Consider the following 115343-nt stretch of genomic DNA (forward strand, 5'->3'; position numbering starts at 1 on the left):
GGACGTCTTCAAGGAGCGGCGCGGGAGCCAGAGCGACGACCACTTCTTCCAGGAGATCCTCGTCAACAGTGAGAACCTCACTCACCTGTTCGTGCGGATGACCGAGCAGCAGGACGTCGTCGCGGTGGTCGTCTGCCGCAAGTCCGTCAACGTGGGGATGCTGTTCGCGCAGGTGCGGAGGGTGGTGCGGGAGTACCGGCTGTGAACGCGAACGGTCCCTCCCCGAGTCGACCGGGGAGGGACCGTGTGCTTCAAGACGCCGTGCTCACTCCGTGCGCAGCCCGTCCGGCCGCAGCAGCCGCATCAGCGGCGGCAGGCTCAGCAGCGTCACCAGCAGGACGACCCCCGCGCCGCAGCCGGTCATCGCCAGCACGCTCGTCCAGTCCACGGCCACCGACGTGGCCGTCATCTTCAGCAGCACGGCGCCCAGCGTGAGCCCCACCGCCAGGGCCAGCAGCAGGCCCAGCGCGATCGGGATCGCCGTCTGCCACAGCACCGACAGGCCCAGGGTGCGCCGCCGGGTGCCGAAGGCGACCAGGGACGACAGCAGCTTGCGCCGCTCACGCAACTGCTCCAACTGCGAGACCAGCAGGCTCGCCCCGATGAGCGCCAGCACGGCGGCGGCGCCGACGAGCAGACCCGTGCGGACCGAGGTGAACTTCGTGTCCTCGCGGGTGGACGACCAGTTCATCGGGCTGGCCAGCGGATCCACCTGGTACGCCGTGTTGCGGACGTACTCGAACGCGTCGGGCACGGACTGGTCGATCGAGAGGTAGAGCTGACCGCCGACCATCTTCTCGGCGGCCTTGGGCAGCGCGCTCGGCGTCATCAGGAAGCCGGCGCGCTCCCACTCGGTCAGGCCCGTGGTCGCCTGGACCGTGCGGACGCCCGCGGGGACGGTCCAGACGACGTCCTTGGCGTTGTCCTGGGGGGACGGCTCGACGTACAGCTTCTTGCCGGGCTTGTTCATCTCCGGCCCGTCGCCGTAGTCAGCGGAGCGGTTGAGCACGAACATGTCGCCGTCCTTGCACGAGGGCAGTTTCGCCACCTCGCGCAGGGCCGGGCAGTCGCCCACCGTCAGATCGGCGGTCTTGTCCGGGCCGTTCTCGGTGTTCCAGGAGGCGTCGCCCAGGTAGCCCTCCCACAGGGCCGTGACCTTGCGGACGGCCTTGGTGTCGGCGAACTTCTGCGCGGTCACGGCCGGCACGGCGCCCTCCGGCACGCCGACCTGCATCTGCGCCCGGTCGAGGTCCTTGCCGGTGGCCTTGGTGTAGTCGCCGTCCACGCCCGCGAACAGCATCTGCAGCGCGATCGCCCCGGCCACCGCCACCGCGATGCCGTTGACCATCCGGGCCGCCGTACCGCTGCTCAACTGCAGCCGTCGTACGGCCAGTTGCCAGGCGACACCGCCCGAGCCGAGCCGGGCGACGACCGTCTCCACGAGCCAGGGCAGCAGCGCGGTGATCCCGACGAGGAGCAGCAGGACGCCGCCGGTCACCAGGTACGAGTTGAAGTCCCCGTTCTCGCGGCCCTGCCCGATCATCGGGTAGAGCATCGCGAGACCGGCCACCGGCATCAGCAGCCGCCACCACAGCCGTCGGCGCGAGGGCTTCGCCGTGCGCACCACGCCGAGCGGCTCGATCACCACACCGCGCAGCGCGAACAGGGTGACCAGGACCGCGGCCGCCGGCACCGTCAGCACGACCAGCGCGGCCAGCGCGGGGGAGGGGTTCAGGTAGCTGGGCCACACGCTGATGCCCACCACCTCGACCGTCCCCGCCGCCTGACGGCCGATCAGGAAGAAGACCGTGCCGAGGACCAGGCCCAGCAGCGCGCCGGCCATCGCCTCGCCCGCCGCGATGCGCCGGGTCATCCGGCCGTCGGAACCGATCAGTCTGAGGGCCGCGAGCCTGCGGTCACGCCGCTCGCCGCCGAACCGCACGGCCGCGGCGATGAACACGGCCACCGGCATCAGCAGCACCACGATGACGACGAGGATCAGCAGGAGCAGCACCGGGTCGGTGCTCTCCTTCGTCGGGTTCGGGTCGCCGAACTCCTTCAGCCGGTTCACCCCCGAGACGTCGAGGTGCGCGGCCAGCCCGGAGGCGCCCGAGTAGTAGGCGAGTTCCTGGGAGCCGATCAAGCCGCTCTCCCCGATGGTCCCGACGACGCGGTACGGCACCCGCCCCCGCAGCAGCGCCGAACCGTCGGCGTCGAGCAGCTTCTTCAGCGCGGGCGAGACGACCATGTCGCCCTTGCCCGGGAAGCGGCTCACGCCGGGCGGCAGCGGGGCGCGCGCCCCTTCGGGCTCCACCAGCCGGCCGCGTACGTCCTTGCCGCGGAACGTCGTGTCGACCTCCGCGATCAGCAGGGTGTCGTCGCCCTTGGCCAGCGGTTCACCGAACTGCCAGTCCAGTCGGGCCTGTTCACGGTCGTGACGGACGGCCATCGCGGCGGGCACCGCCGTCGTCAGCAGCAGGACCGCCACGCCGAGCCCGACGCCCACCGCCGTCAGCAAGGCCCGCACCCAGCCCTCCCGCCCGCCCGCGAAGGCGAACCGGACCCCCAGGCCCAGATCCCTGGACCGCCCCCACGCTCGGCTTCGCTCGCGCGGGAGGTGCCCCCTCCGCAGGTTCATACGACCCGCTCCATGTCCCGCGACTTCCCGTCCCGTACGACTATCTCGCGGTCGGAGTAGGCGGCCACCCGCGCCTCGTGCGTGACGAGGACGACGGCCGCGTTGGCCGTCCGGGCGGCCTCGGTGAGCAGCTCCATCACGCGCTCGCCGTTGAGCGAGTCCAGCGCGCCGGTCGGCTCGTCGGCGAACACCATGCGCGGGCTGGTGACGAGCGAGCGTGCCACGGCCACCCGCTGCCCCTGGCCGCCGGACACCTCGCCGGGCCGCTTCTTGCCGAGGTCGTCGACCTCCAGCCGCTCCATCCAGCCCAGGGCGGTGCGCTCGGCCTGCTTGCGCGGGGTGCCGTTCAGCCGCAGCGGCAGCGCCACGTTCTCCACGCAGGTCAGTTCCGGCACGAGCTGCCCGAACTGGAACACGAACCCGAACTCCGAGCGCCGCAGCTGACTGCGCCGGGCGTCGCTCATCGTCGCGAGCTCCTTGCCGTCGTACATGATCGAACCCGAGTCGGGCGTCACGATGCCGGCGAGGCAGTGCAGCAGTGTCGACTTGCCGGACCCGGACGGGCCCATCACAGCGACGACCTCGCCGGGGTGGATGGAGAACTCGGCGCCGTCCAGCGCCATCGTCGGGCCGTACGCCTTGCGCAGGTTCTCGGCGACGAGCAGGGATCCCCCGGGGGCGTTCACGCGATCACCGCGGCCTTCAGCTTGTCGAGGCGCGCGGCGGCGAGCTCCAGCCAGCGCAGGTCGGCCTCGAGGTGGAACAGGGCATGGTCGCAGATCAACTGGTCGGCCAGGTCGCCCCTGCGCTTGCGGTCCGTGAGGATGCGCATGCTGCGCAGGTGCTCGGAGCGCTGCGTGTCGAGGATGTCGGCCGCGTCGCGGTGGGTGAGCAGCGCGAGGACGATCTTGGTGTACAGCGTCGACTGCAGATACGGCTCGGGCTTCTCGGGCGTCGCGAGCCACTGCTCGACGTCGGTGACGCCGGCGTCGGTGATCGCGTACCGCTTGCGCTCGGGACCGCCGCCGGCCTCGATGCCGTCGACCTCGACGAGCCCGTTCTTCAGCAGGCGCGACATCGTCGAGTAGACCTGGCCGTAGTGCAGCGGCCGGTCGTGACCGAACTTCTCGTCAAAGGCCCGCTTGAGGTCGTAACCGTGGCGGGGCCCGGACTCAAGGAGTCCCAGGAGGGTGTGACCGATGGACATGAGGAGGACTGTACATGCGGTGTATACCCGGTGTGTATAGGTGGTGGGCGCGGGTGGCGGCGAGGGGTGTGAGCGCGGGGTGGGTGCGGGGGCGGGTGCGCAGGTGGGGGCCGATTGTCACCGTTCTGCCACAGGGGCGGTGACTGGCATCTCGGCCCGCCCGGCGCTGCGGGGGCGAGGCCGCTCAGGCCGAAGGGGGGCTGGGGGCGGAGCCCCCGGGGGGCCGCCCGCGACGGGGCAGCGGACCGGTGTCGCCGGGCAGCCGCCCCGCCTCCTTCAAGGCCCTGCGCAGCAGGAACTCGATCTGCGCGTTGGCGGACCGCAGGTCGTCCCCGGCCCACCGGGCCAACGCCTCGTACACCGCGGGATCCAGGCGCAACAGCACCTGCTTGCGCTGCGGCCGGCCTTGAGGGGCTGAACCCCCGGAGGGAACCGTCACTGGTAGAGGGTCCCGGTGTTCAGGACCGGCTGGGGCGCCCGGTCCCCGCACAGCACCACCATCAGGTTGGACACCATCGCCGCCTTCCGCTCGTCGTCCAGCTCCACGATGCCGCGCTCGGAGATCCGGGCCAGCGCCGCCTCGACCATCCCCACGGCCCCGTCCACGATCTCCCGCCGCGCCGCGACCACCGCGCCCGCCTGCTGCCGCTGGAGCATCGCCGAGGCGATCTCGGGAGCGTACGCGAGGTGGGTGAAGCGGGACTCGATGATCCGCACACCGGCCGCGGCCACGCGCGCGTGCAGCTCGACGGCGAGCTTCTCGGTGATCTCCTCGGCGTTGCCGCGCAGCGAGAGCCCGTCCTCGTCGTGCGAGTCGTAGGGGTACTCGATGGCGATGTGCCGGACGGCCGCCTCGGTCTGGGTGGCGACGAACTCCAGGAAGTCGTCCACCTCGAAGCTGGCCTGCGCGGTGTCCCGCACGTTCCACACCACGACCGCGGCGAGTTCGATCGGGTTGCCGTAGGCGTCGTTGACCTTCAGGACGGCCGTCTCGTGATTGCGCACCCGGGTGGAGATCTTCTCGCGGGAGGTGAAGGGGTTCACCCAGCGCAGCCCGTCCTCCCGGATGGTGCCCCGGTAGCGGCCGAAGAGCTGCACCACGCGGGCCTCGCCCGGCGCCACCGTGTTCAGTCCGCACATCGCGAGGAACGCGGCGAGGGCGACCAGGATGCCGACGGTGATCAGCGCGGCCTTGAGGCCGGTCGCGGTCACGGCGGTGGCCGTGGCGATCATCCCGCCGCCGGCCAGCAGCCCGGCCAGCCCGAGCAGCAGCGCGAGCCCGCCGCCCACGCTGTGCGCGGGGAACTCCCGCACGCGCGGAGCGGGCATCTCGGGTACGTCGAGGGCTTCGGTGGCGGCATCGGCTTCTGTGATGGCCGACGGGTCGGGTGTGGAGGTGGATGTGGGCATGGCGGGTCCCCGTTCTCTACGTCTCGTGTCTCGCATCGGCAGCCGATTCAGTTATCGGCTGCCTAGCTAAGTGATATCACTTTATCGCGTCGCGGCAACCCTGTACCCCTCTCGAACGTCGAATCGGTGGGGACGCTCTGCCGGTTCCACCGGACGGGGTGCTGATTCTCACGCTTCTTTGAGACCGGATCGTGAACGCCCCGTCATAGAGAGCGGTGTTAGTTTTCGAAGCTGACCTGCCCCTGCCCACGGGCACTGGTGTGACGGCCGAGTAGGAAGCGGAGCGAGCGGACTCATGGGACGAGCGGAAGAGAGACGAGCGCGACAGCGCGGTGGCCGCCGCGCGGCGCCCAGGAACCGCTCGGCGGAGACGGAGTCGGTGGCACCCACCGAGACCGGGCCCGGGCCCGAGACGGGGACCGCAACCAGATCCGAGACCAGATCAGCAACCGGATCCGAGACCGGGTCCGAGAGCAGATCCGAGACCGGGGGGCGTGCCGCGGCCCGCAGGGGTGTGAAGAAGGGCGGCAAGAGCGGCCGGGGCGCCAAGGGCAAGGCCGGCAAGAAGGACAAGAGCCTCATACGCCGGATGTTCACGTGGAAGAAGGTCCTCGGCACCTTCATAGGCCTGACGGCCGCCGTCATCGGCGCCCTGGTCTGGCTGTACGTCAGCACGCCGATCCCCGAGGGCAACCCCGACGCCGACCTGCAGAGCAACGTCTACAAGTACGGCAACGGCGCGATCCTCGCCCGCGACGGCGAGGTCAACCGGGAGAACGTCGACATCAAGACGGTCCCCAAGGAGATCCAGCACACCTTCGTCGCCGCCGAGAACAAGAGCTTCTACGGCGACAACGGCGTCGACCTCAAGGGCACCGCCCGCGGTGTCCTCAACACCCTCATGGGCAAGGGCGCGCAGGGTGGTTCGACGATCACCCAGCAGTACGTCAAGAACTACTACCTGACCCAGGAACAGACCGTCACCCGCAAGCTGAAGGAACTGGTCATCTCGCTGAAGCTGGACCGCGAGAAGTCCAAGGACTACATCCTGGCCGGCTACATCAACACCAGCTACTACGGCCGCGGCGCCTACGGCATCCAGGCCGCCGCCCAGGCCTACTACCGCGTCGACGCCGACAAGCTCACCGTCGAACAGGGCGCCTACCTCGCCGCGTTGCTCCAGGCGCCCAGCCAGTACGACTGGACCGCCGCCTCCGACACCGGCAAGCGCCTGGTCACGGCCCGCTGGAACTACGTCCTCGACAACATGGTCGGGCAGGACTGGCTCGACAAGTCCAAGCGCGAGAGCATGACGTTCCCGTACCCCAAGGACCCCAAGGCCGCCCCCGGCAAGGAGGGCCAGGTCGGCTACCTGGTCGACGCGGCCAACGCCGAACTGGCCAGGCAGCTCGTCGCCAACGGCACCGCCGACGGCTTCGAGGCGGCCACGGCCCTGGTCCGCAAGGGCGGCTGGAACGTCGAGCTCAACATCGACAAGAACAAGCAGAAGGCGCTGGAGACGTCGGTCAAGGACCAGCTCACCAGCAAGCTGAACAAGAAGAAGCGCTCGGTGGACGGCGACGTCCAGGCCGGCGCGGTGTCGGTGAACCCGAAGACCGGCGCGGTCGAGGCGATGTACGGCGGTGTGGGGTACACCGAGCACTTCCTCAACAACGCCACCCGCAGCGACTACCAGCCCGCCTCCACCTTCAAGCCGGTGATCCTCGCCGCGGCCTTCGACAAGAACGCCGTGACGCAGGACGACGACAAGATCACCGCCAACACGATCTACGACGGCACCAGCAAGCGTCCGGTCGTCGGCAGCGACATCGGCTTCGCCCCGGAGAACGAGGACGACCAGGACTACGGCGACGTCACCGTCCAGACGGCGCTGAACAAGTCCATCAACTCCGTCTTCGCGCAGATGGGCGTGGACGTCGGCATGGACAAGGTCCTGAAGGTCGCCGACCAGCTCGGCATGGACACCAAGGACCTCAAGGCGGTGCCGGCCCAGACCCTCGGCACCATGGGCGCGAGCCCCCTGCAGATGGCCGCTGTCTACGCGACCCTGGACAACCACGGCAAGCGGGTCACCCCGGCGATCATCAAGTCGGCCGAGAACAGCTTTTACCCGTCGTTCAAGCACACCCCCGCCGTCGGCGAGGAGGTCATCTCCCGCGAGGCCGCCGACTCGGTCACCTCCATCCTCACCGGCGTGGTCGACGACGGTACGGCCAAGACGTCCGTGCGGGACAACCCGCTGCGCAAGGGCCAGAAGGTCGCGGGCAAGACGGGTACCTCCGACAACAACAAGTCCGCCTGGTTCACCGGCTACACCCCCGACCTGGTGACCTCGGTCGGCCTGTTCGGCGAGGACGCCAAGACCCACGCCCAGGTCCCCCTGACCGGCGCGACCGGCCTCATCAGCGCGGGCGGCGGGCGCATCAACGGTGGTGGCTACCCGGCGCAGATCTGGGCGGCGTACACCTTCGGCGTCTCCACCAAGGTCAGCAAGTTCGACCTGGAGACCGAACAGGGCGCGGCGGTCCAGACGTCCTCCCCGTCCCCGACGACGTCCCCGTCGCCGACCACGTCCCCGTCCAGCACGCCGTCGGACGAGGTGACGCCGACGGACAAGCCCACGCCGACGGACAAGCCGACCCCGACCGGCGAACCGACCCCGACGGACACCCCGACGACCGAGCCGCCGACAGACGGCACACCGACAGAACCGAACACACAGACCCCGTCGACGGGCACGGGCAACACGGACGATCCGCTGCTGGGCCAGTAGCGGCCCAGCAGCGGCCCGCAGCAGAACGTGAGAGAGGGCGCCCGGTGAACACCGGGCGCCCTCTCTCACGTTCGCTTCTCTCGGCTCAGCTCCAGTTCAGCTCGAACCACACGACCTTGCCGGTGCTGAGCCGGGTCGCCCCCCACCGCCGGGCGAGCCGGTTCACGAGATACAGGCCGCGCCCACCCTCGTCGGTGGCCCGAGCCTGCCGCAGCCGGGGCAGTTGCGGCACATCGTCCCCGACCTCGCAGCGCAGCACATCGGTCCGCAGCAACCGCAGCGTGACCGGCCGCGTGGCGTACCGCACCGCGTTGGTGACGACCTCGCTCACCAGCAGCTCGACCGAGTCGGACATGTCCTCCATCCCCCAGCGGGCCAGCGCCCGCCGGGCCAGCCGGCGGGCCCGGCCGGGAGCCGCGTCCTCCGGCTCCAGGACCCAGTACCCCACGTCGCTCGGCGCGATCCCGTCGAACCGGGCGGCGAGCAGCGCGATGTCGTCGTCCCGGTCGCCTGGGCCGAGCATGTCGAGCACCTCGTCGCAGAGGGCCTCGAGGGGCGGCGGATGATCCGGCCCGGTCAGCGCGGCGGTCGCGGCGAGCTTCTCGCGTAGCTGCTCTATGCCGGTCGCCACGTCCCGCAGCCGGGACTCGACCAGCCCGTCGGTGTACAGCAGCAGCGTCGCCCCGGCGGGCGCGTCGAGTTCCACCGCCTCGAAGTCGACCCCGCCGACGCCGATCGGCGCGCCCGGCGGCACCCGCAGCACCTCCGCCCGGCCGCCCAGGTGCAGCAGGATGGGCGGCGGGTGGCCCGCGTTGGCGATGGTGATGCGATGCGACACCGGGTCGTACACGGCGTACAGGCAGGTCGCCATGCGGTCGGTGCCCAGCCGCTGGGCCTGCTCGTCCAGGTGGTGCAGGACCTCCTGCGGGGGCAGGTCGAGGCCGGCCAGCGTCTGCGCCGTCGTCCGCAACTGGCCCATGATGGCCGCCGACGTCATGGAGTGCCCCATGACGTCGCCCACCACCAGCGCCACGCGGCTGCCGGGCAGCGGGATGGCGTCGTACCAGTCGCCGCCGACCCGCGCCGTCTCCGCCGCGGGCAGGTACCGGGACGCCAGCCGCACGCCCGTGGGGCGCGGCAGGGTCTCCGGCAGCATCGTGCGCTGCAACTCGTCGGCGATGTACGCCTCGCGGTCGTACAGCACCGCCTTGTCGATGCCGAGCGCGCTGTGCGTGGCGAGCTGGGCGGCGACCAGCAGGTCGTCGTTCTCGAACGGGATGCGTTCCGGACGGCGCAGGAAGACCGCGGCGCCGATCACCCGGCGCCGGCCCCGCAACGGGGCCAGGATCGCCCGCTGGCCGCCCGGTACGACCAACGTGCTGTCCTCGCCCAGGAGTTCGGGCAGCGCGGCGCGTGCGGCCGGATTGTCCGCGAACACCGGACGCACCCCGCGCAGCACCTCCGCGAGTGCCCCGCCGGGCCGCACCTCGCACAGCTCCGCGATCGCGGCCGACAGTTCGGCGGTCAGCTCCGCCGGCTCCGGGGCCGGCAGCGCCAGCGACGCGAAGCCGGTCTCGGCGTCCCGCTCCTCCGGGATCCGGTCGGTGCGGCGCAGCCGCAGCATGATGCGGTCCGCGGCCGGCCGCTCGTCGCCGACGGGCAGCGGGTCGCGCAGATAGACGAGGATCGCGTCGGAGAAGGTCGGCACGGTCGCCCGGCACAGCCCCATCACGATCTCGTCGAGGTCCAGTCCGCGGGCGATCCGCCGGGTCGCGGCGCCCACGAAGCGCAGCCGGTCCCCGTCCCGCCGCATCGGCGTGGGCCGGCCGGGCGTCACCGCGGCGCCTCCGCCGCGCCGGTCCGACCCGCCGGTGACCCGCTCCACGCGCGCGTCCGCGCCCGGCTGGGCCGGGATGGACTCGGGCACGGGGCGCGGCCGGTGGGTGTCGGGTTCGGCGGACGCAGACGGCTGGGAGTGCTCGGTGTCGGCGGCGGAACCCGCCTCCGCACCGGCCGCCGCATCCTTTCCCGCGGCTCCCTGTCCGCCGGCGCCGCTGTTGCCACCGGTGCCGCTCTGGCTGCCCTTGCTGCCCATGGCGCCCTTTCCGCCCTTGCCGTACGGCGTCGTCGTACCCGAGACGTCGTGCGGTAAGGCGGACGGGCCCACCGCGGGCTCGGGCTCCTGGGTATGCAGGAGTGCCCCACGGGGGTCCGTGGGGTCGACGCCCTGGGGGCGTTCGTAGGAGATGGGCTGCTCCGTCACGCGTGTCGAATCCGTCCGTCCGGGGCTGCGCGCCGCGCGCGCAGTTGGTCCCGCAGGAAACCCGATACCCGGAATACTTGTCCCCGGAACGGAATTCCCGCGTGGTCAGAGGTTGTTCCTGTGTCGCCGGTGGACCGCGCGCGACCCTGGGGGCCGACGACGAACGTCCCGCCTGTGTTGCCCTCGTGCCCCTCGCTCACGTCCTGCCGCCCCTCGGTGACGTTCGGTCAGACCCGGCATCTGCTCCGGGAGTTACAGCCAGCGTGCCTTGCGGAGGACGATCCTACGTTTGTTGCCCGGGGGCGCATCAAGGGTCTCATGTGGACAAGTGCGCGGGTGTACGGTCCCAGTCCTCCGGCAGCAACGGTACGGCCCAGGACGGATCCGGGCGCCAGTTCTGCCAGCCCTCGTCGAACGGCGGCCCCCAGGCGCCGATCACCTCCACCGCCCTGCGGCCCGCCTCCCGCACCTGTTCGGCGACCGCGGCGTCCATCAGGCCGTCCTGCTGGGCCTGCGCGAACTCGTCCTCGTCGCGCCAGCCCCAACTGCGGTTCGGGTAGACGCAGATGTCCAGGAAGTGGTCCTCCGAGTCCACCCCGCCGTCCCAACGGGCCAGCGGCTGCTCAAGATTGACGTACCAGTTCTTGAACTGCCACCCCGGATCCCAGAACAGCCACACCGACCACGGCTCGCCGGGCCGGGCCAGCTTCAGCACACCGGTGCCGAACCAGTGGTCGCGCTGCACGGTCCGCGGCTTGGTGTACCGGGTGTGCAGCGGCTCCTGGTGCAGCGGAGTGCCGTCCGCGAGCACCGGCCGGACGCACTCCGTGCCCGGGGCCATCCACACCGCCAGCACGTCCTCGTCGTCGCGCACGACGGTGACCGGACGGGCGATGTGAAATCCCGCCCCACCGTTCTCCCGGTAGCGCCACAGGATCCGGTCCCCGGGCTCCCAGAAGACCGCCGCACCGCCCGTTCCCACGCGTCTCACCGCTCCACCGTCTGCCATGCACAGATATTAGGTGCCATGGCCATACGACGCTGCGGCGCGCGTCACGGTTCTCACGCCGGGGGCGCAAAGGTTACGGGTGTGTCATCCGCAGGACATCCAGCGCCTCGTCGAGCTGCTCCAGGGTCAGGTCACCGCGTTCCACGTACCCCCCTTCGAGGACGGTCTCCCGGATCGTCCGCCGCTCGGCGAGGGCCTTCTTGGCGACCTTCGCGGCCTCCTCGTACCCGATGTACTTGTTGAGCGGCGTGACCACCGACGGCGAGGACTCGGCGTACTCGCGGGCGCGTTCGCGGTGCGCGACGATCCCGTCGACCGTCCGGTCGGCGAGCAGGCGGGAGACGTTGGCGAGCAGCCGGACCGACTCCAGGACGTTCTTGGCGATCACCGGCAGCATCACGTTGAGTTCGAAGTTCCCGGCGGCACCGGCGGTGGCGACCGTCGCGTCGTTCCCCACGACCTGCGCGGCGACCATCAGCACCGCCTCCGGGATCACCGGGTTGACCTTGCCGGGCATGATCGAGGAGCCGGGCTGGAGGTCGGGCAGGCTGATCTCGGCCAATCCGGTGCGCGGCCCGGAGGCCATCCACCGCAGGTCGTTCGCGATCTTCGTCAGCCCGACCGCGATGGTCCGCAACTGCCCGCTGGTCTCCACGATCCCGTCCCGCGCGCCCTGCGCCTCGAAGTGGTCGCGCGCCTCGGTCAGCGGCAGTCCGGTGGCGCGGGCGACCTCCTCGATGACGGCGGCGGAGAAGCCGGGCGGCGTGTTGATCCCGGTGCCGACGGCGGTGCCGCCCAGCGGCAGCTCGGCGAGCCGGGGGAGCGAGGCGTGCAGCCGCTCGACGCCGTACCGCACCTGCGCGGCGTACCCGCCGAACTCCTGGCCCAGGGTGACGGGCGTGGCGTCCATGAGGTGCGTCCGCCCCGACTTCACGACGTCGGCGAACTCCTCGGACTTGCGCTCCAGGGAAGCCGCCAGATGCTCCAGGGCGGGCACGAGGTCCCGGGTGACGGCGGCGGTGGCGGCGATGTGGATCGAGGAGGGGAAGACGTCGTTGGACGACTGGGAGGCGTTCACATGGTCGTTCGGGTGCACGCCGCTGCCGAGCCGCTCGCTCGCCAGCGTGGCGATCACCTCGTTGGCGTTCATGTTGGACGACGTACCGGAACCTGTCTGGAACACGTCCACCGGGAAGTGCTCGTCCCACGTGCCCTCGGCCACCTCGCCGGCCGCCTCCTGGATCGCGTCGGCGATGTCCTTGTCGAGCACTCCGAGCCCGGCGTTGACCTTCGCCGCGGCTCCCTTGATCCGGGCGAGGGCCTCGATGTGGGACCGCTCCAGGCGCTGGCCGGAGACCGGGAAGTTCTCCACGGCCCGCTGGGTCTGGGCCCGCCACTTGGCCTCGACGGGGACGCGTACCTCGCCCATGGAGTCGTGCTCGATCCGGTATTCGCTCATGTCCCGTTCAGCGAATGGGACGGCCGGAATGTTCCGGATCCCGGCCGGGTCCACCGTACGAGTGACGCTCTGTGACCCAGGTCTCATCGAGGCCGTGCAGCAGAAGCGGGCGGGTCCGCGTCGAGGAGGGGTGACAGGAAGGGAGGAGCGTGTGGAGACGGACTTCCAGGAATTCGTGGCCGCTCGGTCGGCCGCGTTGTTCAGGGGCGCCTTCGTCCTCACGGGAAACCGTGAGGCGGCCGAGGACCTGGTCCAGGAGACGCTGGAGAAGGCCTGCCGCAAGTGGCGCACCATCGCTGGGAAGGACGCTCCGGACGCCTACGTCCGGCGGATCATGGTGAACCTGGCCAACGACCGCTGGCGGAGATTCCGCCGCCTGACCACGACTCCCCATCCCGAGGGCGGCGACACCGCCGCCCCGGGGGACGAGTACGGACAGGTCGACAGCAGGGACCAGTTGGTGCGCGCACTGCAGCAACTTCCCATGCGGATGCGGACGGTGGTGGTGCTGCGATACTTCGAGGATCTCTCGGACGGCGAGATCGCGGCCGACCTCGGCATATCGCCGAGTACGGTCCGCTCCCAGCTGGCCCGGGGCATCGAGAAGCTCAGAAGTCAGTTCCCCGCACTCTCCGGCCCTTCACCGATGCGGCAGAGGGAAGGAATCCGATGACCTCGTACGGCGATGCGCGGCCTTCCGGCTGCACACCTTTCGAAGAGGAACTGACGAACGCCATGAACCGTTTCGCGAACTCCGCCGACGCCCCCGACTTCGACGCCCCGCAGATCGTCAGCCGCACCCGGCGCCGTCGGACCGCCGGCATCGCCGCCGTCGCCACCGCCCTCATCCTGGCGGGCGGAGGGACGGCCCTGGCCACCTCGGTCGCGAACAGCAAGAGTTCGACCCCGGCGGCGAGCAGCAAGGTCACCAAGAACGACGCCACCACCATGCTGTACGGCGAGGACCCGACCATCCCGATCGACTTCGCGGGTATGGACCTGGTGCTCGCCAAGCCGCTCCTCGAGAAGACCCAGACGAAGCTCGGCACCGTCACCAAGAAGGCCACCGGGACCTGCAAGCCGGGCTCGGTGATCGGCGTGTCCCCGCACGCCCCGGCGATCGTCCACAAGGGCGACACGGTGAACTTCGTCATCTGCGCCGGCTGATCCAACTGACCGACTGATCCAGCCGATTCAGTCGATTTGACTAATCTGACCGATCTGACCGATCTGGCTGAATCGGCTCGTCTGAACACGTAGGCCGTCCCGCCCGGTAGCGCTGCCGGGCGGGACGGTCATTTTTGCGTTCTCTCTACCTTGATATGACAAATCGGAATCCGATACTGGTGGGTAGTGTGCTAGAACTTTCAACATCACTGGAGTGGGTCACCCACCAGAGGCTCCGGTGCCACTCCCCCCACATGGAGTCGTAGTGACATCCCGCTCCGCTTTCCTTTCGGATCCTCCTGCACTGACATCGTTGTCGGTCGCTCTCGTCAGCCGTCATGGCGTCGAACCGGCATTTCTCTCCGGCGTCACGGTCCGGCCGGTGCGGGAACCGCACGAGTTCCGCCCGAGCGACGACGTCGTCCTGTTCCACGGACCCGGTATGGCACGGGAGTTGCGGCGGTTCGCGGACCTGTCGGACGGCCGGCTGCCGCCCGCCGTGGTCCTGGCCCACCGGCTCGACTGGGACGACGTCCGCCTGGCGCTGGACAGCGGAGCCGCCAGCTACCTGCTGGAGAACCGGTACGCGTACCTGCTCACCGAGGCGCTGCTGTGCACCTCCCGGGGCGCCAGCATCCTGGACCCGGCGATAGCCGCCGAGCAGGTCCGGGTGGCCGCGCGGGCGAGGGCCGAGGAGCGCGAGCGTGCGCGGACTTCGCGTCCGGAGCCCGCGGCGGCCCCCGGCCGGCTGTGCCGACTGTCCAGGCGGGAACAGCAGGTCATGGAACTACTGGTCGCCGGGCAAGGGGTCCGTGACGTCGCCCAGGTGATGAGCCTGACCGACAAGACGGTCCGGAACTATCTGAGCCGCATCTACACGAAGCTCAACGTGGGGTGCCGTTCGGAGGCGATCCTGTACTGGCTCGGGCACTTGGACAGCAGGGACTCGGACGTCAGGGCGGACGGCGCGCAGGCCGACCGGGTGGTGCGCTCGACCTGATCCGGGCGATCCGGGCATAAGTGGCGGTGGCGCAGGCGCAGCCACAGGCATCGGTATTCGCGCATGAGTCGGCCGTGGAGAACCTTGTGGGCTCTCCACGGCCGACCGTCAGTGCATCCGTCCGAGGCGGTACGGGCTCAGCTGTTGATGTTCCACACGTTGGGGAAGGATCGACCCCGGCGGAAATAGAGTCAAATGACTCCACTTCGTTTCACGGAATGGGCAGAGCCCCTACGCGAGCCCAGGGCCCCGGACCGGAATCGACGTGAACGTCGGCTGCGGCGCGGGATCCTTGAAGAAGTCGTTGCCCTTGTCGTCGACGACGACGAACGCCGGGAAGTCCTCGACCTCGATCTTCCAGACGGCCTCCATGCCGAGCTCCTCGTACTCGACGACCTCGACCTTCTTGATGCAGTCCTGGGCGAGGCGCGCGGCCGGGCCGCCGATGGAGCCGAGGTAGAAACCGCCGTGGGTGTCGCAGGCGTCGGTGACCTGCTGCGAGCGGTTGCCCTTGGCGAGCATGACCTTGGAGCCGCCCGCCGCCTGGAACTGCTCGACGTAGGAGTCCATCCGGCCGGCGGTCGTCGGCCCGAAGGAGCCGGAGGCGTAGCCCTCGGGGGTCTTGGCCGGACCCGCGTAGTACACCGGGTGGTCCTTCAGGTACTGCGGCATCTCCTCGCCCGCGTCGAGGCGTTCCTTGATCTTGGCGTGCGCGATGTCACGGGCGACGACCAGTGGACCGGAGAGGGAGAGCCGGGTCTTCACCGGGTACTTCGTCAGCTCGGCGAGGATGCCCTCCATCGGCTGGTTCAGATCGATCCTGACGACGTCGCCCTCGGTTTCCAGGTGCTCGTCGGTCGTGTCCGGCAGGAAGCGCGCCGGGTCGGTCTCCAACTGCTCCAGGAAGACGCCCTCGGCGGTGATCTTCGCGACCGCCTGCCGGTCGGCGGAGCAGGACACGGCGATGGCGACCGGGCAGGACGCGCCGTGCCGCGGCAGGCGCACCACGCGGACGTCGTGGCAGAAGTACTTGCCGCCGAACTGCGCGCCGATCCCGATCCGCTGCGTCAGCTCGAAGACCTTCTCCTCCAACTCCTTGTCCCGGAAGCCGTGTCCGAGCGGCGAACCGTCGGCCGGGATCTCGTCCAGGTAGTGCGCGGAGGCGTACTTGGCGGTCTTCAGCGCGAACTCGGCCGACGTGCCGCCGACGACGATCGCCAGGTGGTACGGCGGGCAGGCGGACGTGCCCAGCGAACGGATCTTCTCCTCCAGGAACTTCATCATGGAGGCCTCGTTCAGCACCGCCTTCGTCTCCTGGTAGAGGAACGACTTGTTGGCCGAGCCGCCGCCCTTGGCCATGAACAGGAACTTGTACGCGCCGCCGTCGGTGGCGTACAGCTCGATCTGGGCCGGGAGGTTGGAGCCGGTGTTCTTCTCGTCCCACATGGTGAGCGGAGCCATCTGCGAGTAGCGCAGGTTGAGGTTCAGATAGGCGTCGTAGATGCCGCGCGACAGGGCCTTCTCGTCCTCACCTTCGGTGAGGACGTTCTGCCCGCGCTTGCCCATGACGATCGCCGTACCGGTGTCCTGGCACATGGGGAGCACGCCGGCGGCCGCGATGTTCGCGTTCTTCAGCAGGTCCAGCGCGACGAACTTGTCGTTCCCGGAGGCCTCCGGGTCGTCGATGATGCGCCGCAACTGGGCCAGGTGCGCGGGCCGCAGGTAGTGCTGGATGTCGTGGACGGCCTCCTCGGCGAGCTTGCGCAGCGCCTCCGGCTCCACCTTGAGGAACGTCCGCCCGTCGGCCTCGAAGGTGGAGACACCCTCGGCGGTCACCAGCCGGTAGGGGGTGGTGTCCTCTCCCATGGGGAGCAGATCGGTGTACGCGAACTCAGGCATCTCGCCCATTCCTCACTCGACAGACAGCGGCCGCCTCCATTGGCGGGCGCTCACCAGCGTAGAACCTGCCACTGACAGCAAGCTTGTGAGGTAAGGCTCAGTTCGGCGAAGGTTCGGCGTCGGGACCGGCATCCGGCCCGACGTCCGGTCGGCAACCGGCCTGATGGCTGGCCTGATGGCGGTCCCCCGTCCCTGTGGGGGTATCGCGATCTATCGTGTGTGGGTACGCTGCTGTCGTGGACCTTCAGAAGCAGACCGCCGCACCCACACCCACCGCCGAGTTGCGGGCCTCGGACGCCGACCGCGACCGTGTCGCCGACATGCTCCGCGAGGCCCTCGCAGAGGGCCGGCTGACCGCCGACGAGCACGCCGAGCGCGTCGAGGGCGTACTGGCCGCCAAGACGGTCGGCGAACTGGAGGTGTTCGTCCGGGACCTGCCCGCCGCGCACGAGCGGCGCGCGGCCCCTGCCTCCGCCTTCGCCTCCGCGCCCAGCCGGCCCACCGCCGGCGCGATCCCCGCCGACCCCGACGACAACGTGGTCGCGGTCTTCAGCAGCGCCGTCCGCAGAGGCCGTTGGCGTGCGGGCCGCCGTATCCACGCGTACGCGATCTTCGGCACCGTCGAGATCGACCTCACCGAGGCGCTCTTCGAGTACCAGCAGGTCGTGATCAAGGCGATCTCGGTCTTCGGCAACGTCGAGGTCCGGGTCCCGGAGAACGTCTCGCTGCGCGGCACCGGCGGCGCGGTGCTCGGCAACTTCGAGGTGGACGCGCTCGACTCCCCCCAGTCCGACGCGCCGGTGGTCTACGTCGACGGGTGGGCGGTTCTGGGCAACATCGAAGGCCGGCCGAAGCGGGGCAAGCTCGTCGCGGACATTCTCGATCGGGTTCAGTACAAGGTCGACAAGAGTTTGCGTAAACACTTCGACCATTGACGGTCGTGAACACGCCATCGCTGACGGCGGCGGCGCCGGGCGGTTGTGAACCCTGTGCATAGGCGCGCGCACAGCGGGTAGGCCTTGCTGCATCGTCTCTCGCTCGCGAAGCCGTCGTCAGGAGTAGACCCGTGCTGCAACCGTCGCATTCGTCCCTGCAGGTCGCCGCTGTCCCGGCCCAGCGGGTACCAGCGCGCGACAGGGACCAAGACGCTCCCTGGCATACCGAGGCGGTGTGCCGGCGCGACGAGGCAGGCCTGTTCTTCGCCCCCTCCAAGGAGCCCACAGCCGCCCGGCTCTCCCGCGAGGAAGCCGCGAAGCGCGTCTGCGCGCGCTGCCCCGTCATGGTGGAGTGTCGCGAACACGCCCTCCTGCAACCCGAGCCCTACGGCGTCTGGGGCGGCCTCACCGCCGCCGAACGCCGCGTGGTCCTCGCCCGTCGCCGCCGCCGCGACGTGGAACTGAAGAAGACGGCAGGTGCTACGGGCCGTATAGCGCAGGCGGGGTAGCGGCGCCCGAAGAAGCGAGGGGCGCCCCCTCCGCACCGGGGGCGCCCCTCGCTCTTTGCCTTGAAGGGGCGCGGGGCTGTGGTGATTCGCGGCCCCGCCTCGCAGACGACTACCAGCCGACTACTTGGCCCGGTCTACTTGGCCCGATCGAAGTCCACGGCGCTGTAGGCCCGCAGCTTGCTCAAGCGATGTTCGGAGTCGATCCGCCGAACCGTCCCCGACTTCGACCGCATCACGATCGAGTCGGTCGTCGCGGTCTCCGACCGGTACCGAACCCCCCGCAGCAGCTCGCCGTCGGTGATCCCGGTGGCGACGAAGAACACGTTCTCGCCGGTCACCAGGTCCTCGGTGGTCAGCACCCGGTCGAGATCGTGCCCGGCGTCGATCGCCCGCTGCCGCTCCGCGTCGTCCTTGGGCCACAGCTTGCCCTGGATGACGCCGCCCAGACACCTCACGGCGCAGGCCGAGATGATGCCCTCAGGGGTGCCGCCGACGCCGAGCAGCAGGTCGATGCCGGTGCCCTCGCGCAGGGCGAGGATCGAGCCGGCGACGTCACCGTCGGAGATCAGCTTGATGCGCGCGCCGGTCGCCCGGATCTCCTCGATGATGCCCTCGTGCCGCGGCCGGTCCAGGATGACGACGGTGACGTCCTCAGGCATGGCCCGCTTGGCTTTGGCGACCCGCCGGATGTTCACGGCCACGGGCGCGTCGATGTCGACGAAGTCTGCGGCTTCCGGCCCGGTGACCAGCTTGTCCATGTAGAACACGGCGGACGGGTCGAACATCGCGCCGCGCTCGGTGGCGGCGAGGACGGCGATCGCGTTCGGCATGCCCTTGGCCGTCAGCGTGGTGCCGTCGATCGGGTCGACGGCGATGTCGACCTCGGGCCCGGTCCCGTCACCGACGCGCTCGCCGTTGAAGAGCATCGGGGCCTCGTCCTTCTCGCCCTCGCCGATGACGACCACGCCGTTCATCGACACGGTGGAGACGAGGGTTCGCATGGCGCGCACCGCGGCACCGTCGGCGCCGTTCTTGTCGCCGCGTCCCACCCAGCGACCCGCGGCCATCGCGGCGGCTTCGGTCACCCGGACCAGTTCGAGGGCGAGGTTGCGGTCGGGGGCCTCGGAGGGAACATCGAGCTCGGACGGCAAGTGATGATGCTCGGTCATCGGAGCGCACCTTTCTGACTGATACGACGACGGCCGGATGAGGGTTCGATCCTCGACTCTATCGTCAGTCCGACAAAATGAGCAGGGGACCCCACGGATGAGCACACCGGGCACCTGCGACGATAGGGGCGTGGCAGGTTCGAAAGGCAAGCAGAAGACGGCCCGGGACATGATCCTCTCCCTGGGACTGATCATGATCGCGGCGTGGGTCATATACCTCTTTGTCCCCCATGACGACCGCCCGCGCGAGGTGGCGAGGGTCGACTACCGCGTCGAGCTCCTCACGGCGCGCCGCGCGGCGACCTACCCGGTGGCCGCGCCCGAGGGCCTGCCCGACACCTGGAAGGCGACCTCGGTGCGCTTCCAGGGCGCCGACTTCGACTCCTGGCACCTCGGTTTCCACGCCCCCGACGGGGAGTACGTGACGATCGAGCAGTCCACTCAGAAGCGCGCGCAGTTCGTCGACGAGGCCAGCCAGGGCTCGACCGAGACCAAGGTCACCGAGCAGATCGGCGGCCGGACCTGGACCCGCTACACCGGCGGCCGCTACGACGCGCTCGTCCTGCAGGGCGCCGAGGGCTCGACCACGGTGGTCGCGGGCACGGGAACCTTCGAACAGCTGTCGACGATGGCCGGGGCGCTGAAGCTGGCGTGAGCGACACCCCCTGACGTGCGAAGAGGCCCTCGGCGCACGCCGGGGGCCTCTTCGCGCATCAGTCGTCTCAGACGGTGGTGACGACCTCGTCGTACGCCAGGCGCGGGGAGCGCGGGTACGAGGCGTTCTCGCCGGGCTTGCCGATGTTGATGACCATCAGCGGGGTGTGGTCGTCGTCCAGGAACTCCTTGCGGACGCCCTCGAAGTCCAGGCCGGTCATCGGGCCGGCGGCGAGACCAGCGGCGCGGACGCCGATGATGAAGTACGCGGCCTGGAGCGCGGAGTTCAGCGTGGCGGCACCCTCACGGGCCGGACGCTCGCTGAAGAACAGGTCCTTGGCCTGGGGGAAGGCCGGGAACAGGGCCGGCAGCTCCTCGTGGAACTCGTTGTCCGCGGAGAGGATCGCGACCAGCGGGGCGGTGGCGGTCTTGGGCTGGTTGCCCTCGGCCATGTGCTTCACCAGGCGCTCGCGGGCCTCGGCGGAGCGGACCAGGGTGATGCGCAGCGGGGTCTGGTTGAACGCCGTCGGGCCGTACTTGACGAGGTCGTAGATCGCCTGGACCTGCTCGTCGGTCACCGGCTCGTCGGTGAAGGTGTTCGCGGTGTGGGCCTCGCGGAACAGCAGGTTCTGGGCGGCGGCGTCAAGAACGAGAGACATGCGTGAACTTCCTTGGGGTGGCGGCCGGAGGACGGGGTCCGGATCCGGATCCAGGTACCGGACCGTGGTCCGGATAGGCTGACGTGACTGACGGTACGCGAGAGAAGTTCAAATTTCAACAAAGGTCGGGTGGTGATCCGCTTCACAAACCGCCACACAAAGACCCCGGCCCGAAGCGTTACCTGCGCGGTCCCTGAACGGTTCCTGCGCGGTCCCTGAACGGTTCCTGCGCTGTCCCTGAACGGTTCCTGCGCTGTCCCTGAACGGTTCCTGCGCTGTCCCTGAACGGTTCCTGCGCTGTCCCTGAACGGTTCCTGCGCTGTCCCTGAACGGTTCCTGGTCGCCGTTGCCGGGTCACTCCTCCCCGGGTGTCCCCTCCTCCTCGGCCAGCGCCGCGTCCAGCCGCGCCCGCGCACCCTCCAGCCAGCGCCGGCACACCTTGGCCAGCTCCTCGCCGCGCTCCCAGAGGGCGAGGGACTCCTCCAGCGTCGTACCCCCCGCCTCCAGCCGCCGTACGACCTCGATCAGCTCGTCGCGGGCCTGCTCGTACCCGAGCGCCTCGTCCGTCCTGCTCGTCATGCACCCATTCCCAGTCGTCGTTTCCGGCCTGTCGTCTACTGCCTGCTGCTGCGGTTTCCTGGCCGTCGTCTGCGGGCCGCCGCGTCTAGGGGCCGCCGCGTCTATGGGTCGTCGTCCACGGGGACGTCGTCTACGGGGCCGTCGGTCCGGCTCACGGTGAACTCGCCCTCGGCGACCCGCGCGCGCAGCACCTCGTCCGCCGCCACTTCGCCCGGATCCCGGACCACATGCCCGTCTGCCTTCTGCAGCACCGCGTACCCCCGCCGCAGCGTCGCGGCCGGCGAGAGCGCCACCACGCGCGCGTGCGTGTGCGTCAGCTCGGAGTCGGCGCGGTCCAGGAGGTGGCCCAGCGTGCGCCGGGTGCGGTCGACGAGCGAGGCGACGTGGTCGGCCCGCTCGTCGATCATCCGGTGCGGATCCTGTATCGCCGGACGCGCGAGCGCATGCGCCAACCCGCGCTCCTCCCGCTCCACGAACCCCTCCACGCACCGCCGCGCCCGCCCGCGCAGCATCCGCACCCGCTCCAGCTCCTCGCCGACGTCCGGTACGACCTTCTTCGCGGCGTCGGTCGGCGTCGAGGCGCGCAGGTCGGCCACATGGTCCAGGAGCGGGTTGTCCGGCTCGTGCCCGATCGCCGAGACGACCGGCGTACGGCAGGCCGCGACCGCGCGGACCAACTGCTCGTCCGAGAAGGGCAGCAGATCCTCGACGCTGCCGCCGCCGCGCGCCACGACGATCACGTCCACGTCGTCGAGCGCGTCGAGCTCCTTGACGGCCTGCACGACCTGCGTCACCGCGTGCACGCCCTGGACGGCGACGTTGCGCACCTCGAAGCGGACGGCGGGCCAGCGGTGCCGGGCGTTCTCCAGGACGTCCCGCTCGGCGGCCGAGGCCCGACCGCACACCAGTCCGATGAGCTGCGGCAGGAAGGGCAGCGGCTTCTTGCGCGCGGGCGCGAAGAGCCCCTCCGCGGCCAGGGACTTCTTCAACTGCTCCAGCCGCGCCAGCAGCTCCCCGACGCCCACCGGCCGTATCTCCACGGCCCGCAGCGACAGCTGCCCCCGTGGCGCGTACCACTCCGGTTTCGCGTGGACGACGACCCGCGCGCCCTCGCCTACGACGTCCGCGACCGCGTCGAAGACCTGCCGGTAGCAGGTCACGCCCACGGAGATGTCGTGCGCCGGATCCCGCAGCGTCAGAAACACGACGCCCGCGCCCGGACGCCGCGACAACTGCGTGATCTGCCCCTCGACCCATACCGCGCCGAGCCGGTCGATCCAGCTCCCGATGAGCCGCGACACCTCGCCGACGGGCAGCGGGGCGTCCGCGGACGTGTTCACAGCCATGCGCCCGAGAGTATCGGCCGGGACTGACAACGCCGGTCAGCGTCATCCGGCCCGTCCGGCGTTCGAGGACGACGAGGCCCAGGCCCCTTAAGGGCCGAAGCGGGGGGTTTCTGGGGGACGCAGCCCCCGGGACCGGGACGGGCGCGGCCTTACGATGGACGCATGTCTGCTTCGCCTGGCCGCCGCCGTGTCCTGCTCGCCGCTCCCCGGGGCTACTGCGCGGGCGTCGACCGCGCCGTGATCGCCGTCGAGAAGGCCCTGGAGCAGTACGGGGCCCCGGTCTACGTCCGCCACGAGATCGTCCACAACAAGTACGTCGTGCAGACCCTGGAGAACAAGGGCGCCATCTTCGTCGAGCGGACGGAGGAGGTCCCGCCGGGCAACATCGTCATGTTCTCCGCGCACGGCGTCGCCCCCGTCGTCCACGAGGAGGCCGCGCGCGGGCGCCTCGCCACCATCGACGCGACCTGCCCGCTCGTCACCAAGGTGCACAAGGAAGCCGTCCGCTTCGCCAACGAGGACTACGACATCCTCCTGATCGGGCACGAGGGCCACGAGGAGGTCATCGGCACCTCCGGCGAGGCCCCCGAGCACATCCAGCTCGTCGACGGACCCGAGGACGTCGCCAAGGTCGAGGTCCGCGACCCGTCGAAGATCGTGTGGCTCTCCCAGACGACCCTGTCGGTCGACGAGACCATGGAGACCGTCGATGCCCTGAAGGAGAAGTTCCCGCAGCTCATCTCCCCGCCCAGCGACGACATCTGCTACGCCACGCAGAACCGTCAGCTCGCGGTGAAGCAGATGGGCGCGGAGGCGGAGCTGGTGATCGTGGTCGGCTCCCGCAACTCCTCCAACTCCAAGCGGCTCGTCGAGGTCGCCAAGCTCGCCGGCTCCCGCGAGGCCTACCTCGTGGACTTCGCGAGCGAGATCGACGAGGCCTGGGTGGAGGGCGTGACGACGGTGGGCGTCACCTCCGGCGCCTCCGTCCCGGAACTCCTCGTCGAGGAGGTCCTCGCCTGGCTCGCCGAGCGCGGGTACGGGGACGTCGAGCTGGTCAAGGCGGCCGAGGAGCACATCACCTTCTCGCTGCCCAAGGAACTCCGGCGCGACCTGCGCGAGGAAGCGGCGGCGCTGGTCGCGGGGCGCGGCGGAAGTGGTGCCGAGGGCTCCGCGGACTCCGGGGACTCCTCGACCGGGTGACCTGACACCTCGATCGAGTGACTGTCAGTCGGTCGTCGTAACGTAGGGCCATGCAGATCTTCGGCGTGGACATCGGTGGATCCGGGATCAAGGGCGCCCCTGTGGACCTGGACAAGGGCGACCTGGCGGAGGAGCGCTGCAAAGTGCTCACTCCGCACCCGGCGACACCCGAGGGCGTGGCCGACGGTGTGAAGCAGGTCGTCGACCACTTCGGCTGGACCGGCCCGGTGGGCCTCACCTTCCCCGGCGTGGTCACCGACGGCTCCCACATCCGTACGGCGGCCAACGTCGACAAGAGCTGGGTCGACGTGGACGCGCGCACGTTGTTCAGCGAGCGGCTGAGCGGGCTCCCGGTGACCGTGGTCAACGACGCGGACGCGGCGGGCGTCGCCGAGATGGCCTTCGGCGCCGGCCGCGACCGCAGGGGCACGGTGATCCTGCTGACGTTCGGCACGGGCATCGGCAGCGCCCTCTTCACCGACGGCGTCCTCGTCCCCAACACCGAGCTCGGCCACCTGGAGCTGCACGGGCACGACGCCGAGAAGCGCGCCTCCAGCAAGGCCAAGGAGGACGGCGAGCTGACCTGGGAGCACTGGGCCCGCCGCGTCACGAAGTACCTCGCCCACGTCGAGATGCTCTTCTCGCCCGAGCTGTTCATCATCGGCGGCGGCGTCAGCCGCAAGTCGGAGAAGTTCCTGCACCTCATCGAGGGCATCAAGGCGGAGATCGTCCCGGCGCAACTGCAGAACAACGCGGGAATCGTGGGAGCGGCGATGCGGGCGTCGAAGGACAGCTAGCGCGCCACTCCATGGCGATGCGGGAGAGGGGCCAACCGCAGGCCAGCGGCGCGCTAGCGGCGGTTCGTGGTGTGTCGGAGGGCCGCCGCTCGGCGCAGCCCGCGGGCCAGGATGGTCAGCGCCGCCAGGAGCGTCCCCCCGTACAGCCAGCCGGCCTGGGTGGCGAGCGCCGTGACCAGCCCCATCAGCCGCGCCCCGGTCCCGTTCCCGCTCTCGGCGACGGGCAGCAGCCCCGCGGCGAAGGCGATCGGCGCGACCACGGGCGCGGACAGCAGGTCGGCCCCGCGCACCCACAGGGCGGTCAGCAGGCACACGGGCAGGAACAGCACGCTGTACACCGTCAACGAGCCCCCGAACAGCACCTGATCAAGACACCCGACCACGACCATCAACGCCCCGCTGAACAGCCCCCCACCGAGCCCGGTGAGCCGGGGATTCGGCATCCGCTGCCCCAAGCGCCCCAAGCGCCCCCTGGGCGGCACGGGCTGCAGCCCGCCAGGGGAGAGCCGAGCCCGAGCCCCACCGGAGGGCGAAACGCCGCCACCACCCCGCCCCAGACCCCCTTCAGCCCGCGCCGATGCGTCGCCGGTTCGTGCGGCCGGTGCAGGGCGGGCGGGCCCCGTGGTGGGGCGTGGCTGGTTACGGCCTCGCTCCCAGCCCGCCTGAGGCGGAAGGGGTGGAAGAGGCGGAAGAGTTGGCAGCGATGACAGGGCTGGAAGGTATGGAGGAGCTGGGAGGGATGAAAGGGCTGGGAGGGATGAAAGGGGTGGCGGTGTGTCGCGGTGGGTGGTGGCTTGGTCCGGGGGGCGTGTCCTGTGTTGCTCCACTGGACAAACTTAGGTCGGTTTATGTGCCGAATCGGGTGTCGGACACGCCGTGGGGCGGAGCTTGGCCATGCGTTCGACCGGTCCGCCGGGGCGGGGCCGGGCACGCCGTAAACTGGTGGACCGGCCGGCCCTCTGGCCCCGGCCCGCTCACTACGGGATCCGGCCCCCTGGCCCTCTCACTACGGGAAGTCGCAACGTGTCGCTCACGATCGGAATCGTCGGTCTGCCGAATGTCGGCAAGTCGACCCTGTTCAACGCCCTGACCAAGAACGACGTGCTGGCGGCCAACTACCCGTTCGCCACGATCGAGCCGAACGTCGGCGTGGTCGGCGTCCCCGACGCGCGCCTGACGAAACTGGCCGAGATCTTCTCCTCCCAGAAGATCCTCCCGGCGACCGTCGACTTCGTCGACATCGCGGGCATCGTGAAGGGTGCTTCGGAGGGCGAGGGCCTGGGCAACAAGTTCCTGGCGAACATTCGCGAATCCGACGCGATCTGCCAGGTCATCCGCGCCTTCAAGGACGAGAACGTCGTCCACGTCGACGGCAAGGTCTCGCCCAAGGACGACATCGAGACGATCAACACCGAGCTGATCCTCGCCGACCTCCAGACCATCGAGAAGGTCCTGCCGCGCCTCCAGAAGGAGTCGCGCATCAAGAAGGACGTCGTTCCGAAGGTCGCGGCGGTCGAGGCGGCGAAGGAGATCCTGGAGAGGGGCGACACCCTCTTCTCCCAGGGCGTCGTCCAGGGCTCGGGCAAGGAGGAACTCCTCCACGACCTGCACCTGTTGACGACGAAGCCCTTCCTCTACGTCTTCAACGTCGACGAGGACGAACTGACCGACGAGGCGTTCAAGGCCGAGCAGAGCGCCCTGGTCGCCCCCGCCGAGGCGATCTTCCTCAACGCCAAGCTGGAGCAGGACCTCGCCGAGCTGGACGAGGAGGACGCGATGGAACTCCTGGAGTCGGTCGGCGCCGAGGAGCCCGGCCTCGCCACCCTCGCCCGCGTCGGCTTCAACACCCTCGGCCTCCAGACGTACCTCACGGCCGGCCCCAAGGAATCCCGCGCCTGGACCATCAAGAAGGGCGCGACCGCCCCCGAGGCCGCCGGAGTCATCCACACCGACTTCCAGAAGGGCTTCATCAAGGCAGAGGTCATCTCCTTCGCCGACCTGGTGGACACCGGTTCGGTCGCCGAGGCCCGAGCGAAGGGCAAGGCCCGCATGGAGGGCAAGGAGTACGTGATGCAGGACGGCGACGTCGTGGAGTTCCGCTTCAATGTGTAGCGGGTGACCTACCACCACGTCGCTGGTCTGGCAAACATGCACGTCAGGCCGGGGTCCGACTCTCCCGAGTCGGGCCCCTAGTTTTTCCCGTGCTGGGATGGTGCTGGGAAACCTGATCCCCCGTCACCTGTCATCACCCCTGCTCACCCCTACCGTGCTGGGATCCTGCTGGGATCCTGCTGGGATGCCGGTGAGGCTCCCGTGCTGGTTCGCAAGGCGCAACCTCGCAAAGGAGGGAGCGGGCACTGCCAACTGCCTGCACCAGTCGTCCCTCGGCGTCAATGGCCTGACGAAGCTCGGTCTGCGGGATCGCACCCCGGCGGTAATCGCCGTGTACGAAACGGGACTTGTGGTGCCGGGCAGTCGCCGGTGAAAACGAGCACGTACGTGTCGTCCGAGCACGTCACCTGTCGTCCGAGCACGTCACCTGTCGTCCGAGCACGACACCTGTCGTCCGAGCACGACACCTGTCGTATACAACCGCTCTCCGGTTCTCGGGCAGGCACCCGGCGGAGAACACTGCGAATCCGCTCGTCACACGGCCGAGCGCGCGGTCGGCAGCACCCTCCCGAGCGCGTGGTGCTTCCTGCAACAGCCCTGCTCAGCCGGTGTCCGCAGCGTGTCTGATCCGGCCGGCACGGCCAATGTGACGAGGGCCACTCGAAGATGATTTAGTGGCGCTGGTGAGGATCTGGCGCAAATTGAGCGCTCTGGCCTCCGGAATCTGAAGTTCCTGGCTGTCGGTCGCCGCTTCCTCCCCTTGCTCGGCCCCCTGTCGGATGGCGTTCCAGAAACGGCGATGTCCGCAGGTCTTCGTGATTGATTAATGTTCCACTTCGGCACCCGGCGTCGATGAAATGCAAGATCGACATTGCGTCCATTTTCGGAAGGTTGACGGGAGTCGACTCCGAATGTTCGATAGCCCTCGTCAAGGGATGGCAAACGGGGGCCTTGGCAGGGGCAACTCCACAGGTGCGCTTTTTTACCTGTTGCCATCTCCCGTTCAGGCATGGGGGATGTTATGAGCAAGGTCAGGCACACGCTTCCGATCGTTGCCGCAGCCATTGCGCTGACGGCCGGCAGTATCGCTGTCCCCGCCATTTTCCAGGCCGAAACGGCCAACGCATCGCCGGTATCGGCCAATTCTGCTGCCGTCACGGACCCGGCGGAAGGCATGGGGGAACGGAACACCGCTCGCACCCCGGCCGCTTTGCTGCAGCTCTTGGGCGAGCGGATCCAGGCCAAGGACATAGACGGCATCATCGCCCTCCACGAGAAAGATGCGGCGCTCGTCAACTACGACGGATCGCTTGTCAGGGGCCACACGGCAATCCGGGCGTTCTACGTCGACTGGTTCAAGCTGGATCCGGTACTCAAAGTCAGCCCTCGCCAGACCGTAGAGGCAGGTGGGGCGGCCGGAAGCGGTAATCGCATGGCGGCCATCATGGGTGTTTACACCCTGGAGCAGAATAAGCCGGATGGCACCCGGGAGAGCTTCACCGGGAATTTCTGCGACACCGTGCGTCAGCACGCCAACGGTAAGTGGATGTACGTCCAGGACAATCCGTACCCGCCCCACGGCGGCGGCACCCCGGTCCGCCGTGGAACGTCGTCCCACCACTGATCGGGCCACCTCGGCGGTCACCTCTTCGTTGCGCTCCGCCGACTTGTCGGCAAGCCGTCCGTAAACCCCGCAGTTCCCGGAATAAAGCGTTCCGGGGGCACCATCCTGGCTGCCTCATGGGATTTTGCCATGGGCTTTTGGCAGCGGGGCAGCGGTCAATGCACGAATAGTGAGTTGCCGACGCGTCTGCGGTTTGGAGGACCCTTGAACGTCACCTCATGGGAAGTTGCGCGCGCCCCGGTTACGCGGCAGCAGCCCGAGTGGGGGGACCCGGCACAGGTCGAGCAGGTCCGGGACGCGCTGGCGGCCCTTCCTCCGCTCGTGGAGGCCGAGTCATTGACCAGGCTCCGGGGGTTGCTCGCCGGAGTGGCCGCCGGACAGGCGCAGGTGGTGCAGGCGGGCGACTGCGCGGAGGATCCCGCGGAGTGCACCGCAGATGACGTGGAGCGGAAGACGGGCCTGCTCAATGTGCTCGCCGGCGTCATGAACACGATCACTCAGCAGCCGGTGGTGCGAGTCGGCCGGATCGCGGGCCAGTACGCCAAGCCCCGGTCGGCGCACACCGAGTGGGCCGGCGGCGTCGAGATCCCGGTGTACCGGGGGCACATGGTGAACGGTCCCGAGCCGGATCCGGAAGCACGACGGCCCGATCCCCGACGCCTGCTGGCCGGTTACCGTGCGGCGAGCCGACTCATGGCCGGTCTCTGTCCGACGCGGCAGACGCGCATCGACCCGGCCGTCTGGACCAGCCACGAGGCGCTGCTGCTCGACTACGAGATCCCGATGCTGCGACCGGACCGGGAAGGCCGGCTCGCGCTCACTTCGACACACTGGCCCTGGATCGGCGAGCGGACCCGGCAGCTCGAGGGAGCCCACGTCGCGCTGTTGGCAGAGGTGGCGAACCCCGTGGCGTGCAAGGTCGGGCCGCGTACGACGGTCGCCGAGCTGCTCGGGTTGTGCGAGCGGCTCGACCCAGGGAAGGAACCGGGACGCCTCACCCTGATCGCCCGGATGGGAGCCGACGCGGCGACGGATCTGCTGCCGCCGTTGGTTGCAGCCGTACGCGCCGCCGGACACCCGGTGATCTGGCTGGTCGACCCCATGCACGGGAACACCGTGACCACCGCCGACGGACGCAAGACCCGAATCGTGGAAACGATCGTCCGCGAGGTCACGGCCTTTCAGACCGCCGTGCGAGCGGTCGGCGGAACACCGGGCGGGATCCATCTGGAGACCACTCCCGATCCGGTGACCGAATGTGCCGATACCGCGCACGACACCGACCGGATCGATGACAAGTACACGACGTTGTGCGACCCGCGACTCAACCCCCGTCAGGCGGTGGCCGTCGTGTCGGCCTGGCGGACACGGACGATGACGAACCGAGCCGAGGGAGAACCGTGGCGGGCATAGCCCCGATTTCAGCCTATCCATTGCCGACGGCGGCTGAACTGCCCACCAGTACGGCGCAGTGGACACCCGACCCGAGCCGCGCGGCCCTGCTCGTGCACGACATGCAGCGATACTTCCTCGCGCCCTTCCCCCCGGCGGTACGCGACCCGCTGGTGCGCCACTGCGCACAACTGCGGGAGCGGTGCGCCGAGCTCGGGGTGCCGGTGTTCTACACCGCGCAACCCGGGGGCATGACGGACGAGGATCGCGGCCTGCTCAAAGACTTCTGGGGTCCGGGCATGAGGGTGGACCCCGTCGACCGTCAGATCGTCACGGAGCTCGCACCCCGGCCGGCGGACCAGGTGCTCACCAAGTGGCGCTACAGCGCGTTCTTCCGCTCGGACCTGCTGGCGCAGCTGCGCGCCCAGGGCCGCGACCAGTTGATCGTCTGCGGGGTGTACGCACACGTCGGTGTGCTGGCGACAGCCCTGGAGGCGTTCGCCAACGACATCCAGGTGTTCCTGGTCGCCGACGCCGTCGCCGACTTCTCCGCCGATCACCACCGGCTGGCCCTCGACTACGCGGCCGCTCGCTGCTCGGTGGTCACCACCACCGAGGAGGTCTTCCGATGAACCCGACGCAGCTGCTCGAACACGTGCTGGGCTCCCATCCGGGTGCCTTCGCCCTGCTGCACCGCCCCGAGTCCCTGGGCCCGGACCAGGTGGAGATCCTGCTGGGCCGGGTCGGTTCCCGGGCCCGGCTCGCCGACATCCCGGTGGCCGACGGGACCGGGCGGCCCGGCGAGGCCAGGCACGAGACGCTGGTCCTGGTGCCTCATCAGCAGATCACCGAGCGCGGTTTCGCCGCTGCCGAGGACGGCTCACCGCTGCTCGCGATGGAGGTGACCGACCACGGGCAGATCAGCACGTCCGACGCGCTGAGGGCCCTGCCGGACGAGCCGATCACCCTGGACGGCGGGCGCTTCGAAATCGACGACGAGGCGTACGCGGACATGGTCCGCGCCGTGCTCGACAAGGAGATAGGCACCGGAGAGGGCTCGAACTTCGTCATCAAGCGCTCGTTCGTCACCAGCATCACCGGATACTCGACGCGCAGCGCACTGAGCCTGTTCCGCCGGCTGCTCAGCCGGGAGAGCGGCGCCTACTGGACCTTCGTCGTGCACACCGGCATGCGCACCTTCGTCGGCGCCACACCGGAGCGCCACGTCAGCCTGCGCGACGGCGTCGCGGCGATGACGCCCATCAGCGGCACCTACCGCTACCCGCCCACCGGACCGGTCCTGTCGGAGGTCATGGAGTTCCTCACCGACGGCAAGGAGACCGACGAGCTGTACATGGTCCTCGACGAGGAACTCAAGATGATGGCCCGGGTCTGCCAGGGCGGCGGCCGCGTGACGGGGCCGTTCCTGCGGGAGATGGCCTGGCTCGCGCACACCGAGTACATCATCGAGGGGCGCAGCGACCTCGATCCCCGGGACATCCTGCGGGAGACCATGTTCGCTCCCACCGTGACCGGCAGCCCGCTCGAGAACGCCTGCCGGGTGATCGCCCGCTACGAGCCCCGCGGCCGCGGGTACTACGGGGGTGTCGTGGCCCTCATCGGCCGTGACTCCGACGGCGCGCGCACCATGGACTCGGCCATCCTCATCCGTACCGCCGACATCCGGACCTCGGACGTCGACGGCACCGGTCACGTCGAGGTGGGTGTGGGCGCGACCCTGGTCCGGCACTCCGACCCCGACGCCGAGGTCGCCGAGACCCGCACCAAGGCCGCGGGCGTGCTCGCGGCGCTGGGCGCCGGCGAGCGGCTCGACGCACACCCGCTGATCCAGGAGGCGCTGGGGAGGCGCAACGAGACGATCGCGAACTTCTGGCTCAGCGAGGCCCAGAAGCGTGCGCGGCCCCATCCGTTGCTGGACGGCCGCCGGGTGCTGGTCGTCGACGCCGAGGACACCTTCAGCGCGATGCTGGCCCACCAACTGCGCGCCATCGGCCTGACCGTGGAACTCAGCGGCTTCGACGCGTCCCGCAGCTTCGACGGTTACGACCTCGTCGTCATGGGCCCCGGACCCGGCGACCCGCGGCAGACCGACCACCCCAGGATGGCCCGACTCGCCTCGGACATCGGGGAGTTGCTGTTCCGGCGCATCCCCTTCCTGGCCGTCTGTCTGAGCCATCAGTTGCTCTGCCGGCACCTCGGGCTCGAACTGCGGCGCCGGGACGTCCCGAACCAGGGAACCCAGCGCGAGATCGACCTGTTCGGCTCGCGCGAACGAGTGGGGTTCTACAACTCCTACTCGGCCCGCGCGCAGGCCGACCGGCTGGAGTGGCCCGGTGCCGGCGAGGTGGAGATCTGCGCCGACGCCGGCACGGGCGAGGTGCACGCCCTGCGCGGGCCGCGCTTCGGCTCGGTGCAGTTCCATCTCGAGTCCGTGCTCACCCAGGACGGCGAGCGCGTGCTGGCCGAGCTGCTCGTACCGCTGATGCAGAGCACGGAGGTACTGAACGCATGAAAGCCACCATCTCCTGGTGGGACCTCACCGGGTCCGGCCAGACCATCGACTCCTTACGGCTCTACCTGCGCGACGAGGGCGTGGAACCGTGGACGGAGATCCACGGAATGCGGTTGAAGTTCTGGATCTCCGACCGGGAGACCAACCGCTGGGGCGCCGTGATGCTGTGGGACTCCGGTGCCGACCTGACGGCGCCGATGCCGCCGAACCGGGCCACCGAGCTCATCGGATACCCGCCGACCGTCCGGATGGTGTCCGACGTCGAGGCCATCGTCGAAGGTGTCCACGCAGGTCGGCTGGTCGAACGCGGCCTGGCCTTCGAACCGATCGGGAAGTCATCGTGAGCGCATCGCCCCGACCCCGGACCGTCGAAGAGTTCACCGCCCCGCCCGCCGAACCGATGAAGCTGCTCCACTCCTGGTTCGACAGCGCCGTCGCGGACGCCGTCCGCGAGCCGGGCGCGCTGGCGCTGGCCACCGTCGACGCCCGCGGCCACGTCTCCAACCGGATCGTCCAGGTGCTCACGGTCTGTATGACGGGGCTGGTGTTCGCCAGCCACTCCGACAGCCGCAAGGGCCGGGACCTGGCCGAGACGGGCTGGGCGTCCGGGGTCTTCTACTGGCGCGAGGCCGGCCGCCAGGTGAGCGTGAGCGGCCCGACCGGTCCGCTGCCCGACGAGGACTCCGAGGCCCTCTGGGTGGCCCGGCCCGCCGGCGCGCACCCTATGTCGGTGGCGGCGTACCAGAGTGCGCCGCTGCTGGACGAGGACGCACTGCGGGAGCAGGCCCGGGAACTGGGCCGGGACGGCTCGGCGCTGCCCCGCCCGGACCGTTGGCTGGGCTATCTGCTGGAGCCGGCGTCGGTGGAGTTCTGGCAGACCGATCCCGAGGACCGGTTGCACCAGAGGCTGCGTTACGAACGCGACGGTTCCGGCTGGCGTTCGGTCCGGCTCCAACCCTGACCGTGCTCCGCATCGTGGATTCGACAGGAAGAGAGGCAAGTCGATGTGTGGAATGACGGGCTGGGTCTCGTTCGATCGGGATCTGACTCAGCAGCGGGCGCAGCTGGACGTGATGACGGAGACCATGGCGTGCCGGGGACCGGACGCCCGCGGCGCCTGGCTCGACCGGCATGCGGCAATCGGCCATCGACGGCTGGCGGTCATCGACATCGAAGGCGGCACCCAGCCCATGGTGGTGCCCACCGACGACGGCCCGGTGACCATCACGTACACCGGCGAGGTCTACAACTACACGGAACTCAAGGCCGAGTTGCTGCGCCGGGGCCATCGGTTCCAGACCCGCAGCGACACCGAGGTCGTGCTCCACGGCTACCTGGAGTGGGGCGAAGCGGTCGCAGAACGGCTCAACGGCATGTTCGCTTTCGCCGTCTGGGATTCCAGGGTCGAGAAGCTCGTGATGATCCGCGACCGGATGGGCGTCAAGCCGCTTTACTACTACAGCACCGAGGACGGGGTGATATTCGGCTCCGAGCCGAAGGCGATCCTCGCCAACCCGCTGGCGGACCGCGCCGTCGACCTCGCCGGACTGCGCGAGATGGTCAGCTTCACCCAGACGCCGGGCAGCGCCGTGTGGTGCGGGATGAACGAGGTGGTCCCGGGCGGCCTGGTCACCGTCGACCGCTCAGGCCTGCGCGAGCACCGCTACTGGACGCTGCCCACCCGCCCGCACACCGACGACCTGAAGACCACCGTCGCCACCGTGCGCGAGCTGCTCGAGGACATCGTCAGCCGCCAGCTGGTCTCCGACGTCCCGCGTTGCACCCTGCTCTCCGGCGGCCTGGACTCCAGCGTGATCACCGCGCTGGCCGCCGCCAAGCTCGGCCGGCCCGGGGAGCACGGCGAGCCCGGCGAGAAGGTGCGCAGCTTCGCGGTGGACTTCGCCGGACGGGAGAACGACTTCGTCGCCGACGAACTGCGTGGCACGACGGACGCCCCGTATGCGCGCGAGGTGGGTGCGCACGTCGGCTCGAAGCACGAGTCGATCGTGCTCGACCACGCCGCGATCGCCGACCCGGCGGTGCGCCGGGCCGTGATCACCGCGCGGGACAGTCCGCTCAGCCTCGGCGACATGGACAACTCGCTCTACCTGCTGTTCCGGGCCATCCGGGAGCAGTCCACGGTCGCCCTGTCCGGGGAGTCCGCCGACGAGGTCTTCGGCGGGTACAGGTGGTTCCACCAGCCGGAGGTCCAGGCTGCGCAGACCTTCCCCTGGATGGCCGTCTTCGTCAGCGGCGCGCGGGCCCAGGTGTCCGACCGGTTCAACGCCGACATCACCGCCGCCCTCGACCTGCCTGCCTACATTCGGGACCGCTACTCCGACGCGGTCGGCGAGGTCGAGCGGGCGGAGGGCGAGAGCGACCACGAGATGCGGATGCGGGTGATGTGCCACCTGCATTTGACGCGCTTCGTCCGGATGCTCCTGGAGCGCAAGGACCGGATCAGCATGGCCGTCGGGCTGGAGGTCCGGGTCCCTTTCTGCGACCACCGTCTCGTGGAGTACGTCTACAACACCCCGTGGTCGATGAAGACCTTCGACGGCAGGGAGAAGAGCCTGCTCCGCGCCGCGACCGCCGACCTGCTGCCCAAGTCGGTGCTGGAGCGGGTGAAGGCTCCCTACCCCGCCACTCTGGACCCGGCCTACACCGGTGCGCTGCTGCAGCAGTCCAAGGAATTGCTCACGACCGACGACCCGGTCTTCGATCTGGTCGACCGCAGCTGGCTGGAGGACATCACACGGCGAGACTCGGCCACCATGCCGATCGACGTCCGCAACGGCATGGAGCGGGTGCTCGACCTGAGTACCTGGCTGGACGTCTACCGGCCCGAGCTCCGGCTCTGACGCGGATTCCGGTCGATTCCGGTCGGCGACACCGGCGGCCGGCCGCGCACACCACGTCAATATCCACACCCTGACCATGGATCGAGGAATTACGAGATGGGAACGGAAGACGCCCGGCCCGAGGGGCTCGAAGCCGACCTCGACCTACGCGCCCGGCACCGTGCCGTCGTCGCGGACTACCTGAGCCGCAAGGGTGAGAACCGGCTGACGCGCTATCTGCTCTTCACCGAGGACGGCGGCGCCGGCCTGTGGACCAGCGACACCGGCGAACCGGTCAACTCCCAGGGACACGAGAAGCTCAAGGCGCACGGCGAGTGGTCGCTGCGCATGTTCCCCGACTGGGAGTGGAAGAACGTCGAGATCTTCGAGACACAGGACCCCAACACGTTCTGGGTCGAGTGTGACGGAGAGGGGCAGATCCTCTACCCGGACTACCCGCCGGGCCACTACAGGAACCACTTCATCCACTCGTTCCTTCTCGAGGACGGCAGGATCAAGCAGCAACGCGAGTTCATGAACCCGTTCCAGCAGCTGCGTGCGCTGGGCATCGAGGTGCCGAAGATCAATCGCGGCGGGATCCCCACCTAGGGACTTCCCACCAGGGACTTCCGTCCGCTTTCCACGAACCGGATGCGACGGGCCCGGCCGGTCCGTCGCCCGGTTCATTCGTTCGCACCGACAACGAGGAGTATCAGGTGGGATCTCAGCTCACCCCGTACATCGCCTTCGACGGGGATGCCCGGCAGGCGATGGAGTTCTACCACGAAGTCCTCGGCGGCAAGCTGGAGTTGGGCACGTTCGGCGACTTCGGATCGTCGGAGTCGCCCGACCCCGACAAGATCATGCACGCCACCCTCAGCACCGCGGACGGCTTCACGGTGATGGCGTGGGACGTCCCGGAGCGGGTCCCCTTCAACCCGGGCACCAACGTCGCGCTCTACCTCGGCGGCGACGACGCCGGCCTCCGCGGGTACTTCGAGAAGCTGTCCGTCGGCGGCACCGTGGCGATGCCCCTCAAGAAGCAGATCTGGGGCGACGAGGCCGGCACGTTCGTGGACAGGTTCGGGATCACCTGGATGTTCAACATCACCCGGCAGAAGTCCTGATCACCCACGGGGCTACAGCGTTCGAAGGAGCCCGGGATCGATGGCGGACGAGTGGGACGACAGGCTGGACCGGATCGGGCGGCATCCCTTCCGCGCGAAGTTCCGGCTGCGCGGAAGGGACCGCGCGATGGTCGACCTGCGCGGGATCACCACCGTCCGCAAGCACGCCGAGGATCTGATCGGTCGCAGGCTGGCGCCGGCCGAACCGTGCAACGACGGCCGGCAGACGCCCTACCGGGGGTATCCCGTCTTCGTCGCCCAGCACGCCACCGCGACGTGCTGTCGTACCTGCCTCGCGCGCTGGCACGGCATCCCCGCCGGCCATGCACTCAACGACGCCGAACGGTCCTACGTCGTGGAGATGATCTGCCGGTGGATCGTGAGGCAGTACGCCCCCCCAGCACCCGCCGCCGTAACCAGGCCGAGGCTTCACCGCAGCCCAACGGGTGGAGGGCGAGAGGCAAGTTGTGTCACCAAGCGTGTTGACGAGCTGTGGAAGACCGCGGCGAAGTGGGCCGACCGGCGTGGGCCGGGAGGGCCGGATGGTGAGGGCTCAATGACAGTCGACGTGCAGGCCACCCGAGACGTGGTCGACATCATCACCGGGGGATGGAGGGCACAGGCGCTCTACACCGCGGTCAAACTCGGACTGCCCGACCACATCGAGGCCGGCCGTGACACCGACGCCGAACTTGCCAAGGCGACCGGGGCGAACGAGCAGGGCATTCACCGTCTGATGCGCCTGCTGGTGGCCATGGGCATATTCGAGGGCAGCGAGTCCACCGGCTACCGTGGTACCCAGGTGAGCGCTGCCCTCCTCGAAGGCCCTCAGTCCCTGAGCGACATGTGCCTGCTGTACGGCGAGGAGTTCTACTCCGCGTGGGGTCACGCCCACCACGCCATCAGCACGGAGAGCTCGGGATTCGAAGCCGCCTACGGCCGGCCGTTCTACGAGTACCTGGGTCAGGACGCGGCCACCGCCCGCCGGTTCCAGCTCACCATGAACGCCGCGAGCATGTTCTTCCACCAGGTCCCCGAGGTCTTCGACTTCTCCGGCAAGAAGGTCGTGGACGTGGGCGGCGGCGGCGGGCACCTGCTCGCCACGATCCTCACCGCCACACCGGATGCCGAGGGCACGCTCTTCGACCGCGCGCACATGATGCCCAAGGCACGTGAGCATCTGTCCGCCACCGTCGGCCTGGACCGGGTGGAGCTGGTCGCGGGCGACATGTTCCAGGGCGTCCCGGCGGGCGGGGACGTCTACCTCCTCTGCAGGGTGCTGGCCGGTCACGACGACGAAGCCGTCGTCGGTGTCTTCGAGCGCTGCCGCCGTGCCATGGCGGACGACTCCGCACGGCTGTTGGTCCTCGACCGGTTCGTCGAGGACGAGAACTCCACCGTGCTGCCCGCCCTGTGGGACCTGCACCTCCTGATGACGACGGGCGGTGAACACCGCAGCGTCGAGCGGATCACACGGCTGCTGAACCGCGCAGGCCTGGAGATCGCCGGGACCGCGGAACTTCCCATGGAGACAACCGCCCTGATCGCCGCACCGCGCACCGCGTAACGGCAGAAGAGTACGCAGAGAACATGTCCGGGCGACGTCACCGATCAGAGCGGGACATAACCGCCGGGTGGTGCACGAGCGGCAGCACGAACAGGAGATCTTCGGTGCTCAAGCTGGCAACGATCGGCGTCTACGGCTTCGACGGCGATTCCTTCCTGGAACGACTGCGGCAGGCGGACGTGCGCCTGCTGTTCGACGTACGTCAGCGCCGCGGGGTGCGCGGACCGGACTACGCCTGGGCGAACTCACTCCGGCTGCAGGCGGCCCTCGCCGAGGCCGGGATCGGCTACCGGCACCACCGCGAACTCGCCCCGACCACCGAACTGCGTCACCTCCAGTACGCCGAGGACGACCGCCAAGGGGTCGGCAAGCGCTCCCGCCGCGAGCTCGCCGCCGAGTACACCCGCCGCTACACGGCCGAGATACTCGGCCCGGCCGACCTCGATCCGATCGTGGCGGAGCTGCCGAGCGGCGGCAGCGCGACGCTGTTCTGCGTCGAGCGCGACCCCGAGGCGTGTCACCGCTCGCTGGTCGCCCAGCGGCTGGCCGAGCAGCACCACCTCACCATCGAACACCTGAGGCCGCTGTGATGGACGACATTCTTCCGGCCGGCACGCCGCGACCGCGGATCGCGGTGTTCGCCGGACCGACGGCGACGATCCTGAACACACCGGACCTCGTCACCTCGAACAAGGCCCGCGCCCGCCACGGTCTGCCGCTCCGCCCCTCCCGGTTCGACATCCTGCGTCCCCAACGGCTCGCGGCGCCCGTGACGTTGTACATCGAGGCGTTCAGCGCGCACCCGCTCGAAAGGGACTCGGCAGACCTGTACGCCCCGCCGGACGGCTGGCTCGACGAGGACGGTACGTTCCACGCCGAGCAGCCGTCCGGCGACGCCACCCCGGTGCACGTCGTCGAACTCGACCCCGCCGACGGTCTCTACCCCCTTCCCTACATGGGGAGGCAGGCGGACGGATCCGCCTGGGAGGAGACATCGACGGCACCGTACGCACCACCGGAAGCCGCCCGGCAGACGTTCTACCCCGACGCCCGTCGCTTCTACGAGGAGATCGAGCGGTTCGGCCTCGCCGACCACGGCAACCCCGTCGAGCTGGGGTCCCTCGCCGACTTCGAGTTCTTCCGCGCCGCTCCGTCCGGCGGATACACCACGGGCCCCGAGTCCGAGCGCCTCGGGCAGGACTTCTTCGTCTACTATCCGTACCACCTCCAGAGCGAGCCTGGTCTGGCGAACCTCGCCCAGGCGACCAACCAGGTCCAGGCCGTCCTCGACACGGGAGAGTTCGCCGGCGTCCAGTGGCTCGAGGGCAGCCCGACCGTCGACGAGACCATGTACTGGCTCGGACTGATGATCGACACGAAGGTGCCGCTCGTCGGACACGCGGCGCAGCGCCGTCACCAGTCCCTGAGCGCGGACGGCGACCGCAACGTGGTGGACGGCGTGAAGTTCATCGCGTCGGGCGTCGCCCTGGACGAGCGCGGCGAGGACCGCGTCGGCGCCTGCGTGATCGTCGATGAACTCGTCTACTCGGCCCGGGACGTGACCAAGGTCGACGCCCGGCCGGGCGGATACGAGGTCACCGGCGGACACGGGGGAGTGGTCGCCGACCTGGGCGGCTACGGACCCCCGCAGCTCACCTACCTCCCCGTCCGCAGGCACACCCATCGCTCGGAGCTGCGCCTCACCGTGCTCCCCGAGCGGGTGGTCGGCGTGAGCGGGCGCCTGGGCTCCGGCGTGTCCCCGGTCGACGTCGGGACGAGGGACGCCGGCGGTCTCGTACCCGCCGCCATGCCGCACGTCTCGATCACCAAGTACAGCCGGTACGCCGCGACGGGAACCGGCACCGACAACCCGCCCGTCGCCGAGGAGGAGGTCGAGATCCTCGCCCGGATCGATGCCAACCTCGCCCACGCACCCCTGTCCGGTTTCGTGTGCGAAGGCATGTCGCCGTTCGGAATGGCCGACCCGACGAGGAACGCGGCGCTGAGCGTCGCCCTCTTCACCGGCATGCCGGTCGTCCGCACGGGCCGCGGCAACACCGGGGGCATGGCGTACCGCACCGACCCGACGTTCATCTCGGGCAACAACCTCACGGCCACCAAGGCGCGCATGCTCCTCATGGCCGCACTGCTCAAGTTCGGCGCCCTGCCCCCGGCCGCGGATCCCTTCGACCCGACCCCCGCCGAGCGTGCGGCCACCGAGAAGGCGGTCGCCCGGTACCAGGCCGTGTTCGACACCCACTGACCCCCGCCACGACGACCCGCGACACGACGACCCGGCGGCGAGGACGGCGCGACCCCCGCCCGGGCGTCCGCCGGACGATTCCCCGACAACCCCTTTCCAGAACGGATCCCATGGGCACTTACGCGTACGTGGTGGCCGATGTCTTCACCGACGTCCCGCTGGAAGGAAACCCGACCGCGGTCTTCCTGGACGCCTCCGGCCTCTCCGCCGAACGCATGCAGCAGATCGCGCAGGAGACGCACTTGTCCGAGACCGTCTTCGTCCTCCCCGCGGAGGACGACGGCGATGTGCGGGTCCGCATCTTCACCCCGGTCAACGAACTGCCCTTCGCCGGACATCCCACACTGGGCACGGCCGTGGTGCTCGGCGAGTCGCACGAGGCCAAGGAGCTCCGGATGGAGACCGCCAAGGGCACCGTGACGTTCGAACTGGAGCGTGACGACGACGGCCGGACCGTCGCGGCCGGCATGTGGCAACCCCTCCCCACGTGGGAGCCCTACGACCGCGCGGACGAACTGCTCACCGGTCTCGACCTGGTGACCACCGGCAGCACTCTGCCGGTCGAGGTCTACGACAACGGGCCGCGGCATGTGTTCGTCGGCCTGGACAGTGTGGCTGCGCTCTCCACCCTGGAACCGGACCAGAGGATTCTCGCGAGGCTGCCCGACATGGCCGCCGACTGCTTCGCGGGCTCGGGGACCCAGTGGCGGCTGCGCATGTTCTCGCCCGCCTACGGCGTGGTCGAGGACGCGGCCACCGGCTCCGCCGCCGGCTCGCTCCCGGTACATTTGGCCCGGCACGGACTGATCCCGTTCGGGGAGTGGATCGAGATCCGCCAGGGGGTGGAGATGGGGCGTCCTTCGACGATGCGCGCTCGCGCGACAGGGACGCCGGAACGGATCGACTCGGTCCAGGTGGCGGGGTCCGCCGTGGTCGTCGCCCGGGGCACGCTGTACGCGTAGCCGCCGAAAACGTATGAGTGACCTGTCCACAGAGGAAGGGCCGCACGTGCCCAGCAGAGCATCATCCCCCGCCGAGAACGACGGGCTGTTCGCGTTATCGACGCCGGACCGCACTCCGCCCGCCGAGCCCCTGGGAGCCGACGCGCCGCTGGCGGCACGGATGCGGCCGCGCACGCTCGCCGAGGTCGTCGGCCAGGCGCACCTGCTGCGCCCCGGCGCGCCGCTGCGACGGTTGGCGGAGGGCGGGGAGGTGGCGTCGGTGCTGCTCTACGGTCCGCCCGGCACCGGAAAGACGACCCTTGCGCGGCTGCTCGCCGACGTCGCCACCCGGCACTTCGTCGCCCTCTCGGCGCTGTCCAGCGGGGTCAAGGAACTGCGCGACGTGATGAACGACGCGCGCCGTCGCCGCGACCGCCAGACCGTGCTGTTCATCGACGAGGTGCACCGCTTCTCGAAGACCCAGCAGGACGCGCTCCTGGGCGCCGTCGAGGACAGGGTCGTGCTGCTCGTCGCGGCCACCACCGAGAACCCGTCGTTCTCGGTGGTGTCCCCGCTGCTCTCACGCCTGCTGGTGCTGCAACTCCAGTCCCTGACCGACGACGAGGTCCGCGAGCTGCTGCGCCGGGCCGTGAAGGACGACCGCGGCCTCAGCGGTGCGGTCACCCTGTCCCCCGAGGCCGAGGACGCCCTCGTGCGCCTCGCCGCCGGCGACGCCCGGAGCGCGCTGACCGCTCTGGAGGCGAGCGCCGACGGGGTGACCGACACCGGCGGCACGGTGGTCGACGTACCCGCGGTGGAGCGGGCCGTCGCCGAGACGGCCGTCCGTTACGACCGGCAGGGCGACCAGCACCACAACGTCGTCAGCGCGTTCATCAAGTCGATCCGCGGCTCGGACCCCGACGCCGCGCTGCACTACCTGGCACGCATGCTCGTGGCCGGTGAGGACCCGCGGTTCATCGCCCGGCGGCTGGTGGTGCACGCCAGCGAGGACGTCGGACTGGCCGACCCCACGGCACTGCAGGCCGCCGTCGCCGCGGCGCAGACGGTCCAGCTCATCGGCATGCCCGAGGCACGCCTCGCCCTGGCCCAGGCCACCGTGCACCTGGCCATGGCACCGAAGTCGAACACGGTGATCGTCGGGATCGACGAGGCCATGGCCGACGTCCGGGCGGGCGCCGTCGGAGAGATCCCCGCCCACCTGCGCAAAGGCCGCTACAAGGGCGCCAGGGAACTGGGCAACGCGATCGGCTACCAGTACCCCCACAGGACCTCCGAGGGAGTCCTGGAGCAGCAGTACCCGCCGGACGGCCTGGTGGGGAAGGACTATTACCGCCCGACGCAGCACGGCGGAGAGCGCGTCCTGAACGAGCGCCTCGCCAAGCTCCGCCGTGTCGTCCGCGGCGAGGAGAGATAGCGCCGGGAGCGCGCGTGGCCCGCGGCCTGCACGCCGGATGCCGACCTCACAGGGGAGAGGCCGGCGGCACCAACCTGCGTCAAGCGGCAGGCGGGTGTTCACGTGCCCGCTGCTCGTGCCGGTTCACCGGCACGACCAGCGGAGGCGAAGACGGGTCCACATCACGCGACGGCGGTGCCCTCAAGCTCGACCAGCTGGCCGGGGATCGCCAGACGCGTCACACCGAGCATGGTGGTGGTCGGCGAGACCCTGGCGGCACCCAGCCGACCCGCCAGCACACCGTAGTGCTGGAAGAGCGTGTCGACGTCGGTCGTGTAGACGTTGAGCCGGACGAGGTTCGCGAGGGTCATGCCGGCCTCGGTGAGCACCGCCTCGATGTTGTCGATGCTCAGCGCGAGCTGCGCCGCCATGTCACCGTCGTGCTCGGGCTTGCCTTCCTTGCTCATCGCGGTCTGCCCCGAGATGTAGAGGGTCCGAGAGTGCCCGGAGACGACCTCACCCTGGTTGAAGCCCATCTCGACCGACCACGTCACCGGGTTGACGGCGTTACGTTCCATTACCGACTCGCTCCATTCGGTTTATTGACACTACGGACGTTCAGCGACTCGGCAGCTGCCGGGCTTTGACGTCGTGCAACAGAGCCTTTCAGTAAAACGTGACATCTTCAGTCATGTATTTCGTAGAGTTTCCGCATGCGCGCCGACCGATTGGTTTCCTTGGTGCTCCTGCTGCGTCAGCGCGGTCAGATGACTGCGGAGACACTGGCTCGTGAGCTGGAGGTCTCCATCCGCACGGTGCTGCGGGACATAGAGGCGCTGTCCGCGGCCGGCGTCCCGGTCTATGCCGAGCGCGGCCGGCGCGGCGGTTTCTCGCTTCTGCCCGATTTCCAGATGGCGCTCACCGGACTGAAACACGACGAGGCGCTCGCCCTGCTCGTGGCCGGATCGCGGCGCGGCGCCCAGCTGTTCGGCCTCGGTTCGGCGCTTGCCTCAGCCATGCTCAAGGTGGTCGACTCGTTACCCGAGAGTCTTCGGTACACCGCGGCCGGTGCGGCACAGCGCTTACTGATCGACCCGGAAACCGACCTCCTCTCGCGCCGCGTGGCCGACGAGGAAGTGCCCGACGCCATCGTGGCCGAGGTCCGGCGCGCGGTGTTCGCCGGCCACAAGTTGCGCATCCACTATGCGGCGGTGAACCAGGCCCCGAAGTGGCGCACGGTGGACCCCATCGGCCTGGCCGCCGTCCGTGAACAGGGCTACCTGCTGGCCAAGAGAGCAGGCGAGGACCGCACCTACCGGCTGTCCCGGGTGCTGGCCGCCGTGGAACTCGACGAACCCGCGCAGCGACCGGAAACCGTCGACCTGGACCGGGCCTGGCAGGAACGTAACGCGCGCTTCCGCACCGGCGGTGACACGGTCGCCGTGCTGGTACGGGTGGACCCGGCGCGGCGGGAGCCCCTGGTGGGCACCGTCCTGGCCGTCTGCGCCGAGGAAGCCGACGCGGACGGCCGGCTGCGGCTGAACGTCATCTTCCAGGATTCGCGACACGCCGAATGGGCCCTGTGGCAGCACGCCACCCATGCGGAAGTCCTGGCCCCGCAGTGGCTGCGCACATCCCTGCACCACCGCGCCGCCGAAGTCGCTGCCCGCTATGGTCCGCCATCCTGAGCGGCGCTCAGCCACACCGCGGTACCTGCCGCTGACCGGCCGAGAGGCAGGTCCCTCCCTCGTGCGGGGGAGGACCGCCCCCCGCCGTCCCTCCTCAGGAGCACTGCACAACTTCGCTCCATGCCGTGACGGCCCGCACCCCTGCCCCTCCCTGACCTCCTGCCATGGAGCGCATGGAGAAGAAGGCCGAGGAGCCCGGCGGGTCGTCGCACGCCACGATCGAAGTCCGGGACGTGCACAAGCGGTTCGGCAACACCCGGGCGCTGCACGGGATGTCGTTCGTCGTGAGGCCGGGGCAGATCACCGGCTTCGTCGGGCCGAACGGTGCAGGAAAGTCCACGACGATGCGCGTGATCCTCGGCCTGGACCGACCGGACCGGGTCGGCGGACGCCCGTACCCCACCCTTCGCACCCCCTCGAGCACGTCGGCGCCCTGCTCGACGCCGCTGCCGTGTAGCCGAGTCGTACCGGCGGTGGCGACGCCTTGCGGTCGCTGGGTTCTCCGGCGGTGCGGTGTGCCCGTGTTTGGTTCGGGCGTGGGAGACGGGTGGGCCTCAGTCGCTGTTCAGCAGGCTGGGAGGCTCGTTTCGTTGCGGTGGGTGGGGGTGAGCCACACGGTGGACAGGTAGCCCTCTCTGCCGTCGGACCAGCGGATGCGGTACCAGAGCGTGCTGCTGTACAGGCCCGGGTTGCCGTCGTCGATCGCGTTGTCGTTCTGGCCGTTGGTGATGCGGTCGCCGGTGAGTCGGCAGATCGCCTGGGCGACGAAGCCGCTGCTCATCTCCGTTCCGTCCAGCTTGCAGCCGAGCTTCCGGCAGGAGCCGACGGTTCGGGTGGAGAGGTAGGCCGGGGTGTCCTCCCGCATCTGCTCGGCGCCGTTGGTCACCAGGTTCGACACGGTCACCGCAACCGGCTTGGGCGCTGCGGGTGGGGGAGTCGGGGTGGGCGTGGGCTTCGGGGTGGGTGTGGGCACTGGGGTCGGCGGGGTGGGGGCCGGGGGCGAGGGGTTGGCGGGCGCGCCGATGGTGAAGGACACCCGGCCGGTGGTCTCGCGGCCGTCCACGGTGCTGATCTCGGTCGTGTACGTGCCGGCCGGATCGCCCGCGCACGACCAGGTCCAGGGCACGCTTCCGTCCGCGCGCGCGGAGATGCTGTTGCTGGCCAAGGGGTACTCGCGGCCGTCGGGGTAGTAGGCGGTGACCGCGTACTCCTCGCCGACGAAGCCTGAGGACCGTCCGGTCAGGGTCCCGCCCTGCGTCGTGCACGTTCCGGTGATCTCCAGTTTCAGCGGATCGGGCTCGACCCGCGGGGAGAAGGGGTACGTCCGGAGGATCTCCGGGGTGCAGCGGGGCGTCTTCGTCTGCTCCGTTCGGGGGACGAGGTCGGAGTACACGTAGCCGGACTTGCCGGCGTGTTCGCCGTCGGCGACGGTGACGTAGAACCACCGCTGGACGCGCGGCTCGCCCTTCAGCGCCCGGCCCCAGTCACCCAGCGTCCCGGTGTCCGTGTCGGTCCAGCACCGCATCGTCACCTGCGTCCCGGTCGGCAGACGCTCGTGCACCGACAGACAGGTGACGGCCACATCGGCGTGCTGGACGTCGTGGACGACGAAGGGGCAGCCGCGCAGTGCCACCCCCTCGGGCTGGCCACCGGCGTCGACCGTGCTGGTCCGCTCCGCTCTCGTCGTCGGAGAAGCCGCGACCTTCTGCTGCTGGTGGTCGTCGTCCGGTGTGCTGCCACCGTCACCGCATCCGGCGAGGGCGACCGAGGTCAGCAGGGCCAGTGTCGTGGCCAGGACTCGGCCGCGCCGTCGGGCGGGCCGCCTCGCGTCACGGGCAGTGCGCATCGTGAGCCTCCTCGAAATCCGGTCAGCACGGGGGGACGGACGTGGAGCCGGGGTCGACGTAGACGGCCGGCACCCACGCGCCGTCGTCGTGGATGCGGTACCAGACGGTGGAGTCCGGATCGGGGCCCGAGTAGGCGTCGCCGACCTTTATGGAACGCCCGTCGGTGAACTGGCAGTCGAGCGTGAGCGTTTCACCGGCGGGGTAGGCGCGGCCGCTCGGTATGGCGTTTCCGGGCTTGGGGCTCATGTAGGAGCGGAGGAAGGTCGAACCGCCGTCGTCCGTCCAGCGGACCAGCGCGGGGATGACGGATGTCACGGACGGTACGTCGGATGCCGTGGGCGTCGTGCCGGACGGCGTGGACGTCGTGTCGGTCGTCAGCGAGGGCGACTCGGTGGGGGACTTGTCGTCGTCGCCTCCGTCGAGCAGCGGGGGTACGACGGCCGCGGCGATGGTGGCGATCGCGCCGACGAGGGCCACGGCCAGCGCGCTCTGGAACCACGTCGTGCGACGGGAGCGACCGGTCGGCGGGGGGTCCGCGGCCTCCTCGCCCGCCCCACCCGGCTCGGTACGCCCGGCCGCCGGACCCGGGTTCGGCGTGTGGACCGTGCGCGCCGATGCGGGTCGTGACGGGCGCGCCGCGGTCCGGGACTGGTCCGGCCCGAGGCCGGCACCCACACCGACGCGTTCACGTACCGCTTCGAGCTGCGCGGGTGTGCTGCCGGGAAGCGTCAGCCAGGCGGGCGTCTCGAAGTCCTTGTCCTCGTCGCGGACGAGGATCTCGACGTACTGGTCGGGCTCCAGCCCGAGGAACTCCTTCGCCACCGTGTCCCGGAAGATGCCCTGGTCCACGATCACGACGAGAGGGCAGTGCGGGGTCAGGACCAGCGCCTCGCGAGCCTGCCAGCAGTTCAGGAATCGGCTGACCACGACGAAGGGGTCCCCGCTGAGCCCGCCGGGAGCGGCCTCCGACAGGGCCTCGACCATCGCCAGACGCAGGCGCAGCGCCGCGTCCGGGCTGCGGCCGGCGTTCGCCTGGATCAGCTCGGTGCGCAGTGCCGGCGGGTAGCGGAGCAGTACGTCCACGGTCGACGGCGCCGCGGGCCAGCGTACGAACTCGCCGTCGCCCTGCTCCTGTACGTAGGCCGCCTCACGGTCCAACCCGGCCACTCTCGCCGCCCGTTGGCGCACCGGAGCGATGGCCTCCAGCAGGCCGCGTTGGACGTGCGGCTGGTTGCCGCTGTATCGGGGGAGATCGTCGCCGGTGTGCAGACGCCGCAGAGGCCCCTGCTCGATCTGTGGATTCATGGACACTCTTTCGTCCGTGTCGGTAGAAACTCACCATCGTTTCCGGGCAGTCGGACCCCGCCCGGGGGTTCAGTATGGGAACGGCCCACCGGGCAGCCGTCCTTGTACGCCAAATGGCGCCCTGGGTACGGCCGTTCACCACCAAGACCGTTCGCCGCTAAGGCCGTTCGCCGATGAGTGCGCGCAGGCCGGGCACGTCCTTGACCAGCATGCGGTTGCGTCCTGGATCTATCAGCCCGGCCAACTTGAGCTCGCTCAGGGCGCGTTGCACGGTGCGCGGGCTGACACCGATGAGCATGCCCCACTCCGCCTGGGTGAGGTTCGCCCCGATGACCACGCTCCGCCCGCGCGGCGTGTGACCGTGTTCATCGGCCATCTCCACCAGCAGACGCGCCAGTTGGAGGTGGACGGGAGCCTTCGCGTAGTCGACGCGTCGCCGGGTCGACGTACGCAGCTTGCGCACCACGGAGTCGAACAGGAGCTGCCGGCCGCCGGGCACCGCGTCCACCGCCCGCTCGAACTGCGTCTCGTCCAGGCGGACGGCGGCCACGGGTTCCTTGCTGCACACCTCGACGGTGGCGCAGCGCGTGTTGCCGTCCGTCGCCGCCATCTCACCGATCACGTCGCCCGCGAACCGCACGGCGAGGAGGGTCTGCCCGCCGCCGTAACGGCTCGCACTGACCTTGACGTACGACGTGAGCAGCAGGAAGACGCCGTCGTAGGCGTCGCCCTCCCGTATGAGGACGTCCCCCTTGCCGAAGTGCACCAACGTCCCCTCGGCGAGAAAGGAGACCAGGGCCTGATGATCCAGTCCGGCGAGAAAACTCCGCGGCGCCCAACTTCCGCGATACCGGCGAACAATGCTCTGCGGGTCCCACCTGTCCACCACAGCACGGCTCCCTCCCCCGAGACGTGTGCTGAGCTGAGCTGAGCTGAGCTGAGCTGAGCTGAGCTGAGCTGAGCTGAGCTGAGCTGAGCTGAGCTGATTATGCAGTCGTGGGGCTCTTCAGGTCCTGACAATTCTGCTTTCGGGAACGAGTGTGCGGAAACGCCGGATCGCGCCCGGATCGTCAGGCCAGTCGGGAGGGAACGACGGTGCTCGTTGTCGGTCGTGGGTGCGAGCATGGAGGGCGGCGCGGAGAGTGGGGGGCGGGGGCGTGGTGCGGGTCAAGGAGTTGTACGAGGGCGGGGTGCGGTTGTGTGATGCCGCGCGTGTTCTGCGTGTTGATCACGGCCGGGCCCTGGACGCCGTCCGGGACGCGTACGCGCCGCTGAGGGACGCGCTTGTGGCCGAGGAGCTTCGGGGTATTCCGTTGGTCCGGCTGAAGGACGTCACCGAGGGGCGGTTGCGGTTCGGGGCGTTGGAGGGGGCCGGGTTCGGGTCGGTGGGTGAGGTGTACGGGGCGAGTCGGTACGAACTGCGGCAGATTCCCGGTGTCGGCGCGCAGACCGCCGACCAGGCGCTGGCCGCCGCCCGGCAGATCGCCCGCGCGGTCGGCGAGACCGTCTCGGTGCGGATCGACGTCGACCGGCCGGAGCCTCGTACCGCCGCCCTGGTCGCCGCGCTGTACCGGCTCGTCGAGGCCGGTCCCGAGCTGCCCCGCGCCGTGGAGGCCGCCGAGCGGTACGAGACGCGGCTCGCCGAACTGCTGCCCGTGGTCCGCCCGGCCACGGGCCGGCTGCGGCTGGCGCTCGCCGGGAGCCGTCGCCGGGAGGCCGCGCGCGTGGCGGTCACGGAACTGCGGGCGCTGACGGCCGAGGCCGCCGCGGCGGAGGTGCCGCTGCGGCTGGCGCAGGCCACCGCCGACCTGCTGCGCGAACCGGCCTCCGAGATCGAGCCCTGGGTCGACTTCGAGGTGCGTTCCGCCGAGTACTACAGCCGGCTGGCGGAGATCTGCGCCCAGCCGGCGGACCTGGCGGCCGCCGAGGGGTTCGTGCCGTCGGAGGTGGCCGAGCGGGTGCACGCGCAGCCGCTGGACGACACCCACCGCCGGGTCTCCCTGCGCGGCTACCAGGCCTTCGGCGCCCGGTTCGCGCTCGCCCAGCGCCGGGTCGTACTCGGCGACGAGATGGGGCTCGGCAAGACCGTCCAGGCGATCGCCGTGCTCGCCCACCTCGCGGCCGAGGGGCACGCCCACTTCCTGGTGGTGTGCCCGGCCGGCGTGCTCATCAACTGGACGCGGGAGATCGCCGCGCGCAGCACGCTCCGGGCGGTGCCGGTGCACGGCCCGGACCGGCGGGACGCGTACGCGCTGTGGCGCGAGCACGGCGGCGTCGCCGTCACCACGTTCGACGTGCTGCACACCCTGCCCGAGCCGGAGGCCACCCGCGATATCCCCGACGCCCCGAGTGTCCCGGGCACCCCGCCGCCCGGTCTGCTCGTCGTCGACGAGGCGCACTACGTCAAGAACCCCGACACCCGCCGCGCCCGCTCGGTCGCCGTGTGGACCGGGGCCTGCGACCGCGTCCTGTTCCTCACCGGAACCCCGATGGAGAACCGCGTCGAGGAGTTCCGCGCCCTCGTCCGCCAACTGCGGCCCGAACTGGTCCCGGAGATACGCGACGGCGCCGGCGCCGCGGGTCCGCACGCCTTCCGTAAGGCCGTCGCCCCCGCCTACCTGCGCCGCAACCAGAAGGACGTGCTCACCGAGCTGCCCGCGCTGATCGAGGTCGACGAATGGGAGGAGTTCAGCGCCGCCGACCAGGACGCCTACCGCGCGGCCGTCGCCGCCGGGAACTTCATGGCGATGCGCAGGGCCGCGTACGCCGACCCGGAGAAGTCCGCCAAGCTGCAACGGCTGCGCGAGTTGGTCGCCGAGGCGGCGGCCAACGGCCTGAAGGTGGTCGTGTTCTCGTACTTCCGTGACGTCCTGGCAGTGGTCCGACAGGCCCTCGACGACGGCGGGTCCGGGTCGCCGCTCGGGCCGTTGTCCGGAGACGTTCCCGCCGCCCGTCGGCAGCGTCTCGTCGACGACTTCACGGCGGCCGCAGGGCACGCGGTGCTGCTCTGCCAGATCGAGGCGGGCGGGGTCGGACTCAACCTCCAGGCCGCGTCCGTGGTCGTCCTGTGCGAGCCGCAGGTCAAGCCGACCCTGGAGCACCAGGCCGTGGCCCGCGCGCACCGCATGGGGCAGGTTCGCGCGGTCCAGGTGCACCGGCTGCTGGTCACGGACAGTGTGGACGACCGCCTGTTGCGCATCCTCAAGAACAAGAACCGCCTGTTCGACGCCTACGCCCGCCGCAGCGACACCGCCGAGGCGACCCCGGACGCGGTGGACGTCTCCGACGACGGCCTCGCCCGCCGCATCGTGGAGGAGGAGCAGCGCAGACTCGCCGGTGCGCCTCAGGGCGTCCCGTAGTCCTCGTCTCAGCTGTGCTTTGACAAAGGCTTCGGCTCCGCGACCCGTCCCGCCGCCGGCACCAGCCGTGAGTGGCGGTGCAGGGCGAGGAAGCCGAAGGGGCGGTCGAAGCAAGCGGGCCCAGGGCCGCAGCCACTGCGTCCGCAGCGGCTGCGCGCTCGCCGGCACCAGTTCGGTGTCGTCCGTCAGCGTGACCGGCATCCGCTCGAACAGCCCGCCGGTCCGCTTCGCCACCCAGGCATCGTGGCGAGCAACTCGCGCCCGGCGGCGGCAGCTTCGCCCGCTGGCACACCGAGGGCGCCGCCCGGTTCCTCCCGTGCCGGGCCCGACGCCCCGTCCGTGCGGAAGGCGAGCATCGGCCACACTCCCGCGGCCGAGAAGACGGAGCCGCTGCCGTCGCCGTCCACGGCGTGCGCCCACTTGGCCGTGAGCCCGTTCACCGCCCGGACCGTCGCGTTCGTGACCGCCGTTCCGCCCCTGCTCGTGCCGCGCTTACGATGCGCGCAGCCGCACGTCCGTCGTACGTCAGTCCAGAGCCGGTGTCAGAACTCCCTGCCAGACTGGCCGAAGCACCTGAACCCATGTTCTAGCAATCGCCCGACCGTCTGAACCAGGAAGCACGGTACTCGTGTCCATACCTCCGCCTCCCGGGCCCCACCAGCCCCAGGACCCGTACCAGCCTCCGCAGCCGCAGAGCCCGAACCCGCAGAGCCCGAACCCGCAGGACCCGTACGGGGCGCCCCCGCAAGCCCCCTACGCCCAGGGGCCGTACGGTCCGCAGGCCCCCTACGGGGCGGTGCCCTACCCGGTGTGGGGCCAGGGGTACAGCCCCTTCGGGCGGCCCGCGCCGGTCAACGGGGTGGCCATCGCCGCCCTGGTCCTCGGCATCCTCTGCTTCCTGCCGGCCGTGGGTCTGGTGCTCGGGATCATCGCGCTGGTGCAGATCAAGAAGCGGGGGGAGCGCGGCAAGGGGATGGCGATCGCGGGCGCGATCCTGTCCTCGGTGGGGCTCGCGCTGTGGGTCCTGGCGCTGGCCACGGGGGGTGCCGGCGAGTTCTGGGAGGGGTTCAAGGAGGGCGCGAGCGCCAACTCCGGCTTCTCGCTCGCCAAGGGCGACTGCTTCGACGTGCCGGGCGGGACCCTCGACAAGGAGGTCTACGACGTCGACGAGGTGGCCTGCTCCGGTGCGCACGACGCCGAGGTGTTCGCCACGGTCCCGCTGCCCGGCGATGACTTCCCGGGCGACAGCCACGTCGCGGACGTGGCCGACGACAAGTGCTACCCGCTCCAGAGCGCCTACGCGATGGACACCTGGGCGCTGACCGACGAGGTCGACGTCTACTACCTCACGCCCACCGGCGAGAGCTGGGAGTGGGGCGACCGCGAGATCACCTGCGTCTTCGCCGACCTGGAGGGGAAGAGCACCCTGACCGGCTCGCTGCGCGCCGACGAGACGACCCTCGACGCCGACCAGTTGGCGTTCCTGACGGCGATGACCGCCGTCGACGACGCGCTCTACGAGGAGCCGGAGGAACTCGCCGAGGAGGATCTGGCGGGCAACCGGACCTGGGCCGGGGACGTCGGGAACGCGACCGACGAGCAGGCGGCCGCGCTCGGCGCGCACACCTGGTCCGCGCCGGCCCGCGCCCCCCTCGCCGCCCTGGTGAAGGACATGCGGGCGGCGGGCAAGGAGTGGGCGGCGGCGGAGAAGGCCACCGACGTGGACGGCTTCTACGTGCACTACGACACCGCATACGAGTACGTCGACGGCGACGCCACTGTCACCGCCCGCAAGGCTCTGGGCCTGGCCACCACCCCGCCCACCTACGACGAGGACGGCAGCGGGAGCGGGAGCGCCGGCGGGGGCGACAGTGACGGCGGCCTCAATGTGTGATCACGTCCGTAGCGGGGAGAAAGTGCCTGGGTAAAGCGTTTCCCGGCAAGATGTCATCACATCGAGTGATTCTCTGGCCTTTGCTTGCATGGCACAACCCACGGTTGCCAGGCTGTAGCTGTCTGTACAACCTGATGGGAGTGGCCAGTGACTTTCGGTGAGCAGCCGGCGTATCTGCGTGTCGCGGGTGATCTCCGCAAGAAGATCGCCGACGGGTCGCTGCCACCTCACACCCGTCTTCCGTCCCAGGCGAGAATCCGCGAGGAGTACGGCGTCTCCGACACCGTCGCTCTCGAGGCGCGCAAGGTGCTGATGGCCGAGGGGCTGGTCGAGGGCCGCTCCGGTTCCGGCACGTATGTGCGCGAGCGTCCCGTGCCGCGCCGGATCGCCCGCTCCGGCTACCGCCCCGTCAGCGGCGCCACGCCGTTCCGGCAGGAGCAGGCCGAGGCGCACACGCGCGGGACATGGGAGTCCAGCAGCGAGCAGGTCGAGGCGGGCGTCGCCGTCGCGGAGCGGCTGGACATCCAGGCCGGGGACCGTGTGATGCGCACCAAGTACGTGTTCCGGGAGGCCGGCGAGGTGATGATGCTGTCCACCTCCTGGGAGCCTCTCGCCGTCACCGGCCGCACCCCCGTCATGCTGCCCGAGGAGGGGCCGCTCGGAGGCATGGGCGTCGTCGAGCGGATGCGCGCCATCGATGTCATCGTCGACAACGTCACGGAGGAGGTCGGCGCCCGGCCCGGTCTCTCCGAGGAACTGCTCTCCCTCGGCGGCGTCCCGGGGCACGTCGTCCTGGTCGTCCACCGCACGTACTACGCCTCCGGCCGCCCGGTCGAGACGGCCGACGTGGTGATCCCGGCCGACCGCTACCGGGTCGCCTACCACCTGCCGGTGAAGTAGGGCCTGTCCGGGCCGCAGTGGCGAGCGGGGCGCGGGGCGCGCGGGGGGGCGAGCAGGGTGCGCGGGGCGAACGGGGTACGCGGGGCGAGCAGGGTGCGCGGGGCGAGCGGGTCTGTGGGCCTGTCCCGGCCGCGGTGGTGAGCGGGGCCTGTCCTGCGCGGTAGTGAGGGCCTGTCCCGGCCGCTGTTGTTGAGGGGCCTGTCCTGGTCGCGGTGTGCGAGCGCTGGGGCAGGGGCGTGGGCCGGGGCGATGGCGCATTCGCCCGGGCGGCGCACATCCTTCCGGCAGTTGCCCCTGGTATCCGCCGGCCGCGGGGTCGCCCGCGCGCCGTCGGAATCCGGTCGTTTCGTTCCGTTCCCGCAGGTCGCCCGGTATGTGCCCGGACCCCCGCCAACCTGACCCATCGGGGCGCGCGCACGGCGCGTTCGGTCCCGTGCGCCCCCTACGTCTTGGCTGGTTGCGTACCTCTTTGTGCAAAGCCGTGTTCGCTGCGTGAAGGTAAGGCGTACGCTCGGGCATATGCGGATTGCGGTTTCCTTGGAAGGCGGCGCGCGAGGCGTACCGCGTACGGGATCCGGGCAGACCGGGGCGGGAAGGGGGCGTGGGGGGCGATGAACGACAGCACCATCTCTCTGCCCTGGCTCGTCATAAGGCAGGAAGGCAACGGCAATCGCTACAGCGTGGGCAGGTACGCGACCCGGGCCGAGGCACAGGAGACCGCCGACACCCTCGGCGGTCACGGCCACGAGCGGCTCTACTGGGTCGAGCAGGTCGGCCAGGACCAGGGCGAGACCCAGCCCCAGGCGCCGACCGGAGACGGCACCCGGAACTGACGTCCCCCGCAGTCCCGTCCCGTAGGCTCCGGCGCATGACGGAACGGATCGTGGTCGTGGGAGCCGCCCTGCTCGACGACGGCCGCCTGCTCGCCGCGCGCCGCAGCGCACCCCCGGAACTCGCCGGACGCTGGGAACTGCCCGGCGGCAAGGTCGAGGAGGGCGAGGCGCCCGAGGCGGCGTTGGTGCGCGAACTGCGCGAGGAACTCGGCGTCGACGCCGAGACCGTCGAGCGCGTCCCGGGGGAGTGGCCCCTCAAACCGCCCTACGTCCTCCAGGTGTGGACCGCCCGCCTGCGCCCCGGCTCCGCCGCGCCCCGACCCCTCCAGGATCACGACGCGCTGCGCTGGCTCACCCCGGACGAGATCTGGCACGTCGACTGGCTCGACCAGGACGTGCCCGCCGTACGCGAGACGCTCACGCGGGTCGGCACCCAGACCCGCTGAGCCGCGGACGCGACCCGGTCCCCGCCCCTGTCCCGGCACCGGTTCCGGCCTTGTCGGGTCGGACGCCGTCGGCGAGTCCGCGGGTGGCAGGGTCCCAGTTCTACGAATGTGACACTCCCGGGGTGATGTGTCACAGTTTGCGGCCGACAGTACCCCGGTCTCCGGCGCGGGCTCGGCTCACCATGGCCCGGATCGCCTGAGCGGAATGCGTCGACGGCATCCGACGGCATCCGACGGCATCCGGCAGTATCCGAAGGCAGCCGACAGCGTCCGTCAGGTCGCCCCGGGGGCGCGCTCGATCGGGCCCGGATGATCCGGGGGCGCGTCGGCCGATGGGCGGGGTGCCGCGTACGCCGTTCGTGCCACAGTGCGCCCTGTCGTGCGGTACTGCCTCGCGAATATCGGGTATGTGCCCATTAACCCCACGAAACCGGACATGGGTTCACCCGCTGGCCTGGGAAGTGATCGGCGTGATCGACACCGAAGGCGACTGTGCCGAGTGGACGTTCCCCGCGGACCCCGGTGCGGTGCGCACCGCCCGCCGCGCCGTCCGGGGCCAGTTGCACGGCTGGGGCCTCGACAGCCTGGGCGACCTCGCCGCCCTGCTGGTCAGCGAGCTAGTCACCAACGCGCTGCGGCATGCCACCGGCCCCATCGGCCTCCGGTTGGTGCGCCCCTCGGGCCAGGAGGGCGTACTGCTCGTCGAGGTCTCCGACCCGCTGCCGGACCCGCCCCGCGAGCGCGCCGCCCGGCCCGAGGACGAGAGCGGGCGCGGACTGCAACTGGTGGCCTCTTCCTCGCGCCGCTGGGGCACCCGGCCCGGAGACACCGGCAAGACGGTCTGGTTCGAACTCGCGGTACCGGGTTGACACGCCGTGTCGCGGGGATGAGCCGGTGTACAGCGGGGGTCGCCGTGTCCCTCGTTCGGTTTCGGTCGCCGACCGGTCCCGGAAGGTGTGGTTCGACGACGTGCCCGCTGGTTAGAAGACTGGAAGTGTTGTCGCGGCACGGTCCGAAAAGAGCCTGGACCGTGCTGTGATCGTGAACACCGTGTCGTGCGGACCCGTAGTGCTGGATACTGCGGGCAGCCGCCGCCGGTGACCGGTGCCGGACGCGGTGAGCTGGAGGGGACGGTTCGCGTGAGCGAGATACCAGCGAAGGCCACGGAGTCCGAGGACCCGTCGGGCGGCGCGAGGGTGAAGGCCGCGGGTGCGCTCGCCGCCGACGCCGTGCGCGTCCTCGACGACGTCCCGGTCGAGGAGGCGACGCCCGGTGACGCCATGTGGCAGAGCAGTCCGCCCGGTTCGATCTACGACTACATCAAGGTCGCCTCGTTCTCCATCGGCCCCGACGGCTTCGTCGACCAGTGGAGTCTGCGCGCCGAGCAGATCTTCGGCATCCCCGCCGAGCGGGCCGTCGGCATGGACCCCATCGAGGCCTTCGTCGACCCGGACCTGCGCGAGCGCGGCCAGCGCAAGATGGCCGAGATCCTCGACGGGCGCGAGTGGACCGGCGTGGTCCCCTTCCGGATGCCCGACCCGGTGCCCGGCGGCGGGCGCGGCGAGCAGGGCCTCGCCGAGGTGTACGTCATGCCGACGCGCAGTCAGGACGGCGAGAAGGCCGCCGTATGCATCGTCGTCGACGTCCGCACGCTCCGCAGCATCGAGACCGACCTCGCCGCCTCGCAGGCCATTTTCGGTCAATCCCCCTTCGGTTTCCTGCTGATCGACGCCGACCTGCGGGTCCGCCGCGCCAACCAGCGGTTCGCCTCCATCTTCGGCGGCACCCCCGACGAGCACCACGGCAAGGGCGTCCACGACTACCTGCCCCGGGCCGAGGCCGAGCGGGTCAGCGCGACCCTGCGCAGAGTCCTGGAGACCGGCGACTCCATCACCGACATGCACGTCACCGGCTTCGTGCCGGACTCCGAAGAGCGCCGGCACTGGTCGATCAACCTCTACCGCGTGCACAGCGGCACCGGCCACCCCATCGGCATCGCCTGGCTCGGCACCGACATCACCGCCCGCCGTGCCGCCGCCCGCGAGGCCGCCGCCGCACGGCGCAATCTCGCCCTTCTGAACGACGCGGGCGCCCGCATAGGGAACTCCCTGGACCTGGAGACGACCGCACGCGAACTCCTCGACGTCGTCGTGCCCGGCTTCTGCGACCTCGCCACCGTCGACCTCTACCAGGGACTCCTGGCCGGCGACGAGACCCCGCCCGGCCTCGCCGACGGCAGCGCCGAACTACGCCGGGTCGCCTTCTCCTCCGCTGTCTCCGACGCGCCCTTCGACGGCAGCGGCGCGCCCGTCGCGGTCGGGGCCGTCCACCACTTCGCCTTCAACTCGCCCTGCGCGGACGCCCTGCGCACCGCCCGCCCGCAGGCCATCCCCGGCGAGGAGGGCGGCCTCGTGCAGTCCACCCTCGCCGTCCCGATGGTCGCCCACGACACCGTCGTAGGCCTCGCGCAGTTCTCGCGGACGAAGGGCAGCGAGCCGTTCGGGGACCGGGACCGGGAGCTGGCCGTGGAACTGGCGGCGCGGGCGGCGGTCTGCATCGACAACGCGCGGCTGTACCGGCGGGAGCACCAGCGGGCGTTGATACTGCAACGGTCGCTGCTGCCGCCCGGCGACCCGGTGGCCTCGGGCCTCGACATCGCCTGCCGCTACCTCCCCGGCAACTCCTCCAACGACCGCCCCAGCGAGGTCGGTGGCGACTGGTTCGACGTCATCGAACTGCCCGGTCACCGCACCGCGTTGGTGGTGGGCGACGTCATGGGGCGCGGGCTGCGGGCGGCCGTCGCCATGGGCGAACTCCGCACCGCCGTACGCACCTTGGCCCTGCTCGACCTCGAACCGGCCGAAGTCCTCTCCGCGTTGGACGAGATCGCGCGCGGCCTCGGCACGCCGGGCGGCGTCCAGCAGGCGACCCGGGCCGCCCGCCGCCCCCGCGAGGCCGACCTGTCCGAGGTGTACCTCGCGACGTGCGTGTACGCGGTCTACGACGCGGTGACGCGCCGCTGCACCTTCGCCAACGCGGGCCATCTGCCGCCGGTCCTGGTCGAACCCGGCGAGCCGGCGCTGATGCTCGACGTGCCGCCGGGCATGCCGCTCGGCGTGGGCGGCGAACCCTTCGAGGAGGTGGAGGTCGAACTCCCCGAAGGCGCGCTGCTGGCGCTCTACACGGACGGACTGGTCGAATCCCGCGACCATCCGCTCGACGAGGGCCTCAACGCGTTCGTGGGGGCGCTCACGGACCCGTCCAGCCCCCTGGAGGACGTCTGCGACCACGTCCTCAACACCCTCGACTCGCACCACGGCGAGGACGACATCGCGCTGCTGATGGCACGAGTACAGGGCCTGCCCGCCGAGTCGGTCGGCGACTGGACGCTGCCGCGTGAGCCGCGCAGCGTGGGGCGGGCGCGGGAGCAGGCGCGGAGCCAGTTGCTGGCCTGGGGCCTCGAACCCCTCGTCGACACGACGGAACTGCTGGTCAGCGAGCTGGTCACGAACGCCCTGCGGTACGGCGAGGGCGAGATCAGACTCCGGCTGCTGCTGGACCGCACCCTGGTGTGCGAGGTGTGGGACTCGGGCCTCGTCCAGCCGCGCCGCCGCCGTGCCCGGGACACCGACGAGGGCGGCCGGGGCCTGCAGCTCGTGGGCCTGCTCTCGGCGGCCTGGGGCTCGCGGCGCACACCGCGCGGCAAGACGGTGTGGTTCGAACTGCCGCTGCCGGACGGCCGGACGGGGCTGGTGGACCCGGCGGAGGCGTTGCTGAGCCTGTTCTGACGGACGGTCGACGGTCATACGCCGGTCGCGGCGGGCGGGTGCGGGTGTCCGGCCCGGCCCGCGAAGCCCGCGGGCGTCCCGTCCTCGGGATCCTCGGCCGGGACGATGCCGCCGAGCACGGCCCCGCCGGTGCCGGCCGTCGCGGTCATGCCGCCCGCACCCGCGTACGGGTTCCCGTGCGCCCGTACGTCGAGCTCGGCCAGTTCCCGGGCCTCCAGGGCGAGGATGTCGGCGGGCGGGCGGTCCGCCGGGTCCCCGGTCACGAGGAGCCGTCGCGCCTCCGCCAGGCGGGTGCGCGCGGTGGCGCCGACCGCGCCGCGGTGCGTCGCCACGAAGTCGGCCGCGGCGGCCGTGGCGGTGCGGGCGGCGATCAGGGCGGCGGCCGGCAACACCCCGGACCGTCCCGAGGCGACCGGCGCGGTCGCCCGCACGATCCGACGCAGCAGCCCTACGGGATCGTAGGGCTGCCCTCCGGTCAGCTCCTGCCGCACGGAGTCGAGCACGGCGTCGGCATGCGCCAGCCGGGAGTGCAGTTCGCCCGGGGGCGGGTCGTCGGCGGAGTCGAGAGCACCCCCTTCCCGGGCTGAGGTCAACTCGGGCTCCGCGCCGGTGAGGGCGGCCGGGACCGTCTGCTCGGCCGCCCGTAGCTCCGCGGCCATCCGCTCGACGCCCTCGACGAAGACGGCCGCCTGGTCGACGGCGCCCTCGGCGGCCCGCAGATGCCGGGCCGCCCGCTCCGGCTGCCCCGTATCAGCCGCCTGGCGGGCCTGGTTGAGCCGGACGGTGGCGAACACGAGCCGGTCCTTGGCCTGTTCGACGTTGCCGGTGACGGAGGCGATGGCGGTGGGCGCGTACCGGTCGTGGAGCCCGGCGAGGACGACTTCCGAGGCCCCCGCCCGCCCCGTCAGCTCCCGGAACCTGCCCTCGGCGACCCCCAGCGCCTCACTCACCCCCCGTTCCAGCCCCCGCAGTCGCCCGAACGCGTCTGCTACGGCGTCCAGCCGCCGTCCGGCTTCCTCGCACCGCCCGACGATCCCGGCGAGCGCGTGTCCCCGGGCCGCCTCCTCCGACGGCACCCCGTCGTCGTACCGCTGCCGCATGCGGAACGCGGCGGCGAGTTCGGACTCCGCCTCGCGGACGGCCCGGCGGAACGCCGTGACGGACTCCGCTCCGAACAGCGTCTCGGCGAAGCCGAGTTCGGTGCGGGCGGCGCGGATCCGGTTGTCGGCCTCGACCAGCGCCGCGCAGGCCTGTTCGTCGCGGGCGGCGAGGGGCGGCGACGACTTCGGAGGCGGCGGACTTCCGACTCCGCCCGGGGTGGTCCGGTCCCGGACGCGCCGCACCCGGCGTAGGTACCCGTACCCGGCGACCGCGCCCGCCGCGCCGACGGCGACGAGCGGGAGCACCAGATCGGCGGTGGAGGTCTCGTCGTCCCCGGCCGCGGCGGCGGAACTCATGCCGGTGCTCGCCGCGGGCATCGGCTCCCTGACCGCAACCGGAGCGTCGGCACCGGACGTCATCCCCGGCAACACCAGCCACACGACCCCGAGCGCACCACCCAGCACGGCATGAGCCACCCGCACGGATATCTGCGACCCGGCACACCGCGCCCGGCCTCGTACCAAGGAAGAGGTCACATTTGGGAGCGTATGGCCGCGAATACGGCTCCGCGACCGGGATGCACCCGAGCCGGGGTTCGTGAGGCAGAACAACACGGAAGGGGGAGCCCACGATGAATCGATCACGGGGGCAGGCAGGGGCGGGCAAGGGGTACGGAGAGGAACGGCGGCGACAGTGATTTTCGAAGGCCTGCGGAAATGCGGGTCATCGCCGAGTCAAATCTCTTGCGGGTGCTGGAGCTTCTGGAACGATGACCGGCATGCACTGGGTACTGGCGGGGGCGTCCGCGTTCGCCCTGACGGTTCTTGCCGTGGGTGGTGTGGCCGGGATCGCGACCGGCTGGGTCGCGCCGTGGGGTCGGTCAAGGGTCCTGAGGCCGAGACTGTGGGGCTACGGATCGCTGACCGCCGCGGCCGGAGGAGCGGTGTGGACCTTCGTGGGCCCGCTGAACGGTCCGCCGCACGGCTCGTCGGCCTACGTCGCGTGGGCCGGCTGGATCCTGTTCATGGTGGGGCTGCTGATCCAGTTCCGCGCCCAGCGCCCCGGCCGCCTGACCCTCCCGCCTACGAAGGGCGCCGTCTGATCTTCGACCCCAGCCACACCAGTGGGTCGTACTTGCGGTCGACCGCTCGTTCCTTCAAGGGGATCAGGGCGTTGTCCGTGATCTTGATGCCTTCGGGGCAGACCTCTGTGCAGCACTTGGTGATGTTGCAGTAGCCGAGGCCGTGTTCGTCCTGGGCCGTGCGTTTGCGGTCCAGGCCGGATTCCTCGGCCGCGTCCAGCGGGTGCATGTCCAGTTCGGCGACGCGCATGAGGAAGCGGGGGCCGGCGAACGCCGTCTTGTTCTCCTCGTGGTCGCGGACGACATGGCAGGTGTCCTGGCACAGGAAGCACTCGATGCACTTGCGGAACTCCTGCGAGCGGTCCACGTCCTCCTGCATCATGCGGTACTCGCCCGGCCCGACCCCCTCCGGCGGCACGAACGCCGGAACCTCCCTCGCCTTCCGGTAGTTGAAGCCGACGTCCGTGACGAGGTCGCGGATCACCGGGAAGGCGCGCAGGGGCGTGACGGTGATCGTCTCCGCGCGGTCGAAGACCGACATACGGGTCATGCACAGCAGCCGGGGCCGCCCGTTGATCTCCGCCGAACACGAACCGCACTTGCCCGCCTTGCAGTTCCAGCGGACGGCGAGGTCGGGCGCCTGGGTGGCCTGGAGGCGGTGGATGATGTCGAGGACCACCTCGCCGTCGTTCACCTCGACCTTGAAGTCGTCCAGGCCGCCGCCCCGCACGTCACCCCGCCACACCTTGAAGTGGGCGTCGTAGCTGCTCATTCGTACAGCTCCTCTTCGGTGAGGTACTTGACCAGCTCCTCCTTCTCGAAGAGGGCGAGCAGGTCGGGGCGGATGGGCTCGGTGGTCTCGCGGGTGAGGGTGATCTGGCCGTGGACGGGGTCCGCCGATCCCGGGCCGCCGACGGGGTCGACCGGTGCGCACAGCAGGTTGACGTTGCGCCACGCGCGGTCCATCGTCGGGTGGTCCTCGCGGGTGTGGCCGCCGCGCGACTCGGTGCGCTCCAGTGCCGCCCGGGCCACGCACTCGCTGACCAGCAGCATGTTGCGCAGGTCCAGGGCGAGGTGCCAGCCGGGGTTGAACTGGCGGTGCCCCTCGACGCCGGCCCGCCGGGCCCGTACCCGCAGGTCGGCCAGTTTCTCCAGGGCGTGTTCCATCTCGCCCTCGCGGCGGATGATCCCGACCAGGTCGTTCATGGTCTGCTGGAGTTCCTGGTGCAGGGTGTACGGGTTCTCCGGCGGGCGGCCGTCGGGGGCGGCCGGGCCCTCCGCCGAGAACGGACGCAGCGCTTCCGCTGCCGCAGCGTCGACCTGCTCGTCGTGCACCGCCGGACGTCCGTGGTGTCCTTGGTCCTCCAGGTCTCCCAGGTCTCCCTGGTGTCCCCGGTCCAGGCCCGCCGTGTGCTGCGCGGCGTGCAGGCCCGCCCGGCGGCCGAACACCAGCAGGTCGGAGAGCGAATTGCCGCCGAGGCGGTTGGAGCCGTGCATGCCGCCGGCCACCTCGCCGGCCGCGAACAGGCCCGGCACCCCGCGCGCGGCGGCCGTCTCGGAGTCGACCGCGATGCCGCCCATCACGTAATGGCAGGTCGGCCCGACCTCCATGGCCTCCGCGGTGATGTCGACGTCCGCCAGCTCCTTGAACTGGTGGTACATGGAGGGGAGCCGACGGCGGATGACGTCCGCCGGCATACGCGTGGACACGTCGAGGAAGACGCCGCCGTGCGGGGAGCCGCGGCCCGCCTTCACCTCGGAGTTGATGGCGCGCGCGACCTCGTCACGGGGGAGCAGCTCGGGGGGACGCCGGTTGTGGTCCGGGTCCTCGTACCAGCGGTCGCCCTCCGCCTCCGACTCGGCGTACTTCTCCTTGAAGACGTCGGGAACGTAGTCGAACATGAAGCGTTTTCCGTCGGAGTTGCGCAGCACTCCGCCGTCGCCTCGGACGGACTCCGTGACGAGGATGCCCTTCACCGACGGCGGCCAGACCATGCCCGTCGGGTGGAACTGCACGAACTCCATGTTGAGCAGCGGGGCGCCGGCGAGCAGGGCCAGCGCGTGGCCGTCGCCGGTGTACTCCCACGAGTTCGACGTCACCTTGAACGACTTGCCGATGCCGCCGGTCGCGATCACCACGGAGGGCGCCTGGAGGACGAAGAAACGGCCCGTCTCACGCTCGTACGCGAAGACGCCCGACACCCGGCTGCCGTCCTTGAGGATCCGGGTGACCGTGCACTCCTGGAAGACCTTCAGGCGGGACTCGTAGTCGCCGGTCTCCTTCCTGTCCTCCTGCTGGAGCGAGACGATCTTCTGCTGGAGGGTGCGGATCAGCTCCAGGCCCGTACGGTCGCCGACGTGCGCGAGGCGCGGGTACTCGTGGCCGCCGAAGTTGCGCTGGGAGATGCGGCCGTCCTTGGTGCGGTCGAAGAGGGCGCCCCAGGTCTCCAGCTCCCACACCCGGTCCGGGGCCTCCTGGGCGTGCAGCTCGGCCATCCGCCACTGGTTGAGGAACTTGCCGCCGCGCAGGGTGTCGCGGAAGTGGACCTGCCAGTTGTCGTGCTCGTTGGCGTTGGCCATCGCCGCCGCGATGCCGCCCTCGGCCATCACCGTGTGCGCCTTGCCGAACAGCGACTTGCAGATGACGGCGGTGCGGGCGCCGCGTTCCCGGGCCTCGATGGCGGCCCGCAGCCCGGCGCCTCCCGCGCCGACCACGACGACGTCCCACTCCTGGCGGTCGACCACGGACATCAGCAGGCCTCACTCATCAGAAGAACCTCGGATCGTCGAAGACGCCGGACGCGACGAGATACACGTAGAAGTCGGCGAGCGCCACGCTCACCAGCGACGCCCAGGCCAGCAGCATGTGCCGGGCGTTGAGCGTGCCGACCAGCCGCCATGCCCTGTAGCGCACGGGGTGTTTGGAGAAGTGCTTCAGCTTGCCGCCGACGATGTGCCGGCAGGAGTGGCAGGAGAGGGTGTACGCCCAGATCAGCGTGATGTTGAGCAGGAAGACCAGGGTGCCCAGGCCCATGTGACCCCAGCGGTAGTGCTCGTCGCGGAAGGACAGCACGGTGTCGTAGGTCAGGATCCCGGCCACGACGATCGCCGCGTAGAAGAAGTAGCGGTGGATGTTCTGGAGGATCAGCGGGAAGCGGGTCTCGCCGGTGTACTTCGTGTGCGGCTCGGCGACCGCGCAGGCCGGGGGTGAGGCCCAGAAGCCCCGGTAGTAGGCCTTGCGGTAGTAGTAGCAGGTCAGGCGGAAGCCGAGCGGGAAGATCAGGATGATGATCGCGGGCGAGATGCCCCACCAGCCGCCGAAGAGATCCGCGTTGGGGCCGTGGCGCATGGTGTCGCAGTTCTCCGCCAGGCAGGGGGAGTAGAACGGCGAGACGTACGGCGCCGCGTAGTAGTCCGCGTTCGCGAACGCCCGCCAGGTGGAGTAGGCGATGAACGCCAGCAGACCGGCGGCGGTGGCGGCGGGGGCCAGCCACCAGCGGTCGGTCCGCAGATGGGGCGCGGCGATCGCGGCGCGCCCTGCGCCGCGTACGCCGCTCGAAGGTCGGGGGCGGGGGTCGGTGGGCGGAGGTTCCGTACCAGTGGCCAACTCAGGACTCCGGTCGGGTCAGGTCGGGTCAGGTCGGGTCGGGTCAGGGTGCGTGTCGGTCCCGGGCGCCGAGCCCCTCGTCGTCGGTGTCGATCCACAGGGAGTCGTCGTACGGGGTGTCGGGGATGGTGACCAGCTCGGGTTTGCGCGGCGCGGCCGGCTGGGCGGCGGCCTCGCGCAGCAGCGCGAGGCTCTCGCGCAGGTGGTCGGCGTCGGTGCGCACCCGGCGCATCTCCAGGCCGCCGCTGCCGAGCTGCTGCTCCAGGCGGCTGACGGACCGGGAGAGGTCGTCGAGACTGCGCTGCACCGATGTCAGGTCGTCGTGCACGGACATGACGTACCTCGCTTCCGTGGGCTGTGCCCGGGACGGCAACGTTCATGCGCCTGCGAGTGTTGCGCGTCACGCCGGTCGGTGTGAAGGCGTGTGCAGCGATTGGCGGATGCGGAAGACGGGTGTTGCTCCGCACGAGTGGCCTTGAACCGCCCCGCCGCCGTGTCGCTTTCGGCAGGCGAACCCTTTCCTCTTCAGTGAGCCATAGATCAGATCAACTCCAAAATACCGCCAAATGTGATCAGAACGCACTGGCAGCGGCTCCCCGGAGGTACCAGAGATGTCGATGACCCACGACGGCGTCGGCCCGCGCGCGGTCCTGCGCTCGGTCGCCTTCCTGACCGCAGGCGCGCTCGCGGTGCCCCTGCTGGCGGGCTGCGGGTCCGCGGACGAGGCCGGCCGGCCCCTGGCCCGGCAGGACGTCGCCCCGGCCGCCCGCGGGCTGGTCGCCGAGGGCGGCACGCTGCGCTGGGCCGTGGACACCGTGCCGGACACCTTCAACACCTTCCAGTCGGACGCCGACGCCACGACCACCCGGGTCGCCCAGGCCGTCCTGCCCGCGATGTACCGGCTCGACGTGAACGGACGGCCTGCGCGCGACGCCGACTACCTGGAGTCCGCCAAGGTCGTCGACACCGAGCCCAAGCAGGTCGTGCTGTACAAGCTGAACCAGCAGGCCGTCTGGAGCGACGGCCGGGAGATCGGCGCCGCCGACTTCGCCGCCCAGTGGCGCGCCCTGTCGGGCAAGGACAGCGCCTACTGGACCGCCCGCAACGCCGGCTACGACCGCATCGAGAAGATCGAGCGCGGCGCCAACGACCTGGAGGTCCGGGTCACCTTCAGCCGGCCCTACGCCGACTGGCGGTCGCTGTTCTCGCCGCTGTACCCGAAGGACGTCATGGGCACGCCCGACGCCTTCAACGACGGGGCGCGCCGCAAGCTGAAGGTGACCGCCGGGCCGTTCCAGGTGAAGAAGGTCGACCGCAAGACCAAGCAGGTGAGCCTCACCCGCAGCCCGCGCTGGTGGGGGCGGCCGGCCAAGCTCTCCGAGATCGTGCTGACGGCCGTACCGCGAGGTGAGCGGGCGACCGCGCTGGCCGAGGGCAAGCTCGACCTGGCCGAGGTCGACCCGGCCGGCGCGCAGCGCGTCGACGGCGCGACGAACGGCACGGCCGGACCGCTCGCCGGTCCCGGCTCCGGGCGTACCGCCGCGAAGGCGCTGCGCTCCTGGGCCCTCGCCCACGGCTCCGACGATGAAGAGACCGAGGAAGGGTCCGAGGACGCCGAGGACAAGGCGCAGGCCCGCACCAAGCTGACCAAGGCGATCGCGCAGTGGGAGCAGGAGCAGAAGGCGTTGCGCGCCTTCGAGGTGCGCCGGTCGCTGGAGCCGGCGTACACGCAACTGGCGCTGAACGGCGCGAACGGGCCGCTGGCGGACGAGCGGGTGCGGCGGGCCGTCGCCCGGGCGCTGGACCGCAGGGCACTGGCCAAGCTCGTGCTCAAGCCGCTGGGCCTGCCCGCGGAGCCCGTCGGCAGCCACCTGGCGCTGGCCGGGCAGGACGTGTACGCGGACAACAGCGGGGCGCTCGGCGGGCAGGACACGTCCGAGGCGCAGGCGCTGCTCGCGGACGCCGGCTGGGTGCTCGGCGGCCCGGTGAAGGAGCAGAAGAAGGGCGAGAAGGCGGCGGGGTCGGCGGGGAAGAAGGCCGACGACGACTCGGCGGACGGCGACGGCGGCAAGGCCGACGACAAGGCCGACGACAAGGCCCGCGCGAAGAAGGACGAGGGCAAGGACGAGGGCAAGGGTGACGACGGCGGGCGGCAGCTCGCCCAGGACGGGAAGCAGTACAAGCAGCAGCTCCACCAGGGCGGCGCCCCCGGCGCCTACGCCCCGAAGGGCACCGCCGCCCCGAGCGACACGGCCGAGCCCGGCGCCACCACCGCCGCGAAGGGCACCGCCGCGCCGGCCGGGGCCGTGACGAAGGCGCTGGCGAAGAACGGCAAGGCGCTGAGCCTGCGGTTCGTGCTGCCGTCCGGCCCGGGCTCGGAGTCGCTGGGGGCGGTGGCCGACCGGATCACGCGGATGCTGGGCAAGGTCGGCATCCGCACGGAGATCACCAAGGTCTCCGACGCGAGCTACTTCAAGGACCACATCGCCTCCGGTCAGTACGACCTGGCCCTGTACTCGTGGCCCGCGTCCGCCTTCCCCGCCACCGACGCCCGGCCGATCTACGCCAAGCCGGTGCCGGCCGCCGACGGCTCGCTGAGCGTCGAGCAGAACTACACGCGGGTCGGCACCGACCAGGTCGACCAGTTGTTCGACCAGGCGCTCGCGACCCTGGACGCGGACAAGGGGAGGTCCCTGCTCCGCAAGGCCGACTCCCGCATCTGGGCGGCCGCCGGATCGATTCCCCTCTACCAGCGTCCCCAGCTCACAGCCGTGCGCAAGAGCGTGGCCAACGCGGGCGCCTTCGGTTTCCAGACGCCCGTCTACGAGGACATGGGCTTCCTGAAGAAGAGCGTGAAGGCCTCCGCGAGCCCCTCCCGGAAGTGAGCGCGAAGTGATCGCCGGATGAACCGTGCGGCCCTGCGGAGGCCTTCCCCCGCGGGGCCACGTACGATGGGGTGAGGCCGTGGCGTGTCAAGCCCGGCAGGGCCCGCGTAACACAGACGTACGCAGCAGGGTCGCCCTCACACTCCGGGAGAACGCCGCTTTATGGCCACGCGCCACGACATTCGCAACGTAGCCATCGTCGCCCACGTCGACCACGGCAAGACGACTCTGGTCGACGCCATGCTCAAGCAGGCCGGCGCCTTCGCCGCGCACGCCGCCGAGTCGCTCGACGACCGCATGATGGACTCGAACGACCTGGAGCGTGAGAAGGGCATCACGATCCTCGCCAAGAACACGGCGGTGAAGTACCACCCCAAGGACGGGGGGGACGTCATCACCATCAACATCATCGACACCCCCGGTCACGCCGACTTCGGCGGCGAGGTCGAGCGCGGACTGTCGATGGTGGACGCGGTGGTGCTGCTCGTCGACGCCTCCGAGGGCCCGCTGCCGCAGACCCGCTTCGTGCTGCGCAAGGCGCTCCAGCAGCGCCTGCCGGTCATCCTGTGCATCAACAAGACCGACCGCCCGGACTCCCGGATCGACGAGGTCGTCAACGAGACGTACGACCTCTTCCTGGACCTGGACGCGGACGAGGAGCAGATCGAGTTCCCCATCGTCTACGCCTGTGCGCGTGACGGCGTGGCCTCGCTGACCAAGCCCGCCGACGGCACCGTCCCGCAGGACAGCGACAGCCTGGAGCCCTTCTTCTCCACGATCCTGTCGCACGTCCCGGCCCCCGAGTTCGACGAGGCGGCCCCGCTCCAGGCGCACGTCACCAACCTGGACGCCGACAACTTCCTCGGCCGTATCGCGCTGCTGCGCGTCGAGCAGGGCGAGCTGCGCAAGGGCCAGACCGTCACGTGGATCAAGCGCGACGGCACCATGTCCAACGTGCGCATCACCGAGCTGCTGATGACCGAGGCGCTCACCCGCAAGCCCGCCGAGATGGCCGGCCCCGGTGACATCTGCGCCGTCGCCGGTATCCCGGACATCATGATCGGCGAGACCCTCGCCGACCCCGAGAACCCGATCGCGCTGCCGCTCATCACCGTCGACGAGCCGGCGATCTCGATGACCATCGGCACCAACACCTCGCCGATGGTCGGCCGCGGCGGCACCGGCAAGGGCGCCGAGAACAAGGCCGTGGTCAAGGACCGCAAGGTCACCGCCCGCCAGGTCAAGGACCGTCTCGACCGCGAGCTGGTCGGTAACGTCTCGCTGCGCGTCCTCGACACCGAGCGTCCCGACGCCTGGGAGGTCCAGGGCCGTGGTGAGCTCGCGCTCGCCATCCTGGTCGAGCAGATGCGCCGCGAGGGCTTCGAGCTGACCATCGGCAAGCCGCAGGTGGTCACCCAGGAGATCGACGGCAAGGTCCACGAGCCCGTCGAGCGCATGACGATCGACGTGCCCGAGGAGCACATGGGCGCGGTCACGCAGCTCATGGGCGTCCGCAAGGGCCGGATGGACAACATGTCCAACCACGGCTCGGGCTGGGTGCGGCTGGAGTTCGTCGTGCCGTCCCGCGGTCTCATCGGGTTCCGTACCGAGTTCCTCACCGGTACGCGCGGCACGGGCATCGCCCACTCCATCCACGAGGGCCACGAGCCCTGGTTCGGCGTGCTGACGACCCGTAACAACGGCTCCCTGGTCGCCGACCGCTCCGGCGCCGTCACCGCGTTCGCGATGACGAACCTCCAGGAGCGCGGCGTGCTGTTCACCGACCCCGGCACCGAGGTGTACGAGGGCATGATCGTCGGCGAGAACTCGCGCTCCGACGACATGGACGTGAACATCACCAAGGAGAAGAAGCTCACCAACATGCGGTCGGCCTCGGCCGACTCGTTCGAGGCGATCGTCCCGCCGCGCAAGCTCTCGCTGGAGCAGTCGCTCGAGTTCTGCCGCGACGACGAGTGCGTCGAGGTGACCCCGGAGGCGGTCCGCATCCGCAAGGTCGTCCTCGACCAGCGCGACCGCGCCCGCACCGCGAGCCGCGCCAAGCACGGCTGATCCGAAGGCAGTTCACGACCGAGGCCCGGGTACCCCTGTGACGGGGGCGCCCGGGCCTCGGCCGTGGCCGACGAGGAGTCGCCCCGAGGAGTCGACCCGAGAAATCGCCCCGGGGAATCCTCAAGGAATCGCCTCGACAAACGGTCCGACGGCCGTACATGCTCGGCGCGATGACGAGAACAGACGACATGCCCACCGCGTGGGACGAGCGCACCCAGCTCACCACGTTCCTCGACTACGCCCGGGACACCGTCCGCGTGAAGTGCGAGGGCCTATCCGACCCGGACGCCCGCAAGGCGCCCCTGCCCGGCTCGCCGCTGATGACCCCGAGCGGCCTGGTCAGCCATCTCCGCTGGGTCGAGTACTACTGGTTCCAGGTCGTGTTCCTCGGCGAGGAGGACGAGGGGCCGTGGACCGACGAGGACCCCGACCGCGAGATGCGCGTCGCCGTCGACTTCCCGCTGGCGCAGCTCCTCGGCGAGTACGCCGAACAGGCCGAGCGGTACCGGAAGTCGGTCGCCGGGCACGACCTCGACACGAGGGCACAGCGGGTCACGCGCGACGGCCGGCACGTGGACCTGCGCTGGATCCTCCTGCACCTGATCGAGGAGACGGCCCGGCACAACGGCCACCTCGACATCGTGCGCGAACTGATCGACGGCACGACCGGCTCCTAGGGATCACTGGCTCCCAGGGAGCACCAGGCCGCTCACCGCTGTGCTGAAAGACGGATGAAAGACCGTTGAAGGACATCGGAAAGGCGGCTCGCCGAGACTGGTGATGCGGGGCGGGCGACCGACGGGGGACACGCGGCGCCCGCCCCGCTTCCGCCTCGTACCGGAACCCGGTGCCTTCATCCCCACCGTCCCCCCGTTCCTCCCCGTTCTCCGGTGGTGGCCGGATTCCGCCGCCCCGGTGGTCCGCGGGTTCCCCTTGGCATGGGTCGGCGTTGCCTGGCCGTCGCCCCTGGACTACGTTCTGTGAATGCTCTCCCCACGGCCCCGGTTCCGCCTGCTCGGACCCCTGGACGTCGAGATCGACGGACGGGCCGTCGTCCTCACCGGCCGGCAACGTGCGCTGTGCGCGGTGCTCCTGCTGCACGCCAACCACGTCGTCTCCGTCGACCGGCTGATCCAGTGCCTGTGGGACGACCGTCCGCCCGGCGCCGGCGCGGCCCGCGTACGGGCCCTCGTGGCGGAGGTGCGGCGCGCGCTCGGCCCGGCCGGGACGGAGCTGCTGACCACCCGGCGGCCCGGCTACGTCATGCACGCGGGCCCGGCCGAACTCGACCTGCTGGCCTTCGAGAACCTCATCAGGGACGGCTCGCGCGCCGCGTCCGACGGCGAGTGGCGGACGGCCCGCCGCTGCGGTGAACAGGCCCTCGCGCTGTGGCGGGACGAACCGCTGGCCGACCTGTCGGACGTCGCCGTGCGCGAGGCGGAGTGTCAACGCCTCGGCGAACTGCACCTCGTGGCCCGGGAGGGCATGGCCGAGGCGGAGATCGAGACCGGCCGGCACCGGGAGGCCATCGCCGAACTCCTCCGGCTCACTGCCGCCCACCCGCTGCGCGAACGCCCGCACGGCCTGCTGATGCGCGCCCTGCACCAGGACGGCCGCAGCGCCGAGGCCCTGGAGCTGTACACCGCGCTGCGCCGGCGCATGGTCGACGAACTGGGCATGGAGCCCTCGGCCGACCTCGGGAACCTGCAACAGCGCATGCTGCGAGGCGACCGCACCAGCACGAGCACCAGAAGCAGTACGGGTACCAGCGGCAGCGGTTCAAGCAGCGGTCCGGCGGTGCAGTCGGCCCCGCTCCCCGTTTCCGCCGCCGAACGGCCCGTGCCGCGTCAACTCCCGCCCACGCCCCGCAGGTTCGTCGGCCGTGACCGGGAACTCGACCTCCTCGACGCCAGTCTGCGCGCCGCCGAACCGCTCGCCCTGATCGTGGGACCGGCGGGCGTCGGCAAGAGCGCCCTCGCGCTGAACTGGGCCCACCGGGTCGCCGACCGCTTCCCCGACGGCCAGCTCTTCCTCGACCTGCGGGGCTTCGACAACGCCGAGCCGATGACCCCCGAGGAGGCCCTGCCGCTGCTCCTCCAGGGCCTGGGCTGCGCCCCGCGCGACATCCCGCTGGGCGCCGAGGCCCAGACCGCGCTGTACCGGACGCTGCTGGCGGACCGCCGGGTACTGGTCGTCCTGGACGACGTGGCCGACGCGTCGTACGTACGGCGGCTGCTGCCCGCCTCGGCGGGCTCCCTGACGCTGGTGACGAGCCGTGACAAGCTCAGCGGCCTGGTCACCCTGGACGGCGCCTACCGGGTCTCCTGCGACGTCCTCGACAGCGCCGCCGCACTGGAGCTGATCAGCGGCGCGGTCGGCGCGGCGGCCGTGGCCGCCGATCCGGAGGCCGCGGCCCGGCTCGTCGAACTCTGCGACCGCCTGCCGCTCGCCCTGTGCGTCGCGGGCTCCTGGATCGGCGACCGGCCCGGCAGCATCCGCGCCTACGTCCGAGACCTCGCCGACCGGGGCCGGCTGGCCCGGCTGCACGTCGAGGGCGAGGAGTCCGTCGCCGTACGGGCCGCGCTCGACCTGTCCTACGCGGCGCTGCCCGACGAGGCCCGGCGCGCCTTCCGCTGCCTGGGCGTCCTGCCGGGCACCGGCCGTTCGGTCCCGGCCGCCGCCGCTGCCGCCGGGCTCGACGAGCGCGGCCTCGCCGATCTGCTGCGGCTGGCCCAGCGCGTGCACCTGCTGCGCGACGTCGAGCACGGCCGCCCGGCCTGGCACGACCTCGTGCACGAGTACGCCCGCGACCGCACCGCCGCCGAGGACGCCCCCGAGGAGCGGGCCGCCGCCGTCACCCGGATCCTCGACCACTATCTCCAGAGCGTCGTCAACGCCGCCGCCACGGCCGGCCTGTACGTCATGCGCACCCGCCCGGACGCCGTCGAGGGCTCCCTGCCACGGGAGTTCGGCACGACCGAGGAGGCGTACGCCTGGTTCGACGCCGAGTGGGACGACATCGCCGCCGCGATCGGCCACGCCGCCGAGCACGGCCCCGCGCCGTACGTGTGGTGGCTGGTGGACGCGCTCCAGGACCTCTTCCACCACCGCCGTCCGCTGTCCGACTGGATGCGGCTGGGCACCCTCGCCTGCAAGGTGGCGCAGCGCAGCGGGGACGAGGTCGGCCAGGCCTCGATGTGCCTGTCCCTGGGCACCGCCCGCTGGCGCGACGGCGACCTGCGGGGCGCGCTGGTGGAGTACGAGGCGGCGGAGGAGCTGGCGCGCCGGGCCGGCTGGGCGTACGGCGAGGCCGGCAGCCTCCAGGGCAAGGGCGTCACCCTCAAACTGCTGGGCGAGCTGCGCCGCGCGCTGCCCTGCTACGACCGCGCCCTCGCGCTCTACCGCACCCTGGGCAACGTCAAGAACGTGGAGATCATGCTGATCAACACGGCGTCCCTGAACCACACCCTGGGCCGTCTGGACGCGGCCGAGGAGGCGGCGTGCGCGGCCCTCGACCTGATCGGCGACACCGTCGGCCACAACCGCGCGATGGCCCTCGTCAACCTCGCCCTGATCCGGCAGAAGCAGGCCCGGCTCGACGAGGCGACGGCGGCGCTGCGGGCCTGCATCCTCGTCTGCCGGGAATCCGGCTCCACCTACACCGAGGCCGTGGCCCTGGAGGCGCTGGGCCGGGTCCGCGCCGACGCCGGCCGGGACGACCGCGCGCTGCTCGCCTACGAGGACGCTCTCGCCGTGTCCCGACGGGTGGAGAACCGCAACTGCCAGGTCGACAGCCTGGTCGGGATCGCCTCCGTGAAACTGCGCTCGGGCCGTGCCGACGAGACGGCCGGGCACCTCGACGCCGCCTTCGAGATCGCCGAGCGCACCGGCCACCGCTCGGGCCTCGTCGAAGTCCTGCTGGCCCGCGCCGACCTGGCCCGCGCCCAGGGCCGCCCCGCCGACGCCCTGGACCACCTGGAGCGCGCCGAGGGCCTAGCGGCCGACGGCAACCCGCTCACCCTCCCGCGCGTCCACCTCACCACCGCCCTGACCCTCCTGGACACCGGCGCCCCCGCCGAGGCCCGCACCGCCGCCACCCGGGCGCTCACCCTGGCCCGCGGCTCCGGCCAACGCCTCCTGCACGCCCACGCGACGGCGGCCCTGGCCACCGCCCACGAGGCCGACGGCGACACCGCCCGCGCCCACGAGGCCCGCACGGCGGCGAAGGACCTGTACGAGACGCTGGACACCCCCCGCCCGCCCGGCACCCCCCTCCCCCACCACCGCCACCGCGAACTCCCCCCGGACGCGGAGTCCCGCCTCACCCTGTACCTGACGGAACACTTCGACGGCTGACGTCCGACGGCAGCCGTCAGACGTCAGATGCCGGCCGCCGGGATCAGCAGGCGGCCGCCGCGTACGTGCTGGGGAGCAGCAGCCGGTGATCGCGGGCGAGGACGCGTTCCTGGAGGGACCGCAGCTCCGGCCCCGGCTCGCACCCGAGCAGGTCGACCATCCGCATGCGCAGCACCTGGAAGCAGTCCAGCGCGTCCGCCGGACGTCCGGCGCGGTGCAGGGCGAGCATCAGCAGGCCCGCGACCTTCTCGTCGAAGGGGTGCATGTCGGCCAGCCACTGCAACTGCGGCAGGCACTCCTCGTGCCGCCCCGCCCGCAGGTGCAGCTCCGTGCTGCCGACCAGCGCCTCACGGTGCTCGCGCCGCAGCGCCACCCGCGCCGACTCCGCCCAGGCCGTGCGCACGTCGGACAGCGGCTCGCCCCGCCACAGCTCCAGGGCCCGCCCGTAGAGGCAGAGGGCGGTGTCGGTCTCCCCGGTGCGGGCGGCCTGCTGCGCCTGCCGGACCAGCCCCCGGAACCGCGCGGTGTCCACGCTCTCCTCGTCGATCGCGAGCACGTACCCGCCCCGCTTCCGGGCCAGTTCGAACCCGTCTTCGCGCTGCCCGTCGGCCCGCAGTGCCTTCCGCAGCCGGGTGGCCTGGATGTACAGCGCGTCCCGCGGATGCTGCGGCCGCCGCTCCTGCCACACCCGCTCGATCAGCACCTCGTCGGCCACGAAGGCCCCGGGCGTCCAGGCCAGCGCCGCCAGCAGCAACTTCGTCCCATGCGGAAGCGGCATCTTGCCCCCGGCCCGGGCCCGCGCCTCGACACACCCCAACAACTGGATCTCCATGCCGTACCCCCGTACCTCGAACCACGCGAGTCACCACTGTGCGCGCGGACTGTTCGGCTGGCGCATGGATCGTGCACGGACGCACCGGACAGGCTCTTGTGCCTAGGGCCGCGGCTTTCCGTAACGGAGAAAGGCAGCGGTCTCCAGAGTCCACGGCCCGAAAGGCACCGTGTCCCCGAAAATGTACGGGTCCTTGTGCTGGTAGCGGTCCTTGCAGGGGTCGGAGTGCACCTCGATGGTGCCGGTGCGGGGATCGACGATCAGATAGAGGGCGATGCCCATCGCGGGGTACTCGGCGAGCTTGTCGCCGTAGTCGTTGCCGGGGTTGGACGGGGAGACGATCTCGACGACCGCCAGCACCTGCGTCGCGTCGACCGCGAGGCCTTCCTCGTCGAGCACGGCTTCAGGGATCACGACGGCATCCGGACGCCGCATCCTGCCGATCGAGGGGTGCTCGATATCGGGGCCGTTCGCGCAGATGTAGCCGGGGTGCGTGGAGAGGAGCTGCTCGTCCAACTGCTTGCAAATACGCCGAACCGTGCCCTGACGGCGCTTCGAAGGGCTGCTCATGGCGAGGAACGGCCCGGAAGGCCCGATCTCGACGGTCCAGGACCCTTCCAGATGCTCCGCATACGCCGTGAGCTCCTCGGCGATCGTCCGCATCTTCGCGTAGTCCATGGCTTGAGGGTAGCCACAGGGCCGATCCGGAGTCAGGAGGAACAAGCGAAGGCCCGCGCCGGGGTGGACGCGGGCCTTCGCTCATGGGGGTGGGTCAGGACGTCGCCTCGGCGTCGTCCTTGGAGAGGCGGGGGGACGGGACCGTGGTCGTGGTGTCCGCCGTCTCCGGGTAGTGGCAGGCCGTCAGGTGGCCGGACTTGTTGCCCTCGACCTGGACCAGCGGCGGGGCCTCGGTCGCACACTTCTCCGTCGCCTTCCAGCAGCGGGTGCGGAAGCGGCAGCCGGAGGGCGGGTTGATGGGCGAGGGCACGTCGCCGACGAGGCGGATGCGGTCGGAAGCCGGGGCGTCCTCGTCCCGCACCGTGGCCTCGGGCACCGCCGACAGCAGCGCCCGGGTGTAGGGGTGGCGCGGGTTGCCGTACAGGTCGTCGCGGTCGGCGATCTCGACGATCTTGCCGAGGTACATGACCGCGACGCGCTGCGAGAAGTGCCGTACGACGGCCAGGTCGTGGGCGATGAAGACGAACGCGATGCCCAGGTCCCGCTGCACCTTCTGCAGCAGGTTGACGACCTGCGCCTGGATCGACACGTCCAGGGCCGACACCGGCTCGTCGGCCACGATCAGCTTCGGTTCGAGGGCCAGCGCCCTTGCCACGCCGATGCGCTGGCGCTGGCCGCCGGAGAACTCGTGCGGGAAGCGGTTGTAGTGCTCCGGGTTGAGACCGACGATCTCCAGCAGTTCCCGGACGCGCGCCTCGCGGCCGCCCGCCGGGTTGACGTCGTTGATCTCCATCGGCCCGGAGATGATCTTGCCGACGGTCTGGCGCGGGTTCAGCGACGCGTACGGGTCCTGGAAGATCATCTGGATCTCGGACCGGATCGGCGCCAACTGTTTGCGGCCCGCGTGCGTGATGTCCTGGCCGCGGTACGAGATCTGCCCGCCCGTCGGCTCCAGCAGACGGGTGATCAGCCGGCCCGTCGTCGACTTGCCGCAGCCGGACTCGCCGACCAGGCCCAGGCTCTCGCCCTCGGCGACCTGGAAGTCCAGCCCGTCGACGGCCTGCACGGCACCGACCGTACGCCGGATCGGGAAGCCGCCCTTGATGGGGAAGTGCTTGGTGAGCCCGGAGACGTCCAGGAGGGGAGTGGTGCTGCTCATGGTGGTGAAATCCCGTCTCTTGTACGTCAGTTCGCGGCGCTGCCGGCGAGGTCGGTGAAGTACTCCGCGCGCTGCGCGGAGGTCAGGTGGCAGGCGGAACCCCGGCCGTCGGTGATCTGCAGCGGCGGCTGCTCCTTGGCGCACAGACCCCCCTCGACCTTCTCGGCGAAGGTGCACCGCGGGTGGAAGCGGCAGCCCGAGGGCGGGTTCAGCAGCGAGGGCGGCGAACCCGGGATCGGGTTCAGCGGCACGTCCACCGGGTGGTCCAGGCTCGGCATCGAGCTGAGCAGGCCGAGGGTGTAGGGGTGCTGCGGAGACTGCAGCACCTCCCGCTTGGTGCCGCGCTCCACGCACCGGCCGCCGTACATCACCAGGACGTCGTCGGCGATGTCCGCGATGACGCCCAGGTCGTGCGTGATGAAGATGATGGCCGTGCCGAACTCCTGCTGGAGATCCTTCAGCAGGTCCATGATCTGGGCCTGGACCGTCACGTCGAGGGCCGTGGTCGGCTCGTCGGCGATCAGCAGCTCCGGGTCGCAGACCAGCGCCATCGCGATCATCGCGCGCTGGCGCATACCGCCGGAGAACAGGTGCGGGTAGTCGTCCACCCGGGTCTCCGCCTGCGGGATCCCGACCCGCCGCAGCATCTCGATGGCACGCGTCCGGGCCTCCTGCTTGGAGCAGCCCGTGTGCTTGCGGTAGGTCTCACTGATCTGCTTGCCGACCGTGTGGTACGGCGACAGCGAGGCCAGCGCGTCCTGGAAGATCATCGCCATCTTGTTGCCGCGCAGCCGCTCGAGTTCCTTTTCGGAAGCGGTCAGCAACTCCTTGCCGTCCAGCAGGATCTCGCCCTCGATCGCCGTGCGGTCGCGGTCGTGCAGACCCAGAATGGCCAGATTGGTGACCGACTTGCCGGAACCCGACTCGCCCACGATGCCGAGCGTCTTGCCCTTCAGCACGTCGAAGGAGAGCCCGTCGACGGCCTTGACGATGCCGTCCTCGGTGGAGAAATGGACTTTCAGGTCCCTGACGGACAGGAAGGGCTGCTGATCGGTGCTCGTCACGGGGACGCTCCTGGGGGGTGATGCGAGAGGTAGGGGGCTTGGCGGAGGTCAGGCGAGCCGGATCCGCGGGTCGATGAGGGCGTAGACGGCATCGACGATGATGTTGAAGAACACGATCGCACCGGCGGCCAGGACGGTCACGCCCAGCAGCATGGGCAGGTCGCTCTGGTCCACGGACTTGACCGCGAGCCGGCCGACGCCCTGCAGGCTGAACGTCGACTCGGTGATGATCGCGCCGCCGATGAGCGTGCCCAGGTCGATGCCGAACACCGTGACGATGGGGCCCATCGCGCCTCGCCAGGCGAACCGGAAGAACACGTTCGCCTGCGACAGGCCCTTGGCCCGGGCCGTACGGACGTAGTCCTCGCTGAGTTGCTCCACGAGCTGGGAGCGGGTCATACGCGTGTAGTTGGCGGTGAAGATGATGGCAAGGGTCAGCCAGGGCAGCAGCAGTCCCGAGAACCAGGCGACCGGGTCGTCGGTGAGGGGGGTGTAGGACGGCTGGTCCATGATGCCCAGCTTCGCGACGAAGAAGAACATCGCGATGTAGCCGATGAAGTAGATCTGCAGCGAGGACCCGAGCAGCGACGCCGAGCTGGCGAACTTGTCGAGGGCCTTGCCCTGCTTGAGGGCCGCGAGCATGCCCGCGCCGACACCGAGGATCAGGAAGACGACGGCCGCGCCGAAGGCGAGCGACAGGGTCGTCGGCAGCCGGTCCATGATCGTGCCGAAGACCGGCTCGCGGTTGGCGAAGGAGTAGCCGAGGCAGGGGGCGTTGCAGTAGTCGTAGCCGGGGTAGTTACGGCCGGCGAAGACGCCCACGAGCCACAGCCAGAACTGGACGGGCATCGGCTTGTCGATGCCCAGGTTGTGCCGGATCTGGGCGAGGACGTCCGGCGTGCAGTTCTTGCCGCAGGACATCATGGCGGGGTCACGTGGCACGGCGTAGAAGAGCCAGAAGGTGACGGCGCTGATGATCAGGAGGATGGCCAGCGCGCCGATGACTCGGCGGACAAGGAAGCGGAGCATGAGGCGTGACTTTCCGGACGGGGCGCCGTCGCCGGGAGGCTGAGGGGGGTGGGCCGCAGGGGGCGGCCATATGAATGGCCGCCCCCGGATGGGTGTGCCGCGACTACTTCATCGCGTAGAGCTTGCACAGCGCGACGCAGGTGTTGCCGCCGTCGTACACGACGTTGCCGACCTTGGATCCGTACATCCAGTTGCGGATGGAGTGGTAGTCGGGCACGACCGCCGCGAGCTCCATGACCATGCGGTCGATGTTGCCCCAGGCCTTGTTGGCCTCCTCGACGTCCGCGATCTTCGAGGCGGCGTCGATCGCCTTGTTGACGCTCGGGTCGTTGAGCTGCGCGTAGTTGCTGCGGCCGTCGCCGATGTTCTTGCCGCTCCAGCAGGGGTAGAAGACCGAGTAGCCGCCCGGCCAGTCCGGGCTCCAGCCGGCCGCGAACAGGTCGAAGTCGTTGTCGATCTTACCGATCTGGGTGTAGAAGGTCGACTTGTCGACCTGCTTGTTGACGACCGTGAAGCCGGCCTCTTCCAGCGCGTTCTTGATGGCGACCGCGCTCTTCACCGCGTTGTCCGACTGCTGGTAGGCGATGACCAGCTTCTGGCCGACCTTGCCGGCCTCCTTCAGCAGGGCCTTGGCCTTCGCGGCGTCGCCGCCCGGCTTCTTGTCCACGCCGTACAGGTCGAACTTGGTGTAGCCGGGGGTCACCGGGCTGAGGACGGTGGTGGCGATCTCGCTGGTGGAGACACCGCCGCGGACGGTCTGGAGCTGCTGGTGCGGCCACGCGTAGTTGATGGCCTGGCGGACCTTGAGGTCCTTGATGCGGGTCATGTTGATCGGCCAGTAGTAGGTGACCGTGTCGACCTGCGTCAGGACGCGCTTCTTCAGCTTGGCGTTGGTGAGCACCTGGGCTATGCGCTCCGGCGCGACCTCGTTGAAGATCGACATCGAGTACTGGTCGTTGCCCGAGTCCGCGATGTAGCGGTCGGTCGACGCGAGCAGCTCGTAGCCGAACTGGAAGACGAACTTGTCCGGGTAGGCGTTACGGATCGAGTCGGTCTTCGGGTCCCAGTGGTCGTTGCGCACGTAGGTCATCGACTTGCCGATGCTGCGGTTGCCGATCCGGTACGGACCGCAGGAGAACGGCTGCTTGTCGTACTTCTCCTTGGTGTCCTTCGCCTTCGGCACGAGACCGTAACCGGGCATCGCGAGCGTGTAGTTGAAGTCCGTGCGGGCTTCGTTGAGGCGGAAGGTGACGGTCTTGCCATCGATCTCGATGGAGGCGAGGCTCTTGCCCTCGTACGGGCCCTTGTACTTGTCGCCACCCACCAGGAACTGCTGGACGTAGCGGGGACCCTCGGTGACGAAGGCCGCGAAGAGGCGCTCGAAGGTGTGCTTGACGTCGGTCGTGGCGAGGTCGGAGCCGTCCTCCCACTTCACGCCGTCCTTCAGCGTGAAGGTCCAGGTCTTGCCGCCGTCCTTCATCGTGCCGGCGTCGGTCGCGGCGTCGCCGACGAGGATGCAGCCACCCTTCTCGTCGATCTTGTAGCCGGTCAGACCACGCGAGATCGGACGGGTGATGGCGCCCTCGGTCGACACGTAGATCTGCGCCGGGTCCAGGTGGTCCATGTCGAACTGGTCGAGCGAGTAGATCGTCCCGCCCTTGACCGCGCCCTTGACCTCCGGCGCCGGGCCGGTGGAGTCGGCCTTCGTGCCGACCGGGATCTCGGTGGTCTTCGAGCCGCTGACCTTGGGGGCGTCGTCCTTCGCGGTGCCGCTGCCGGAGCTGCTGCTGCACGCGGACAGCACCGTGGTGGAGGCCGCGGCGACGCCGGTGGCGATCATGAAGTTTCTACGGGAAAAGGACATGGTGAGCCTGCCTGTCGAGGTCAGTCGGGACGAAGAAACCAGCCGGACGTCGTTGAACCTGGCCGGGGATGGCGCTGTGATTACCGCTTGGACTTCGGGTCGAGTGCGTCACGCACCGAGTCGCCGAGCAGGTTGAAGGCGAGGACGAAGATCACCATCGACAGGCCCGGGAAGAGCATGAACGTGATGTCCTCGGTGTAGAACGTGGCGCCTCGCTGGATCATGACGCCCCAGTCCGGCGTCGGGTCGATGATCCCGACGCCGAGGAAAGCGAGACCCGCCTCCGCGGTGACGTAGGCCGGAAGCATCAGCGTGGACTGGATGATGATCGGGGTCCACAGGTTCGGCAGTAGCTCTTTGAAGACGATGCGTCGCGGTGATGCGCCCGTGACCTTGGCCGCCTCCACGAACTCCCGTTCGCGCAGCCCGAGTACCTGGCCGCGCAGCAGCCGGGCGATGGAGGCCCAGCCGAAGGCGGAGAGGACGAGGATCAGGCAGGTGGCGCGCAGCGAGGTCGGTACGTCCTCGTCGGCGGCGACGAACACGCCGTAGACGACCGGCATGAAGGCGATGAAGAAGAGCGTGGACGGGAAGGACAGCAGGATGTCGATGATCCGGCCGACGAGGTAGTCGGTCCGGCCGCCCAGGTAGCCGGCGGTGATGCCGACGACGACGCCGACGACCGTGGTCAGCAGGGTGGCCGCGACCGCGATGCCGAGCGACGTCCGGATGCCGTACAGCAGGAACGTGAAGACGTCGCGGCCGAGCTGGGGCTCGACGCCGAACCAGAACTCGGAGCTCATGCCGCCGTTCGGACCGGCCGGGTAGGCGAAGGGGTTCAGCAGTTCCGGACGCTGGCTCGCGTACGTCGTGTAGGGGTCCTTGCCGTACAGCTTGGCGATCAGCGGAGCGGCGATCGCGATCACGAAGAAGAAGATCACGACATAGGCGGATATGACGCCGGTGCGGTCGCGCTTGAAGCGCTTCCATGCCAGTCGCCCGGGAGACCGGCTCTCGTTGGCCTTCGGGGCGTCGGAAGTTGTCGACTTCGCGACGCTCTCGTCGGTCACCTCAAGCGGGGCAGCCGCTGATGGAGTTGGGGGGGTCATGGTGCTCCTGGCCCAAGGGAGGGTCTGATGACTCCGCAGGGCACTCCCTACGGGCTACGCGGGACTTTTTCAACGTAATTCGTTCAAGGTCAATAAATTCTGGTCTGCCTTGGTCTTCTCTTTACCTTCTTTACCTTCACTTGACTCTACCGTAGCTACGCGTGTAGCGCGCCGTAATCGTCCTGTGTCCAAATTCGGGCCAACAGGGCGAAACGGGCAACGAGTTCGATATCCGGATGCCTCGGTGTCGGAATGCGTACATCGTGTGGACGCATACCAACGGTTCGGCATCGGATCGCGGCGACCCGTTGCCTACTGAAGAGTAGATCCATTGTGACCTGGGCGGAAGATCCTTTTCGACCCCCCAGCAGGAACCTGCTGTCTCCGCGCGCCACTCTTGCGCCATCCGTCCGCCATCCCCCGAACAGCCCTCCGGCGGCCTCCGTTGGGCGCGGTCCGTGTGCACCACGCGTCTTTTGAGTTGATATTGACCGTTAACGGATCGGGCAGGTAAAGAGCTGTCAATGAGGAGGCATCCATGCGTGGAGCCACGCACGCCAAGTGGGCCGCCTGTGCGGCGGCGGCAGTGCTCGCGGCCACCGCCTGCGGGGGTGGCGGGAGTGGCAGCGGGGGCGGCGACGGCGGCGCGGTGCTCAGCTCCTCCTGGGGTGACCCGCAGAACCCCCTGGAGCCCGCCAACACCAACGAGGTGCAGGGCGGCAAGGTCCTTGACATGGTGTTTCGCAGCCTGAAGAAGTACAACCCGGAGACCGGCGCGGCCGAGGACATGCTCGCCGAGAAGATCGACACCACGGACTCCCAGACCTTCACGATCACCGTCAAGGACGGCTGGACGTTCAGCAATGGCGAAAAAGTGACGTCGAAATCCTTCGTCGACGCCTGGAACTACGGCGCGAGCCTGAAGAACAACCAGAAGAACGCGTACTTCTTCGAGTACATCGACGGCTACACCAAGACCCACCCGGCGGACGGCGCCGCGCAGAGCGCCGACACCCTCGCCGGGCTCGAGGTCGTGAACGACAAGACCTTCACCGTCCGGCTCACGCAGAAGTTCTCCACCTTCCCGGACGTCCTCGGCTACCCCGCCTACGCCCCCCTGCCCCAGTCCTTCTTCACCGACCACGCCGGCTGGCTCAAGAAACCGATCGGAAACGGGCCGTACACGATCGACTCCTATACCAAGGGGTCCCAGATGGTCCTGAAGAAGTGGGACGGCTACCCCGGCACGGACAAGGCGCAGAACAGCGGCGTGACCCTGAAGGTCTACACCGACAACAACACCGCCTACACCGACCTGATGGCCGGCAACCTCGACCTGGTCGACGACGTGCCCGCCGCACAGCTCAAGAACGTCAAGAGCGACCTCGGCGGCCGCTACCTCAGCACCCCCGCCGGCATCATCCAGACCCTGGCCTTCCCCTACTACGACCCGGACTGGAACAAGTCGGGGTCGGACAAGGTCCGTACCGGTCTCTCCCGCGCGATCGACCGTAAGCAGATCACCGAGACGATCTTCCAGAAGACCCGCACCCCGGCCACCGACTGGACTTCACCGGTGCTCGGCGAGGACGGCGGCTACAAGGAAGGTCTGTGCGGGGACGCCTGCGACTACGACCCGGCGGCGGCGAAGAAGCTGATCCAGGAGGGCGGCGGCCTCCCCGGCGGCCAGGTCAAAATCACATACAACGCGGACACCGGCTCGCACAAACAGTGGGTCGACGCGGTCTGCAACTCGATCAACAACGCGCTCGGCAACGACAAGGCCTGCGTCGCCAACCCGGTCGGCACCTTCGCCGACTTCCGCAACCAGATCGGCGGCCACAAGCTGAGCGGCCCGTTCCGGGCGGGGTGGCAGATGGACTACCCCCTCGTCCAGAACTTCCTCCAGCCGCTCTACTACACCAACGCCTCCTCCAACGACGGCAAGTGGTCCAACAAGGACTTCGACACGCTCGTGAACCAGGCCAACGCCGAGACCGACACAGCGAAGGCGGTGGAGACCTTCCAGAAGGCCGCGGAGGTCGTCCGCGACAACATGGCGGCCATCCCGCTCTGGTACCAGAACGGCAGCGCCGGCTACACGGAGCGGCTCTCGAACGTCAAGCTCAACCCGTTCTCCGTCCCGGTCTACAACGAGATCAAGGTCAGCTGACCCGCCGTGGGCCGGTACGTGATCCGGCGGCTGCTCCAGATGATCCCGGTGTTCATCGGCGCCACGCTGCTGATCTTCCTGATGGTGAACGTGATGGGCGACCCCGTCGCGGGCCTGTGCGGTGACCGGCAGTGCGATCCGGCCACCGCCGCCCAGTTGGAGAAGGAGTTCGGCCTCGACAAGCCGGTCTGGCAGCAGTACCTGACCTACATGGGGAACGTCTTCACCGGAGACTTCGGTACGGCGTTCAACGGCCAGCCGGTCACCGAGCTGATGGCGTCGGCGTTCCCGGTCACCATCCGGCTGACGATCGTGGCGATCCTCTTCGAGATCGTCATCGGCATCACCCTGGGCGTCGTCACGGGCCTGCGCCGGGGCCGGCCCGAGGACACCGGGGTCCTGCTGCTCACCCTCGTGGTGATCTCCGTCCCCACCTTCGTCACCGGTCTGCTGCTGCAACTGCTGCTCGGCGTCGAGTGGGGCTGGATCAAACCGTCGGTCTCCTCGGAGGCCGCCTTCGGCGAACTGATCGTGCCGGGCCTGGTGCTGGCCTCCGTGTCGTTGGCCTACGTCACCCGCCTCACCCGCACCTCCATCGCGGAGAACAAGCGGTCCGACTACGTCCGTACGGCCGTCGCCAAGGGGCTGCCGCGCCACCGGGTCGTCACCCGGCACCTGCTGCGCAACTCCCTCATCCCCGTGGTCACGTTCATCGGCACCGACATCGGCGCCCTGATGGGCGGCGCGATCGTCACCGAGCGCATCTTCAACATCCACGGCGTCGGCTTCCAGCTCTACCAGGGCATCCTGCGGCAGAACACCCAGACCGTCGTCGGCTTCGTGACCGTCCTCGTCCTGGTCTTCCTGGTGGCGAACCTGCTCGTCGACCTCCTGTACGCCGTACTCGACCCGAGGATCCGCTATGCCTGAGCCGATGCCGCCCGAGCAGCACCTGCCGGGCGCGGGCCGCACCCCGGAGGACGGCGCCATCGCCGACACCGGCATGGGCGGCGGGATGGACCTGGCCACGGCGGAGGGGGAGACCCTCGAGCAGCATCCATCAGCCGCCTCCGGCGGACGGGCCCCCGGCGGCCCGCTCGGCACCGGCCCGTCGGAGCAGTATTCATCAGCCGCCTCCGGCGGACGGGCCCGCTCCCTCTGGTCGGACGCCTGGCGCGACCTGCGCCGCAACCCGGTGTTCATCGTCTCCGCCCTGGTCATCCTCTTCCTGGTCTTCATCTCCCTGTGGCCCGGGGCCATCACCTGGCTGAGCCCCCTCAAGTGCGACCTCGCCAAGGCCCAGGAAGGCTCCCAGCCGGGCCACCCGTTCGGCTTCGACGGCCAGGGCTGCGACGTCTACACCCGCGTCGTCTACGGCGCCCGTACGTCCGTCGAGGTCGGCGTCCTGGCCACCCTCGGCGTCGCCCTCCTGGGCAGCGTGCTGGGCGGCCTCGCGGGCTTCTTCGGCGGCGCGGGGGACTCGGTCCTCTCCCGCATCACCGACGTCTTCTTCGCCATCCCGGTCGTCCTGGGCGGCCTGGTGCTCCTGTCCGTGGTGACCAGCAACACGGTCTGGCCGGTCATCGGGTTCATGGTGCTGCTGGGCTGGCCCCAGATCTCCCGCATCGCGCGCGGCTCGGTGATCACCGCCAAACAGAACGACTACGTCCAGGCCGCCCGCGCCCTGGGCGCCACCAACTCCCGGCTCCTGCTGCGCCACATCACCCCGAACGCGGTCGCCCCGGTGATCGTCGTCGCGACCATCGCGCTCGGCACGTACATCGCGCTGGAGGCGACGCTGTCCTACCTGGGCGTGGGCCTGAAGCCGCCGACCGTCTCCTGGGGCATCGACATCTCCGCCGCCTCCCCCTACATCCGCAACGCCCCGCACGCCCTCCTGTGGCCCTCGGGCGCCCTCGCCCTCACGGTCCTGGCGTTCATCATGCTCGGCGACGCGGTCCGCGACGCCCTCGACCCGAAGCTGAGGTGACGGGCGGATGCTGCTCGAAGTGCGCGACCTGCATGTGGAGTTCCGTACCCGGGACGGCAACGCCCGGGCCGTCAACGGCGTCAGCTACGGCGTGGACGCCGGCGAGACCCTCGCGGTGCTCGGCGAGTCGGGCTCCGGGAAGTCCGTCACCGCGCAGGCGATCATGGGCATCCTCGACATGCCGCCCGGCCGGATCACCGGCGGCGAGATCCTCTTCCAGGGCCGGGACCTGCTCCGGCTCAAGGAGGAGGAGCGCCGGAAGGTCCGGGGCGCCGAGATGGCGATGATCTTCCAGGACGCCCTGTCGTCCCTCAACCCCGTGCTGACGGTCGGCGACCAGCTCGGCGAGATGTTCGTCGTCCACCGGGGCATGTCGCGCAAGGACGCGCGGACGAAGGCCGTGGAGCTGATGGACCACGTCCGCATCCCGGCCGCCCGCGAACGGGTCCGGGACTACCCCCACCAGTTCTCCGGCGGCATGCGCCAGCGCATCATGATCGCGATGGCGCTCGCCCTCGAACCGGCGCTCATCATCGCCGACGAGCCCACCACCGCCCTCGACGTCACGGTCCAGGCCCAGGTCATGGACCTGCTCGCGGAGTTGCAGCGCGAGTACCACATGGGGCTCATCCTCATCACCCACGACCTGGGCGTGGTCGCCGACGTCGCCGACCGCATCGCGGTGATGTACGCGGGCCGGATCGTCGAGTCGGCCCCCGTCCACGACATCTACAAGGCCCCGGCCCACCCCTACACCCGAGGCCTGCTCGACTCCATCCCGCGCCTGGACCAGAAGGGCCACGAGCTCTACGCCATCAAGGGCCTGCCACCCAACCTCATGGCCATCCCCCCGGGCTGCGCCTTCAACCCACGCTGCCCGATGGACCAGCACGTGTGCCGCAGGGACGTGCCCCCGTTGTACGAGGTCGACGACTCAGACGATGACCGCACGAGCGCGTGCCACTTCTGGAGGGAGTGCCTCCATGGCTAGTTCCGTATCGGCCTCATCGGCCTCATCGGCCTCATCGGCCTCATCGGCCTCATCGGCCTCATCGGCCTCATCGGCCTCATCGGCCTCATCGTCCTCAACGGCCCCATCGGCTGAGCCGATCCTCGAAGTCACCGGGCTCGTCAAGCACTACCCGCTCACCCAGGGCGTCGTCTTGAGGAGGCAGGTCGGCGCGGTGAAGGCCGTCGACGGCGTCGACTTCACCCTCGCCAAGGGCGAAACCCTGGGCATCGTGGGGGAGTCCGGCTGCGGCAAGTCGACGGTCGCCAAGATGCTGGTCAGTCTGGAGAAGCCGACGGCGGGGGAGATCCGCTACAAGGGCGAGGACATCACGGGTCTGTCGGGCAAGGCCCTGCGGACGGTCCGCCGCAACATCCAGATGGTGTTCCAGGACCCGTACACCTCCCTCAACCCGCGCATGACGGTCGGCGACATCATCGGCGAGCCGTACGAGATCCACCCCGAGGTGGCCCCCAAGGGCGACCGGCGCCGAAAGGTCCAGGATCTCCTGGACGTCGTAGGCCTCAACCCGGAGTACATCAACCGCTACCCGCACCAGTTCTCCGGCGGCCAGCGCCAGCGCATCGGCATCGCGCGCGGACTTGCCCTGCGCCCGGAGGTGATCGTCGCCGACGAGCCGGTGTCCGCGCTGGACGTGTCGGTCCAGGCGCAGGTGATCAACCTGCTGGACCGGCTGCAGAGCGAGTTCGACCTGTCGTACCTCTTCATCGCCCACGACCTGTCGATCGTCCGCCACATCTCGGACCGGGTCGGCGTCATGTACCTCGGCCGGATCGTGGAGATCGGCAGGGACGAGGAGATCTACGACCATCCGACTCACCCCTACACCCAGGCCCTGCTGTCGGCGGTCCCCGTCCCGGACCCGGAGGCGCGGGAGCGCCGCGAGCGGATCATCCTGACCGGCGACGTCCCGTCCCCGGCGAACATCCCGTCCGGCTGCCGCTTCCGCACCCGCTGCTGGAAGGCGGCGGAACGCTGCGCGCTGGAGGTGCCGCTGCTCGCGGTCCCGGCGGAGTTCCGCCTCCTCCCCGGCCCGGCGGCACACGACTCGGCGTGCCACTTCGCGGAGGAGAAACGGGTGGTCCCACCGGAAGATCACGTGGGAGATCACGTGGAAGGCAAAGTGGAAGATCACGACAACTAGGGTGTACAGCCGCACATTTGCACAGCAACCGCGTTAACAAGCAGGCAACTTGGCTGACCCGATTCCGATATACGGACGCGTCAGTCTGAACAGCGTACGGCCGTGCGGGTGCCGTAAACGGGCCGGGGCGCGCCATGTCGCCCCGGCCCGTTGCCATGCCTGCTGCTCTGTCGCCTACTGCTGTGTCGCCTCCTGCTGTGTCCGGGCGAGGCCCAGGGAGCGGCGGAGGAAGTCCAACTGGAGGTGCAGCAGGTTCTCCGCGACCTGTTCCTGCGGGGTCATGTGCGTGACGCCCGACAGGGGCAGCACCTCGTGCGGGCGGCCCGCCGCCAGCAGTGCCGAGGACAGCCGCAGGGAGTGGGCGACCACCACGTTGTCGTCCGCCAGCCCGTGGATGATCATCATCGGGCGGGCCGGCTCGGCCGCGTCCACCAGGCCCGCGTCGTCGATCAGCGAGTTGCGCCGGTACACCTCGGGCCGTTCCCCGGGGTGGCCGAGGTAGCGCTCCTCGTAGTGGGTGTCGTACAGGCGCAGGTCGGTGACCGGGGCCCCGACGATCGCCGCGTGGAAGACGTCCGGGCGGCGCAGTGCCGCGAGCCCCGCCAGGTAGCCGCCGAAGGACCAGCCACGGATGGCCACCCGGGTCAGATCGAGCGGGAAGCGTTCGGCGAGCGCGTGCAGGGCGTCCACCTGGTCCTCCAGGGCGATCGCGGCCACGTCGTCCTTGATCGCCTTCTCCCAGGCGGGGGAGCGACCCGGCGTGCCCCGCCCGTCGGCGACGACCACCGCGAACCCCTGGTCGGCGAACCACTGCGAGGTCAGGTGGGCGTTGTGCGCGGCCACCACCCGCTGCCCGTGCGGACCGCCGTAGGGGTCCATGAGGACGGGGAGCGGAGTGCTCCCGTCGTAGGCCGTGTCGTAGTCCGACGGCATAAGCACGGCGCACGGGATCCGCCGTGCGCCCCCCTGTGTCAGCGTCACGCGCGGGGACAGACCGGGATCCTCCGCATACGACGGGACAGTCACCGCAGGCTTGCCGCTCGCAGGCTTCCCGTCCCTCGACTTCCCGCTCGCCGACTTCCCGTCCGCCGGCTTTCCGTCCCGCAGCACCCGCGCCACGCTCCCCGGCCGGTCCGGCGTCGCCGACACGAGGACGGTCACCTTCCCCGCGCGCACCGCCGAGTGCACGCCGGGCTCCTGCGAGAGGCGCTCCATGCCGAGTTCGTTGACCCGGTAGACGTGCACCTCGCCGATCTCCGCTGTGGCGGCATCCTCCCCGGCCGAGGCGGAGACGAGCACGTCGTCGGCGGTGACGTCCAGCACCGCCCGGACGTGCAACTGGGCCCCGGTCAGCGGACGTTCGCCGACGGTGAGGACCCGCGCGCCGCCCTCGTCGGCGATCCGGACCAACTGCCCGGAGGGGCTCCAGCAGGGCACTCCGGGGAAAAGTTCAAGCCAAATCGGATCTTCGTCGGCGTGCACCATCCGGGTCGCCCCGGAGGCGGTGTCCACGGCCAGGAAAAGCTGGCTGCGCTGATCGCGCGCTTGTACGAGCAACAGCGGTGCACCCGCCCCTGACCAGTGCACTCGTGCCAGATACGGGTACCGCGCCCGGTCCCAGACGACCTCCGTGCGCACCCCGTCGAGCCCGAACACGAACAGGCGTACGTCAGCGTTGGGTGTCCCAGCAGCTGGATAGGGCACGTGTTGTGGGTCACGTTTCGGGTGGGCCGGATCGGAGAGCCACCACCGCTCCACCGGCGTGTCGTCCACGCGGCTGACCAGCAGCCGGTCCGACTCCGGAGCCCACCAGAAGCCCCGCAGCCGGTGCATCTCCTCGGCCGCGATGAACTCCGCCAGGCCATACGAAACTTTGTCCGATTCCGGTTCCGCCACCGCGCGGTCGTCCGTACCCCCAGAGCCCACCACCCGCAGAGCGCCCCCGGCGACGTACGCGACGAGCCGTCCGTCGGGCGACGGCCGGGGGTCGATCACCGGCCCGGGAACGGCGATCCCGGTGGTCGTGCCCGCCCGCAGCTCGGCCGTGAAAAGCCGCCCTGACAAGGCGAAAGCCGCCAGTTCGACGGCCTCGTCGGTGGCGTATCCGACGATCCCCGCACCCCCCTCACGGCTGCGCTCGCGACGCGCCTTCTCCTCGGCTGAGAGGTCCTCGGAAGCTCCGCCGAGGAGGGTGCCCGGGTCGGCGGCGAGGCGTTCCGTGCCGTCCGCCGGATCGAGCACCCAGAGGGAGTTCGCCCGTTCCGTACCGGATCCGGAGCGCAGGAACACGACCCGGGAGCCGTCGGGTGCGACGGCGAACGAACGCGGCGCGCCGAGGGTGAAACGCTGGGTGCGGGCGTGCCGGCGGGGGAAGGAGTCGGAGTCGGTCGTCATGGCCCGACCATATTGGCCATGCGACCCCCTTGTGCGGCTGTGCGCCGCGAGATGCGCACCCACACATAGTTATGATCACTAGCGCTGTGTGGGTATGAACCTGCTGGCTGATGTATGGATTTACAAGTTCCCTTGTTCTGCTTTTGCCCCCACGTTCCCGGGTTCTTGGAGGTGAGCCGCCGTGGCGCTCTCGATTTCAGCGGTGGTGCTGCTGGCGATCGTCGTCTTCTTGTTGATCAAGAAGTCGGGACTGAAGGGCGGTCACGCGGTTGTCTGCATGCTGCTCGGTTTCTACCTGGCCTCTTCGACGATCGCACCGACGATCAGCGACCTGACGACAAGCGTCGCCAGCATGATCGGCAGCATCAAGTTCTAGACGGACGGCACGAACACGGTCCACGCCTCGGGCGACAGCGCGAGGCGGGGGCTGTCGTCGGCGTGCTTGGAGTCACGGACGTGGATGGTGGTGGGGGTGGCGGCGATCTCGACGCACGACTCGCCGTCGGGCCCGTCGCTGTAGCTGCTCTTGAACCAGTCGAGGGCGACTTCGACACAGGTTTCGCCGTCGGGGCCGCTGCTGTAGCTGCTCTTGAACCACGCCAGTTCGGCGGTGGTTCCGGCGGAGGGCTTGCGGATCATGTGTCTCCCAGCAGTTTCTCGATGAGGCTCAGCGACTCCCCCGGCCGGAGAGCCTGCGCCCGGATGGTGCCATACCGCAGCTCAAGGATGCGGAGCTGCCTCAGATCGGACGTCGGACGGCCGTTGAACGCCCCATCGGAACGCCCTACAGCTGTCCCGTCCTCGAACTTCAGCAGCTCGATCCTGCCGCTCAGGCCGGGGTGAGCCCCGCTGTCCAGCGGCATCACCTGAAGCGTCACGTTGTTCAATCGCCCCACCTCCAGCAGGCGTTCGAACTGCTTTCGCCTCACCATTGTGCCTCCGACCTTGCGGCGGAGTGTCGCCTCTTCCAGGACGAAGCCCAGGGCGGGTGCAGGTGACCGCTCGAAGACGGAGCGACGCGCCATGCGAGCCGCCACCAGCCGCTCCACATCCTCCGGCGTGTAGGCGGGCTGCCACGATTCCAGCAGGGCGCGGGCATGCTCGGGGGTCTGCAACAGGCCGGGGATGCTGCTGCACACGTACACGCCGATCTCGACGGCCTTCGCCTCCCTGTCCGCCAGATCCCGCACCTTCTTCGGGTAGGTGACCTTCTTCACGTCGTCCCACATCGCCGAGATCAGCCCACCGGCGTCCAGTACCTCGTCGGCCTTGTCCAGATACTCAAGGCGGGGGATCCGCTTGCCGCCCTCGATCTTGTAGACGAGGTCCTCGCCGTACCCGACCGCCGCCGCGAAGTCGGCGGCGCGCATCCCCTTGACCTCGCGCCGCAGTTTCAGTTGCCGTCCGACCATCTCCAGGACGGCGATGCCCCAGTGGTCGTTGGGGTCCACCTCCCAACCGGGCTCGTCCGCCTCCTCCTTGAGCTGAACCTCTTTGCCGTTCACCTGAGTCACTTCGCACCCCTCCGCCACTCGAACCGACAGCGCCGACACGACCGGACAACGTCCGGACAGTCACCGTACGCAACGGTGACGTCACTGTTCACGGTAAGCGCGAGCGGCCACTCTGAGTGACGTGATTGAGCAAACCGTCTCTTCCGAGCCCCAACCTGCCCACCACTTCCGCAACTTCAGCGTGCGCCTGTCGCCCACGCCGCGCGGAGCCCGCCTCGCGCGACTGCTGGCGGTGGAACAACTGCGCTCCTGGGAGCTGCCCTTGGACCCCGCCCGTCAGATCGTCGCCGAGCTCGCGACGAACGCGGCGACCCACGGACGCGTCCCCGGCCGGGACTTCCGGCTGTCGCTCTACGTCATCGCGAACACGTTGCGCATCGAGGTGACGGACACGTCGGGGGACCGGCCGCCCCGCCCCCGCCGAACGCCCCCGGAAGCCGATTCCGAGTCAGGGCGCGGACTGCTCCTCGTCGAGGCGCTCGCCGACCGGTGGGGCTGGGCACCGGAGATGCGTCCGCGCAAGACGGTCTGGGCCGAGGTCGTTCTCCCACCGGAACCCGATACCTCGTGTGCCGGTGCGAGGGGCGCTCTTTTCCCAAGGACCACGACGGTGAAAGAACCCCACCAAGCCCCACCCCTCCCGCCCGCGGCGCAAACTCACTCCCGCGAGTGAATATGCCAACTCGGCTGGATTCGGGACGGGTTGTCTGCCTTACGCTCGCCACGACACCACCGCAGACATGCGACGGCCCTCGCCGGGACTGCAATCCCAATGCGAGGGCCTGACCACCGAGGAAGTAAGGGCTTCCCGATGGATACCGAAAACCCTAGCGCGCCGCCGTGCGCCGAGTCCCGTACCCCGCGCAAAAACCACCCCCACGCGGGCGGACTCACCCACGACAACACCCGTCACACCACCCGCTTCACGGTGATCGGCAACCACCTCGCCCAGCACAAGGAGCTCACCCTCCTGGCGATCGGCCTGGCCGTGCACCTCCAGTCGCTCCCGGCGGGCGTCCGCGTCGACATCAAGTCGCTCACCGCCCGCTTCCCCGAGGGCGCGACCCGCATCGCCGCCGCGCTACGCGAACTGGAAACCCACGGCTACCTGCGCCGCGAACGCTCCCGCGTCCCCGACGGCCGCATCGTCACCCGCACGGTCTCCTGCAACCAGCCCGGCGGGCGAGGCAGCGCGCCCGAGCCCGTCAGGCCGCCCGTACGACGTCCCGCCCCACCCCGCAAGAAGCTCCCGCCGGTCCCACAGCCCGCGTACCCGGCCCCCGCCCTCCTCCAGACGGCCGTGGACCTCCTGGCCACCCTCCGCCGCGACGACCCCCGCCTCCTCCTCTCCGCCACGGACGCCGACCATCTCGCGCCGGGAGTCGCCGCCTGGCTGGAGCGCGAGGTCACCCCCACGGCCGTACGCCACGCCCTCACCGCCGACCTCCCCGAGGACCCCCTGCGCCGCCCCGCAGCCCTCCTGGCCCACCGCCTGGCCGACAAGCTCCCACCCCTCCCGCCGTACCGAGCCCCCGCCCCACCCCAGGAGCCCCGCCCCCGACTCGAAAACTGCGACGGCTGCGACCGAGCCTTCAAATCCACGGGATCAGACAGATGCGGCGATTGCCGACAGCGGTCCACGCACCACTGAGCCGCGTCGCTGAGCCGCACCATAGAGAACCAAGGAACCGCATGGTCAGCTCGCCGCACGAAGCGATGCACCGCATCTTCCAGCACGACACCAAGCTCTTCAGCCGCGTCTCGAAGGTCCTCGGATGCGACATTCCCGTCCCGGACAGCGTCACGATCCTGCCCACGGACCTCACCGAGACCGGCCCCGTCGAACGGCGGGTGGACACCCTCCTGCGCCTCGACAGCGCGGAACACGGCGACTTCCTTCTCGCCATCGAGGCCCAGGGCAACAAGAACCTCGCCAAGCCCGCGAGCTGGGCGTATTACACCGCGTATCTCTGGAGCAAGTACCGGCTGCCCACGGCGCTCATGGTCGTCGTCCAGGACCACGCCACCGCCGCATGGGCCCAGCAGCCGGTGGCCAGCGGGCCTCCCCAGTTGCCCACTCTCACCATCAGGCCCCTCGTGGCAGGCCCCCACAACATGCCGGTGATCACCGACCCGGCCGAGGCCGGCGAGGACCTTGTCCTGGCCACCCTCGCGGCCATCACACACGCGGGCGATCCGGCCATTGGTGACATACTGAAAGCCCTGTCGACCGCGCTGCGCGACCAGCCCGAGGTCGTCGCCGACCCCATCATCGAACTCATCGCACAAGGCCTGGGCAAACGCTCGGCCAACAAGCTCTGGAGGAATCTGGTGGCCGTGGATCTTTCCTTCTACAAGTCGGACCTCGCGGAGGAGATCCGCGATGAAGGACGCGCCGAGGGGAGTGTCAACACCTACGGCACGGTGATACTGACCGTCCTGGAGCAGCGCGGCATCGATGTGCCTGCCGATGTGCGTGAGCGGATCGCGGAGTGCCGAGACCTGGGGTTGCTCCATACATGGCTCGTCCGCGCGGCCACTGCGCTGTCAGCCGCAGAGATCTTCGCGGACGAGTAGGCGTGGATCTTTCCTTCTACAAGTCAGACCTCGCGGAGGAACTCCGCGAGGAGGGCCGTGCTGAGGTCTGGGCAAAGTCCGTACTGATCATCCTGGAGACGCGCGGCATCGATGCGCCCGAGGAGGTCCGTGAGCGGATCACCGGCTGTTACGACCTCGATCTCCTCCGCCATTGGCTCGCCCGCGCCATCACCGTCGCATCCGCCGCAGAGGTCTTCGGGGACGGGGACGAGCACGCCTCGTAGGGTGGGCCCATGAAGGAATTGCCCGGTCGGCGTCTGTTGTTGGTGCACGCTCACCCGGATGACGAGTCGATCAACAACGGCGTGACCATGGCCAGGTATGCGGCCGAGGGTGTTCGTGTGACGCTGGTCACCTGCACCCTCGGGGAACTCGGCGAGGTGATCCCGCCGGAACTGCGGCATCTGTCCGGGGCCGCCCTCGGGAAGCACCGGCTGCGCGAGCTGGCCGCCGCGATGGCCGAGGTCGGTGTCGACGACTTCCGGCTGCTCGGCGGTGAGGGCCGTTACGGCGACTCCGGGATGATGGGCCTCGCCGACAACGACGACCCCGCCTGCTTCTGGCAGGCGGACGTCGACGAAGCCGCCGCGTCTCTCGTCGAGGTGATCCTCGAGGTACGCCCCCAGGTCCTCGTCACGTACGACGACAACGGCGGCTACGGCCACCCCGACCACATCCAGGCCCACCGCGTCGCCGTGCGGGCGGTGGAGCTGGCCGAGAGCGCCGGGTGGCGCATCCCCAAGGTGTACGTCAACCGCGTCCCGCGCTCCGTCACCGAGGCCGCCTTCGCCCGGCTCCAGGAGGAGCTGCCGGGGCTGCCCTTCACCAAGAGCGCCGTCGTCTCCGACGTACCGGGTGTGGTGGACGACGATCGCGTCACGGCGGAGATCGGCGTCGGCGGCGGTGCGTATGCCTCCGCAAAGGCCGCCGCCATGCGTGCCCACGCCACGCAGGTCGAAGTCGCCCCCGGTGAGCGGTACTTCGCCCTCTCCAACGAACTCGCGCAGCCCGTCTTCGCGACCGAGTACTACGAACTCGTACGCGGGGAGCCGGCACGGTCGAGGTCGAGGTCGAGGGAGACCGATCTCTTCGCGGGCGTCGGCGTCGAGGCCGCCGAGGCGGGGGAGGTGGCCTGATGGCCGATCGTGGGTCGATGCTCGCCCAGCCGCTCCGGATGCCCCCGCCCGGACGGGCCGCCGCCTGTGTGGGGCTGCTCCTGCTCGGGGCCGTCGCCGGTCTCGCCGGGGCGCTCGTCCAGGCCGGCTGGTTCCCGGGCGGACTGCTCCTCGCGCTCGTGGGCGCGGCCGGGCTGTTCGTCGGCGGGGCGCGTGCCCTGGACAGCCGCGCCGGGGCCGTCGCGCCCGCCGCGGGCTGGATGATCTCGGTCGTCCTGTGCACCGCGGGCCGTCCCGAGGGCGACTTCCTGTTCGGCGCGGGAGGCGGCTCGTACCTCTTCCTGCTCGGTGGCATGGCGCTCGCTGTGATCTGTGCCACGATCGGTTTGGGGCGGCAACCGGGCGGCGATGACGTCCGACTTGGCAAGTGACGTACCACTTCACCCTGGCGGGCCAGTGGGAGTCCGGTGTGGGTTTCCTCGGCGGTCATGGGATACGGGCCAGAAGTGGCCAGTATGGTGGTGCGCGCCGCCGAGCTGCCCGTGAGGTCGTGGCGGGCGGCGGAGCCAACCTGGAGAACCTGCCTTGAGTCGTGAAACTGACAGTCCGTCCTCCGGGCCCAACGGGTCCAACGGGCGCGGCGGAGCCGCCTATCCCTCGGGCACGCCGCCGTACGGCACCCCTGTGGTGTCCGACGGCGGCGCGGACGCGGGTCGTTCGGCCGCGCGACCGGAGGAACGCAAGACCGAGACCACGCTGACGACCCGGATCCGCATCAACATCCCGGGATCGCGGCCCATTCCGCCGGTCGTCGTGCGCACACCCGTCGCCGGCACCGACAGCGCGGGCGACGACAGCGCCAACGGCAACACCAACACCGGGGCCGACGCGCAGTCGGCGGCTCCGGCGGGTGGCGTCGGGTCCGGGTCGTCCGACACCGGCTCGTACGAGCTGCCCGCCGAACCGGGGCCCAGCGCCGAGGAGAAGAAGAGCGACTGGTTCGCTCCCCGCAAGTCCGGGCCCGCCAAGGGCGGTCAGGGCGGCGGCTCCACCAACGGGGCCGGTCTGCCGGGCGGTTCGGCCGCCGGATCCGCATCCGCATCCGCAACCGGATCCGGTGCTGGTGCTGGTGCTGCTGCGCCTGGTGGCGCGCGGCCGGGCACCGGGCGTCCCGGTGGCGTGGTCGGCTCCATGAGCGTGCCGGGCCGTGCCCGCTCCGGCGGCACCAACGGCTCGGGGATGCCGGGCGGTGCCACGGGCGGACCCGTGGCTCCGGGCCACGGCGGCGGCACGGGCTCCTTCGACGTCACCGAGGCACTCGCCGCCGGCCCCCTGGGCAACAACAACGGCTCGCGTCCGGGCCAGGGGCGTGCGCAGGGCCAAGGGCAGCAGGGTCAGGGCGGTGGCGGGGCCGAGCCGCGCCGCGACAACCTGCCGTACTTCTCCGACAACGGTCAGAACGGTCAGGGCGGGCAGGGTAGCCAGAACGGTCAGGGCGGTCAGGGTGGCGGGTTCCCGGCCGGGCCCGGTGGCTCGTACGACTTCAACGGTCCCGAGGGACCCGGCGGTCCCGGCGGCCGAGGCGGCCCGCAGGGCGGCCCGGCGGGACCGACCGGCGGTCCGGTCACCGGCGACGGCCCGATGGTGCCCCCGATGGGCGGCAGCGCGCGCGGCACGGCAGGCGCGATCGGCGCGGCGGGCGCCCCCGGCGCGACCCGCGCGCCCGGCACACCCTCCGCTCCCGGTGGCCCCCGTTCCACCGCCCCCGGCACCGGACGTCTCCCCGGCGGCGGACTCAGCGACGACACCGCGATCCTCACCCCGCAGAAGCACGCCCCCGAGCCGGGTGCGGGCGGCTACGGCGTGCGGCCCGTCGACAACGTCTCCGGGCACACCCTCACCAGCGGTATCCCCGTCGTGCCCTCCGGCGGGCCTGGCGGCGGCGCCACGCACACCGACGGGCCGCTGCCGCACACCCCGCCGAAGGGGCCGGACAAGGGCACGCAGAGCGCGTCCGCGGGCGGCGACTCCAGGAACTCCAAGAAGCAGAAAAAGAAGAAGGGCCGCAGCAAGCTGCCCCTGCTGGGCGGCCTGGTGGTCGTCGCGGGGGTCGGCGTCTACGGCGCCGGTCTGCTGATGAACCACTCCGACGTGCCCAAGGGCACCACCGTCCTCGGTGTGGAGATCGGCGGCGGCACCCGTGACGACGCCGTCAAGACGCTCGACGACGCCTTCTCCAAGCGGGTCGCCCAGTCGCTGAAGCTGTCCGTCGGCGGCGGCACCGTCACCCTCAAGCCGGACCAGGCGGGCCTGCAGTTCGACATGCAGGCCACGGTCGACGACGCCGCCAAGAGCGACTACAACCCGGTCTCCGTGATCGGCTCGCTGTTCGGGCAGCACCGCGAGGTCGAGCCCGAGATGCCGGTCGACGAGGAGAAGCTCCAGGCCGCTCTGGAGAGCGCGGCGGGCGGCTCCGGCTCGGCCACCGACGGCACGATCAAGTTCGAGTCGGGCAAGGCCGTCGCCGTCTACGGCAAGGCGGGCAAGGGCATCGACGCGGCGAAGGCCGAGTCGGCCGTGGTGGACGCCTACCGCGACCAGGTGGAGACCGGCACGACCACGGCGGTGAGCGTGCCGACGACCACCAGGCAGCCGACGGTGTCCGACGCCGAGGTCGACCGCATGATGAAGGAGTTCGCCGAACCGGCCATGTCCGGCAAGGTCACGCTCCAGACCAAGGACGGCCTGCACAGCATCGCCTTCAGCCCGAAGAACTCCCTGTGGAAGTTCCTCCAGGTCAAGGCGGTCAACGGCAAGCTCGTCGAGAGCTACGACCAGCCCGCCCTGAAGGTGCTGTACGGCGGCACCTTCGACACCGTGCTGATCACCCGCGGCACCGGCCAGAAGACGGCCGTCACGGTCCAGGACGTCATCGGCGCCCTGCGCCCGGCCCTGAAGAGCACGACGGACCGGATCGCGACCATCGAGACCGACCCGAGCTGACCCGCAGGCAGTGTCCACGGTGCCGCATGACATATGTCATGCGGCACCATGGACGGCCGACACTGCCGCCCGCCGCGCTGCCGGGCGACGATTGCTGTCATGACGACGACGACAGCGCCGGTGGTCGGATTCGACCAGGTGACCAAGAGCTTCGGTGACGTACGGGCCGTGGACGCCCTGACGCTCGCGCTGCGCCCCGGCGAGACCGTGGCGCTGCTCGGCCCGAACGGCGCCGGCAAGTCCACCACCCTCGACCTGCTGCTCGGCCTCAAGCACGCCGACAGCGGCGCCGTCCGCCTCTTCGGCGCCACCCCGCGCGAGGCGATCGTCGCCGGGCGGGTGGGCGCGATGCTCCAGAGCGGCGGCCTGATGGACGAGGTGACGGTCGCCGAACTGGTCCGGCTCGCCTGCGCCCTGCACCCGAAGCCGTACCGCCCCGCCGACGTGCTGGCCCGCGCCGGGGTCACCCAGATAGCCGACCGCAAGGTCGACAAGCTCTCCGGCGGCCAGGCCCAGCGCGTCCGCTTCGCCCTCGCCACCGCCGGCGACAGCGACCTCATCGTCCTGGACGAGCCCACGACCGGAATGGACGTCACCACCCGCCAGGCGTTCTGGGCCACCATGCGCGAGCAGGCCGACCAGGGCCGCACGGTCCTGTTCGCCACCCACTACCTCGAAGAGGCCGACGCCATCGCCGACCGGGTGCTCGTCCTGCACCGGGGCCGGCTGCTCGCCGACGGCACGGCCGCCGAGATCAAGGCGAAGGCCGGGGCCCGCAGGATCGCCTTCGACCTGGAGGGCGGGATCGACGAGGCCGCACTGCGCGCCCTGCCGTTCCTCACCACCCTCGACGTGTCCGGCCGCACCGTCCGCATCCAGTCCACCGACGCCGACGCCACCGTCCACGCCGTGTACGGCCTCGGCCTCTACCCGCACAACCTCGAGGTCGCCGGGCTCGGCCTGGAGCAGGCCTTCGTGGCCCTCACCACCGCCGAGGAGGCGAAGTCGAAGTGAACGGCCTCATCAAGCTGGAGCTCACCCGCGCCCTGCGCAACCGCAAGTTCCTGTTCTTCTCGGTGATCTACCCGTCGGTCCTGTTCCTGCTCATCGCGGGCAGCGCCGACGGCACGACGAAGGTTGACGGCACGGGCCTCACCCTGCCGACCTACATGATGGTCTCGATGGCCTCCTTCGGCGCCCTCACGGCCGTCCTGATGGGCAACAGCGAGCGCATCGCCAAGGAACGCCAGAGCGGCTGGGTACGGCAACTGCGCCTGACCACGCTCCCCGGCCGCGGCTACGTCCTGGCGAAGACCGCGAGCGCCGCCGTGGTCAGCCTGCCGTCCATCGTCGTGGTCTTCGCCGTCGCCGCGGCCGTGAAGGACGTGCGGCTGGACGCCTGGCAGTGGCTCGCGCTGACCGGCGCGATCTGGGCCGGCAGCCTCGTCTTCGCCGCCCTGGGCGTGGCGATCGGATACATGGCGAACGGCGACGCGGTCCGCCCGATCACGATGATCACCTACTTCGGCCTGTCGATCCTCGGCGGCCTGTGGATGCCCACGACGACCTTCCCGACCTGGCTTCAGGACATAGCCAAGTGGGTGCCGACGCACGCGTACGCTGCGCTGGGGCAGTCGATCGAGCAGAGCCAGGCCCCGCACGCCAAGGACATCGTCATCCTGGCCGTCTTCTTCGCCCTGTTCACGGGCGGCGCGGCCTGGCTGTACCGGAAGGACACGCTGAAGGCGTGAGCGCCATGACGGACGACCACCTGTGTGAGGAGGCCCGGCGGGAACCCCTGATCCCGCTGGGCCAGGCGCCCCGCAACCGGCGCGAGCTGTGGCGGCGCAAAGCGCTGTGGATCGGCGTCTGGCTGGTCTTTCTCAGCTCGCCGGTCCACGACCTGATCTCCGGAGACCACACCACCGGCGGCACGATCGCCGGCTGGCTGGGCCTGGCGGTGTTCGTCGCGCTCTACCTCTCGCTGCTCTTCCGCGACATGGGGGAGCGGCCCTACCCCTCAAGGCTCGTCGGCGCTCTCATCGGCTCGATGGCGGTGCTCGCCACCGTCCTCGGCCTCGCCCTCGGCTCCGACTGGCTCGGCCTGTACTGCTACGTCTCCGTGGCCTGCGGGATGGTGCTCCCGCTGCGGTGGGCGTTCTGGACGATCCCGGCCACAGGCGTGATGCTGCTCCTCGTCGGCCTGCGCACCGACGAGGACGAGGCGCTCAACCTCCTCATCCTGGTCCTGCTGATCGGCTTCGCGATGACGGGCGTGAGCCAACTCGTCCGTACGACGGTGGAGTTGCGCAAGGCGCGGGCCACGGTCGCCCAACTCGCCGCCAACGAGGAGCGGCTGCGCCTGGCCAGAGACCTGCACGACCTCCTCGGCCACTCCCTCTCCCTCATCACCCTGAAGAGCGAGCTGGCGGGCAGGATGCTCCCCGACCACCCCGACAAGGCGGCCCAGCAGGTCGCCGACATCGAACAGGTCAGCCGCCAGGCCCTGGTGGACGTCCGCGAGGCCGTCACCGGCTACCGCCGTCCCCGCCTGGCCGCCGAACTCGCGGGCGCGCAGGTCGCGTTGACGGCGGCCGGCATCGTCGCCCGGATCCCCGCCGAACCGGACCTGGACGGCGTCCCCGAGGGCACCGAGTCCGCCCTCGCCTGGGCCCTGCGCGAGGCGATCACCAACGTCGTACGCCACAGCGGCGCCGCCCGCTGCACGGTGGACCTCGTACGCCGCCAGACCCTCGACGGCCCCGCCCTCGAACTCTCCGTCGAGGACGACGGCTCCGGCGGCACCGGCAAAGGCCCCGGCAACGGCCTCACGGGCCTGACGGAACGCCTGGAGAAGGCGGGCGGCACCCTGGAGGCGGGCCGGGTCAAGCGCGGCTTCCGCCTGACGGCCCGCGTCCCGGTCGGCCCGGTGGCGGACGTAGGATCCCGCTCATGAGTGGTGGCACGATCAAGGTCCTTCTGGCCGAGGACCAGTCGATGGTCCGCGAGGCCCTGGCGGCCCTGCTCGGCCTGGAGGACGACATCGAGGTCGTCGCCCAGGTGGCGCGCGGCGACGAGGTCCTCGCGGCCGCCCGCGCCCACGACGTCGACGTGGCCCTCCTCGACATCGAGATGCCGGGCGCGACGGGCATCGAGGCCGCAGCCCAACTCCACAAGGAACTCCCGCAGTTGAAGCTGGTCGTCATCACGACCTTCGGCCGCCCCGGCTACCTGCGCAGCGCCATGGAGGCCGGCGCCGACGCCTTCCTCGTCAAGGACGCCCCCGCCTCCCAACTCGCGGAAGCCGTCCGTAAGGTCCTGGCCGGCGAACGGGTCATCGACCCCACCCTCGCGGCAGCGGCCCTGGCAGGCGGCGCCAACCCCCTGACCGACCGCGAACGCGAGATCCTGCGAGCAGCGGCCGACGGCTCGACCAACGCCGAACTGGCAACAGCCCTGCACCTCTCCCAGGGCACGATCCGCAACTACCTGTCGACAGCCATCCAAAAACTGGCGGTACGCAACAGGGCAGAGGCGGTCCGGATAGCGAGGGAGAAGGGCTGGCTGTGAGGCGCGAGTTGCGGGCCGCGTTGTCATCACGGCTGAGGGCAGCCCACCCAGGGGCGCGGGGCTGTATCGATTTGCGGCTCCGCCGCGTGGGCGCGACCGGCCACGACGGACCCGCACCCGCAAACGACGCCCAGACCCCCCACGGCGCTCAGACGCGCGCAGGTCAGTTCAACATGGCCCGCGCAGCGAACGCCTCCTTCCGCACCCGCTCCGCGATCCCCTCGTCCACCACCTCCACCAACCCCGCATACTCCTCCATCTCCGCAGCCCCACCCAGAAAATCCCCCCGCCGCACCAACAACTGCCCCTTCTCGTACCGCAACCGAGCCGGATGCGAAGGCACGGCCAACGCCAACTCCACAGCCCACAGAGCGACATCCGACCGCTCCGGCCGAGCCTCCGCCCACGACCGGATGTTGTTCAGGATCCGCGTCACCACATCCAACGGCTCGGCCGCGGTCAGCATCGACGGCTCCAACGGCGCCCCCGTAGCCCCGGCGACCAGCGTCTCCGCGTCTCCGCCCGTCAGAATCCGTCCCCCGTCGAAGGGATCGACGAGCACCTGCCGTTCAAGATCCTCGGGCGGCCCGAACCCCACCACGAAGTGCCCCGGCAACGCGACCCCGTACACCGGCGCACCGGCCCGCCGAGCCACCTCGACCCACACCACCGACAGCAGGATCGGCAACCCCCGCCGCCGTACCAGCACGTGATGCAGCAGCGACGACTCCAGCCGGTCGTAGTCCGCGGCCGCACCGTGAAACCCGTACCCCTCCTCGCCGAGCAGCTCCCGCAGCGCCACCGCCCAGGCCCGCGGCCCACCGGGCCGGTACGGCAGCAGCCCCGCCAGCCGGTCCAGCTCGATCTGGGCGGCGTCCAGACCGGCGTCGTCCAGATCGGGGTCCGCCGCCGCGCCGATCAGCAGGCACAGCAGAGCCAGATCGGGCCGCTCGGCCCGAGCCTCCTCGGCGAACCGCCGCCGCACCTCACCGGCCCCGAAGCCACCGCCGAAGTCACTCCCGAACCCGCCCCCGAGGCCACCCCCGAACCCGCTCACGAGGTCTCCCGACCGGGTTGGCGATAGTGGTGGTAAGAGTGATGCGCACCGAAGCCCAGCCCCGCGTACATCGCGCGCGCCCCCGCGTTGTCGTCCTCCACCTGAAGCCAGCCCGCCGACGCCCCCTCCGCCAGCGCCCGCCGCGCCAACGCGGTCATGACGGTCGTAGCGAGCCCCTTGCGCCGCTGCGCCGGATCGACCTCGACGGCGGCGAACCCGGCCCACCGCCCGTCCACGACACACCGCCCGATGGCCGCCGGAGCACCCCCGGACACCCCCGCCACGGACGCGAACCACACCGAAGGCCCGCTCCCCAGCACCTTCAGAGCCACCTCGCCCACCCCCTTGCGCTGATACCGCGCCAACCACGCCTCATCGGCCTCCCGAGCCAGCACCACACCCCCAGCCTCTCCAGGCTCCCGGTCCGCGACCGGCGCCAGCGCCCCGACCCACAGCTCCGCCGTCACCTCACGCACCCACCCCCGCCGCTCCAGCTCCGCGCACAGCAGCTCCTCGGTGCCCTCGGCCCCCGTCGCCGTCTGGACGTAGGCGGGCAGCCCGCGCTCGCCGTACCAGCGCCGTACGACGTCCAGGGCCGAGTCGAGCGGGATGCCGGGGTCGCCGAGCGGCAGCACCGAGTTGGCGCGCCGCGTGAACCCGGCGGCGGCCCGCAGTTCCCACGCGCCGAGCCGCTCGCTCTCCACGGGACGCCACGCCCGCGCGGCGACCCGGGCGAGCTCCTCGTACGAGGCTGCCGGACCCCGCCGCCGGGCCGGCGCGGCCGGTACGACCTTGCCCGCCACCAGCGAGGATTCGTCAACGCGGACGCTCTCCCCGCTCTTCCGTGTGATCACGAGCACACCGTCGTCCCATGATGTGAGAACACCCACCGTGTCGGTGAATTTCCCCCCGGTGACGCCAGGTCCGGTCAAACATCGCACGGAGACACGTTTTCCCACGTCAGAAGCGGCGATGCGGACCTCCAGGCGTCCGGCGTGCGAGATTCCCACTGGTCAGTTCACCCCTCCTGTTCGGATCATGCCCAAGAACGGAGATACTAGGGGTGGGCATCGACGACGCCGCGCTCCCGCGCGCCAGGCGGCGGAGCCTGAGGAGGCCCGCCAGCGCCCTACCGAGGAGGAACGACAGCGTGACCTACGTCATCGCGCAGCCTTGTGTCGACTTGAAGGACAAGGCGTGCATCGAAGAGTGCCCGGTCGACTGCATCTACGAGGGCCAGCGGTCCTTGTACATCCACCCGGACGAATGCGTCGACTGCGGTGCCTGTGAACCGGTCTGCCCGGTCGAGGCCATCTTCTACGAGGACGACACTCCCGAGGAGTGGAAGGACTACTACAAGGCGAACGTCGAGTTCTTCGACGAGCTCGGCTCGCCCGGCGGCGCCAGCAAGCTGGGTCTGATCGAGCGCGACCACCCCTTCGTCGCCGCGCTGCCGCCCCAGGCCGCGGCCGAGTAACCCGCGTCAGCGGCTCGCACAGTACTCGCACAGTATTCGTGCCGCCTCGGTCCCGCTTGGGGCCGGGGCGTTTGCCGTACCCGTTCAGAGAGCGAGCAACCACCGTGTCCTCCGCAGTCTCCGACCGCCTTCCCACTTTCCCCTGGGACAAGCTGGAGCCGTACAAGAAGACGGCCGCAGCGCACCCGGACGGCATCGTCGACCTCTCCGTCGGCACCCCGGTCGACCCGGTGCCCGACCTGATCCAGAAGGCGCTGATCGACGCGGCGGACTCGCCGGGCTACCCCACGGTCTGGGGCACCCCGGCCCTGCGTGACGCGATCACCGGCTGGCTGGAGCGCCGGCTCGGCGCCCGTGAGGTCACCCACCGCCACGTCCTGCCGATCGTCGGCTCCAAGGAACTCGTGGCCTGGCTCCCGACCCAGCTGGGCCTCGGCCCCGGCGACCGCGTCGCCCATCCGCGTCTGGCCTACCCGACGTACGAGGTGGGCGCGCGTCTGGCCCGCGCGGAGTACGAGGTCTACGACGACCCGACGACCCTGGACCCGGCCGGCCTGAAGCTCCTCTGGCTGAACTCGCCGTCCAACCCGACGGGACGGGTCCTCTCGAAGCAGGAACTCACCCGGATCGTGGCCTGGGCCCGGGAGCACGGCATCCTGCTGTTCTCCGACGAGTGCTACCTCGAACTGGGCTGGGAGGCCGACCCGGTCTCGGTCCTCCACCCGGACGTCAACGGCGGCTCGTACGAGGGCATCGTCTCGGTCCACTCGCTCTCCAAGCGCTCGAACCTGGCCGGCTACCGGGCGGCCTTCCTGGCGGGCGACCCGGCGGTCCTCGGCCCCCTCCTGGAGATCCGCAAGCACGGCGGCATGATGACGTCGGCGCCCACGCAGGCGGCGGTCGTGGCGGCCCTCGGCGACGACACCCACGTCCGCGAACAGCGCGAGCGGTACGCGGCCCGCCGCACCCTCCTGCGCGAGGCCCTCGTGTCCCACGGCTTCCGCATCGAGCACAGCGAGGCCAGCCTCTACCTCTGGGCCACCAGGGACGAGTCCTGCTGGACCACGGTCGCCCACCTCGCCGACCGGGGCATCCTCGTGGCCCCCGGCGACTTCTACGGCACGGCCGGCGAGAGCTTCGTACGCGTAGCCCTGACGGCGACGGACGACCGCGTGAGGGCGGCCGTGGAACGGCTGATGTAGCGCTTCCGCTGTGGGCAATCGTTCCGCAGGGCGATGGGGGTCCCCCCGCTCGAGCGAAGCCGAGAGTGGGGGAGGGTGGGCGCAGCCGACAGCGCCGGGGGACCGTGGAAACACCCCCGGCCCCTGCCGACCTCGGCGACAGTACGCAAAGAGACGGGGCCCAGGACAACGCCCCGGACCCCGTCTCCCTCACCGGCTCGTGCCGGGCGCGCTAGCCGAGCGGCAGGCTCTTCACCGGCAGGGTGTCCGCGCCGGGCAGCCCACCCTTGGTGAGCGAGTCCGTCGGCAGCCCACCCTTCGTGGCGGTCGACGCGGTGTCCCCGAGGAGGCCCCCGGCGGAGCCCGCCACGTCGCCGGCCGCCTTCTGCGCCACCGGCGTCGCCGTCTTCACGGCCTTGCCGCCGGCCTTGCCCGCGGTCGGCACCGCCTGCTCGACCGTCTTGCCGCCGGTCTCACCCGCGAGCCCGGTGACGTGCTGCGTCGCGCCTTCGACCGTGTTGCCGACGCTCGCCGTGTCCAGGGCGGTCAGTCCGCCGAGGTTCGGGGTGGCGGGAAGGCTGGGGGCCGCGGTGGCGGAGCCGGCCGCACCGACCCCGGCGGCCGCTCCTGCAGCGACGAGCAGCGCGGCACGGGCGATCCGGCGGGTCAGGGGGAGGGACATGATGCTCCTTCGACGGGAGAGAACAAAGACGCCGTGACTACCGCTCGAAGGCCATGAAGGTTGCGGACGCCCAACGTAAAGAGTTCGCAATGCGTCGCATTATCGGCTGCGGATAAAAACGGGCAAAAACCGCCCGATGTGAAAGTCCGTCAAACCCTCGAAGCCCTTTGCTCCCAAGGGATCCGCCGGACACGAGGGTGAAGGCGCGAAAACCTGAGCACCCGGCCGTCCGAACGCCCCGCACATGACCCGCCCGAGTGACGCCCCGTACTCCTGCGCGGTGCCGATCCGACGGTCTACGGCGCGGTGACGATCCGCACGCTGCCGGTGCCGCCGCCCGCCCCCGACGTCCCGGCCGCCTCCGTGCTGGTCGAACCGGTCGACCGCCACTGGCTGTCGGTGTTCCCGGCGACCCACTCCCGGCCCGCGTACGAGACACGCTCGATGCGCAGCGCCGAGGCGTTGGCCACCGCCCAGTGGGCCAGTTGCCACCCGCACTCGCCGACACTGCGCCCACCGGCGATGGTGTCCTCCGACACGGGCAGCGTTACGATCCGCCCGTTCGTCTCGGTCGCGGGAGCCTCGGTCATGGGAGCCTCGGTGCCGGTCGCCGACGTCTTCTCGGCGTCGGCGCCGGACTCGGTGTCCGCCTCCTGGAGCGCGTCGCGCCCGAAGTCCCGGGCCAGCGCCGCCCGCACCGCGTCCGGGCCGGTGGCCGTCACGGCGCGCGCGCGGCCGTCGCAGGTCAGCGAGGCCGCCGACGTTCCGGTCAGTGCGGCGGCCAGCACCACGGCGTCCGGCTCATGCTTGGCGTACGCCTCCGGGTAGCCGCTGCGCTGCACGCGCTGCGCGGCGACGGTCAGCGGGAGTTCGGTGTAGTCGCGCACCTTGGCGAGATGCTTGTAGAAGATGCTCGCCGCGTACGCCGGGTCGGTGACCTGCTGTTCGGTGCCCCAGCCCTGCGAGGGCCGCTGCTGGAACAGGCCGAGCGAATCCCTGTCGCCGTGGGTGAGGTTGCGCAGCCCCGACTCCTGGAGGGCGGTCGCCAGCGCGATGGCCACGGCCCGCTCGGGCATCGCCCGGTCGGTGCCGACGGCGGCGATCGTGGCCGCGTTCACCGCCTGCTCCGGCGTGAACTCGTACGTCGCCCCGTCCGCGCCGCCCGAAACGACTCTGCAGCCAGGATCCCCCGTGCCGCCGGTGACGTACTGCACCACGACATAGCCCGCGACGGCGGACAGGACCACGCAGGCCGCCCCGAAACGGAGCAGACGGCCGCGGCGCTTGGGAGAAGGTGACGGCTCTGGCACGCGTCCAAGGTACTGGAGATTACTGAGGAGTAGGAGGGGTGTGTGAGGTGTGTGTGAACAGATGGGGAAGAGCGGTGCGGACGACTGGCGCGTTAGGGTCGACGGCATGGCCGACACCCCCCTTGACCTCACGCTGGACGCCGCGATCCTCACCGCGCGGCTCGTCGACTTCCCCTCCGAGAGCGGCACCGAGAAGCCCCTCGCGGACGCGATCGAGACCGCCCTGCGCGCGCTGCCCCACCTGACGGTGGACCGCCTCGGCAACAACGTGATCGCCCGCACGAACCTGGGCCGCGCCGAGCGCGTGGTCCTCGCCGGGCACATCGACACGGTCCCGATCGCCGACAACGTCCCCTCGCGGCTGGACGAGGACGGGGTCCTGTGGGGCTGCGGCACCTGCGACATGAAGGCGGGCGTCGCGGTCCAACTGCGCATCGCGGCGACGGTCCCGGCCCCCAACCGCGACCTGACCTTCGTCTTCTACGACAACGAGGAGGTCGCCGCCGACCTCAACGGCCTCAAGCACGTGGCCGAGGCCCGTCCGGAGTGGCTGGCCGGCGACTTCGCGGTGCTCCTCGAACCCTCCGACGGCCAGGTGGAGGGCGGCTGCCAGGGCACCCTGCGGGTGCTGCTGAAGACGAAGGGCGAGCGGTCCCACTCGGCTCGCAGTTGGCTGGGCTCCAACGCGATCCACACCGCGGCCCCGATCCTCGCCGCCCTCGACGCGTACCAGCCGCGCTACCCGGTCATCGACGGCCTGGAGTACCGCGAGGGCCTCAACGCGGTCGGCATCACCAGCGGCGTGGCCGGCAACGTCATCCCCGACGAGTGCGTCGTCACCGTCAACTTCCGCTACGCGCCGGACCGCAGCGAGGAGGAGGCCGTCGCGCACGTCCGCGAGGTCTTCGCCGACTGCGGGGTGTCGGAGTTCGTGATCGACGACCACAGCCCCGCCGCCCTCCCGGGCCTCTCGCACCCGGCCGCGGCGGCCTTCATCGAGGCGGTCGGCGGCACCCCGATGCCCAAGTACGGCTGGACGGACGTCAGCCGCTTCTCCTCCCTGGGCGTCCCCGCCGTCAACTACGGACCCGGCAACCCGCACTTGGCGCACAAGCGGGACGAACGCGTGGAGACGGCCAAGATCCTGGCCGGCGAGGAACGCCTGCGGGCGTGGCTGACGGCATGAACGAACCGCGTTCGCGCTGACGGCGGTTCGTGGCGGACACGCCGACGTCCCCCGCCCGTAACCCGCGTGGATCTACGCTGAGACCGAACAACCGCAAATGGAGGGAGCTCACATGGCTACCGGCAACCCCGAGGGCAAGCAGCAGCCGCCGGAGGAACAGCGCCTGGGACCGGTCCTCCGCAGGCGAAGCCAGGTCACGGCGAGCACGACCGACCAGCGCCTGCTGGACGCGGGCGGCCCGTCGGACTGGGTCCACACCGACCCCTGGCGCGTGCTCCGCATCCAGTCGGAGTTCATCGAGGGCTTCGGCACCCTCGCCGAACTCCCCCCGGCGATCAGCGTGTTCGGCTCCGCCCGCACCAAGGTGGACTCCCCGGAGTACGAGGCGGGCGTACGGCTGGGCAGTGCCCTCGTCGACGCAGGCTGGGCCGTGATCACGGGCGGCGGCCCGGGCGCGATGGAGGCGGCCAACAAGGGCGCGTGCGAGGCGGGCGGCATCTCCGTCGGCCTCGGCATCGAGCTCCCCTTCGAGCAGGGTCTCAACCAGTACGTCGACATCGGCCTGAACTTCCGCTACTTCTTCGTACGGAAGATGATGTTCGTCAAGTACGCGCAGGGCTTCGTGGTCCTGCCCGGCGGCCTCGGCACCCTCGACGAACTCTTCGAGGCCCTCACCCTCGTCCAGACCCAGAAGGTCACCCGCTTCCCGATCGTCCTCTTCGGCACGGAGTACTGGGGCGGCCTGATCGACTGGCTCAAGAACACCCTGATCGCCCAGGGCAAGGCCGCCGAGAAGGACCTCCTCCTCTTCCACGTCACGGACGACGTGGAGGAGGCGGTGGCCCTGGTGTCCAAGGAGGCCGGCCGCTAGGCCGGCTTGACGCGCGCTTCGAACGCCGGTCGGTGCATTTCAGCCCGTCCGGCGTTTGAGGACGAGGCCCTTTCAGGGCCGAAGCGGGGGTCTGGGGGCGGCAGCCCCCAGCGACGGCGCGCGCTACGCCAGCCCGCGCCGGGCCACCGCCGGAGGCCGGTGCCCGGCGATCGACGCGACCATGTCCAGCACCTGCCGCGTCTCCGCCACCTCGTGCACCCGGTACACCTGGGCCCCCAGCCACGCCGACACGGCCGTGGTCGCCAGGGTCCCCACCACCCGCTCCTTCACCGGCCGGTCCAGCGTCTCCCCGACGAAGTCCTTGTTGGACAGGGACACCAGCACCGGCCACCCCGTCTCCACCATCTCCCCGAGCCGCCGGGTCGCCTCCAGGCTGTGCCGGGTGTTCTTCCCGAAGTCGTGCCCCGGATCGATCATGATCGACTCCCTCGGCACCCCCAGCCCCGCCGCCCGCTCCGCCAGACCCACGGTCACCCGCAGAATGTCGGCCATGACGTCGTCGTACGTCACCCGGTGCGGACGCGTCCGCGGCTGCGCGCCCCCCGCGTGCGTGCACACCAGCCCCACCCCGTACCGCGCCGCGACCTCCGCCAGCCGCGGGTCCACGCCACCCCACGCGTCGTTCAGCAGATCCGCGCCCGCCTCGCAGACCGCCTCCCCGACCTCGGCCCGCCAGGTGTCCACGCTGATGACCACGTCCGGGAAGCGCCGCCGCACCTCGGCGACGAAACCGACGGTCCGCCGCGCCTCTTCCTCCGCCGTCACCTCTTCGCCGGGCCCGGCCTTGACCCCGCCGATGTCGATGATGGCGGCACCCTCCGACACCGCCTGCTCCACGCGCGCGAGGGCCGGCTCGTCACGGAAGGTCGCCCCCTGGTCGTAGAAGGAGTCCGGGGTCCGGTTCACGATGGCCATGATCACCGGCTCGTGCGTGCCGAATTCCCGCCTGCCCAGCCTGAGCATGCCCTGTGACCTCTCCTAGTACGTCCCGCACATCCACCGCCTGCGACCCTAACGGCCGGACCCGCATGGCACGATCGGACCCACACACATCCACTCCGAGCACCGAGTGTGGGGACCCACCGATGGTTATGTTCTTGTTCCTGGTCATCGCGCTCGCCGTCGTGGTCGCCGCGGTCACCCTCGCCGTGGTGGGCGGCGGCGAGGGCACCGGCCCGCTGCCTGAGGCCGCCCCCGAGAGGCTGCACGACCCGCTGCCCCCGGACCGCCCCGTCGACCGCTCCGACATCGACGACCTCCGCTTCCCGCTGGCCGCCCGCGGCTACCGCATGGCGGACGTGGACGACGCCCTGAACCGCGTCGCCGCCGAACTCGCCGAGCGCGACGCCCGCATCGCCGACCTGGAGTCCGCCCTCGCCGGCGCGCTGACCCCGACGGGTTCCCAGGTCTCCTTCGAGAAGCCCGACCCGGAGGACCAGCAGTGAGCGACGGCACGGCCATCGCGGGCGAGGACGGCGCGCTGCGCTGCCCCTGGGCGCTGTCCACGCCGGACTACGTGACGTACCACGACGAGGAGTGGGGCCGCCCGGTCCACGGCGACGACGCGCTGTTCGAACGCCTCAGCCTGGAGGCCTTCCAGTCCGGCCTGTCCTGGATCACGATCCTGCGCCGCCGCGCCACCTTCCGCACGGCCTTCGCCGACTTCAAGATCGCCTCGGTCGCCGTCTTCACCGACGAGGACCGCGAGCGCCTCCTCGCCGACCCGGGCATCATCCGCAACCGCGCCAAGGTCGACGCCACCCTCGCCAACGCACGCGTCCTGGCCGACTGGCCCTCCGGCGACCTGGACACCCTGATCTGGTCCCACGCCCCCGACCCGACGACCCGCCCGACCCCCAAGACCCTGGCGGACGTCCCGGCGGTGACGGACGAGTCGACGGCCCTGTCGAAGGCCCTCAAGAAACGCGGCCTGCGCTTCGTGGGGCCGACGACGGCGTACGCGCTGATGCAGGCGTGCGGGCTGGTCAACGACCACTTGGAGACGTGCGCGAGCAGACTCACCTGAGGGACGCGGGGCCGTATCGATCTGCGGCTCCGCCGCGTGGGCGCGACCAGCCACAACGGACCCGCAGTCCCCGATGGTGCTCAGCGGCCCGAATACTTCGGCTTCTCCTTGTTGACGAAGGCCCGCACGGCGATCCCGTGGTCCTCCGACGCCCCCGCCCGAGTCTGCAACTCGTCCTCCTTGTCCAACGTCTCGGAGAGCGAGTGCGAGAACCCGTAAGCGACGGCCTCCTTGATCGCCGCGTAAGCGACCGTCGGCCCGGAGGCCAGCGCCCGAGCCACCTTCTCGCCCTCGGCGCGCAGCGCGTCCGCGGGAACGACCCGGTTGGCGATACCCAACTCGTACGCCTCCTGGGCCGTGATGCTGCGAGGGAAGAGCAGCAGGTCGGCGGCCCGCCCGGGACCGATCACCCGCGGCAGGGTCCACGAGACACCGGAGTCGGCGGTGAGCGCGACCCCCGCGAACGACGTGTTGAAGGACGCCGTGTCGGCCACGACACGGAAATCCGCGGCCAGCGCGAACCCGAAGCCCGCTCCCGCCGCGACCCCGTTCACGGCGGCGACCACCGGCTTACGCGCCTCGGTCAGCGCCCGCACGATCGGGTTGTAGTGCTCCTTGACCGTGCTCATGACCTTCGCCGAGCCCTCGAGCAGCAGTCCGATGTGCTCCTTGAGGTCCTGACCCACGCAGAACGCCCGCTCACCGGCGGCTGTCAGCAGCACGGCCCGTACGGCGTCGTCGGTCGTCGCGGACTGGACCGCCTCCCGGAGGGCGACCTTGGCCGCGATGTTCAGCGCGTTCATCGCCTCGGGGCGGTTCAGCGTGATCGTCGCGAGCCCGTCGCTCACCTCGTAGAGCACGGTGTCAGCCATGGCGTATCCCCTCCGTGTCGCGGCTCGGGCGTACTACTGGTCAGTACGTCCGATGTACGAGGACAGCATGGCGGAGATCGCCGTACCCGGACCACACCCGACGTGTGACCTGCGTCAAAGAATTCGGGAGGGTTTCCGGCGCGTGGAAGTCCGTGCGGGCGCGCAGTATCGCAGTCACATCGCCGAATTGAGTGGTTTTGCTCGCGCGCGTTGCGCAAGCGATGCCACCTGATGTTGGTCATCGGGTCCTGAGATGCGGGATAATGGCTGGGAAGCAATGTGTTCGATGCCGGTGTCGCGTGTCCCACGCTGGATCGCGGCTGCCCTCCATGGGCCGTCGGCTTTGGCGATGAGCTGGTTTCAGGAAGGGGAACGAGCATGGCGGCCATGAAGCCGCGAACGGGTGATGGCCCGCTCGAGGTGACCAAGGAGGGGCGGGGCATCGTCATGCGCGTTCCGCTCGAAGGCGGAGGTCGACTCGTCGTCGAGCTGACCCCTGACGAGGCCGACGCACTCGGCGACGCCCTCAAGAAGGTCGTCGGCTGACGCGCAAGCGACCCTTACTCTTTCGATCGCTCCGGCACCCGCGAGGATGCCGGAGCGATCGTTTTGTCAGGGTTCCCGGGGTTTCCCGAGACCGCCTAGCTCGAAAGGCCCAAGGCCCGCCCGCAGGCTCAGGCCACACCAGTCGGGCCACATCAGCCAGGGCGCGGTCAGTCAGGGCGTACTCAGCGCTTGACCGCGCACAACAGCCCGTCGCCCACCGGCAGCAGCGACGGCACCAGATCCTGGCTCTCGCGCACCGCCCGCAGCAGCTCCCGGATCCTTATGACCTCCGTGGGCTGCGGTCCGGAGTCGACGGTGCGGCCGTTGGCGAAGACGCCCTCGAAGACGACCAGGCCGCCCGGGCGCAGCAGGCGCAACGATTCGGCGAGGTACTCCAGCAGTTCCAGGCGGTCGCCGTCGCAGAAGACGAGGTCGTAGCCGACGTCCGCGAGGCGGGGCAGGACGTCGAGCGCGCGGCCCGGGATGAACCGGGCCCGGTTGCTGGCGAAGCCGCAGGCGCGGAAGGCCTGCCGGGCGAACTGCTGGTGCTCCGGCTCGGGGTCGACGGTCGTCAGGACGCCGTCCGGGCGCATCCCGTACAGCAGGTGGATCCCGGAGACACCGGTCCCGGTACCGATCTCCGCGACGGCCTTCGCGTCCACGGTGGCGGCGAGCATCCGCAGCGCGGCGCCCGTGCTCGGCGACACCGAGCGCAGCCCTGCCTCGCGGGCCCGGTCACGGGCCCAGTGCAGCGCTTCGTCCTCGGCGGCATAGGCGTCGGCGAACGCCCAGCTTGCCTGCCGGTTGCCGGTAATGACCCTCTCCTGTCCCCGTGGTTGCCTCGCGTGACTGTATCCGTTGCCGTCGGGAACCCGCAGATGGGACCGCGCGTTTGAAGGGGTGGGAACGACGACGGGGGGACACAGTTGGATCACGACGAGGGACCGGGTGTCGAGCAAGTGCTGACGCAGCCGTATGAGCCGTGGCAGCACAGATCAATTTCTCGTAAAACCGCTTATCCGGAGCTAACGGGCGAGGTGGCTATGGTAGGGGCTCCACTGGACACCACCAGAGCCGACAGGGGAGGTGCGGCCGCGCCTGTGGATCGGGGAGGAGTGCTGCGGCGCTTTCTCGGGTCGGCGGGCAGGCCGAAATCCGTGAACGACACCGCTGCTGACCACCGCCACACCGTCGGCTTCACCGCCGGTCAGGCCCAGACCGCGACCTTCACCACCGACGCGGACGGGCAGGCGTGGACTCCGCCCACGTGGGAGGAGATCGTCAGCATGCACAGCGGCCGGGTCTACCGGCTCGCCTACCGTCTGACCGGCAACCAGCACGACGCCGAGGATCTCACCCAGGAGGTCTTCGTCCGCGTCTTCCGCTCCCTGTCGACGTACACGCCGGGCACCTTCGAGGGCTGGCTGCACCGCATCACGACCAACCTCTTCCTGGACATGGTCCGCCGCAAGCAGCGCATCCGTTTCGACGCGCTGGGCGACGACGCGGCCGAGCGGCTGCCCAGCAAGGAACCCACCCCGCAGCAGGCCTTCAACGACGCCCACTTCGACGCGGACGTCCAGCAGGCCCTGGACACCCTCGCGCCCGAGTTCCGCGCCGCCGTCGTCCTCTGCGACATCGAAGGCCTCTCCTACGAGGAGATCGCCGCGACCCTGGGCGTCAAGCTGGGCACGGTCCGCTCGCGCATCCACCGCGGCCGTTCGCAACTGCGCAAGGCGCTCGCGCACCGCGCGCCCGAGGCACGCGCCGGGCGCCGTTCCTTCGTGGCCCGTGTTCCCGCTCTGGGAGGAGGGGGCGCGACCGCGTGAGTGGATCCCGGAACAACGCAGCCGAGCGGCTCCTAGCGGAGCAACACCTCGGAGACCGGCTCTCGGCCCTGGTGGACGGCGAGCTCGGGCACGACACCCGCGAGCGGGTACTGGCCCATGTGGCGACCTGTCCGAAGTGCAAGACGGAGGTCGACGCGCAGCGCCGGCTGAAGAACGTCTTCGCGGAAGTCGCCCCACCGGCCCCCTCCGAAAGCTTTCTGGCCCGCCTTCAGGGGCTTCCCGCAGGAGGTGACCCGGACGGCGGCGGCACGCCGCTGGGCGGGGGTGGCGGGGGCGGGTTCGCCGACGGCGTCTTCGGAGTTTTCGGAGTGAGAGGGGCGCGGCGGGACGA

The 115343-nt window shown here is 70.3% G+C and carries 104 protein-coding genes and 3 pseudogenes (2 of these 107 only partly in view); 66 read left to right on the plus strand and 41 right to left on the minus strand.

The annotated features are described in order from the left end of the window. Positions 1–205 carry the 3' portion of a hypothetical protein gene (locus OG352_RS27785; protein ID WP_329220630.1) on the plus strand. 224 nt of this gene lie to the left of the window's left edge, so 205 of the gene's 429 nt are visible here — the last part of the coding sequence; the start codon falls outside the window, past its left edge; its stop codon occupies positions 203–205. 60 nt (positions 206–265) lie between these two features. On the opposite strand, the gene OG352_RS27790 is transcribed toward OG352_RS27785, so the two are convergent. The 5 genes from OG352_RS27790 to OG352_RS27810 form a co-directional block, all read right to left on the minus strand. Further along, positions 266–2638: an FtsX-like permease family protein gene (locus OG352_RS27790; RefSeq protein WP_329220631.1), complete on the minus strand. Its 2373-nt coding sequence runs from the start codon at positions 2636–2638 to the stop codon at positions 266–268. Further along, positions 2635–3324 carry an ABC transporter ATP-binding protein gene (locus OG352_RS27795; protein WP_329220632.1) on the minus strand — a complete coding sequence of 230 codons (690 nt, stop codon included), beginning with the start codon at positions 3322–3324 and terminating at the stop codon, positions 2635–2637. The genes OG352_RS27790 and OG352_RS27795 overlap by 4 nt, the downstream gene beginning before the upstream one ends. Then, positions 3321–3845, minus strand: a complete 525-nt coding sequence (locus tag OG352_RS27800; RefSeq protein ID WP_329220633.1) for a PadR family transcriptional regulator — start codon at positions 3843–3845, stop codon at positions 3321–3323. Before OG352_RS27800 ends, OG352_RS27795 begins: the two co-directional genes overlap by 4 nt. Positions 3846–4029: 184 nt before the next feature. Further along, positions 4030–4284: a hypothetical protein gene (locus OG352_RS27805; protein WP_329220635.1), complete on the minus strand. Its 255-nt coding sequence runs from the start codon at positions 4282–4284 to the stop codon at positions 4030–4032. Then, positions 4281–5255, minus strand: a complete 975-nt coding sequence (locus OG352_RS27810; protein WP_443072356.1) for an SPFH domain-containing protein — start codon at positions 5253–5255, stop codon at positions 4281–4283. Before OG352_RS27810 ends, OG352_RS27805 begins: the two co-directional genes overlap by 4 nt. A gap of 295 nt (positions 5256–5550) precedes the next feature. Here OG352_RS27810 and OG352_RS27815 point away from each other — a divergent pair, with 295 nt between their 5' ends. Next, on the plus strand, positions 5551–8049 hold the full coding sequence (locus tag OG352_RS27815; RefSeq protein WP_329220636.1) for a transglycosylase domain-containing protein: 2499 nt from the start codon (positions 5551–5553) through the stop codon (positions 8047–8049). A gap of 85 nt (positions 8050–8134) precedes the next feature. On the opposite strand, the gene OG352_RS27820 is transcribed toward OG352_RS27815, so the two are convergent. The 3 genes from OG352_RS27820 to OG352_RS27830 all read right to left on the minus strand — a co-directional run bounded on the left by OG352_RS27820 (position 8135) and on the right by OG352_RS27830 (position 12780). After that, positions 8135–10312 (minus strand): SpoIIE family protein phosphatase, encoded by a 2178-nt coding sequence (locus tag OG352_RS27820; protein ID WP_329220638.1) that lies wholly within the window; start codon positions 10310–10312, stop codon positions 8135–8137. Positions 10313–10628: 316 nt separating this feature from the next. Continuing rightward, a complete protein-coding gene (gene fomD / locus OG352_RS27825; protein WP_329220640.1) occupies positions 10629–11321 on the minus strand; it encodes a cytidylyl-2-hydroxypropylphosphonate hydrolase in 693 nt (230 codons plus the stop codon). Positions 11322–11394: 73 nt separating this feature from the next. After that, the gene (locus OG352_RS27830; RefSeq protein ID WP_329220642.1) at positions 11395–12780 is read right to left on the minus strand and encodes a class II fumarate hydratase; all 1386 of its coding nucleotides are present in this window, start codon (positions 12778–12780) and stop codon (positions 11395–11397) included. A 151-nt stretch (positions 12781–12931) separates the two neighbouring features. Here OG352_RS27830 and OG352_RS27835 point away from each other — a divergent pair, with 151 nt between their 5' ends. The 3 genes from OG352_RS27835 to OG352_RS27845 all read left to right on the plus strand — a co-directional run bounded on the left by OG352_RS27835 (position 12932) and on the right by OG352_RS27845 (position 14947). Next, positions 12932–13453: a SigE family RNA polymerase sigma factor gene (locus OG352_RS27835; RefSeq protein ID WP_329220644.1), complete on the plus strand. Its 522-nt coding sequence runs from the start codon at positions 12932–12934 to the stop codon at positions 13451–13453. A 62-nt stretch (positions 13454–13515) separates the two neighbouring features. Further along, positions 13516–13947: a hypothetical protein gene (locus OG352_RS27840; protein ID WP_329220646.1), complete on the plus strand. Its 432-nt coding sequence runs from the start codon at positions 13516–13518 to the stop codon at positions 13945–13947. A gap of 382 nt (positions 13948–14329) precedes the next feature. Then, positions 14330–14947: a helix-turn-helix transcriptional regulator gene (locus tag OG352_RS27845; protein ID WP_329220648.1), complete on the plus strand. Its 618-nt coding sequence runs from the start codon at positions 14330–14332 to the stop codon at positions 14945–14947. 231 nt (positions 14948–15178) lie between these two features. On the opposite strand, the gene OG352_RS27850 is transcribed toward OG352_RS27845, so the two are convergent. Further along, a complete protein-coding gene (locus OG352_RS27850; protein WP_329220650.1) occupies positions 15179–16846 on the minus strand; it encodes a fumarate hydratase in 1668 nt (555 codons plus the stop codon). A gap of 236 nt (positions 16847–17082) precedes the next feature. Here OG352_RS27850 and OG352_RS27855 point away from each other — a divergent pair, with 236 nt between their 5' ends. Together OG352_RS27855 and OG352_RS27860 are read left to right on the plus strand one after the other, a co-directional pair. After that, a complete protein-coding gene (locus OG352_RS27855) occupies positions 17083–17781 on the plus strand; it encodes a DUF1707 SHOCT-like domain-containing protein (protein WP_329220652.1) in 699 nt (232 codons plus the stop codon). Between the two features lie 131 nt (positions 17782–17912). After that, on the plus strand, positions 17913–18290 hold the full coding sequence (locus OG352_RS27860) for a WhiB family transcriptional regulator (protein WP_329220654.1): 378 nt from the start codon (positions 17913–17915) through the stop codon (positions 18288–18290). A gap of 134 nt (positions 18291–18424) precedes the next feature. On the opposite strand, the gene glpX is transcribed toward OG352_RS27860, so the two are convergent. Next, complete coding sequence (gene glpX, locus OG352_RS27865) at positions 18425–19459, minus strand: class II fructose-bisphosphatase (protein WP_329220656.1); 1035 nt, start codon at positions 19457–19459, stop codon at positions 18425–18427. Positions 19460–19589: 130 nt separating this feature from the next. On the opposite strand from glpX, the gene OG352_RS27870 reads away from it, so the two are divergent. Then, positions 19590–20114, plus strand: a complete 525-nt coding sequence (locus tag OG352_RS27870; protein WP_329220658.1) for a DUF4245 domain-containing protein — start codon at positions 19590–19592, stop codon at positions 20112–20114. A 67-nt stretch (positions 20115–20181) separates the two neighbouring features. Here OG352_RS27870 and OG352_RS27875 read toward each other — a convergent pair whose 3' ends face one another. The 3 genes from OG352_RS27875 to xseA all read right to left on the minus strand — a co-directional run bounded on the left by OG352_RS27875 (position 20182) and on the right by xseA (position 22697). Next, positions 20182–20772, minus strand: a complete 591-nt coding sequence (locus OG352_RS27875) for a malonic semialdehyde reductase (protein ID WP_329220660.1) — start codon at positions 20770–20772, stop codon at positions 20182–20184. A 354-nt stretch (positions 20773–21126) separates the two neighbouring features. Continuing rightward, complete coding sequence (locus OG352_RS27880) at positions 21127–21351, minus strand: exodeoxyribonuclease VII small subunit (protein WP_329220662.1); 225 nt, start codon at positions 21349–21351, stop codon at positions 21127–21129. A gap of 101 nt (positions 21352–21452) precedes the next feature. Next, positions 21453–22697 carry an exodeoxyribonuclease VII large subunit gene (xseA, locus tag OG352_RS27885; protein ID WP_329220664.1) on the minus strand — a complete coding sequence of 415 codons (1245 nt, stop codon included), beginning with the start codon at positions 22695–22697 and terminating at the stop codon, positions 21453–21455. Between the two features lie 162 nt (positions 22698–22859). Here xseA and OG352_RS27890 point away from each other — a divergent pair, with 162 nt between their 5' ends. Beyond that, positions 22860–23897 carry a 4-hydroxy-3-methylbut-2-enyl diphosphate reductase gene (locus OG352_RS27890; protein WP_329220665.1) on the plus strand — a complete coding sequence of 346 codons (1038 nt, stop codon included), beginning with the start codon at positions 22860–22862 and terminating at the stop codon, positions 23895–23897. 50 nt (positions 23898–23947) lie between these two features. Continuing rightward, complete coding sequence (ppgK, locus tag OG352_RS27895) at positions 23948–24694, plus strand: polyphosphate--glucose phosphotransferase (RefSeq protein WP_329220667.1); 747 nt, start codon at positions 23948–23950, stop codon at positions 24692–24694. A gap of 53 nt (positions 24695–24747) precedes the next feature. Here ppgK and OG352_RS27900 read toward each other — a convergent pair whose 3' ends face one another. After that, a complete protein-coding gene (locus OG352_RS27900; RefSeq protein WP_443072357.1) occupies positions 24748–25137 on the minus strand; it encodes a DUF6542 domain-containing protein in 390 nt (129 codons plus the stop codon). A gap of 580 nt (positions 25138–25717) precedes the next feature. On the opposite strand from OG352_RS27900, the gene ychF reads away from it, so the two are divergent. From ychF to OG352_RS27980, 16 genes and pseudogenes are all read left to right on the plus strand, one after another. Continuing rightward, entirely contained in the window at positions 25718–26806 is a 1089-nt protein-coding gene (ychF, locus tag OG352_RS27905; RefSeq protein WP_329220669.1) for a redox-regulated ATPase YchF, read from the plus strand. Positions 26807–27086: 280 nt separating this feature from the next. After that, a pseudogene (locus OG352_RS27910) lies at positions 27087–27179 on the plus strand (DNA-binding response regulator); the annotation flags it as partial. 648 nt (positions 27180–27827) lie between these two features. Further along, complete coding sequence (locus tag OG352_RS27915; protein WP_329220671.1) at positions 27828–28430, plus strand: YybH family protein; 603 nt, start codon at positions 27828–27830, stop codon at positions 28428–28430. Positions 28431–28634: 204 nt separating this feature from the next. Continuing rightward, complete coding sequence (locus OG352_RS27920; protein WP_329220672.1) at positions 28635–29843, plus strand: 3-deoxy-7-phosphoheptulonate synthase; 1209 nt, start codon at positions 28635–28637, stop codon at positions 29841–29843. Then, positions 29831–30454: an isochorismatase family protein gene (locus OG352_RS27925; protein ID WP_329220673.1), complete on the plus strand. Its 624-nt coding sequence runs from the start codon at positions 29831–29833 to the stop codon at positions 30452–30454. The genes OG352_RS27920 and OG352_RS27925 overlap by 13 nt, the downstream gene beginning before the upstream one ends. Continuing rightward, the gene (locus OG352_RS27930; RefSeq protein ID WP_329220674.1) at positions 30451–32355 is read left to right on the plus strand and encodes an anthranilate synthase family protein; all 1905 of its coding nucleotides are present in this window, start codon (positions 30451–30453) and stop codon (positions 32353–32355) included. The genes OG352_RS27925 and OG352_RS27930 overlap by 4 nt, the downstream gene beginning before the upstream one ends. Then, the gene (locus OG352_RS27935; protein WP_329220676.1) at positions 32352–32699 is read left to right on the plus strand and encodes a hypothetical protein; all 348 of its coding nucleotides are present in this window, start codon (positions 32352–32354) and stop codon (positions 32697–32699) included. The genes OG352_RS27930 and OG352_RS27935 overlap by 4 nt, the downstream gene beginning before the upstream one ends. Beyond that, on the plus strand, positions 32696–33316 hold the full coding sequence (phzG, locus tag OG352_RS27940) for a phenazine biosynthesis FMN-dependent oxidase PhzG (protein ID WP_329220678.1): 621 nt from the start codon (positions 32696–32698) through the stop codon (positions 33314–33316). Before OG352_RS27935 ends, phzG begins: the two co-directional genes overlap by 4 nt. A 43-nt stretch (positions 33317–33359) precedes the next feature. Next, positions 33360–35216, plus strand: coding sequence for an asparagine synthase (glutamine-hydrolyzing) (asnB, locus tag OG352_RS27945; protein ID WP_329220680.1), 1857 nt, complete (start codon positions 33360–33362; stop codon positions 35214–35216). Between the two features lie 96 nt (positions 35217–35312). Continuing rightward, positions 35313–35804, plus strand: a complete 492-nt coding sequence (locus tag OG352_RS27950) for a PhzA/PhzB family protein (RefSeq protein ID WP_329220681.1) — start codon at positions 35313–35315, stop codon at positions 35802–35804. A 107-nt stretch (positions 35805–35911) separates the two neighbouring features. Further along, the gene (locus tag OG352_RS27955; protein WP_329220682.1) at positions 35912–36322 is read left to right on the plus strand and encodes a VOC family protein; all 411 of its coding nucleotides are present in this window, start codon (positions 35912–35914) and stop codon (positions 36320–36322) included. Positions 36323–36362: 40 nt separating this feature from the next. Further along, positions 36363–37889, plus strand: a complete 1527-nt coding sequence (locus OG352_RS27960) for a DUF4186 family protein (RefSeq protein WP_329220683.1) — start codon at positions 36363–36365, stop codon at positions 37887–37889. Positions 37890–37993: 104 nt separating this feature from the next. Continuing rightward, the gene (locus tag OG352_RS27965; protein ID WP_329220684.1) at positions 37994–38479 is read left to right on the plus strand and encodes a DUF488 domain-containing protein; all 486 of its coding nucleotides are present in this window, start codon (positions 37994–37996) and stop codon (positions 38477–38479) included. Beyond that, positions 38479–40152 (plus strand): asparaginase domain-containing protein, encoded by a 1674-nt coding sequence (locus OG352_RS27970; protein WP_329220685.1) that lies wholly within the window; start codon positions 38479–38481, stop codon positions 40150–40152. The genes OG352_RS27965 and OG352_RS27970 overlap by 1 nt, the downstream gene beginning before the upstream one ends. Positions 40153–40262: 110 nt before the next feature. Beyond that, the gene (locus OG352_RS27975) at positions 40263–41114 is read left to right on the plus strand and encodes a PhzF family phenazine biosynthesis protein (RefSeq protein WP_329220686.1); all 852 of its coding nucleotides are present in this window, start codon (positions 40263–40265) and stop codon (positions 41112–41114) included. 85 nt (positions 41115–41199) lie between these two features. Continuing rightward, positions 41200–42528, plus strand: coding sequence for a replication-associated recombination protein A (locus OG352_RS27980; protein ID WP_329223993.1), 1329 nt, complete (start codon positions 41200–41202; stop codon positions 42526–42528). 161 nt (positions 42529–42689) lie between these two features. Here OG352_RS27980 and OG352_RS27985 read toward each other — a convergent pair whose 3' ends face one another. Next, positions 42690–43085, minus strand: a complete 396-nt coding sequence (locus OG352_RS27985; RefSeq protein ID WP_329220688.1) for a RidA family protein — start codon at positions 43083–43085, stop codon at positions 42690–42692. A gap of 135 nt (positions 43086–43220) precedes the next feature. On the opposite strand from OG352_RS27985, the gene OG352_RS27990 reads away from it, so the two are divergent. Together OG352_RS27990 and OG352_RS27995 are read left to right on the plus strand one after the other, a co-directional pair. Further along, positions 43221–44195 carry a helix-turn-helix transcriptional regulator gene (locus tag OG352_RS27990; protein WP_329220690.1) on the plus strand — a complete coding sequence of 325 codons (975 nt, stop codon included), beginning with the start codon at positions 43221–43223 and terminating at the stop codon, positions 44193–44195. Positions 44196–44368: 173 nt separating this feature from the next. After that, positions 44369–44649, plus strand: a pseudogene (locus OG352_RS27995) (ATP-binding cassette domain-containing protein); the annotation flags it as partial. A 111-nt stretch (positions 44650–44760) separates the two neighbouring features. Here the strand turns inward: OG352_RS27995 and OG352_RS28000 are convergent. From OG352_RS28000 to OG352_RS28010, 3 genes are all read right to left on the minus strand, one after another. Beyond that, positions 44761–46041: a hypothetical protein gene (locus OG352_RS28000; protein WP_329220692.1), complete on the minus strand. Its 1281-nt coding sequence runs from the start codon at positions 46039–46041 to the stop codon at positions 44761–44763. Positions 46042–46063: 22 nt separating this feature from the next. Then, positions 46064–47347: a hypothetical protein gene (locus tag OG352_RS28005; RefSeq protein ID WP_329220694.1), complete on the minus strand. Its 1284-nt coding sequence runs from the start codon at positions 47345–47347 to the stop codon at positions 46064–46066. Positions 47348–47504: 157 nt separating this feature from the next. Continuing rightward, positions 47505–48236, minus strand: coding sequence for a Crp/Fnr family transcriptional regulator (locus OG352_RS28010; RefSeq protein ID WP_329220695.1), 732 nt, complete (start codon positions 48234–48236; stop codon positions 47505–47507). 268 nt (positions 48237–48504) lie between these two features. On the opposite strand from OG352_RS28010, the gene OG352_RS28015 reads away from it, so the two are divergent. Beyond that, entirely contained in the window at positions 48505–50706 is a 2202-nt protein-coding gene (locus tag OG352_RS28015; protein ID WP_329220696.1) for a DEAD/DEAH box helicase, read from the plus strand. Between the two features lie 185 nt (positions 50707–50891). On the opposite strand, the gene OG352_RS28020 is transcribed toward OG352_RS28015, so the two are convergent. Continuing rightward, positions 50892–51146 (minus strand): hypothetical protein, encoded by a 255-nt coding sequence (locus OG352_RS28020; RefSeq protein ID WP_329220698.1) that lies wholly within the window; start codon positions 51144–51146, stop codon positions 50892–50894. Between the two features lie 188 nt (positions 51147–51334). Between OG352_RS28020 and OG352_RS28025 the strand changes: the two genes are divergently transcribed. The 6 genes from OG352_RS28025 (at position 51335) to OG352_RS28050 (ending at position 58567) form a co-directional block, all read left to right on the plus strand. Beyond that, on the plus strand, positions 51335–52600 hold the full coding sequence (locus OG352_RS28025; RefSeq protein ID WP_329220700.1) for a DUF4190 domain-containing protein: 1266 nt from the start codon (positions 51335–51337) through the stop codon (positions 52598–52600). A 147-nt stretch (positions 52601–52747) separates the two neighbouring features. Then, on the plus strand, positions 52748–53500 hold the full coding sequence (locus OG352_RS28030) for a GntR family transcriptional regulator (protein ID WP_329220701.1): 753 nt from the start codon (positions 52748–52750) through the stop codon (positions 53498–53500). A gap of 611 nt (positions 53501–54111) precedes the next feature. After that, positions 54112–54333: a hypothetical protein gene (locus OG352_RS28035; protein ID WP_329220702.1), complete on the plus strand. Its 222-nt coding sequence runs from the start codon at positions 54112–54114 to the stop codon at positions 54331–54333. A 35-nt stretch (positions 54334–54368) separates the two neighbouring features. Beyond that, positions 54369–54779 (plus strand): (deoxy)nucleoside triphosphate pyrophosphohydrolase, encoded by a 411-nt coding sequence (locus OG352_RS28040; RefSeq protein WP_329220704.1) that lies wholly within the window; start codon positions 54369–54371, stop codon positions 54777–54779. Between the two features lie 407 nt (positions 54780–55186). Continuing rightward, positions 55187–55648 (plus strand): ATP-binding protein, encoded by a 462-nt coding sequence (locus OG352_RS28045; protein ID WP_329220706.1) that lies wholly within the window; start codon positions 55187–55189, stop codon positions 55646–55648. A gap of 270 nt (positions 55649–55918) precedes the next feature. Next, on the plus strand, positions 55919–58567 hold the full coding sequence (locus OG352_RS28050) for a SpoIIE family protein phosphatase (RefSeq protein WP_329220708.1): 2649 nt from the start codon (positions 55919–55921) through the stop codon (positions 58565–58567). A 14-nt stretch (positions 58568–58581) separates the two neighbouring features. Here the strand turns inward: OG352_RS28050 and OG352_RS28055 are convergent, their stop codons facing one another. Continuing rightward, entirely contained in the window at positions 58582–60045 is a 1464-nt protein-coding gene (locus OG352_RS28055; protein WP_329220710.1) for a hypothetical protein, read from the minus strand. Between the two features lie 392 nt (positions 60046–60437). Between OG352_RS28055 and OG352_RS28060 the strand changes: the two genes are divergently transcribed. Continuing rightward, entirely contained in the window at positions 60438–60770 is a 333-nt protein-coding gene (locus OG352_RS28060) for a hypothetical protein (protein ID WP_329220712.1), read from the plus strand. Here the strand turns inward: OG352_RS28060 and OG352_RS28065 are convergent. Genes OG352_RS28065 through OG352_RS28080 form a run of 4 tightly spaced genes read right to left on the minus strand, consistent with a single transcriptional unit; the run spans position 60751 to position 64690 of the window. Continuing rightward, complete coding sequence (locus OG352_RS28065) at positions 60751–61521, minus strand: succinate dehydrogenase/fumarate reductase iron-sulfur subunit (RefSeq protein ID WP_329220713.1); 771 nt, start codon at positions 61519–61521, stop codon at positions 60751–60753. The genes OG352_RS28060 and OG352_RS28065 overlap by 20 nt on opposite strands. Beyond that, positions 61518–63500 (minus strand): fumarate reductase/succinate dehydrogenase flavoprotein subunit, encoded by a 1983-nt coding sequence (locus tag OG352_RS28070; RefSeq protein ID WP_329220714.1) that lies wholly within the window; start codon positions 63498–63500, stop codon positions 61518–61520. The genes OG352_RS28065 and OG352_RS28070 overlap by 4 nt, the downstream gene beginning before the upstream one ends. A 16-nt stretch (positions 63501–63516) precedes the next feature. Beyond that, positions 63517–64356, minus strand: a complete 840-nt coding sequence (locus OG352_RS28075; RefSeq protein WP_329220715.1) for a hypothetical protein — start codon at positions 64354–64356, stop codon at positions 63517–63519. A 43-nt stretch (positions 64357–64399) separates the two neighbouring features. After that, on the minus strand, positions 64400–64690 hold the full coding sequence (locus OG352_RS28080; RefSeq protein WP_329220716.1) for a hypothetical protein: 291 nt from the start codon (positions 64688–64690) through the stop codon (positions 64400–64402). A 283-nt stretch (positions 64691–64973) separates the two neighbouring features. Between OG352_RS28080 and OG352_RS28085 the strand changes: the two genes are divergently transcribed. The 4 genes from OG352_RS28085 to OG352_RS28100 all read left to right on the plus strand — a co-directional run bounded on the left by OG352_RS28085 (position 64974) and on the right by OG352_RS28100 (position 73667). After that, the gene (locus OG352_RS28085; protein ID WP_329223994.1) at positions 64974–67241 is read left to right on the plus strand and encodes an ABC transporter family substrate-binding protein; all 2268 of its coding nucleotides are present in this window, start codon (positions 64974–64976) and stop codon (positions 67239–67241) included. Positions 67242–67403: 162 nt separating this feature from the next. Further along, positions 67404–69311 (plus strand): translational GTPase TypA, encoded by a 1908-nt coding sequence (gene typA / locus OG352_RS28090; protein ID WP_329220717.1) that lies wholly within the window; start codon positions 67404–67406, stop codon positions 69309–69311. A 170-nt stretch (positions 69312–69481) separates the two neighbouring features. After that, the gene (locus OG352_RS28095; protein ID WP_329220719.1) at positions 69482–69988 is read left to right on the plus strand and encodes a DinB family protein; all 507 of its coding nucleotides are present in this window, start codon (positions 69482–69484) and stop codon (positions 69986–69988) included. Between the two features lie 307 nt (positions 69989–70295). Continuing rightward, positions 70296–73667 (plus strand): AfsR/SARP family transcriptional regulator, encoded by a 3372-nt coding sequence (locus tag OG352_RS28100; protein WP_329220720.1) that lies wholly within the window; start codon positions 70296–70298, stop codon positions 73665–73667. 43 nt (positions 73668–73710) lie between these two features. Here OG352_RS28100 and OG352_RS28105 read toward each other — a convergent pair whose 3' ends face one another. The 7 genes from OG352_RS28105 to OG352_RS28135 form a co-directional block, all read right to left on the minus strand. Continuing rightward, entirely contained in the window at positions 73711–74499 is a 789-nt protein-coding gene (locus tag OG352_RS28105) for an AfsR/SARP family transcriptional regulator (protein WP_329220722.1), read from the minus strand. 102 nt (positions 74500–74601) lie between these two features. After that, complete coding sequence (locus tag OG352_RS28110; protein ID WP_329220723.1) at positions 74602–75177, minus strand: Uma2 family endonuclease; 576 nt, start codon at positions 75175–75177, stop codon at positions 74602–74604. A 94-nt stretch (positions 75178–75271) separates the two neighbouring features. Next, entirely contained in the window at positions 75272–76336 is a 1065-nt protein-coding gene (locus OG352_RS28115) for an ABC transporter ATP-binding protein (protein ID WP_329220725.1), read from the minus strand. Positions 76337–76362: 26 nt separating this feature from the next. Continuing rightward, complete coding sequence (locus tag OG352_RS28120) at positions 76363–77400, minus strand: ABC transporter ATP-binding protein (RefSeq protein WP_329220726.1); 1038 nt, start codon at positions 77398–77400, stop codon at positions 76363–76365. A gap of 48 nt (positions 77401–77448) precedes the next feature. After that, on the minus strand, positions 77449–78429 hold the full coding sequence (locus OG352_RS28125) for an ABC transporter permease (RefSeq protein ID WP_329220727.1): 981 nt from the start codon (positions 78427–78429) through the stop codon (positions 77449–77451). 103 nt (positions 78430–78532) lie between these two features. Continuing rightward, the gene (locus OG352_RS28130) at positions 78533–80293 is read right to left on the minus strand and encodes an ABC transporter substrate-binding protein (RefSeq protein WP_329220728.1); all 1761 of its coding nucleotides are present in this window, start codon (positions 80291–80293) and stop codon (positions 78533–78535) included. 80 nt (positions 80294–80373) lie between these two features. After that, a complete protein-coding gene (locus OG352_RS28135) occupies positions 80374–81363 on the minus strand; it encodes an ABC transporter permease (protein WP_329220729.1) in 990 nt (329 codons plus the stop codon). Between the two features lie 577 nt (positions 81364–81940). On the opposite strand from OG352_RS28135, the gene OG352_RS28140 reads away from it, so the two are divergent. From OG352_RS28140 to OG352_RS28160, 5 genes and pseudogenes are all read left to right on the plus strand, one after another. Beyond that, positions 81941–83575, plus strand: coding sequence for a peptide ABC transporter substrate-binding protein (locus OG352_RS28140; protein WP_329220731.1), 1635 nt, complete (start codon positions 81941–81943; stop codon positions 83573–83575). A 6-nt stretch (positions 83576–83581) separates the two neighbouring features. Continuing rightward, positions 83582–84505 (plus strand): ABC transporter permease, encoded by a 924-nt coding sequence (locus tag OG352_RS28145; protein WP_329220733.1) that lies wholly within the window; start codon positions 83582–83584, stop codon positions 84503–84505. Continuing rightward, positions 84498–85565, plus strand: coding sequence for an ABC transporter permease (locus tag OG352_RS28150; protein WP_329220734.1), 1068 nt, complete (start codon positions 84498–84500; stop codon positions 85563–85565). Before OG352_RS28145 ends, OG352_RS28150 begins: the two co-directional genes overlap by 8 nt. A 7-nt stretch (positions 85566–85572) precedes the next feature. Then, positions 85573–86556, plus strand: a complete 984-nt coding sequence (locus OG352_RS28155; protein ID WP_329220735.1) for an ABC transporter ATP-binding protein — start codon at positions 85573–85575, stop codon at positions 86554–86556. A gap of 103 nt (positions 86557–86659) precedes the next feature. After that, positions 86660–87739, plus strand: a pseudogene (locus OG352_RS28160) (ABC transporter ATP-binding protein); the annotation flags it as partial. A gap of 174 nt (positions 87740–87913) precedes the next feature. Here the strand turns inward: OG352_RS28160 and OG352_RS28165 are convergent. After that, positions 87914–90133 carry a S9 family peptidase gene (locus OG352_RS28165; RefSeq protein WP_329220736.1) on the minus strand — a complete coding sequence of 740 codons (2220 nt, stop codon included), beginning with the start codon at positions 90131–90133 and terminating at the stop codon, positions 87914–87916. Between the two features lie 181 nt (positions 90134–90314). Here OG352_RS28165 and OG352_RS28170 point away from each other — a divergent pair, with 181 nt between their 5' ends. Then, complete coding sequence (locus OG352_RS28170) at positions 90315–90509, plus strand: hypothetical protein (RefSeq protein ID WP_093781468.1); 195 nt, start codon at positions 90315–90317, stop codon at positions 90507–90509. On the opposite strand, the gene OG352_RS28175 is transcribed toward OG352_RS28170, so the two are convergent. Both OG352_RS28175 and OG352_RS28180 read right to left on the minus strand, forming a co-directional pair. Then, the gene (locus tag OG352_RS28175) at positions 90506–90772 is read right to left on the minus strand and encodes a DUF397 domain-containing protein (RefSeq protein WP_329220737.1); all 267 of its coding nucleotides are present in this window, start codon (positions 90770–90772) and stop codon (positions 90506–90508) included. The genes OG352_RS28170 and OG352_RS28175 overlap by 4 nt on opposite strands. After that, a complete protein-coding gene (locus OG352_RS28180) occupies positions 90769–91647 on the minus strand; it encodes a helix-turn-helix domain-containing protein (RefSeq protein ID WP_443072359.1) in 879 nt (292 codons plus the stop codon). Before OG352_RS28180 ends, OG352_RS28175 begins: the two co-directional genes overlap by 4 nt. 121 nt (positions 91648–91768) lie before the next feature. Here OG352_RS28180 and OG352_RS28185 point away from each other — a divergent pair, with 121 nt between their 5' ends. The 11 genes from OG352_RS28185 to OG352_RS28235 all read left to right on the plus strand — a co-directional run bounded on the left by OG352_RS28185 (position 91769) and on the right by OG352_RS28235 (position 101933). Continuing rightward, positions 91769–92320 carry an ATP-binding protein gene (locus OG352_RS28185; RefSeq protein ID WP_329220739.1) on the plus strand — a complete coding sequence of 184 codons (552 nt, stop codon included), beginning with the start codon at positions 91769–91771 and terminating at the stop codon, positions 92318–92320. 138 nt (positions 92321–92458) lie between these two features. After that, positions 92459–93298: a helix-turn-helix domain-containing protein gene (locus tag OG352_RS28190; protein ID WP_329220740.1), complete on the plus strand. Its 840-nt coding sequence runs from the start codon at positions 92459–92461 to the stop codon at positions 93296–93298. 41 nt (positions 93299–93339) lie between these two features. Further along, on the plus strand, positions 93340–94224 hold the full coding sequence (locus OG352_RS28195; protein WP_329220742.1) for a hypothetical protein: 885 nt from the start codon (positions 93340–93342) through the stop codon (positions 94222–94224). 2 nt (positions 94225–94226) lie between these two features. Beyond that, a complete protein-coding gene (locus OG352_RS28200; RefSeq protein WP_329220744.1) occupies positions 94227–94469 on the plus strand; it encodes a hypothetical protein in 243 nt (80 codons plus the stop codon). Positions 94470–94478: 9 nt separating this feature from the next. Further along, positions 94479–95381, plus strand: coding sequence for an N-acetyl-1-D-myo-inositol-2-amino-2-deoxy-alpha-D-glucopyranoside deacetylase (gene mshB, locus OG352_RS28205; protein WP_329220745.1), 903 nt, complete (start codon positions 94479–94481; stop codon positions 95379–95381). Further along, positions 95381–95791 carry a DUF6113 family protein gene (locus tag OG352_RS28210; protein ID WP_329220747.1) on the plus strand — a complete coding sequence of 137 codons (411 nt, stop codon included), beginning with the start codon at positions 95381–95383 and terminating at the stop codon, positions 95789–95791. The genes mshB and OG352_RS28210 overlap by 1 nt, the downstream gene beginning before the upstream one ends. A gap of 154 nt (positions 95792–95945) precedes the next feature. Beyond that, positions 95946–98363 (plus strand): hypothetical protein, encoded by a 2418-nt coding sequence (locus OG352_RS28215; protein WP_329220748.1) that lies wholly within the window; start codon positions 95946–95948, stop codon positions 98361–98363. A 99-nt stretch (positions 98364–98462) separates the two neighbouring features. Beyond that, positions 98463–99377, plus strand: a complete 915-nt coding sequence (locus OG352_RS28220; protein ID WP_329220750.1) for an ABC transporter ATP-binding protein — start codon at positions 98463–98465, stop codon at positions 99375–99377. Then, the gene (locus OG352_RS28225) at positions 99374–100114 is read left to right on the plus strand and encodes an ABC transporter permease (RefSeq protein WP_329220752.1); all 741 of its coding nucleotides are present in this window, start codon (positions 99374–99376) and stop codon (positions 100112–100114) included. The genes OG352_RS28220 and OG352_RS28225 overlap by 4 nt, the downstream gene beginning before the upstream one ends. 5 nt (positions 100115–100119) lie before the next feature. Continuing rightward, positions 100120–101319 (plus strand): sensor histidine kinase, encoded by a 1200-nt coding sequence (locus tag OG352_RS28230; protein ID WP_329223996.1) that lies wholly within the window; start codon positions 100120–100122, stop codon positions 101317–101319. Continuing rightward, positions 101316–101933 (plus strand): response regulator transcription factor, encoded by a 618-nt coding sequence (locus tag OG352_RS28235; protein ID WP_329220754.1) that lies wholly within the window; start codon positions 101316–101318, stop codon positions 101931–101933. The genes OG352_RS28230 and OG352_RS28235 overlap by 4 nt, the downstream gene beginning before the upstream one ends. A gap of 163 nt (positions 101934–102096) precedes the next feature. On the opposite strand, the gene OG352_RS28240 is transcribed toward OG352_RS28235, so the two are convergent. Continuing rightward, entirely contained in the window at positions 102097–102918 is an 822-nt protein-coding gene (locus OG352_RS28240; RefSeq protein ID WP_329223997.1) for a transglutaminase-like domain-containing protein, read from the minus strand. A gap of 68 nt (positions 102919–102986) precedes the next feature. Further along, positions 102987–104000, minus strand: coding sequence for a GNAT family N-acetyltransferase (locus OG352_RS28245; protein WP_329220755.1), 1014 nt, complete (start codon positions 103998–104000; stop codon positions 102987–102989). Positions 104001–104140: 140 nt separating this feature from the next. On the opposite strand from OG352_RS28245, the gene fdxA reads away from it, so the two are divergent. Together fdxA and OG352_RS28255 are read left to right on the plus strand one after the other, a co-directional pair. Next, the gene (fdxA, locus tag OG352_RS28250; protein WP_329220757.1) at positions 104141–104467 is read left to right on the plus strand and encodes a ferredoxin; all 327 of its coding nucleotides are present in this window, start codon (positions 104141–104143) and stop codon (positions 104465–104467) included. Between the two features lie 104 nt (positions 104468–104571). Continuing rightward, on the plus strand, positions 104572–105669 hold the full coding sequence (locus OG352_RS28255) for a bifunctional succinyldiaminopimelate transaminase/glutamate-prephenate aminotransferase (RefSeq protein WP_329220758.1): 1098 nt from the start codon (positions 104572–104574) through the stop codon (positions 105667–105669). 211 nt (positions 105670–105880) lie between these two features. Here OG352_RS28255 and OG352_RS28260 read toward each other — a convergent pair whose 3' ends face one another. Both OG352_RS28260 and OG352_RS28265 read right to left on the minus strand, forming a co-directional pair. Then, entirely contained in the window at positions 105881–106330 is a 450-nt protein-coding gene (locus tag OG352_RS28260; protein ID WP_329220760.1) for an ATP-binding protein, read from the minus strand. A 296-nt stretch (positions 106331–106626) separates the two neighbouring features. Continuing rightward, positions 106627–107640 carry a heavy metal transporter gene (locus OG352_RS28265; RefSeq protein WP_329220761.1) on the minus strand — a complete coding sequence of 338 codons (1014 nt, stop codon included), beginning with the start codon at positions 107638–107640 and terminating at the stop codon, positions 106627–106629. Between the two features lie 106 nt (positions 107641–107746). On the opposite strand from OG352_RS28265, the gene dapE reads away from it, so the two are divergent. Both dapE and OG352_RS28275 read left to right on the plus strand, forming a co-directional pair. Then, entirely contained in the window at positions 107747–108826 is a 1080-nt protein-coding gene (gene dapE / locus OG352_RS28270) for a succinyl-diaminopimelate desuccinylase (RefSeq protein WP_329220763.1), read from the plus strand. Positions 108827–108938: 112 nt separating this feature from the next. Next, on the plus strand, positions 108939–109697 hold the full coding sequence (locus OG352_RS28275) for a TIGR00730 family Rossman fold protein (RefSeq protein WP_329220764.1): 759 nt from the start codon (positions 108939–108941) through the stop codon (positions 109695–109697). A gap of 123 nt (positions 109698–109820) precedes the next feature. Here the strand turns inward: OG352_RS28275 and folP are convergent, their stop codons facing one another. Continuing rightward, entirely contained in the window at positions 109821–110681 is an 861-nt protein-coding gene (gene folP, locus OG352_RS28280; RefSeq protein ID WP_329220766.1) for a dihydropteroate synthase, read from the minus strand. Positions 110682–110809: 128 nt separating this feature from the next. Between folP and OG352_RS28285 the strand changes: the two genes are divergently transcribed. Then, a complete protein-coding gene (locus OG352_RS28285) occupies positions 110810–111163 on the plus strand; it encodes a DivIVA domain-containing protein (protein WP_329223998.1) in 354 nt (117 codons plus the stop codon). Further along, positions 111160–111744, plus strand: coding sequence for a DNA-3-methyladenine glycosylase I (locus tag OG352_RS28290; protein ID WP_329220768.1), 585 nt, complete (start codon positions 111160–111162; stop codon positions 111742–111744). The genes OG352_RS28285 and OG352_RS28290 overlap by 4 nt, the downstream gene beginning before the upstream one ends. A gap of 80 nt (positions 111745–111824) precedes the next feature. On the opposite strand, the gene OG352_RS28295 is transcribed toward OG352_RS28290, so the two are convergent. After that, complete coding sequence (locus OG352_RS28295; RefSeq protein ID WP_329220771.1) at positions 111825–112616, minus strand: enoyl-CoA hydratase/isomerase family protein; 792 nt, start codon at positions 112614–112616, stop codon at positions 111825–111827. A 378-nt stretch (positions 112617–112994) separates the two neighbouring features. Here OG352_RS28295 and OG352_RS28300 point away from each other — a divergent pair, with 378 nt between their 5' ends. Beyond that, complete coding sequence (locus OG352_RS28300; RefSeq protein WP_003966491.1) at positions 112995–113162, plus strand: DUF3117 domain-containing protein; 168 nt, start codon at positions 112995–112997, stop codon at positions 113160–113162. A 182-nt stretch (positions 113163–113344) separates the two neighbouring features. Here the strand turns inward: OG352_RS28300 and OG352_RS28305 are convergent, their stop codons facing one another. Beyond that, positions 113345–114040, minus strand: coding sequence for an O-methyltransferase (locus tag OG352_RS28305; protein WP_329223999.1), 696 nt, complete (start codon positions 114038–114040; stop codon positions 113345–113347). 237 nt (positions 114041–114277) lie between these two features. Here OG352_RS28305 and sigE point away from each other — a divergent pair, with 237 nt between their 5' ends. Together sigE and OG352_RS28315 are read left to right on the plus strand one after the other, a co-directional pair. Beyond that, a complete protein-coding gene (gene sigE / locus OG352_RS28310; RefSeq protein WP_329220773.1) occupies positions 114278–114991 on the plus strand; it encodes an RNA polymerase sigma factor SigE in 714 nt (237 codons plus the stop codon). Further along, on the plus strand, positions 114988–115343 hold the beginning of the coding sequence (locus OG352_RS28315) for an anti-sigma factor family protein (protein ID WP_329220775.1). The gene runs 667 nt beyond the window's last position; only the first 356 of its 1023 coding nucleotides appear in the window; its start codon is at positions 114988–114990; its stop codon lies off the right edge, out of view. Before sigE ends, OG352_RS28315 begins: the two co-directional genes overlap by 4 nt.

This window comes from Streptomyces sp. NBC_01485 (assembly GCF_036227125.1).
Taxonomy (GTDB): domain Bacteria; phylum Actinomycetota; class Actinomycetes; order Streptomycetales; family Streptomycetaceae; genus Streptomyces.

Excerpts from the sequence above, each read along its gene's own strand:
- OG352_RS27790 (WP_329220631.1), bottom strand. The coding sequence starts at position 2,638 with ATGAACCTGCGGAGGGGGCACCTCCCGCGCGAGCGAAGCCGAGCGTGG.
- OG352_RS27800 (WP_329220633.1), bottom strand. The coding sequence starts at position 3,845 with ATGTCCATCGGTCACACCCTCCTGGGACTCCTTGAGTCCGGGCCCCGC.
- OG352_RS27810 (WP_443072356.1), bottom strand. The coding sequence starts at position 5,255 with ATGCCCACATCCACCTCCACACCCGACCCGTCGGCCATCACAGAAGCC.
- OG352_RS27815 (WP_329220636.1), top strand. The coding sequence starts at position 5,551 with ATGGGACGAGCGGAAGAGAGACGAGCGCGACAGCGCGGTGGCCGCCGC.
- fomD (WP_329220640.1), bottom strand. The coding sequence starts at position 11,321 with ATGGCAGACGGTGGAGCGGTGAGACGCGTGGGAACGGGCGGTGCGGCG.
- OG352_RS27830 (WP_329220642.1), bottom strand. The coding sequence starts at position 12,780 with ATGAGCGAATACCGGATCGAGCACGACTCCATGGGCGAGGTACGCGTC.
- OG352_RS27840 (WP_329220646.1), top strand. The coding sequence starts at position 13,516 with ATGAACCGTTTCGCGAACTCCGCCGACGCCCCCGACTTCGACGCCCCG.
- OG352_RS27850 (WP_329220650.1), bottom strand. The coding sequence starts at position 16,846 with ATGCCTGAGTTCGCGTACACCGATCTGCTCCCCATGGGAGAGGACACC.
- glpX (WP_329220656.1), bottom strand. The coding sequence starts at position 19,459 with ATGACCGAGCATCATCACTTGCCGTCCGAGCTCGATGTTCCCTCCGAG.
- OG352_RS27875 (WP_329220660.1), bottom strand. The coding sequence starts at position 20,772 with ATGTCTCTCGTTCTTGACGCCGCCGCCCAGAACCTGCTGTTCCGCGAG.
- OG352_RS27880 (WP_329220662.1), bottom strand. The coding sequence starts at position 21,351 with ATGACGAGCAGGACGGACGAGGCGCTCGGGTACGAGCAGGCCCGCGAC.
- xseA (WP_329220664.1), bottom strand. The coding sequence starts at position 22,697 with ATGGCTGTGAACACGTCCGCGGACGCCCCGCTGCCCGTCGGCGAGGTG.
- OG352_RS27890 (WP_329220665.1), top strand. The coding sequence starts at position 22,860 with ATGTCTGCTTCGCCTGGCCGCCGCCGTGTCCTGCTCGCCGCTCCCCGG.
- ppgK (WP_329220667.1), top strand. The coding sequence starts at position 23,948 with ATGCAGATCTTCGGCGTGGACATCGGTGGATCCGGGATCAAGGGCGCC.
- OG352_RS27900 (WP_443072357.1), bottom strand. The coding sequence starts at position 25,137 with ATGCCGAATCCCCGGCTCACCGGGCTCGGTGGGGGGCTGTTCAGCGGG.
- OG352_RS27915 (WP_329220671.1), top strand. The coding sequence starts at position 27,828 with ATGAGCAAGGTCAGGCACACGCTTCCGATCGTTGCCGCAGCCATTGCG.
- OG352_RS27930 (WP_329220674.1), top strand. The coding sequence starts at position 30,451 with ATGAACCCGACGCAGCTGCTCGAACACGTGCTGGGCTCCCATCCGGGT.
- OG352_RS27935 (WP_329220676.1), top strand. The coding sequence starts at position 32,352 with ATGAAAGCCACCATCTCCTGGTGGGACCTCACCGGGTCCGGCCAGACC.
- asnB (WP_329220680.1), top strand. The coding sequence starts at position 33,360 with ATGTGTGGAATGACGGGCTGGGTCTCGTTCGATCGGGATCTGACTCAG.
- OG352_RS27950 (WP_329220681.1), top strand. The coding sequence starts at position 35,313 with ATGGGAACGGAAGACGCCCGGCCCGAGGGGCTCGAAGCCGACCTCGAC.
- OG352_RS27960 (WP_329220683.1), top strand. The coding sequence starts at position 36,363 with ATGGCGGACGAGTGGGACGACAGGCTGGACCGGATCGGGCGGCATCCC.
- OG352_RS27970 (WP_329220685.1), top strand. The coding sequence starts at position 38,479 with ATGGACGACATTCTTCCGGCCGGCACGCCGCGACCGCGGATCGCGGTG.
- OG352_RS27975 (WP_329220686.1), top strand. The coding sequence starts at position 40,263 with ATGGGCACTTACGCGTACGTGGTGGCCGATGTCTTCACCGACGTCCCG.
- OG352_RS27985 (WP_329220688.1), bottom strand. The coding sequence starts at position 43,085 with ATGGAACGTAACGCCGTCAACCCGGTGACGTGGTCGGTCGAGATGGGC.
- OG352_RS27990 (WP_329220690.1), top strand. The coding sequence starts at position 43,221 with ATGCGCGCCGACCGATTGGTTTCCTTGGTGCTCCTGCTGCGTCAGCGC.
- OG352_RS28000 (WP_329220692.1), bottom strand. The coding sequence starts at position 46,041 with ATGCGCACTGCCCGTGACGCGAGGCGGCCCGCCCGACGGCGCGGCCGA.
- OG352_RS28005 (WP_329220694.1), bottom strand. The coding sequence starts at position 47,347 with ATGAATCCACAGATCGAGCAGGGGCCTCTGCGGCGTCTGCACACCGGC.
- OG352_RS28035 (WP_329220702.1), top strand. The coding sequence starts at position 54,112 with ATGAACGACAGCACCATCTCTCTGCCCTGGCTCGTCATAAGGCAGGAA.
- OG352_RS28040 (WP_329220704.1), top strand. The coding sequence starts at position 54,369 with ATGACGGAACGGATCGTGGTCGTGGGAGCCGCCCTGCTCGACGACGGC.
- OG352_RS28045 (WP_329220706.1), top strand. The coding sequence starts at position 55,187 with ATGTGCCCATTAACCCCACGAAACCGGACATGGGTTCACCCGCTGGCC.
- OG352_RS28055 (WP_329220710.1), bottom strand. The coding sequence starts at position 60,045 with ATGCCCGCGGCGAGCACCGGCATGAGTTCCGCCGCCGCGGCCGGGGAC.
- OG352_RS28060 (WP_329220712.1), top strand. The coding sequence starts at position 60,438 with ATGACCGGCATGCACTGGGTACTGGCGGGGGCGTCCGCGTTCGCCCTG.
- OG352_RS28065 (WP_329220713.1), bottom strand. The coding sequence starts at position 61,521 with ATGAGCAGCTACGACGCCCACTTCAAGGTGTGGCGGGGTGACGTGCGG.
- OG352_RS28070 (WP_329220714.1), bottom strand. The coding sequence starts at position 63,500 with ATGTCCGTGGTCGACCGCCAGGAGTGGGACGTCGTCGTGGTCGGCGCG.
- OG352_RS28080 (WP_329220716.1), bottom strand. The coding sequence starts at position 64,690 with ATGTCCGTGCACGACGACCTGACATCGGTGCAGCGCAGTCTCGACGAC.
- OG352_RS28085 (WP_329223994.1), top strand. The coding sequence starts at position 64,974 with ATGACCCACGACGGCGTCGGCCCGCGCGCGGTCCTGCGCTCGGTCGCC.
- typA (WP_329220717.1), top strand. The coding sequence starts at position 67,404 with ATGGCCACGCGCCACGACATTCGCAACGTAGCCATCGTCGCCCACGTC.
- OG352_RS28095 (WP_329220719.1), top strand. The coding sequence starts at position 69,482 with ATGACGAGAACAGACGACATGCCCACCGCGTGGGACGAGCGCACCCAG.
- OG352_RS28100 (WP_329220720.1), top strand. The coding sequence starts at position 70,296 with ATGCTCTCCCCACGGCCCCGGTTCCGCCTGCTCGGACCCCTGGACGTC.
- OG352_RS28105 (WP_329220722.1), bottom strand. The coding sequence starts at position 74,499 with ATGGAGATCCAGTTGTTGGGGTGTGTCGAGGCGCGGGCCCGGGCCGGG.
- OG352_RS28110 (WP_329220723.1), bottom strand. The coding sequence starts at position 75,177 with ATGGACTACGCGAAGATGCGGACGATCGCCGAGGAGCTCACGGCGTAT.
- OG352_RS28115 (WP_329220725.1), bottom strand. The coding sequence starts at position 76,336 with ATGAGCAGCACCACTCCCCTCCTGGACGTCTCCGGGCTCACCAAGCAC.
- OG352_RS28125 (WP_329220727.1), bottom strand. The coding sequence starts at position 78,429 with ATGCTCCGCTTCCTTGTCCGCCGAGTCATCGGCGCGCTGGCCATCCTC.
- OG352_RS28130 (WP_329220728.1), bottom strand. The coding sequence starts at position 80,293 with ATGTCCTTTTCCCGTAGAAACTTCATGATCGCCACCGGCGTCGCCGCG.
- OG352_RS28140 (WP_329220731.1), top strand. The coding sequence starts at position 81,941 with ATGCGTGGAGCCACGCACGCCAAGTGGGCCGCCTGTGCGGCGGCGGCA.
- OG352_RS28150 (WP_329220734.1), top strand. The coding sequence starts at position 84,498 with ATGCCTGAGCCGATGCCGCCCGAGCAGCACCTGCCGGGCGCGGGCCGC.
- OG352_RS28155 (WP_329220735.1), top strand. The coding sequence starts at position 85,573 with ATGCTGCTCGAAGTGCGCGACCTGCATGTGGAGTTCCGTACCCGGGAC.
- OG352_RS28165 (WP_329220736.1), bottom strand. The coding sequence starts at position 90,133 with ATGACGACCGACTCCGACTCCTTCCCCCGCCGGCACGCCCGCACCCAG.
- OG352_RS28175 (WP_329220737.1), bottom strand. The coding sequence starts at position 90,772 with ATGATCCGCAAGCCCTCCGCCGGAACCACCGCCGAACTGGCGTGGTTC.
- OG352_RS28190 (WP_329220740.1), top strand. The coding sequence starts at position 92,459 with ATGGATACCGAAAACCCTAGCGCGCCGCCGTGCGCCGAGTCCCGTACC.
- OG352_RS28195 (WP_329220742.1), top strand. The coding sequence starts at position 93,340 with ATGGTCAGCTCGCCGCACGAAGCGATGCACCGCATCTTCCAGCACGAC.
- mshB (WP_329220745.1), top strand. The coding sequence starts at position 94,479 with ATGAAGGAATTGCCCGGTCGGCGTCTGTTGTTGGTGCACGCTCACCCG.
- OG352_RS28210 (WP_329220747.1), top strand. The coding sequence starts at position 95,381 with ATGGCCGATCGTGGGTCGATGCTCGCCCAGCCGCTCCGGATGCCCCCG.
- OG352_RS28220 (WP_329220750.1), top strand. The coding sequence starts at position 98,463 with ATGACGACGACGACAGCGCCGGTGGTCGGATTCGACCAGGTGACCAAG.
- OG352_RS28230 (WP_329223996.1), top strand. The coding sequence starts at position 100,120 with ATGACGGACGACCACCTGTGTGAGGAGGCCCGGCGGGAACCCCTGATC.
- OG352_RS28235 (WP_329220754.1), top strand. The coding sequence starts at position 101,316 with ATGAGTGGTGGCACGATCAAGGTCCTTCTGGCCGAGGACCAGTCGATG.
- OG352_RS28260 (WP_329220760.1), bottom strand. The coding sequence starts at position 106,330 with ATGTCCCTCCCCCTGACCCGCCGGATCGCCCGTGCCGCGCTGCTCGTC.
- dapE (WP_329220763.1), top strand. The coding sequence starts at position 107,747 with ATGGCCGACACCCCCCTTGACCTCACGCTGGACGCCGCGATCCTCACC.
- OG352_RS28275 (WP_329220764.1), top strand. The coding sequence starts at position 108,939 with ATGGCTACCGGCAACCCCGAGGGCAAGCAGCAGCCGCCGGAGGAACAG.
- folP (WP_329220766.1), bottom strand. The coding sequence starts at position 110,681 with ATGCTCAGGCTGGGCAGGCGGGAATTCGGCACGCACGAGCCGGTGATC.
- OG352_RS28285 (WP_329223998.1), top strand. The coding sequence starts at position 110,810 with ATGTTCTTGTTCCTGGTCATCGCGCTCGCCGTCGTGGTCGCCGCGGTC.
- OG352_RS28295 (WP_329220771.1), bottom strand. The coding sequence starts at position 112,616 with ATGGCTGACACCGTGCTCTACGAGGTGAGCGACGGGCTCGCGACGATC.
- OG352_RS28300 (WP_003966491.1), top strand. The coding sequence starts at position 112,995 with ATGGCGGCCATGAAGCCGCGAACGGGTGATGGCCCGCTCGAGGTGACC.